Source organism: Streptomyces hyderabadensis (genome assembly GCF_020404845.1).
Lineage (GTDB): Bacteria > Actinomycetota > Actinomycetes > Streptomycetales > Streptomycetaceae > Streptomyces > Streptomyces hyderabadensis.
On record NZ_JAIOJZ010000007.1, the window covers coordinates 56,082 to 170,780 of the forward strand.

At 73.2% G+C, this 114,699-nt stretch carries 100 protein-coding genes, 2 pseudogenes and 2 riboswitches (2 of these 104 running past the window's edge); of the genes and pseudogenes, 43 read left to right on the top strand and 59 right to left on the bottom strand.

Going from position 1 to position 114,699, the window contains the following annotated elements:
* Positions 1-448 carry the 3' portion of an AEC family transporter gene (locus tag K7854_RS08000; RefSeq protein WP_226025673.1) on the top strand. Its footprint begins 473 nt before the window's first position, so 448 of the gene's 921 nt are visible here — the last part of the coding sequence; the start codon falls outside the window, past its left edge; the stop codon is at positions 446-448.
* Position 449: 1 nt separating this feature from the next.
* Here the strand turns inward: K7854_RS08000 and K7854_RS08005 are convergent, their stop codons facing one another.
* The 13 genes from K7854_RS08005 to K7854_RS08065 all read right to left on the bottom strand — a co-directional run bounded on the left by K7854_RS08005 (position 450) and on the right by K7854_RS08065 (position 15,866).
* A complete protein-coding gene (locus K7854_RS08005; RefSeq protein ID WP_226025674.1) occupies positions 450-1,034 on the bottom strand; it encodes a Uma2 family endonuclease in 585 nt (194 codons plus the stop codon).
* Between the two features lie 96 nt (positions 1,035-1,130).
* A complete protein-coding gene (locus K7854_RS08010; protein ID WP_226025771.1) occupies positions 1,131-2,408 on the bottom strand; it encodes a thymidine phosphorylase in 1,278 nt (425 codons plus the stop codon).
* A gap of 39 nt (positions 2,409-2,447) precedes the next feature.
* Positions 2,448-2,840, bottom strand: a complete 393-nt coding sequence (locus K7854_RS08015; RefSeq protein WP_226025675.1) for a cytidine deaminase — start codon at positions 2,838-2,840, stop codon at positions 2,448-2,450.
* Complete coding sequence (locus K7854_RS08020; RefSeq protein ID WP_226025676.1) at positions 2,837-4,111, bottom strand: ABC transporter permease; 1,275 nt, start codon at positions 4,109-4,111, stop codon at positions 2,837-2,839. Before K7854_RS08020 ends, K7854_RS08015 begins: the two co-directional genes overlap by 4 nt.
* Positions 4,108-5,232, bottom strand: a complete 1,125-nt coding sequence (locus K7854_RS08025; protein WP_226025677.1) for an ABC transporter permease — start codon at positions 5,230-5,232, stop codon at positions 4,108-4,110. Before K7854_RS08025 ends, K7854_RS08020 begins: the two co-directional genes overlap by 4 nt.
* Positions 5,232-6,860, bottom strand: a complete 1,629-nt coding sequence (locus tag K7854_RS08030) for an ABC transporter ATP-binding protein (protein WP_226025678.1) — start codon at positions 6,858-6,860, stop codon at positions 5,232-5,234. Before K7854_RS08030 ends, K7854_RS08025 begins: the two co-directional genes overlap by 1 nt.
* Positions 6,861-7,098: 238 nt before the next feature.
* Complete coding sequence (locus K7854_RS08035) at positions 7,099-8,145, bottom strand: BMP family lipoprotein (protein ID WP_226025679.1); 1,047 nt, start codon at positions 8,143-8,145, stop codon at positions 7,099-7,101.
* A gap of 274 nt (positions 8,146-8,419) precedes the next feature.
* Positions 8,420-9,463 carry a BMP family lipoprotein gene (locus tag K7854_RS08040; protein ID WP_226025680.1) on the bottom strand — a complete coding sequence of 348 codons (1,044 nt, stop codon included), beginning with the start codon at positions 9,461-9,463 and terminating at the stop codon, positions 8,420-8,422.
* Between the two features lie 196 nt (positions 9,464-9,659).
* A complete protein-coding gene (locus K7854_RS08045) occupies positions 9,660-10,898 on the bottom strand; it encodes a M20 family metallopeptidase (RefSeq protein WP_226025681.1) in 1,239 nt (412 codons plus the stop codon).
* A 263-nt stretch (positions 10,899-11,161) separates the two neighbouring features.
* Positions 11,162-12,229 carry a hypothetical protein gene (locus K7854_RS08050; RefSeq protein WP_226025682.1) on the bottom strand — a complete coding sequence of 356 codons (1,068 nt, stop codon included), beginning with the start codon at positions 12,227-12,229 and terminating at the stop codon, positions 11,162-11,164.
* A 43-nt stretch (positions 12,230-12,272) separates the two neighbouring features.
* On the bottom strand, positions 12,273-13,211 hold the full coding sequence (locus K7854_RS08055; protein WP_226025683.1) for an N-acetylneuraminate synthase family protein: 939 nt from the start codon (positions 13,209-13,211) through the stop codon (positions 12,273-12,275).
* Positions 13,212-13,224: 13 nt separating this feature from the next.
* Complete coding sequence (locus K7854_RS08060; RefSeq protein WP_226025684.1) at positions 13,225-14,499, bottom strand: N-acylneuraminate cytidylyltransferase; 1,275 nt, start codon at positions 14,497-14,499, stop codon at positions 13,225-13,227.
* A 32-nt stretch (positions 14,500-14,531) separates the two neighbouring features.
* A complete protein-coding gene (locus tag K7854_RS08065) occupies positions 14,532-15,866 on the bottom strand; it encodes a DUF6716 putative glycosyltransferase (protein WP_226025685.1) in 1,335 nt (444 codons plus the stop codon).
* Between the two features lie 198 nt (positions 15,867-16,064).
* Between K7854_RS08065 and K7854_RS08070 the strand changes: the two genes are divergently transcribed.
* From K7854_RS08070 to K7854_RS08095, 6 genes are all read left to right on the top strand, one after another.
* Complete coding sequence (locus K7854_RS08070) at positions 16,065-17,060, top strand: glycosyltransferase family 2 protein (RefSeq protein ID WP_226025686.1); 996 nt, start codon at positions 16,065-16,067, stop codon at positions 17,058-17,060.
* Positions 17,057-18,391 (top strand): polysialyltransferase family glycosyltransferase, encoded by a 1,335-nt coding sequence (locus K7854_RS08075; protein WP_226025687.1) that lies wholly within the window; start codon positions 17,057-17,059, stop codon positions 18,389-18,391. The genes K7854_RS08070 and K7854_RS08075 overlap by 4 nt, the downstream gene beginning before the upstream one ends.
* 115 nt (positions 18,392-18,506) lie before the next feature.
* Complete coding sequence (locus K7854_RS08080; protein WP_226025688.1) at positions 18,507-19,781, top strand: hypothetical protein; 1,275 nt, start codon at positions 18,507-18,509, stop codon at positions 19,779-19,781.
* Entirely contained in the window at positions 19,778-22,033 is a 2,256-nt protein-coding gene (locus K7854_RS08085) for a polysaccharide pyruvyl transferase family protein (protein ID WP_226025689.1), read from the top strand. Before K7854_RS08080 ends, K7854_RS08085 begins: the two co-directional genes overlap by 4 nt.
* 135 nt (positions 22,034-22,168) lie before the next feature.
* A complete protein-coding gene (locus K7854_RS08090) occupies positions 22,169-23,134 on the top strand; it encodes a glycosyltransferase family 2 protein (protein ID WP_226025690.1) in 966 nt (321 codons plus the stop codon).
* Between the two features lie 3 nt (positions 23,135-23,137).
* Complete coding sequence (locus K7854_RS08095) at positions 23,138-24,493, top strand: polysialyltransferase family glycosyltransferase (protein WP_226025691.1); 1,356 nt, start codon at positions 23,138-23,140, stop codon at positions 24,491-24,493.
* A 76-nt stretch (positions 24,494-24,569) separates the two neighbouring features.
* Here K7854_RS08095 and K7854_RS08100 read toward each other — a convergent pair whose 3' ends face one another.
* The gene (locus K7854_RS08100; protein WP_226025692.1) at positions 24,570-25,643 is read right to left on the bottom strand and encodes an acyltransferase; all 1,074 of its coding nucleotides are present in this window, start codon (positions 25,641-25,643) and stop codon (positions 24,570-24,572) included.
* Between the two features lie 392 nt (positions 25,644-26,035).
* Here K7854_RS08100 and K7854_RS08105 point away from each other — a divergent pair, with 392 nt between their 5' ends.
* The 3 genes from K7854_RS08105 to K7854_RS08115 all read left to right on the top strand — a co-directional run bounded on the left by K7854_RS08105 (position 26,036) and on the right by K7854_RS08115 (position 29,206).
* Positions 26,036-26,944 carry a class I SAM-dependent methyltransferase gene (locus K7854_RS08105; protein ID WP_226025693.1) on the top strand — a complete coding sequence of 303 codons (909 nt, stop codon included), beginning with the start codon at positions 26,036-26,038 and terminating at the stop codon, positions 26,942-26,944.
* Positions 26,945-26,984: 40 nt separating this feature from the next.
* Positions 26,985-28,127, top strand: coding sequence for an acyltransferase family protein (locus tag K7854_RS08110; RefSeq protein WP_372481011.1), 1,143 nt, complete (start codon positions 26,985-26,987; stop codon positions 28,125-28,127).
* A gap of 77 nt (positions 28,128-28,204) precedes the next feature.
* Entirely contained in the window at positions 28,205-29,206 is a 1,002-nt protein-coding gene (locus K7854_RS08115; protein WP_226025694.1) for a class I SAM-dependent methyltransferase, read from the top strand.
* Here the strand turns inward: K7854_RS08115 and K7854_RS08120 are convergent.
* A complete protein-coding gene (locus tag K7854_RS08120) occupies positions 29,191-29,841 on the bottom strand; it encodes a TetR/AcrR family transcriptional regulator (RefSeq protein ID WP_226025695.1) in 651 nt (216 codons plus the stop codon). The two genes, K7854_RS08115 and K7854_RS08120, sit on opposite strands and share 16 nt — an antisense overlap.
* A 72-nt stretch (positions 29,842-29,913) precedes the next feature.
* Here K7854_RS08120 and K7854_RS08125 point away from each other — a divergent pair, with 72 nt between their 5' ends.
* Positions 29,914-31,344, top strand: a complete 1,431-nt coding sequence (locus K7854_RS08125) for an FAD-dependent oxidoreductase (protein ID WP_226025696.1) — start codon at positions 29,914-29,916, stop codon at positions 31,342-31,344.
* Between the two features lie 25 nt (positions 31,345-31,369).
* Here the strand turns inward: K7854_RS08125 and K7854_RS08130 are convergent, their stop codons facing one another.
* Positions 31,370-32,950, bottom strand: a complete 1,581-nt coding sequence (locus K7854_RS08130) for an acyl-CoA mutase large subunit family protein (protein ID WP_226025697.1) — start codon at positions 32,948-32,950, stop codon at positions 31,370-31,372.
* 250 nt (positions 32,951-33,200) lie between these two features.
* Here K7854_RS08130 and K7854_RS08135 point away from each other — a divergent pair, with 250 nt between their 5' ends.
* Positions 33,201-34,046 (top strand): L,D-transpeptidase family protein, encoded by an 846-nt coding sequence (locus tag K7854_RS08135; protein ID WP_226025698.1) that lies wholly within the window; start codon positions 33,201-33,203, stop codon positions 34,044-34,046.
* 216 nt (positions 34,047-34,262) lie between these two features.
* Here the strand turns inward: K7854_RS08135 and K7854_RS08140 are convergent, their stop codons facing one another.
* The 8 genes and pseudogenes from K7854_RS08140 to K7854_RS08175 form a co-directional block, all read right to left on the bottom strand.
* Positions 34,263-35,423 (bottom strand): hypothetical protein, encoded by a 1,161-nt coding sequence (locus tag K7854_RS08140; protein WP_226025699.1) that lies wholly within the window; start codon positions 35,421-35,423, stop codon positions 34,263-34,265.
* On the bottom strand, positions 35,423-36,085 hold the full coding sequence (locus K7854_RS08145; RefSeq protein WP_226025773.1) for an RNA polymerase sigma factor: 663 nt from the start codon (positions 36,083-36,085) through the stop codon (positions 35,423-35,425). Before K7854_RS08145 ends, K7854_RS08140 begins: the two co-directional genes overlap by 1 nt.
* Positions 36,086-36,451: 366 nt before the next feature.
* Positions 36,452-37,411, bottom strand: a complete 960-nt coding sequence (locus tag K7854_RS08150; RefSeq protein ID WP_226025700.1) for a hypothetical protein — start codon at positions 37,409-37,411, stop codon at positions 36,452-36,454.
* Entirely contained in the window at positions 37,408-38,025 is a 618-nt protein-coding gene (locus tag K7854_RS08155) for an RNA polymerase sigma factor (RefSeq protein WP_226025701.1), read from the bottom strand. The genes K7854_RS08150 and K7854_RS08155 overlap by 4 nt, the downstream gene beginning before the upstream one ends.
* An 85-nt stretch (positions 38,026-38,110) precedes the next feature.
* On the bottom strand, positions 38,111-38,536 hold the full coding sequence (locus K7854_RS08160; protein WP_226025774.1) for a hypothetical protein: 426 nt from the start codon (positions 38,534-38,536) through the stop codon (positions 38,111-38,113).
* Between the two features lie 178 nt (positions 38,537-38,714).
* The gene (locus K7854_RS08165; RefSeq protein WP_226025702.1) at positions 38,715-39,284 is read right to left on the bottom strand and encodes a hypothetical protein; all 570 of its coding nucleotides are present in this window, start codon (positions 39,282-39,284) and stop codon (positions 38,715-38,717) included.
* Between the two features lie 324 nt (positions 39,285-39,608).
* Positions 39,609-40,049: pseudogene (locus K7854_RS08170) on the bottom strand (hypothetical protein); the annotation flags it as partial.
* A gap of 147 nt (positions 40,050-40,196) precedes the next feature.
* Positions 40,197-41,762 (bottom strand): beta-N-acetylhexosaminidase, encoded by a 1,566-nt coding sequence (locus K7854_RS08175; RefSeq protein ID WP_372481016.1) that lies wholly within the window; start codon positions 41,760-41,762, stop codon positions 40,197-40,199.
* Positions 41,763-42,025: 263 nt separating this feature from the next.
* Between K7854_RS08175 and K7854_RS08180 the strand changes: the two are divergent.
* The 10 genes and pseudogenes from K7854_RS08180 to K7854_RS08225 all read left to right on the top strand — a co-directional run bounded on the left by K7854_RS08180 (position 42,026) and on the right by K7854_RS08225 (position 49,185).
* A pseudogene (locus tag K7854_RS08180) lies at positions 42,026-42,597 on the top strand (2-oxo-4-hydroxy-4-carboxy-5-ureidoimidazoline decarboxylase).
* 181 nt (positions 42,598-42,778) lie between these two features.
* Entirely contained in the window at positions 42,779-43,159 is a 381-nt protein-coding gene (sdhC, locus tag K7854_RS08185) for a succinate dehydrogenase, cytochrome b556 subunit (RefSeq protein ID WP_003974113.1), read from the top strand.
* Between the two features lie 5 nt (positions 43,160-43,164).
* On the top strand, positions 43,165-43,647 hold the full coding sequence (locus K7854_RS08190) for a succinate dehydrogenase hydrophobic membrane anchor subunit (RefSeq protein ID WP_030145603.1): 483 nt from the start codon (positions 43,165-43,167) through the stop codon (positions 43,645-43,647).
* Between the two features lie 19 nt (positions 43,648-43,666).
* Entirely contained in the window at positions 43,667-45,421 is a 1,755-nt protein-coding gene (gene sdhA / locus K7854_RS08195) for a succinate dehydrogenase flavoprotein subunit (protein ID WP_226025704.1), read from the top strand.
* Positions 45,421-46,194: a succinate dehydrogenase iron-sulfur subunit gene (locus tag K7854_RS08200; RefSeq protein WP_052839744.1), complete on the top strand. Its 774-nt coding sequence runs from the start codon at positions 45,421-45,423 to the stop codon at positions 46,192-46,194. The genes sdhA and K7854_RS08200 overlap by 1 nt, the downstream gene beginning before the upstream one ends.
* 165 nt (positions 46,195-46,359) lie before the next feature.
* Positions 46,360-46,980, top strand: a complete 621-nt coding sequence (locus K7854_RS08205; protein ID WP_226025705.1) for a Uma2 family endonuclease — start codon at positions 46,360-46,362, stop codon at positions 46,978-46,980.
* Between the two features lie 41 nt (positions 46,981-47,021).
* Positions 47,022-47,432 (top strand): VOC family protein, encoded by a 411-nt coding sequence (locus tag K7854_RS08210; protein ID WP_226025706.1) that lies wholly within the window; start codon positions 47,022-47,024, stop codon positions 47,430-47,432.
* An 85-nt stretch (positions 47,433-47,517) separates the two neighbouring features.
* Positions 47,518-47,925, top strand: a complete 408-nt coding sequence (locus K7854_RS08215) for a hypothetical protein (RefSeq protein ID WP_226025707.1) — start codon at positions 47,518-47,520, stop codon at positions 47,923-47,925.
* Positions 47,926-47,929: 4 nt separating this feature from the next.
* On the top strand, positions 47,930-48,418 hold the full coding sequence (locus K7854_RS08220; protein WP_226025708.1) for a thiol-disulfide oxidoreductase DCC family protein: 489 nt from the start codon (positions 47,930-47,932) through the stop codon (positions 48,416-48,418).
* An 11-nt stretch (positions 48,419-48,429) separates the two neighbouring features.
* Positions 48,430-49,185 (top strand): TetR/AcrR family transcriptional regulator, encoded by a 756-nt coding sequence (locus K7854_RS08225; protein ID WP_226025709.1) that lies wholly within the window; start codon positions 48,430-48,432, stop codon positions 49,183-49,185.
* Here the strand turns inward: K7854_RS08225 and K7854_RS08230 are convergent.
* Both K7854_RS08230 and K7854_RS37965 read right to left on the bottom strand, forming a co-directional pair.
* Positions 49,176-50,495: a metallophosphoesterase gene (locus tag K7854_RS08230; RefSeq protein WP_226025710.1), complete on the bottom strand. Its 1,320-nt coding sequence runs from the start codon at positions 50,493-50,495 to the stop codon at positions 49,176-49,178. The genes K7854_RS08225 and K7854_RS08230 overlap by 10 nt on opposite strands.
* Before the next feature lie 37 nt (positions 50,496-50,532).
* Positions 50,533-50,961: an SCO4848 family membrane protein gene (locus tag K7854_RS37965; RefSeq protein ID WP_505016448.1), complete on the bottom strand. Its 429-nt coding sequence runs from the start codon at positions 50,959-50,961 to the stop codon at positions 50,533-50,535.
* Between K7854_RS37965 and K7854_RS08240 the strand changes: the two genes are divergently transcribed.
* Positions 50,852-52,126, top strand: coding sequence for a D-alanyl-D-alanine carboxypeptidase family protein (locus K7854_RS08240; protein WP_345605581.1), 1,275 nt, complete (start codon positions 50,852-50,854; stop codon positions 52,124-52,126). The genes K7854_RS37965 and K7854_RS08240 overlap by 110 nt on opposite strands.
* On the opposite strand, the gene K7854_RS08245 is transcribed toward K7854_RS08240, so the two are convergent.
* From K7854_RS08245 to K7854_RS08260, 4 genes are read right to left on the bottom strand one after another with little or no spacing between them, the layout of a single operon-like run.
* Positions 52,074-53,006: a YihY/virulence factor BrkB family protein gene (locus tag K7854_RS08245; RefSeq protein ID WP_226025712.1), complete on the bottom strand. Its 933-nt coding sequence runs from the start codon at positions 53,004-53,006 to the stop codon at positions 52,074-52,076. The two genes, K7854_RS08240 and K7854_RS08245, sit on opposite strands and share 53 nt — an antisense overlap.
* Positions 52,994-53,467 carry a GtrA family protein gene (locus K7854_RS08250; protein ID WP_226025713.1) on the bottom strand — a complete coding sequence of 158 codons (474 nt, stop codon included), beginning with the start codon at positions 53,465-53,467 and terminating at the stop codon, positions 52,994-52,996. The genes K7854_RS08245 and K7854_RS08250 overlap by 13 nt, the downstream gene beginning before the upstream one ends.
* Complete coding sequence (locus tag K7854_RS08255) at positions 53,461-54,414, bottom strand: decaprenyl-phosphate phosphoribosyltransferase (protein ID WP_226025776.1); 954 nt, start codon at positions 54,412-54,414, stop codon at positions 53,461-53,463. The genes K7854_RS08250 and K7854_RS08255 overlap by 7 nt, the downstream gene beginning before the upstream one ends.
* 7 nt (positions 54,415-54,421) lie before the next feature.
* Positions 54,422-54,931, bottom strand: coding sequence for a phosphatase PAP2 family protein (locus tag K7854_RS08260; protein ID WP_226025714.1), 510 nt, complete (start codon positions 54,929-54,931; stop codon positions 54,422-54,424).
* A gap of 142 nt (positions 54,932-55,073) precedes the next feature.
* On the opposite strand from K7854_RS08260, the gene dprE1 reads away from it, so the two are divergent.
* Together dprE1 and dprE2 are read left to right on the top strand one after the other, a co-directional pair.
* Positions 55,074-56,459 (top strand): decaprenylphosphoryl-beta-D-ribose oxidase, encoded by a 1,386-nt coding sequence (gene dprE1 / locus K7854_RS08265; RefSeq protein ID WP_226025715.1) that lies wholly within the window; start codon positions 55,074-55,076, stop codon positions 56,457-56,459.
* A gap of 34 nt (positions 56,460-56,493) precedes the next feature.
* Positions 56,494-57,249: a decaprenylphospho-beta-D-erythro-pentofuranosid-2-ulose 2-reductase gene (gene dprE2, locus K7854_RS08270; RefSeq protein WP_226025716.1), complete on the top strand. Its 756-nt coding sequence runs from the start codon at positions 56,494-56,496 to the stop codon at positions 57,247-57,249.
* Positions 57,250-57,309: 60 nt separating this feature from the next.
* Here the strand turns inward: dprE2 and K7854_RS08275 are convergent, their stop codons facing one another.
* Both K7854_RS08275 and trpS read right to left on the bottom strand, forming a co-directional pair.
* On the bottom strand, positions 57,310-57,888 hold the full coding sequence (locus K7854_RS08275; RefSeq protein ID WP_226025717.1) for a 2'-5' RNA ligase family protein: 579 nt from the start codon (positions 57,886-57,888) through the stop codon (positions 57,310-57,312).
* 176 nt (positions 57,889-58,064) lie between these two features.
* A complete protein-coding gene (gene trpS / locus K7854_RS08280; protein ID WP_226025777.1) occupies positions 58,065-59,084 on the bottom strand; it encodes a tryptophan--tRNA ligase in 1,020 nt (339 codons plus the stop codon).
* A 103-nt stretch (positions 59,085-59,187) separates the two neighbouring features.
* Here trpS and K7854_RS08285 point away from each other — a divergent pair, with 103 nt between their 5' ends.
* Entirely contained in the window at positions 59,188-59,844 is a 657-nt protein-coding gene (locus K7854_RS08285; protein WP_226025718.1) for a hypothetical protein, read from the top strand.
* Positions 59,845-59,869: 25 nt separating this feature from the next.
* On the opposite strand, the gene K7854_RS08290 is transcribed toward K7854_RS08285, so the two are convergent.
* The 4 genes from K7854_RS08290 to pdxR form a co-directional block, all read right to left on the bottom strand.
* Positions 59,870-61,321 carry a glycine hydroxymethyltransferase gene (locus tag K7854_RS08290; protein WP_226025719.1) on the bottom strand — a complete coding sequence of 484 codons (1,452 nt, stop codon included), beginning with the start codon at positions 61,319-61,321 and terminating at the stop codon, positions 59,870-59,872.
* A gap of 35 nt (positions 61,322-61,356) precedes the next feature.
* Positions 61,357-61,445: riboswitch (ZMP/ZTP riboswitch) on the bottom strand.
* Between the two features lie 60 nt (positions 61,446-61,505).
* The gene (locus K7854_RS08295) at positions 61,506-62,690 is read right to left on the bottom strand and encodes a glutathionylspermidine synthase family protein (RefSeq protein ID WP_226025720.1); all 1,185 of its coding nucleotides are present in this window, start codon (positions 62,688-62,690) and stop codon (positions 61,506-61,508) included.
* A 10-nt stretch (positions 62,691-62,700) separates the two neighbouring features.
* A complete protein-coding gene (locus K7854_RS08300; protein ID WP_226025721.1) occupies positions 62,701-63,075 on the bottom strand; it encodes a hypothetical protein in 375 nt (124 codons plus the stop codon).
* A gap of 88 nt (positions 63,076-63,163) precedes the next feature.
* On the bottom strand, positions 63,164-64,552 hold the full coding sequence (gene pdxR, locus K7854_RS08305) for a MocR-like pyridoxine biosynthesis transcription factor PdxR (protein ID WP_226025722.1): 1,389 nt from the start codon (positions 64,550-64,552) through the stop codon (positions 63,164-63,166).
* 46 nt (positions 64,553-64,598) lie between these two features.
* Here pdxR and K7854_RS08310 point away from each other — a divergent pair, with 46 nt between their 5' ends.
* Genes K7854_RS08310 through K7854_RS08320 form a run of 3 tightly spaced genes read left to right on the top strand, consistent with a single transcriptional unit; the run spans position 64,599 to position 66,282 of the window.
* The gene (locus K7854_RS08310; protein WP_226025723.1) at positions 64,599-65,108 is read left to right on the top strand and encodes a carboxymuconolactone decarboxylase family protein; all 510 of its coding nucleotides are present in this window, start codon (positions 64,599-64,601) and stop codon (positions 65,106-65,108) included.
* Entirely contained in the window at positions 65,105-65,554 is a 450-nt protein-coding gene (locus K7854_RS08315) for a carboxymuconolactone decarboxylase family protein (RefSeq protein WP_226025724.1), read from the top strand. Before K7854_RS08310 ends, K7854_RS08315 begins: the two co-directional genes overlap by 4 nt.
* The gene (locus tag K7854_RS08320; RefSeq protein WP_226025725.1) at positions 65,551-66,282 is read left to right on the top strand and encodes an isocitrate lyase/PEP mutase family protein; all 732 of its coding nucleotides are present in this window, start codon (positions 65,551-65,553) and stop codon (positions 66,280-66,282) included. The genes K7854_RS08315 and K7854_RS08320 overlap by 4 nt, the downstream gene beginning before the upstream one ends.
* Before the next feature lie 3 nt (positions 66,283-66,285).
* Here the strand turns inward: K7854_RS08320 and K7854_RS08325 are convergent, their stop codons facing one another.
* The 5 genes from K7854_RS08325 to K7854_RS08345 form a co-directional block, all read right to left on the bottom strand.
* Positions 66,286-67,236 (bottom strand): ABC transporter substrate-binding protein, encoded by a 951-nt coding sequence (locus tag K7854_RS08325; RefSeq protein ID WP_226025726.1) that lies wholly within the window; start codon positions 67,234-67,236, stop codon positions 66,286-66,288.
* Between the two features lies 1 nt (position 67,237).
* Complete coding sequence (locus tag K7854_RS08330) at positions 67,238-69,184, bottom strand: ABC transporter permease (RefSeq protein WP_226025727.1); 1,947 nt, start codon at positions 69,182-69,184, stop codon at positions 67,238-67,240.
* On the bottom strand, positions 69,184-70,431 hold the full coding sequence (locus K7854_RS08335) for a quaternary amine ABC transporter ATP-binding protein (RefSeq protein WP_226025728.1): 1,248 nt from the start codon (positions 70,429-70,431) through the stop codon (positions 69,184-69,186). The genes K7854_RS08330 and K7854_RS08335 overlap by 1 nt, the downstream gene beginning before the upstream one ends.
* The gene (locus K7854_RS08340) at positions 70,428-71,960 is read right to left on the bottom strand and encodes a GMC family oxidoreductase (RefSeq protein ID WP_226025729.1); all 1,533 of its coding nucleotides are present in this window, start codon (positions 71,958-71,960) and stop codon (positions 70,428-70,430) included. The genes K7854_RS08335 and K7854_RS08340 overlap by 4 nt, the downstream gene beginning before the upstream one ends.
* Positions 71,961-72,035: 75 nt before the next feature.
* Complete coding sequence (locus K7854_RS08345; protein ID WP_226025730.1) at positions 72,036-73,565, bottom strand: aldehyde dehydrogenase family protein; 1,530 nt, start codon at positions 73,563-73,565, stop codon at positions 72,036-72,038.
* Between the two features lie 195 nt (positions 73,566-73,760).
* Here K7854_RS08345 and K7854_RS08350 point away from each other — a divergent pair, with 195 nt between their 5' ends.
* On the top strand, positions 73,761-74,657 hold the full coding sequence (locus tag K7854_RS08350; RefSeq protein ID WP_226025731.1) for a MarR family winged helix-turn-helix transcriptional regulator: 897 nt from the start codon (positions 73,761-73,763) through the stop codon (positions 74,655-74,657).
* Between the two features lie 94 nt (positions 74,658-74,751).
* On the opposite strand, the gene K7854_RS08355 is transcribed toward K7854_RS08350, so the two are convergent.
* The 4 genes from K7854_RS08355 to K7854_RS08370 all read right to left on the bottom strand — a co-directional run bounded on the left by K7854_RS08355 (position 74,752) and on the right by K7854_RS08370 (position 79,356).
* Entirely contained in the window at positions 74,752-75,741 is a 990-nt protein-coding gene (locus K7854_RS08355) for a malate dehydrogenase (protein ID WP_102932227.1), read from the bottom strand.
* Between the two features lie 353 nt (positions 75,742-76,094).
* Positions 76,095-77,537 carry a DUF2690 domain-containing protein gene (locus tag K7854_RS08360; RefSeq protein WP_226025732.1) on the bottom strand — a complete coding sequence of 481 codons (1,443 nt, stop codon included), beginning with the start codon at positions 77,535-77,537 and terminating at the stop codon, positions 76,095-76,097.
* Between the two features lie 408 nt (positions 77,538-77,945).
* Positions 77,946-78,512 carry a DUF3017 domain-containing protein gene (locus tag K7854_RS08365; protein WP_226025733.1) on the bottom strand — a complete coding sequence of 189 codons (567 nt, stop codon included), beginning with the start codon at positions 78,510-78,512 and terminating at the stop codon, positions 77,946-77,948.
* Positions 78,502-79,356 carry a bifunctional methylenetetrahydrofolate dehydrogenase/methenyltetrahydrofolate cyclohydrolase gene (locus tag K7854_RS08370; protein ID WP_226025734.1) on the bottom strand — a complete coding sequence of 285 codons (855 nt, stop codon included), beginning with the start codon at positions 79,354-79,356 and terminating at the stop codon, positions 78,502-78,504. Before K7854_RS08370 ends, K7854_RS08365 begins: the two co-directional genes overlap by 11 nt.
* 341 nt (positions 79,357-79,697) lie before the next feature.
* Between K7854_RS08370 and K7854_RS08375 the strand changes: the two genes are divergently transcribed.
* The 4 genes from K7854_RS08375 to K7854_RS08390 all read left to right on the top strand — a co-directional run bounded on the left by K7854_RS08375 (position 79,698) and on the right by K7854_RS08390 (position 83,509).
* Positions 79,698-80,282 carry a hypothetical protein gene (locus K7854_RS08375; protein WP_226025735.1) on the top strand — a complete coding sequence of 195 codons (585 nt, stop codon included), beginning with the start codon at positions 79,698-79,700 and terminating at the stop codon, positions 80,280-80,282.
* Positions 80,283-80,433: 151 nt separating this feature from the next.
* Complete coding sequence (locus K7854_RS08380; RefSeq protein WP_226025736.1) at positions 80,434-81,180, top strand: FHA domain-containing protein; 747 nt, start codon at positions 80,434-80,436, stop codon at positions 81,178-81,180.
* Complete coding sequence (locus tag K7854_RS08385; RefSeq protein ID WP_226025737.1) at positions 81,177-82,922, top strand: serine/threonine-protein kinase; 1,746 nt, start codon at positions 81,177-81,179, stop codon at positions 82,920-82,922. The genes K7854_RS08380 and K7854_RS08385 overlap by 4 nt, the downstream gene beginning before the upstream one ends.
* A 116-nt stretch (positions 82,923-83,038) precedes the next feature.
* A complete protein-coding gene (locus tag K7854_RS08390) occupies positions 83,039-83,509 on the top strand; it encodes a hypothetical protein (RefSeq protein ID WP_226025738.1) in 471 nt (156 codons plus the stop codon).
* Positions 83,510-83,629: 120 nt separating this feature from the next.
* Here the strand turns inward: K7854_RS08390 and purH are convergent, their stop codons facing one another.
* Both purH and purN read right to left on the bottom strand, forming a co-directional pair.
* A complete protein-coding gene (gene purH / locus K7854_RS08395; RefSeq protein WP_226025739.1) occupies positions 83,630-85,207 on the bottom strand; it encodes a bifunctional phosphoribosylaminoimidazolecarboxamide formyltransferase/IMP cyclohydrolase in 1,578 nt (525 codons plus the stop codon).
* Positions 85,204-85,851 (bottom strand): phosphoribosylglycinamide formyltransferase, encoded by a 648-nt coding sequence (gene purN, locus K7854_RS08400; RefSeq protein ID WP_226025740.1) that lies wholly within the window; start codon positions 85,849-85,851, stop codon positions 85,204-85,206. The genes purH and purN overlap by 4 nt, the downstream gene beginning before the upstream one ends.
* Before the next feature lie 295 nt (positions 85,852-86,146).
* On the opposite strand from purN, the gene K7854_RS08405 reads away from it, so the two are divergent.
* Positions 86,147-86,947: a hypothetical protein gene (locus K7854_RS08405; RefSeq protein WP_226025741.1), complete on the top strand. Its 801-nt coding sequence runs from the start codon at positions 86,147-86,149 to the stop codon at positions 86,945-86,947.
* Positions 86,948-87,106: 159 nt separating this feature from the next.
* Here the strand turns inward: K7854_RS08405 and K7854_RS08410 are convergent, their stop codons facing one another.
* Positions 87,107-88,768 carry a cell division protein PerM gene (locus tag K7854_RS08410; protein WP_226025742.1) on the bottom strand — a complete coding sequence of 554 codons (1,662 nt, stop codon included), beginning with the start codon at positions 88,766-88,768 and terminating at the stop codon, positions 87,107-87,109.
* Positions 88,769-88,872: 104 nt separating this feature from the next.
* Between K7854_RS08410 and K7854_RS08415 the strand changes: the two genes are divergently transcribed.
* Positions 88,873-90,084 carry a helix-turn-helix domain-containing protein gene (locus tag K7854_RS08415; protein WP_226025743.1) on the top strand — a complete coding sequence of 404 codons (1,212 nt, stop codon included), beginning with the start codon at positions 88,873-88,875 and terminating at the stop codon, positions 90,082-90,084.
* Positions 90,085-90,217: 133 nt separating this feature from the next.
* On the opposite strand, the gene sucD is transcribed toward K7854_RS08415, so the two are convergent.
* The 6 genes from sucD to K7854_RS08445 all read right to left on the bottom strand — a co-directional run bounded on the left by sucD (position 90,218) and on the right by K7854_RS08445 (position 98,968).
* Positions 90,218-91,102, bottom strand: coding sequence for a succinate--CoA ligase subunit alpha (sucD, locus tag K7854_RS08420; RefSeq protein WP_226025744.1), 885 nt, complete (start codon positions 91,100-91,102; stop codon positions 90,218-90,220).
* A gap of 28 nt (positions 91,103-91,130) precedes the next feature.
* The gene (gene sucC, locus K7854_RS08425; RefSeq protein WP_030400306.1) at positions 91,131-92,315 is read right to left on the bottom strand and encodes an ADP-forming succinate--CoA ligase subunit beta; all 1,185 of its coding nucleotides are present in this window, start codon (positions 92,313-92,315) and stop codon (positions 91,131-91,133) included.
* Positions 92,316-92,993: 678 nt separating this feature from the next.
* Positions 92,994-94,004 (bottom strand): hypothetical protein, encoded by a 1,011-nt coding sequence (locus K7854_RS08430; RefSeq protein WP_226025745.1) that lies wholly within the window; start codon positions 94,002-94,004, stop codon positions 92,994-92,996.
* 168 nt (positions 94,005-94,172) lie between these two features.
* Positions 94,173-95,342 (bottom strand): VWA domain-containing protein, encoded by a 1,170-nt coding sequence (locus tag K7854_RS08435; protein ID WP_226025746.1) that lies wholly within the window; start codon positions 95,340-95,342, stop codon positions 94,173-94,175.
* Positions 95,339-97,783: a DUF5682 family protein gene (locus K7854_RS08440; RefSeq protein WP_372481012.1), complete on the bottom strand. Its 2,445-nt coding sequence runs from the start codon at positions 97,781-97,783 to the stop codon at positions 95,339-95,341. Before K7854_RS08440 ends, K7854_RS08435 begins: the two co-directional genes overlap by 4 nt.
* Positions 97,784-97,846: 63 nt before the next feature.
* Positions 97,847-98,968 (bottom strand): ATP-binding protein, encoded by a 1,122-nt coding sequence (locus tag K7854_RS08445; protein ID WP_226025747.1) that lies wholly within the window; start codon positions 98,966-98,968, stop codon positions 97,847-97,849.
* Positions 98,969-99,159: 191 nt separating this feature from the next.
* Here K7854_RS08445 and K7854_RS08450 point away from each other — a divergent pair, with 191 nt between their 5' ends.
* Entirely contained in the window at positions 99,160-100,191 is a 1,032-nt protein-coding gene (locus K7854_RS08450; RefSeq protein ID WP_226025779.1) for an SWIM zinc finger family protein, read from the top strand.
* Between the two features lie 530 nt (positions 100,192-100,721).
* On the top strand, positions 100,722-102,470 hold the full coding sequence (locus K7854_RS08455; RefSeq protein WP_372481014.1) for a DUF5691 domain-containing protein: 1,749 nt from the start codon (positions 100,722-100,724) through the stop codon (positions 102,468-102,470).
* A 348-nt stretch (positions 102,471-102,818) separates the two neighbouring features.
* On the opposite strand, the gene icmB is transcribed toward K7854_RS08455, so the two are convergent.
* Positions 102,819-103,235, bottom strand: coding sequence for a coenzyme B12-dependent isobutyryl CoA mutase small subunit (gene icmB, locus K7854_RS08460; RefSeq protein WP_003974171.1), 417 nt, complete (start codon positions 103,233-103,235; stop codon positions 102,819-102,821).
* Between the two features lie 449 nt (positions 103,236-103,684).
* On the opposite strand from icmB, the gene K7854_RS08465 reads away from it, so the two are divergent.
* Positions 103,685-104,674 carry an esterase/lipase family protein gene (locus K7854_RS08465; RefSeq protein ID WP_226025748.1) on the top strand — a complete coding sequence of 330 codons (990 nt, stop codon included), beginning with the start codon at positions 103,685-103,687 and terminating at the stop codon, positions 104,672-104,674.
* A gap of 196 nt (positions 104,675-104,870) precedes the next feature.
* Positions 104,871-106,520, top strand: coding sequence for a M23 family metallopeptidase (locus K7854_RS08470; RefSeq protein WP_226025749.1), 1,650 nt, complete (start codon positions 104,871-104,873; stop codon positions 106,518-106,520).
* Positions 106,521-106,597: 77 nt separating this feature from the next.
* Here K7854_RS08470 and pcrA read toward each other — a convergent pair whose 3' ends face one another.
* On the bottom strand, positions 106,598-109,087 hold the full coding sequence (pcrA, locus tag K7854_RS08475) for a DNA helicase PcrA (protein WP_226025750.1): 2,490 nt from the start codon (positions 109,085-109,087) through the stop codon (positions 106,598-106,600).
* A 253-nt stretch (positions 109,088-109,340) separates the two neighbouring features.
* Positions 109,341-109,524, top strand: a riboswitch (cyclic di-AMP (ydaO/yuaA leader).
* 7 nt (positions 109,525-109,531) lie between these two features.
* On the opposite strand from pcrA, the gene K7854_RS08480 reads away from it, so the two are divergent.
* Both K7854_RS08480 and K7854_RS08485 read left to right on the top strand, forming a co-directional pair.
* A complete protein-coding gene (locus K7854_RS08480) occupies positions 109,532-110,722 on the top strand; it encodes a C40 family peptidase (protein WP_226025751.1) in 1,191 nt (396 codons plus the stop codon).
* A 26-nt stretch (positions 110,723-110,748) separates the two neighbouring features.
* A complete protein-coding gene (locus K7854_RS08485) occupies positions 110,749-111,765 on the top strand; it encodes a tellurite resistance/C4-dicarboxylate transporter family protein (RefSeq protein ID WP_226025752.1) in 1,017 nt (338 codons plus the stop codon).
* Here K7854_RS08485 and K7854_RS08490 read toward each other — a convergent pair.
* Positions 111,743-112,096, bottom strand: coding sequence for a hypothetical protein (locus K7854_RS08490; protein WP_226025753.1), 354 nt, complete (start codon positions 112,094-112,096; stop codon positions 111,743-111,745). The genes K7854_RS08485 and K7854_RS08490 overlap by 23 nt on opposite strands.
* 320 nt (positions 112,097-112,416) lie before the next feature.
* On the opposite strand from K7854_RS08490, the gene K7854_RS08495 reads away from it, so the two are divergent.
* Positions 112,417-113,481, top strand: a complete 1,065-nt coding sequence (locus tag K7854_RS08495; protein ID WP_226025754.1) for a C40 family peptidase — start codon at positions 112,417-112,419, stop codon at positions 113,479-113,481.
* Between the two features lie 22 nt (positions 113,482-113,503).
* On the opposite strand, the gene K7854_RS08500 is transcribed toward K7854_RS08495, so the two are convergent.
* Positions 113,504-114,250 carry a LuxR C-terminal-related transcriptional regulator gene (locus tag K7854_RS08500; RefSeq protein WP_226025755.1) on the bottom strand — a complete coding sequence of 249 codons (747 nt, stop codon included), beginning with the start codon at positions 114,248-114,250 and terminating at the stop codon, positions 113,504-113,506.
* On the bottom strand, positions 114,247-114,699 hold the end of the coding sequence (locus K7854_RS08505) for an ATP-binding protein (RefSeq protein WP_226025756.1). 840 nt of this gene lie beyond the right edge of the window; only the last 453 of its 1,293 coding nucleotides appear in the window; its start codon lies off the right edge, out of view — the gene reads right to left on this strand; it ends in the stop codon at positions 114,247-114,249. Before K7854_RS08505 ends, K7854_RS08500 begins: the two co-directional genes overlap by 4 nt.

Here is a 114,699-nt window from a genome sequence, read left to right on the forward strand (position 1 = left end):
GACGCCGCTGCGCAATCCGATCGCGCTGGGTTCGCTCGCCGGGGTCGCGGTGGCCGCGAGCGGCTTCGAGGTGCCGGACGCGGTCATGGACCCGGTGACGTTGATCGGCAACATGTCGGTCCCGGCGGTGCTGCTGGCCTTCGGCATCGGCCTGTGCGGCTCCACGATGCCGCTGCGGGGCGCGGAGCGGCGGCCGGTGCTGCTCGCGGTCGCGCTGAAGGCGGTGGGCCAGCCCGCGGTGGCCTGGGCGCTGGCGTCGGGAGTCTTCGGCCTGCGGGGCCCCCAACTCCTCGACGTGGTGGTGACGTCGGCCCTCCCGGCCGCGCAGAACCTGTACACGTACGCGTCGACCTACGGGGTGGGCGAGCGCCTGGCCCGCGACGCGATCCTGGTCTCGACGGTGGTGTCGGTGCCGGTGCTGGTGGGGGTGGCAGCGGTTCTCGGGTGAGTCAGGCCTCGGGAAACTCGCCGGTGTCGATGGTCAGGTCGAAGGGTGCGGGGAGCTTGAGGGGGTCGCCGAACTTCGCGGCGCTCAGCACCCGGTAGACATCACCCTTCGGTTCGCCGTACAGCGTCGCGGTGGGGCCGCCGGGTGCCCAGCGGTCGACGAGGAGGTAGAGGGGGATCCCCGCGGTGGCGTAGGCGGCGGGCTTGCTGATGCGGTCGTGCCGGGCGTTGGACTTGGAGGTGACCTCGACGACGAGTTCCGCGAGGGCGGCGGGGATGTGGGTGTCGGACTCCGTGTGGTCCGGCAACTGCGTCACCACGAGATCCGGGATGAGCATCCCGAGGCGAGACGGCACCGAGAGCGCGAGGGTCTGATAGATCCCCCACCGGTCAGGGATCACCGCGTACAGACGGCGCTGAATGCGGTCGGTGATGTCATTGTGAGGCAGTCCCGGAGCTGGTGACACGGTGATGATCCCCTCGATGATCTCCACCTTGCTGCCCTCGGGCCAATCCATCTCCTCCCAGAACCGGACGAGGTCGTCCCAGTTCTGTTCGGGCTCCTGGCTCACGGTGAGTGCCCTCATGGCGGTTCTCCTATCGGTGCGTCACCGATCCCAGCATGCCGAACGGGACCGGCACTGGTCTACCGATCCCGTTCACCCGAAAGATGAAACCCCAGGTCAGGCGACGCGTTCCCGCACCACCGGCGAGGCGGTGAAGGCCGTGCCCGCCGGGGCGACGTCGTACGCGCCCTCCACCGCCGCGAGGGCGTACTCGAAGCGGTCCGGGGTGTCCGTGTGGAGGGTGAGGAGGGGCTGGCCCGCGGTGACCGGGTCGCCGGGCTTGGCGTGGAGTTCGACGCCCGCGGCGGCCTGCACCGGGTCCTCCTTGCGGGCGCGGCCCGCGCCCAGGCGCCAGGCGGCGACGCCGATGTCGTAGGCGTCCAGGCGGGTCAGGACGCCGGAGGCGCCCGCCTTCACCACGTGCTGTTCCTTCGACGTGGGCAGCGGCGCGTCCGGGTCGCCGCCCTGGGCCGCGATCATGCGGCGCCAGACGTCCATCGCGGAGCCGTCGGCCAGCGCCTTCGCCGGGTCGGCGTCCTTCAGGCCCGCCGCGTCCAGCATCTCCCGGGCCAGGGCCAGCGTCAGCTCGACCACGTCGGCCGGGCCGCCGCCCGCCAGGACCTCGACCGACTCGCGGACCTCCAGGGCGTTGCCCGCGGTGAGGCCGAGGGGGGTGGCCATGTCGGTGAGGAGCGCGACCGTCTGCACGCCGTGGTCGGTGCCGAGGCCGACCATGGTGGAGGCCAGTTCGCGGGCGTCCTCGATGGTCTTCATGAAGGCGCCGGAGCCGACCTTTACGTCCAGGACCAGCGAGCCGGTGCCCTCCGCGATCTTCTTCGACATGATGGAGGAGGCGATCAGCGGGATCGCCTCGACCGTGCCGGTGACGTCGCGCAGCGCGTACAGCTTCTTGTCGGCGGGCGCGAGACCGTCACCGGCCGCGCAGATCACCGCGCCCGTGGTGTCCAGGACGTCCAGCATCTCCTCGTTGGAGAGCAGGGCGCGCCAGCCGGGGATCGACTCCAGCTTGTCCAGGGTGCCGCCGGTGTGGCCGAGGCCGCGGCCGGAGAGCTGCGGGACGGCCGCGCCGCACGCCGCCACGAGGGGTGCGAGGGGCAGCGTGATCTTGTCGCCGACGCCGCCCGTGGAGTGCTTGTCGGCGGTCGGGCGGGACAGGGACGAGAAGTCCATGCGCTCGCCCGAGGCGATCATCGCGGCCGTCCAGCGGGCGATCTCGCCGCGGTTCATGCCGTTGAGCAGGATCGCCATCGCGAGCGAGGACATCTGCTCGTCGGCCACCTCGCCGCGGGTGTAGGCGTCGATGACCCAGTCGATCTGCTCGCCGCTGAGTTCGCCGCGGTCCCGCTTGGTGCGGATGACGGAGATGACGTCCATGGCCATGTCTGGCTCTTCCTAACGGGATTACGGGAGTTACTACTTGGTGAGGTGCTCGGGACCGAAGGCCTGCGGGAGCATCCGGGACAGCGGGAGGATCCCCTCCGGCGTGTCGAGCAGGAGTTCCGGACCGCCGAACTCGTACAGCAGCTGCCGGCAGCGGCCGCAGGGGACGAGTACCTCGCCCTCGCCGTCGACGCAGGCGAAGTGCGTCAGCCGGCCCCCGCCGGTCAGCTGCAGCTGGGAGACCAGACCGCACTCGGCGCACAGGCCGATGCCGTAGCTGGCGTTCTCCACGTTGCAGCCGGTGACGGTGCGGCCGTCGTCGACCAGGGCGGCGGCGCCCACGGCGTACCCGGAGTAGGGGGCGTAGGCCCGGGCCATCGCCTCCCGGGCCGCCGAGCGCAGCGCGCCCCAGTCGACGTCCGTCATTTGCCCTGTCCCTTCCGGTACTGCATGCCGTCCGCCTTGGGCATCCGCAGCCGTTGCGCGGACAGCGCGAGGACGACCAGGGTGACGACGTACGGCGTGGCGGAGACGACCTGGTTGGGGACCTCGTTGGTGCCGGCGTACCAGGCGAAGACGAGGGCGCCGACGACGAAGGTGATCGCGGCCTTGACGTACTTCTTGCGGATCGCCAGCCAGATGGCGCCGGCGACCAGCAGCAGCGCGCCGAGCAGCAGCAGCGCGTGCACGTTGGCGGAGCCGCCGCGCAGGTTGAGGCTGTCGGTGTAGCCGAACAGGCCGGCGCCGATAGCGAGGCCGCCCGGCATCCAGTTGCCGAAGATCATCGCGGCGAGGCCGATGTAGCCGCGGCCGCTGGTCTGGCCCTCCAGGTAGAAGGGGTTGGCCACGATGGAGAGGAAGACACCGCCGAGGCCGGCCAGCCCGCCGGAGATGATCACGGCCAGGTACTTGTACTTGTAGACGTTGACGCCGAGGGACTCGGCGGCGACCGGGTTCTCGCCGCAGGAGCGCAGCCGCAGGCCGAACGGCGTGCGCCACAGGATCCACCAGGTGGCGGGGATCAGCGCGACCGCGATCAGGGTGAGCCAGGAGACGTCGGTGACCAGGCCGCCCAGCAGGCCCGCGATGTCCGAGACGAAGAACCAGTGCTGGTCGTTGAGGCTGTCCAGCCAGCCGGACAGGCCCGGGATCGAGAAGTGGCCGAGGGAGTCGACCGGCGGGGACTGCTTGGCCGAGCCGCCCTGGTGGCCCTCGAAGGCGAGCGGGGCGAGGTAGCGGGTGGCGCCGAGGGCGAGGATGTTGATGGCCACACCGGAGACGATGTGGTTGACGTTGAAGGTGATCGTCACGATGGCGTGCAGCAGGCCGCCGAGGCAGCCGCCGACGATGCCGACGAGCACGCCGGTCCACGGGCCCCACTGGAAGCCGGCCCAGGCACCGAACCAGGTGCCGAGGATCATCATGCCTTCGAGGCCGATGTTGACGACGCCCGCGCGCTCGGCCCACAGTCCGCCGAGACCGGCGAGGCCGATCGGCACGGCGAGCTGGAGCGCGGTGGACATCTGGCTGACGTTGGTGATGCCGTTGGCGCCGGTGATCAGGCGGACGATCGAGGTCAGCGCCAGGGCTCCGGCGATGACCAGGAGCAGCACGGGCCACGACATGCGGCGGCCGGCCGGTGGTGCGTGCTCCAGCGACGGCTGGTTGACGTCGGTCGCTGTGGTCGGAGCGGTCATCGGCCGGCCACCTCCTTCTTCGAGTTGTCGGTGGCGCCGAGGACGTGTCCGGCGGCCAGCTCCGCGCCCACCCGGCGCTGCTGGCGGCGCAGGCCCCACTCACGGACGGCCTCGTAGGAGACGACGACGGAGAGGACGATCAGGCCCTGCATGATGACCGCGATCTCCTTGTCGTACCCGTGGAAGTCCAGCTCGGGGCTGGCCTTGTCGAGCCAGGCCCACAGCAGGGCGGCGAAGGCGATGCCGACCGGGCTGTTGCGGCCGAGCAGGGCGATGCCGATGCCGAGGAAGCCGATGCCGGTGGGGAAGTTGAGGCTGTAGGTGTGGGTGTCGCCGAGCAGGATCGGCAGGCCCGCGAGGCCGGCGAGGCCGCCGGAGAGGAGCATCGCGGTGAGCACCATGCGCTTGGGGTCCACGCCGCTGGCCGCGGCGGCGGACTCGGAGGCGCCGGAGGCCCGCAGGTCGAAGCCGAAGCGGGTGCGGTTGAGGACCAGCCAGTAGCCGATGCCGAGGAGGACGGCGAGGATGACCAGGCCGTAGATCTCGCCGGCCGCGCCCATGTCGATGCCGGGGATCCAGCCGGACTCGTGCATCTCGCCGGTGGTGTTGTTGTTGCCGATCTTGACGCCGAAGACGTCGGGCAGCCACAGGTAGCCGATGACGGCGGTGGCGATGGAGTTGAGCATGATCGTCGCGACCACCTCGCTGACGCCCCGGGTGATCTTCAGGACACCGGCGATGCCGGACCAGAAGGCGCCGGTGAGGACGGCGGTCAGCAGCAGCAGCGGGACCTGGAGGCCGGCCGGCAGGTTGGCGTGGGCGCCGACGATCGCGGCCATCATGGCGGCGAGCTGGTACTGGCCGTCGACGCCGATGTTGAAGAGGTTCATCCGGAAGCCGATGGCCACCGCGAGGGCCGCGATGTAGTACATCGACGCCTGGTTGATGATCAGGACCTGGATGTCGGAGAACCCGGCCTGCTCGAACATGAGGGCGAACGGTTCGACCGGGTTCTTGCCCGAGGCGATCAGGACGATCGCGCTGAGCACGAAGGCCACGGCGAGCGCGATGACCGGTCCGGCCACCGCGAGGAGCACGCGCTCCTTGTCGAACTTCTTCATCAGCGGGCCTCGTCTTCCGGAGACTCGGGGGACTCAGGGGCCTCGGGGGACTTGAGCGACTTCGGCGGCTGGGACGGCTCGGACGGCTTGGACGCCTGGGACGCCTTGGGGGTCTCCTCGTCCTCCAGGTGTCCGGAGGCCGCGCCGGTCATCGCCGAGCCGAGCGCCTCCGGGGTGATGGTGGCGGGGTCGGCGTCCGCGACCAGCTTGCCGTCGTAGATCACCCGGAGGGTGTCGGACAGGCCGATCAGCTCGTCCAGGTCGGCGGAGATCAGCAGCACGGCCAGGCCCTCGCGGCGGGCCTCGCGGATGTGGTCCCAGATCGCGGCCTGCGCGCCGACGTCCACGCCCCGGGTGGGGTGGGCGGCGATCAGGAAGCGCGGCTTGTGGCTCATCTCGCGGCCGACGATCAGCTTCTGCTGGTTGCCGCCGGACAGCGAGGCCGCGGTGACGTCGATGCCGGGGGTGCGGACGTCGTAGGTCTCGACGATGCGGCGGGTGTCCTGCTGGGCGTTCTTGAGGTCCAGCCAGACGCCCTTGCTGTTGGGCTTCTCGGTGACGTGGCCGAGGATGCGGTTCTCCCAGAGGGGGGCCTCCAGGAGCAGTCCGTGGCGGTGGCGGTCCTCGGGGATGTAGCCGACGCCCTGCTCGCGGCGCTTGCGGGTGGGCAGCGCGGTGATGTCCTGGTCGAGGAAGCGGATGGTGCCGGAGTCGGCGTGCCGCAGGCCGATGAGCGCGTCGACCAGTTCGGTCTGGCCGTTGCCCTCGACACCGGCGATGCCCAGCACCTCACCGGCGTGGATGGTGAAGGAGATGTCGTCCAGCAGGGCCTTGCCGCCGGGCGCCGCCAGGCGCAGCGTGTCGACGGTGAGGACCGCGCGGTCGGTGACCGTGGACTCGGCGGTCTCGGGGGTGGGCAGCTCGCTGCCGACCATCAGCTCGGCGAGCTGGCGGGGCGTGGTCTCGGCGGGGACGGCGGTGCCGACCGTGGTGCCGCGGCGGATGACGGTGATCTCGTCGGCGACCGAGAGGACCTCGCCCAGCTTGTGGGAGATGAAGATGACCGACAGGCCCTCGGCCTTCAGCTCGCGCAGGTTGTCGAAGAGGGCGTCCACCTCCTGCGGCACCAGGACGGCCGTGGGCTCGTCCAGGATCAGCGTGCGGGCGCCGCGGTAGAGGACCTTGAGGATCTCCACGCGCTGGCGGGCGGCGACGCCCAGCTCCTCGACGAGGACGTCGGGGCGCACGCCCAGACCGTACCGCTCGGAGATCTCCTTGATCTTCCGGCGGGCCCTGGCGCCGATGCCGTGCAGCTTCTCGCTGCCGAGGACCACGTTCTCCAGGACCGTGAGGTTGTCGGCGAGCATGAAGTGCTGGTGGACCATGCCGATGCCGCGCACGATGGCGTCGGCGGGCGAGGAGAAGGAGACCTGCTCGCCGTCGACCGCGATGGTGCCCTCGTCCGGCTTCTGCATGCCGTAGAGGATCTTCATCAGCGTCGACTTGCCGGCGCCGTTCTCACCGACGAGGGCGTGGACGGTGCCCTTGCGGACGGTGAGGTGGATGTCGTGGTTGGCCACGACACCGGGGAAACGCTTGGTGATCCCGGCGAGTTCGACGGCGGTCACCGGTTCGTTGACCGCCGCTTTCGCCGGAGGGCTGCTGGACGCGTCGATGGCGCACTCTCCTGGGGACGGGGGCCGTCTACGCGCGTAGCGCCCCTACGGCATCTAAAAGCGGCGGCGGCACATCGACGCGACGGGGTACGGGGAGGGCGACTTCGAGGACGCTCCCCCGTACCCCGCCGCGCGGCGCGACCGGCGCGGTTACACGCTGTTCGAGGTGTTGCAGGTGCTACTCAGCCGTTCAGCTGCTCTTGACCTTGATCTCGCCGCTGATGATCTTCTCCTTGGCCGTGTTGATGGCTGCCTGGAGGTCGGCGTCGTCCGCGAACTTCGGGTTGGAGTCCGAGAGACCGACCTCGCCGGACTTCAGATCGCCCCGAACGATACCGGTCTCCGGCTTGCCGTCCTCGACCGACTTCGCAAGGTTGTAGACCGCCTTGGCGACGTCCTTGGTGGCCGAGGTCAGGATGGAGTCCTTGTACTTCGCGAGGGCTTCCTGCTTGTACTGGTCGGAGTCGACACCGATCGCCCACACCTTGTTGGCGGCGGCGGCCTCGATCACGCCCTGGCCGGAGAGACCGGCCGCCGCGTACACGACGTCGGCCTTCTTCTCGATCTGGCCCTCGGCGGCGGTCTTGCCCTTGTCGGGGCTGGAGAAGCCGCCCTCCTCCGCGGTCTGCGTGAGGTACTGCGAGATGACCTTGATCTTCGGGTCGGTGTCCTTGACGCCCTGCTCGTAGCCGGCCTGGAACTTGTGGATCAGCGGGACGTCCACACCGCCCACGAAGCCGACCGTGTTGGTCTTGGTGCTCTTGGCGGCGGCGACACCGGCGAGGTAGGACGCCTCCTGCTCGTTGAAGACCAGGTCCGCGACGTTCTTCGCCTCGATCGTGGCGTCGTCGACGATGCCGAAGGTGGTGTCCGGGTACTTCTCCGCGACGTTCTTCATGGCGGAGGCGTAGGCGTAGCCGATGCCGACGACCGGGTTGTACCCCTGCTTCGCCAGCGAGGACAGCCGCTGCTCCTTGTCGGCGTCGGTCTCGCCGTCGGTGGGCTCGACGTCGGCCGTCTCGTAGCCGAACTCCTTCTTGGCCTGCTCCAGACCGGCGTACGCGGCGTCGTTGAAGGACTGGTCGCCCTTGCCGCCGACGTCGTAGGCGATGGCGAGCCCCTTGTCGCCCTTGGACTCCGAACCGGAGTCGGTCGAGGTACCACCGCAGGCGGCGAGGGCGAGGGCCAGGGAGGCGGTCGCTGCGCCTGCGACCGTGATCCGGGAAATCCGGCGCATGTCTGGTGCTCCTGTCGTACAAGCGCCGGGGACGGTTCGGCTGCGGCGCTGGCTTTCGCCGCAGATTAACGCGCGTAGACCTGCCTGAAAACCCCTTCTGTCCACCTTGTTATCCGCCCGTGAGCAAGGGGACGCGAATGGGGGTACGGGGCTTGCCGGACGCGAACGGGGGGTGGCGGAGGGTGACGCCCGGCGGCGGGGGCCGCGGCGTGCGGAAGCGGACGGGCACCCGGGGTGCCCGTCCGCTTCGCGGGGGTGTGTGCCGTACCGGCGGCTACTCCGTGGCGACCTTGATGGAGCCGTCGACGATGCCCGCCTTGGCCTTCTCCACGGCCTCCGTCGCGCCGGGGACCTCGGCGAACTTCGGGTTGCTGTCGGACAGGCCCACGCCGTCCGACTTCAGGTCGAAGGTGTGGGTGCCGGTCAGCGGCTTGCCGTCCTCGACGGACTTGGCCAGGGCGAAGACCGCGCCGTCGATGTCCTTGAGGGCGGAGGTGAGGATGGAGTCCTTGTAGGCCGCGAGGGCCTCCTGCTGGTACTGGTCGGAGTCGACGCCGATCGCCCAGATCTTCGCCTTCGCCGCGGCCTCGATCACGCCCTGCCCGGAGAGACCGGCCGCCGCGTAGACCACGTCGGCCTTCTTCTCGATCTGCCCCTCGGCGGCGGCCTTGCCCTTGTCGGGGCTGGAGAAGCCGCCCTCCTCCGCGGTCTGCGTCAGGTACTGCGAGACGACCTTGATCTTCGGGTCGGTGTCCTTGACGCCCTGCTCGTAGCCCGCCTGGAACTTGTGGATCAGCGGCACGTCCACACCGCCCACGAAGCCGACGGTCTTGGACTTGGTGGCCTTGGCCGCGACGACACCGGCCAGGTAGGAGGCCTCGTTCTCGGCGAAGACGAGGGAGGCGACGTTCTTGCCCTCGACCACGGAGTCCACGATGCCGAAGGTGGTGTCCGGGTACTTGGCGGCGACGGCCTTCATCGCCGGGCCGTAGGCGAAGCCGACGCCGATCACCGGGTTGTAGCCCTGCTTGGCCAGGGAGGTCAGGCGCTGTTCCTTGTCGGCGTCGGTCTCGCCGTCGGTGGGCTCGATGTCGGCGGTCTGGTAGCCGAACTCCTTCTTGGCCTGCTCCAGACCGGCGTACGCGGCGTCGTTGAAGGACTGGTCGCCCTTGCCGCCGACGTCGTAGGCGATGGCGAGGCCCTTGTCGTCACCGCCGTCGTCGCCGCTCTCGCCGCTGGTGCCGCCGCAGGCCGTGGCCGCGAGCGCGAGCGACGCGACCCCCACCGCGACGCGGGTCAGTCTCGATATCCGACGCATCTGAAGTTCCCCATTCTCCAAAGCCCCGCAGCGGGCGCTCGGTTCGGCGCACATTAACGCGCGTAGAAACTCCTGGGAACGGGGTTGCGCGGCGCCGTTATCCATTCGTGCCGCTGGCCGGTTACCGCCTTGTGAACGACCGTTTCGAAGGGGGACGTACCCGTGCATCGCCCCCCTGGGCCAGCTGCCGCGGCGCCTACTGCACCGCGTCGATCAGCGCCGCCGCGGTGAACATCTCCACGCCGACCGTGATGGCGTGCTCGTCCACGTCGAAGTCGCCCTGGTGGAGGTCGCGGACCGTGCGCTCGCCGGGCGGGCGGACGCCGAGGCGGGCCATGGCGCCGGGCACGTGCTCCAGGTACCAGGAGAAGTCCTCGCCGCCCAGGCTCTGCTCGGTGCCCTCGACGGCGTCGGTGCCGCGCCGGGCGACCATGGCGGCCTGGAGCAGTTCGGTGCTGGTGACCTCGTTGACGACCGGGGGCACCCCGCGGACGTAGGTGATCTCGGACTTGGCCCGGTACAGGTCGGCGATCTCGTCGATGGCGCCCATCACCAGGTCGGGCGCCTGCCGCCAGGCGTCCAGGTCGAGGCAGCGCACCGTCCCGGCGAGTTCGGCGTGCTGCGGGATGACGTTCGGGGCGTGGCCGGACTCGATCCGCCCCCAGGTCAGGGCGAGCCCGCTGCGGCTGTCCACGCGCCGGGCGACGAGCGGCGGCACGTCGGTGGCCACCCGGGCGGCGGCGGTGACCAGGTCGGTGGTGAGGTGCGGGCGGGCGGTGTGGCCGCCGGGGCCGTTCAGGGCGATCTCCAGGCGGTCGCAGGCGGAGGTGATGGGGCCGACCCGCAGCCCGATCTTCCCGGCGTCCACCCTCGGGTCGCAGTGCACGGCCAGGATGCGGCGCACCCCGTCGAGCGCGCCGCCCTCGATGGCGTCCGCGGCGCCGCCGGGCAGCACCTCCTCGGCGGGCTGGAAGACCAGCCGCACGGGCCGGGGCAGCAGTCCCTGCTCGTGCAGGGCGGCGAGGACGAGCCCGGTGCCGAGGACGACGGTGGTGTGCACGTCGTGCCCGCAGGCGTGGGCACGGTCGGGCACCTGGGAGCGGTAGGCGCACTCGCTCTTGGTGTCGGGGATGGGCAGGGCGTCGATGTCGGCCCGCAGGGCGAGCATGCGGGGCCCGCCGGACCACTGTCCGGAGTCGGTGCCGGTGCCGATGTCGCAGACGAGTCCGGTGCCGATGGGCAGGACGCGCGGCTTGAGGCCGGCCCGCTCCAGCCGTTCCTTGATCGCGGCGGTGGTGCGGAACTCCTGGTTGCCCAGCTCGGGGTGCATGTGGAGGTCGCGGCGGAAGGCCACCAGCTCCGCGCGCAGCGCGTCCGGCAAGGTGCCGGGCAGCGCGGATTCACCGGGAGTGTCGGCCTCGGACTCTGGGGACATCAACACGTTCACCCTCTGAAGGGTAGGACGCCGGGGTAGTCAACTGCCCCTCGATCAACAAAATTTCAGCCCGTTAGGGGAAGAAAGTTGGCCGCTCGGCGCATGGCTCTCAACGGGGGTGGGTACGCTCACCCGTTTCCGGCCTCGGCACCCGGCTCCGTCCTTCCTGTTTACTTGCTCCCCTCACGCATACCACGCCACGGCGGAGCCACGCCGGAACCGTCCGTATGCCGAGCCTGCCGGCCGCCCTGCCCCGCGCCCGGCTACCCCGTGCCCGCCACCGCCGACAGCCGGTGCACGTCCCGCGCGGAGCCGGTGACGCCGCTCAGGAAACCGCGGGCCCGCGGTGAGGCCGACTCGGTGAGCCAGGCGGGGTCGATGTCGCAGACGGCGACGCGGACCTCGGTGCCGGCCAGGGCCAGCGGGAGGGTGTGGACGACGGTGGACGGGAAGCTGAGGATGGTGCGGCCGATCGGGCCGCGGCGGGCGATCAGCTCCAGGGGGAGGTCGGGGCGGACGATCTGCAGGCCGGTCTCCACGGCCAGCCGGTGCAGCTTCTCGGCGCTCTCGCGGCGGTGGGCGAAGTAGCGGGCGGCCCCGTGGGTCTTCGCCAGGGCGCGTACGGCGGCCACGTAGCGGTCGGCATCGACGACACCGGTCTCCACCAGGGAGGTGCCGACCATGTCGGCGCCCTTGGTGATGCGGGGCGGGCCGAAGCGGTCCCTGGTCCAGGCGAAGTCGTTGGCGGTGACGGTGACGCCGTCGGGGGTGTCCTCGATCGGCATGGAGGAGAAGACGGAGACCTGGCGGTTCCCGGACGGGGTGAGGCGGCGCCGCGCGGACCCGGAGACCGGGGCGAAGAGCAGGTCGCGCGGCCCGGGGCGGCTGCCCTTGCGGTGCCAGCGCACCAGGCGTTCGCCGTGCGCCAGCTGGGTGACGAACTCCATCGTGGCGGTGCCGTCGTCCACGACGACCAGGTCGTGGGCGCGGGTGATGGTCAGGAGCAGCTGTACGTAGCGGGAGAACGGGTCGCCCATGACCACCCGGTCCGCCTGGCGCAGCGCGGTGGTCAGGCCGCCGACCGTGCGGAAGGGGGCGGTGGCGCCGCCGCGCGCCTCCTCCCAGCGGATGTCGTGGCCCTCCTTGCGGGCCAGTTCCGCCATCCGGCGCAGCTGGCCGCGGGTCATCGGGTCGACGGGCGAGAGGACCACGAGGGTGAGCTCCGCGCCGGGGGCGCGGGTGTGCGCCCACTCCAGCACGTTCAGCAGTTGTACCGGGCTCTCGACGAAGGCGAGAGTGCGGGGGCCGGCGTTCCCGGCGCGGGGGCTCATCGGTGTGGGACCGTCCCGTGGTGAGTGACTCGGTGGCCGGTGGTCAGACGGTGACGGGCTCGCCCGCGGCGGCGGCGATCTCCGCCTCGGCGACGACGCCGGTGACGCGGCGCAGCTTCTTCATCGGGCCCAGCTCGGACTCGTAGACCTTCTTGACGCCGTCGCCGAGGGAGGCCTCGATGGTGCGGATGTCGCGCACCAGGCGGGCCAGGCCCTGCGGCTCGACGGAGGCGGCCTGGTCGGAGCCCCACATGGCGCGGTCGAGGGTGATGTGGCGCTCGACGAAGGTGGCGCCGAGGGCGACGGCGGCCAGCGTGGTCTGCAGGCCGGTCTCGTGGCCGGAGTAGCCGATCGGGACGTTCGGGAACTCCTGCTGGAGGGTGTTGATGACGCGGAGGTTCAGCTCCTCGGCCTGCGCCGGGTAGGTGGAGGTGGCGTGGCACATGAGGATGTTGTCGCTGCCCAGGACCTCGACCGCGTGGCGGATCTGCTTCGGGGTGGACATGCCGGTGGACAGGATGACCGTCCGGCCGGTGGCGCGCAGGGCGCGCAGCAGCTCGTCGTCGGTGAGCGAGGCGGAGGCGACCTTGTGGGCGGGGACGTCGAACTTCTCCAGGAAGGCGACGGCCTCGGTGTCCCACGGGGAGGCGAACCAGTCGATGTTCTTGGTCTTGCAGTACTCGTCGATCTGGCGGTACTCGTCCTCGCCGAACTCCACGCGGTGGCGGTAGTCGATGTACGTCATCCGGCCCCAGGGGGTGTCCCGTTCGATGTCCCACTGGTCGCGCGGGGTGCAGATCTCCGGGGTGCGCTTCTGGAACTTGACGGCGTCGCAGCCGGCCTCGGCGGCAGCGTCGATCAGCTTGAAGGCGTTGTCCAGCTCGCCGTTGTGGTTGATGCCGATCTCGCCGGTGATGTAGACGGGGCGGCCGGGACCGGCCTCGCGGGTGCCGAAGGTGCGGATGCGGGAGTTGGTGCTCATGGCAGGGGGTTCCTTACGTGGACTGGGTGAGCGTGGGCGTGGTTTCGACAGCGGGGTCGAGGGCGTCCAGGGACGGACCCAGGAGCCAGGTCGCGATCTCCCGTACGGCGCCTTCGCCGCCGGGGACGGTGGTGACCGCGCGGGCCGCGCCGCGTACGGCGTCGTGGGCGCTCGCGACCGCGACGGGCCAGCCGACGAGGGCGAAGCACGGGAGGTCGTTGACGTCGTTGCCGACGTAGAGCACGCGGTCGGGCGCGATGCCCTGTTCCTCGCACCACTGCTTGAGGGCGAGGTCCTTGCGGTCGATGCCGTGCAGCACGGGCAGCTTGAGCTTGCGCGCGCGGGCGGCGACGACCGGGTTCACCTCCGTGGACAGGATCAGCATCGTCAGGCCGCTGCGGCGCAGGGCGGCGATGCCGAGTCCGTCGCCGCGGTGCACGGAGACGAACTCCCGTCCGTCGGAGTCGATCAGCACCCGGTCGTCGGTCTGGGTGCCGTCGAAGTCGAGGACCACCGCGTCGATGTCGTCGGCGGTGGGGAGGGCGCCGGGCCGGGCCGTGTCGAAGTGCGGCGCGAGGGCGCGGGCGCGGGCCAGGTCGTGCGGGTCGTCGATCTCCAGGACGCGGGCCGGGTCGGTGCGGACCAGTTCGGTGCGGCCGAAGAAGCGGTGCTGGTGCTTGCGGAAGCCGGGGGCGGCCATGGCGTAGGCGGCGCCGGTCTCCAGCAGGTCCTGGGGGCGGTCCTGGCGGCGGGGGCGGTACGCCTTGTCGTGGTTGACGCCGTGGCCGCCGTCGGCGCCGCCGGTCTCGTCGGTGCCGTCCCGCCAGACGAAGCCGTGGAACGGGGCGACGGTGACGGCCGTGTCCGCGCCGTCCTCGGCGACCGCGCCGGCCACGCCGTCGACGTCCTCGCGGACCAGGAAGGGGCTGGTGCACTGGACGAGCAGGACCACGTCGACGGCGGCGCCGTGCAGGGCCTCGTGGGTGTCCATCGCGTGCAGCACGGCGGCCTCGGAGGTGGCCGTGTCCCCGGCGATGGCGGCGGGCCGCAGGACGACCTCGGCACCGGCCTCGCGGGCCGCCGCGGCGATGGCGTGGTCGTCGGTGGAGACGACGACGTCGGTCACGAGGCGGGCGGCCAGGCACTCGCGCACCGCGCGGACCACCAGCGGGACGCCGCCGACCGGGGCGAGGTTCTTCGCGGGCACTCCCTTGGAGCCGCCGCGGGCGGGAATCACGGCGAGCACCCGGCGCACCGAAGCGCCCTGGCCCGCTTCCGGGTTGGTCATGGGCTGTACTCCTTGGAGACGGGTCGGGGCGGTCACAGCTCCCCCATCCGGCGGATGACCGGGGCGACCCGCTGGACGCCGTGCCGGTAGGCGCCGCGGGCCGCGCGGCGTACCACCTGGCGCACCGGGCCGGGCGCCCGGTCGGCGGCCGGTGCGCCGGGCAGCGGGGTGCCGTCGGGGGCGAGGTGGTGGCGGGCGAGGATGCCGGGGAGGTAGCCGGGGGCGGTGACCGGTGTGTAGTACGGGGCGAGCGGCGGCAGGCCGCCGGGCCGGGCCAGCAGGGCGGCGATGCGCTCGCGGGCCTCGTCGAAGGCGGTCTCGTAGCCGCCGTCGGCCGCCACGCCCTGCCGGGCGACCCACTGGGGGTCGGGCGCCGGGCGGTGGCCGGCGTCGAGCTGGTCCCAGGAGGCGAGGCAGCCGGAGCCCACGAAGTGGTGGTTGCCGAGCGCCTCGCGCACGCCGAGGTCGGTGAGCACGACGGTGGGGATCCTGCGGTGCAGGGACTCCAGGGCCGCCGTGGAGCTGATGGTGACCAGCAGGTCGGTGCGGTCCAGGACCTCGCCCATGTGGCCGTAGACCAGGCGGAAGTTGGGCGGCGGGTCGGCCCGCTGCACCAGCTTCTGGTAGGGCAGCTCCTCGATGTGGGTGGTGTGTTCGCCGGGCTTTGAGCGCAGCTTGAGCACGACCTCCCGCTCGGGGTGCCGCCGGGCGTGGCGGATCAGCCGTTCGAGGAGGTACGTGCGGTCCCTGCGGTTGTCCGGCACCGAGGGCTGTGCGGCGAAGACCACCGTGTAGGGGCGGTCGCCGTCCGGCTCGCCGGCGTAGGCTGCCCCGCCCAGGAAGGGCAGGGCGACCTCGGTCACCGCGGCGGCGTCGGCGCCGACCCCCTCGTACACGGCGCGGAAACGGTCCGCGTCCTGGCGGGAGTTGGCGAGCACGAGGTCGGCGCCGTGGCGCAGCAGCAGGCCGTCGGCGAGCTTCTCGTAGACGACGCCGACGTAGCCGGTGACGACCACGGGCCGCTCGGCGCGGTCCTGCCAGACCCGGCCGAGCCCGTGCAGCATCGCCTGGACTCCTCCGCCGACCAGGGCGAGGACGAGGACGTCGTAGGAGTCCTCGCCCCGCGCCCGCTCCATGGCGCGCAGGAACTCGACGGCGGTCACCTCGCGGAGCGAGTCCGCGCTGACGCCGACCTCCTGGAGCTGGCGGGCGGTGGGGGTGGCTCGGCCGCGCAGGAGGTAGCCGTCGAGGTGGATCTCCGTGTCCCCGGGGCGGACCCGGGTCGCGGTGAGCGCGCCCCATTTCCACCGGGTGTCGGAGTCCGCCAGGACGGCGACTCTGAGGGCCTTCGTTGCACTTGCTGGCACGCCGTAGACGCTAGGAAGGCATTTCTAGGAACCGCCCAACCGGAATCCAACAAATGGTGAACAGCACATCGCCGAATGGGGAATCGGCCCGCGCGGGCCCCGGAAAAGCGTCCGCTTCACTGCTTCGCCACGCCGCGTTCACCGGGAATCAAGGAAGCGGTAAAGCCGAATGCCGGGCCGTCGCCTAACGTCCCTCACGTGCCCAAGCTCTCCGTCATCGTGCCGTTCTACAACGTGCGGCAGTACGCCCCAGACACCCTGCGGAGTCTGCGCGCCAACGCGCGGGACGACTTCGAGTTCATTCTCGTCGACGACTGCTCCACCGACGGGACCGTGGATCTCCTCGCGCGTGCGGAGCGCGAGCTGCCGGGGGCGGTGCTGGTCATACACGAGAAGAACGGCGGCCTGGCGACGGCCCGCAACACCGGCATCGACCGGGCCCGCGGCGAGTACCTCGCCTTCCTGGACGGCGACGACTGGCTGGCGCCGGGCCACTGCGCCGACCTGGTGACCGCCATCGAGAAGCTGGACGTCGACTTCGTGCGCACCGACCACGTGCAGTGCACGGGGCGCAACCGCACCCTGCACCGGGTCCCGCACGGCCGCCGCAACACGGCCCTGCGCCCGCGTGACGCGATCCTGCCCGCGCACCGCACCACCTCCGTCGATTACGCCTACGCGTGGGCGGGCGTCTACCACCGGCGGCTGGTCGAGCGCGGCCTGCTGCACTTCACCGACGGGCTGCGCACGGCCGAGGACCGGCCGTGGATCTGGAAGCTGCACCGGGAGGCGGAGTCCTTCGCGGTGACCGGGCTGCTCGGGGTGTTCTACCGGCGCGGGGTGGCGTCCTCGCTGACCCAGATCGGCGATGTGCGCCAGCTCGACTTCATCCGGGCCTTCGACGAGGTGCTCGCGGGGGCGGCCGGGGACCCGGACGCGGCGCGGCTGGTGCCGAAGGCGGTCCGCACGTACTGCGCGATCATCTCCCACCACCTCGGTTCCATCGAGCGGTTCGAGCCCGCCGTGGCCCGGATACTGAAGGAGCGGAGCGCGGCGGCGCTGCGGCGGATGCCGCAGGACGCCCTCGACGAGGTGCTGGAGACGATGGACGCCGAGCGGGCCACGCGGCTGCGGCGGCTGCGCCGTCGCGCGGGCGCGGCTTCCGGCCGGCCGGCCGAGGAGGCTGCGGCATGACCACTCAGATCTTCCTGGCGTCGACGCTGTACGGCACGGCCACCCTCGCCGCGGCCCTGGACTCCGGCTGCTTCGCGGCGGCCGACCGGCGGATCCTGCTGGTCACCAACAACGCGGCGACACCGGAGACGACACCGTCCCTGGACGCGGCGCCGGGGTTCGAGCGGCTGCGGGGCCGGTTCGACGACGTGGTGTCGTGGAACGAGGCGATCTACCCCTTCCACCCCGGCGACTGGTCGCCGCGGGCCGGGGACGTGCCGTTGTGGGAGCGGCACCTGCGGCTGGCCTGGGGGCTCGGCGAGGACGACGTGGCGCTGGCCGTGGAGTCGGTCCACGTGCCCCCGGCGCTCGGCGTGGCGCAGATCTTCACCGACGCGCCCCTGACCGTCTACGCGGACGGTCTGATGAGCTACGGGCCCACCCGCACCAAGCTGGCCCCGCTGGTCGGCACCCGTGTGGAACGGCTGCTCCACCTGGACCTGGTGCCGGGGCTCGCGCCGCTGCTGCTGACCGAGTTCGGCGTCGAGCCCGAGGTGGTGCCGTCCGCGGCGTTCACCAAGGTGCTGGCCGGGCTGGCGGACACCGGCGCCGGGCTGCCGGACGTGGAGCGGCCCGCGGTGCTGCTCGGCCAGTACCTGTCGGCGCTGGGCATCCTCTCCGCCGAGGAGGAGGAAGAGCTGCACGTGCGGATGCTGACCGGCGTCGCCGGGCTCGGGCACACGCGCGTGGTGTTCAAGACGCACCCCACCGCCCCGGCCCGCTTCACCCGGGTGCTGGAGGAGGAGGCCGAGCGGCTGGGGGTGGACCTCACCGTGGTGGAGACGCCGGTCCTGGCCGAGGTGCTGTTCCAGCGGATGCGTCCGGCGCTGGTGGCCGGCTGCTTCTCCACGGCCCTGCTCACCGCCTCCGCGCTGTACGGCCTGCCGGTCGCCCGGCTCGGCACCGAGACGCTGCTGGACCGGCTGACGCCGTACGAGAACAGCAACCGGGTGCCCGCCACCCTCGTGGACGCGCTCCTGCCGGACCTGGCGGACCCGGCTGCGGTCGCCGAGGGGCGGCGGGACGCGGATCCCGGGACGCTCGCCGCGCTGGTGCGGGCCGTCGGGTTCGCGATGCAGCCGAAGGTGCTGCCGGAGCTGCGGCCGCAGGCGGAGGCGTATCTGCGCGCGCACCTGGACGCCCGCACCTGGCGGTACTTCAAGAAGCGCAGGCTCACCTCGCTGGGCCTGCCGGGCGGCATCCCGGCCCGGCTGGGATTCCTGCCGCACAACTCCACGGCCCGCAGGGTGGTGCGCCGGGCCCGGTCGATCCGGCGCTCGATCGGGCGGTGACGGCCGGGCGGACGCCCGGCGGGGGGCGAGTGTTCACCCGCCGTCCGCCCGGAAGCCACCCGCGGACCGTCGCCCTCGGGCACATTCGGCCTCCGGTCGGAGAACGGTGGAGCGCGTGACGAAGCCCCTGGCGGGATTGTTCAAGGCACGGCAGCGGGAGGCACCCGGCCCGGGCCCGTACGCCCGGAGCCTGCGCCTGTGCGGCGAGCACCTGGCCGCAGCGGAGCCGGGGGCCGCCGGGGCCGGTGGCCCGCAGGCCCGGCTGACCCGGGCGATCGGCGCCTTCGCGGCCTCGCTCGACGGACCGGCGGCGGATCCCTTCGACGCCCTGCTCCAGGTCGGCGAGCGCGCGCTGGAGGCGGGCGGGGAGCGCGGTCTCGGGCTGGCGCTGGGACTCGCCGAGTCGGCGGCCGGGATCCGGCGGCGGTCCAAGGGGGCGTGGCGGCTGCGCGGCCTGGCGCTGGACGGGCTGGGCCGCGGCGACGAGGCGCTGGAGTGCTACGAGCGCTACGCCGCGCTGCTGCCCGACGGCCGCCCGGCGCCCGAGGTCGCCCGCCGCACGGACACCCTGCGCCGCCGCCGGGAGTGCCTGGAGGCGGCCGTCGCGCTCTTCCCCGGGGAGGGCGCCGAGCTGCGGGAACTGCTCGGCGAGCCCACCTCGACCACCGCGGTCCTGGCGCCGCGCTTCGACGCCTATGTGCGGGCGCGGGTGGCCGGACACGGCCCGGGCGATCCCGCGGTACGGCGGCTCCTCGCGCTGTACGGCCGCTACCGGCGGCTGGTCGAGCGGGACCTGGTGCCCGACCCGCTGCTGGGCGGCACCGCCCCGGTCGACGTGGGCGGGCTGCGGGCCCTGGTCGCGGGACGGACGGTGTGCGTGGTGGCGAACGCCGGTGACGTGTCCGGGAGCGCGCTGGGCGCCGGGATCGACGGCTACGACCTGGTGGTGCGCTGCGACGAGTTCCGGCTGCGGGCCGAGGGCACCGGCGGGCGCACCGACCTGCACGCCGTCACGCTGCGGGGCGACACCCCGTGGGACGGTCCGGCCTGGACGCAGCGGGCCGGGGTCCGGCTGGTGTTCGGCGACCCGGTCGCCGGCTGGCGCCGCGCCCTGCGGGAGCGGCTCGTGCCCGGCGCGCAGGACCACGTCGCGGACGCCTCGCTGCGCCGTCCCCTGAGCGACCCGGCGCTGCTGGGCGAGGACGGCTGGGGCGCGGCGCCGACCACGGCGTTCACCGTGCTCCGGCTCCTGGACTTCCTGGACGCGAGCCCCCGCCTCGACCTCGTCGGCTTCACCCCGGCCGGCCGGCTGCGGCCCCGGGAGGCCGAGTGGGTCGGGCGCCGCGCGACGCACGTCGACGACAGCAAGATGAGGATCGCCCTGCGATGACCCACCCCTCCCCCGGTTCCCCCTCCTCCGCCGACGACCGGAGCGCCGTCACCGGCAGGCGCCGGATCGCGTTCGCCGTGTACACCGACGAGGACGGCCTGGCCGCGCTGGCCGTGCTGGTCCGCAGCCTGGTGCTGAGCAACCCCCGGGTGTGCGAGGACGTGGTGGTGCTCCACCCCGGTCTGCCCGAGGCCTCGTTCGACGCGCTGCGCCGGCTGCACCCGCGCATCGTCACCCGCCGCGCCGAGGACCGCGGCGCCGTCCTGCGGCCGGCCGGGTACGACACCGTCGTCGCCCTCGGTGCCGGGTCCGTCGTCCTGGGCGACCTCGGCGAGCTGCTGCGGATGCGGTTCGGCGTGGCCGCGGTGCCGCAGGTGCTGGACGCCGGACAGGACGGGGAGCGGCGGGCGGTGCTGCCGGACGGCCTCTTCGTGGTCCAGTGCGCCGACCTGGACGAGGCCCTGGCCGAGCGGCTCGGTGACCCGGGCGGCGCCGACCCGGTGGCCGACGGCGACGTGACCCCGCTGGACGCGCGCTACGACTTCCTCGCCCGGCGGCTGTACGGGGACCTGCCGGTGCCCGCCCCGGTCGCCGTGCTGCGGTTCACGGGGCCGGCCGACGCGCCGGGGTACGGTCCGGCCACCGAGGCGTGGCGGCGTTTCGAGATGGGCGACGAGGAGTTCCGGGCCGCCTACCGGGCCCTGCCCGGCGGCAAGCACCCCGACCTGCTGGCGCACCTCGCGCCGCCGCTGCTCAGGGCGCGGCCCTCGCTGGACCTGGCCCGCACGGTCGCCGAGGTGTACCGGGGGCAGGGCCGCTACGACGAGGCCGTGGACGTGCTCGCCCCGGTCGTCGCGGACCGGCTGGACGCGCCGCGCTGCCACGAGACGCTGGGCGTCTGCCTGATGGCGCTGTCGCGCTACGACGAGGCGGAGGCGCACCTGCTGCTGGCGGCGGCCTCCCCCGGCCTCGCCCCCCGCGCCTTCGCGCAGCTGGCCCGGCTGGCCTGGCTGTGCGGGCGGGAGGCGGACGCGCACGCCTACGCCCTGGAGGGCCTGGCCGCCGACCCCACGGACGCGGGCTGCCACGCCTGGTGCGCCCGCACCCGTCCGGACGTGCCCGGGCCGCGCCGGCCCGAGGGCGCCGCCGCCGAACAGCTCGGGCACGTGGCGCTGTTCGCGGAGGGCCGGGAGAACGCCGGGGACCGGGTGCTGCCGGAGGCGGTGCGCCTGTGCTTCGGCGCGGACACCGGGCCGAGCCGCTGGCACCCGCAACCGGTGCACCGGCTGGTCGACGAGGCGGCGCTGGAGGAGCTGAACGCGCGGCGCGGGGTGGTGGTGGGCGGCGGCGGGCTCTTCCTGCCGGACACCTCGCCCAACGGCAACAGCCACTGGCAGTGGAACGTGCCGGACGAGCTGCTGGCCCGCGTAAGCGCGCCGCTGGCGGTGTTCGCGGTCGGCTACAACGTGTTCGACGGGCAGCGCTACCGGCGGGGCCGGTTCGCTCAGAGCCTGCGGGTGCTGGTCGAGCGGTCGTCGTTCTTCGGGCTGCGCAACCACGGTTCGATCGAGCGGGTCCGGGAGCTGCTGCCCGCCTCCCTGCGCGACCGGGTGCGCTACCAGCCCTGCCCGACCACGGTCGCCCGGCACCTGGTCCCGGGGTGGACGGACCCGGCCGAGCGGTCGGACACCGTCCTGGTGAACTGCGCCTACGACCGCGCCGGGCTGCGCTTCGGCCACGACTACGGCCACTTCCTGGCCCAGCTGGCCGCCGCGCTCGGCACCCTGCGGGAGCGGGCGGACGTCCGGTACGCGGCGCACATGCCGGCCGACGAGCGCTTCGTGCACGACCTGCGGCGCGAGCACGGCATCGCGCTGCCCGTGGAGCAGCTGTACGCCATGCCGAACGACGCGATCCGCGACCTGTACCGGCGTGCCCGGCTGGTGATCGGGATGCGCGGGCACGCCGGGATGATCCCATTCGGCTGCGGGACGCCGATCCTGAGCCTGGTGTCCCATCCGAAGCTCGCCTACTTCCTGACGGACGTCGGGCACCCGGAGTGGGGACTGTCGGTGCACGACCGGCGGCTGGGCCCGAGGCTCGCGGAGCGGGCGGCCGCGCTGCTCGACGACCACGCGGCGGCCGTGGCCGAGGTGCACGGCGCGCAGCAGGCCCTGTGGCGCATCACGCGGTCGAACGTCGGGGAGCTGCGGGACACGTTCGGTCTGGGGAAAACTCCGGAACGGGACTGAAACACCAAGAATTCACTTCCGCTGCGAACGGAGTTCTCCTTTCCGAGCCCGTACGGCCACCGCGGGATCCGGGCGCCTGGTTAGCCTGTTCCAATCTCCCCGCATCTCTCCCATCCTCGAACGTGAGAGGCCCGCGTGCCGAAACTGTCCGTCGTCGTGCCCATGCACAATGTGGAATCCTTCGCCGAGAGCACTCTGAGAAGTCTCGCCAACAACGCGGACCCGGACTTCGAATTCCTGCTCGTCGACGACTGCTCCACGGATTCCACCCCGTGGTGGATCGACCGCTGGGCGGACGGGCGCACCGACACCCGGGTGATCCGGCACGAGACGAACCGGGGCATAGCGCAGGCCCGCAACAGCGGTATCGACGCGGCCCGGGGCGACTTCGTCACCTTCCTCGACGGCGACGACTGGTACGGCCCCGGCTACCTGGCCGAACTGGTGTCCCGGGTGGAGGAGCTGGGCTGCGACTTCGCCCGCACCGACCATGTGCAGGCCACCGGCACCGAGCGGGTGATCCGGCGGCCCCCGGCGCCCGCGCGCGACATCGTGATGGACCCGCGCGACGGCATCGCGCCGCCGCACATGGAGACGATGGTCGACTACCCCTTCGTCTGGGCGGGGATCTACCGGCGCCACCTCTTCGACGACGGCGGCATGCGCTTCGCGAGCGAACTGCGCACCGCCGAGGACCGGTTGTGGATCTGGCGGCTGCACCTGAAGGCCGCCACGTACGCGTCGGTGGGACTGCACGGGGTGTTCTACCGGCGGGGCGTCGCCACCTCGCTCACCCAGATAAAGGACTCTCGGCAGCTGGACTTCATCCCGGCCTACGACATGCTGCTGAAGGAGCTGTCGGAGGACCGGGAGGCCGAGCGCTTCCTGCCCAAGGCGGTACGCACCTACTGCGCCATGATCGCCTTCCACCTCGGCAAGGTGGACGAGTACGAGTCCTCGGCGGCCCAGCGGCTCCGCCGGGAGGCGCGGGACGCGCTGCACCGCATGCCCCAGCACGTGCTGGAGGAGACCCTCCGGACCATCGACAGGACTCGCAGCAGGCTGCTCGGCCGCCTGCGTGACGGGCGGAAGGCTGCCTGATCCATGCCCCACAAGACCCAGATCTTCCAGGTCTCCACGCTGTACGGCGCGGCCACCCTCGCCGCGGCGCTCGACGCCGGCCTGTTCGGGCCGCGCGACGGCGCCCGGCGCGTGCTGCTGGTCTCCAACAACGCGGCGATACCCGAGACCGCCCTGCGCCTGGACGAGATGCACGGGTACGGGCGAATATCCGGCCGGTTCGACGACGTGGTGTCGTGGAACGAGGCGATCCGCCCGCACCACCCCAGCGCCTGGGGCCCGCGGGGCAACGACGTGTCGCTGTGGCAGAAGGCCTTCCGGCTCGCCTGGGGCATCGGCGAGCGGGACCTGATCGAGCTGGCCGTCGAGTCGATCCAGGTCAACCCGGCCCGCGCGCTGGCGGCGATCTTCTCCGAGGCGGCCCTGCACGTGTACGCCGACGGCCTGATGAGCTACGGCCCGACCCGCGAGAAGCTGCCGCTGACCCTCGCCCGCCGCATCCGCCGCCTGCTCCACCTCGACCTGATCCCCGGTCTGCGGCCGATGCTGCTCTCGGAGTTCGGCGTCGAGCCCGAGATCGTCCCCGACGCGGCGTTCCGCGCGGTGCTCGACGAGATCTCCCGGGAAGCGGCCGACGGCCCCGAACTGGCCCCCGTGGTACGGGAGAAGCCGACGGCCGTACTGCTCGGCCAGTACCTGGCGGCGATCAACGTCCTCACCGCGCAGGAGGAGGAGGACCTGCACGTCCGGATGCTGACCGGGGCCGCGCGGGCCGGGCACCGTTCCGTGGTCTTCAAGCCCCACCCGACGGCGCCCGCCGGCTACACGGCGGCCCTGAGCAAGGCGGCGGCGGACGCGGGCGTGCGGCTCACGGTGCTGGACGCGCCCCTGCTGGCCGAGACCCTGTACGACCACTGCGCCCCGGAGCTGGTCGTCGGCTGCTTCTCGACGGCGATGGTGACCGCCTCCGCCTACTACCGGGTGCCCGTCGCCCGGGTCGGAACCGCGCTGGTGATGGAGCGGCTCAAGCCGTACCCGAACAGCAACCGGGTGCCGCTGGCCGTCGTGGACCACCTGGTGCCCGACCTGGAGGGCGGCCGGGAGCCGGCGCTCGTCGGCGCGGCGCCCGAGTCCCTGTCGCCGCTGGTGCGGGCCATCGGCTTCTGCATGCAGCCCAAGACCTACCCGGAGCTGCGCAGGCCGACGGAGGAGTGGCTGCGCGGCCACCTCTCCGCCACCCCCGGGTACTACTTCCCCGAGCTGCGGCTGACCGAGCTGGGCCTGCCCGGCAGCCGCCCGCAGCTGCGCGCGAAGCTCCAGGTGCGGCGGGCCAGGCGCGTGGTGCGCCGGGCGGTGCGGCGCGGTGCCGGGAGGAAGTGAGCGGGCCGGGCGGGAACGCCGGAGCCCCCCGCCCTGGCGGCGGGGGCTCCGGCGTCCTCGTGCTCGTCCCGACGGCTCAGCCGAGCCAGCGGCCCAGCCGCAGCCGCGTCCACAGCAGGGCGGCGGCGAACGAGAGCACGACCGTGACGGCCGTCAGACCGGCGAGGGCGCCCGCGGCGCCCGCCCAGCCCGCGTCCGCCGACACCAGCCGCGGGGCGAGCGCCTCCAGGAACAGCAGGTGGACCAGGTAGGCGCCGAAGGAGGCCCCGGCGAGCCTGCCGAGGAGCGGCCGGAACCGCCCGGGCACCCTGATCCGGTCGAGCGCCATGAGCAGGGTGCCGGCGAGCAGCGCCACGGCCACGGAGGCGTACGGGCTCGGGAAGTGCACCCGGTGCTCGTAGGCGGCGACCGCGGCCCACGCGCACAGCCCGCCGCCCAGCCACAGCAGGCGTCGGCGGCGGCCCGCGACCGCGGATCCGGGCAGCGACAGCAGCACGGCCCCGGCGACGGCGTAGGCGATCTGGTAGACGCCGAACTGCCAGGCGAAGGGCGGCACACGGACGTCGAAGAGGCGCCCCAGGTCGCCCAGGAGGGTCGGCGCGAGCGCCAGGCCGAGCAGCGCGGCGCCCGCGCCCCAGGGCCGCTTGCCGTTGCGGACCAGGACGGCCACCGACAGCAGCAGGATCACGGGGACGTAGGCGTACAGGTACCAGAGGTGGAAGGCGGGCTGCACCGAGCCGAACACCGCGTCCCGGGCGAGGTCGCGGGTGGGGTCGGTGTTGGCGTCCCGGATCCAGTCCCACAGCAGGTAGAGGGCGGTCCACACGGCGAGCGGCACGAGGATGCGGGTGAGCCGCTTGCGGACCTGCCGGCCGTCGCGGGGCGGGGCCCCGCTGAGCACGACCCAGCCGGCGATCGCGAAGAACAGGGGTACGGCGCACCGGCTCAGCGCGTCCCCGGCGAGCGCGGTCCAGTAGACGGGCCCGCCCTCCGAGGGGGTGCGGTCCACGGCCTTCATGAGTTCGCCCGCGGCGTGGCAGACGATGACGCCGACCGAGGCCAGGACCCGCAGCAGGTCGATGTCGTACCGGTGCTCCCCGCGGGGACGCGCCGCCTTCTCCCCGGCGAGGACGGGGACGGTGGGGCGCACGGACTCGGCGGCGGTCAGGGGCTCGGCGGCGATGGGTGGTCACTCCCGGGTTGGACGCGCGGGCCGGGCGCTGGGGGCCGGGCCGGAGGATCGGGATGCCCGCGTCGTGCGCCCCCGCGACCGGGGCGCGCGCCGGGCACGTCGACGCAGGCTATGAGAACGCCGTGAGCGCCGAAAGCGGCGCGGGATGAACTTCGGCGACCTGTGGGTGACCTTCCGGTGAACACCGGGGTCCTCCACCGTCCGGCCGTCCGGCGTTCCGCAGAAGTTTGCCTCCTGGTCCGTTCGGACGCTCCTGCTCGGGGAGGGACATCCCTAACCTGGCCCCACCCACCCCACTGGCGTTCCACGTACCCACGTTCACCTCTGTGACGGATCGAGGTCGTTGACCCATGAACAGCCGCACCCTTCTCCGCAGTTCGGCCTCCCGGCGCCTGCTGCGTCCCGTGGCCGATCTCATCGATCAGCGCATCGAGCGACGGATCCGCGCGGCCGACGCCCGGCGGCCGGTACCGGACACCGACGCGGTCGAGAAGCAGCGGCTCACCTTCGAACTGCTCGTGGGCGCGTCCGGGCGGGGCCTGTCCCGAATGGTGGCCAAGGGCTCCCTGGACCGGCTGCACCGCGAGGTCGCGGCCCTGACCGGGGACCGCGGCGCGGCGGAGCGCAACGTCGCCACCGCCTACCGCCTCCTGATCGCGCTGGAGTCGCTGGGCGTGGGCCGGGTGGCGGGCGGCACCATGAACATCTGCGGCAAGCTCGGCACCATCCCCCTGCTCGATCCGCCGAACGACGAGATCCTGGAGATAGGCACGCTGTACGGCATGTTCTCCACCGGGCTGATCCGGATGATGGAGCGCGACGGCCGCAGCCCGCGCCTGACCATCGTGGACCCGTTCGCCGGCGTCCAGCTCCAGCCCGGCACCACGGTGCGCCCCGACCCGACGGGCACCCCGGTCGCCGAGGACGCGGTGCGCACCAACCTCGCCCTGGCCGGTCCGGCCGGCGTCGCGGCCCGCGTCCAGCAGGGTTTCTCCGAGGACCCCGGCACCCGTGCGGCCGTCTCGGACCGCTCCTACGGCGTGATCGTGGTCGACGGCGACCACTCGGCGAAGGGGGTGCGCCAGGACCTCCAGTGGGCCGAGGAGATCGCCGCGCCCGGCGCGGTCGTCGTCCTGGACGACTTCGGGGACCCGAGCTGGCCGGGCATCAAGGAAGCCCTCGACGAGCACCTGAAGGACGACACCCGCTTCACCTACCTCGGCAAGGCGGCCCACTCCGCCTTCCTGCGGGCGGCCTGAGCACCGAGGGAACAGTGGTACGGCCGAAGGAGCGGAGCGAGTGACCGAGGCGGTCGTGAGCGCGCCGGTGGCGCCTCCCGTCGCAGACACCTCCCGCGCGCCCGGGCGGGCGCCGCGGGCGAAGGGCGCCCCCGGGCGGCTGCGCGCCCTGGACGGGCTGCGGCTGGTGGCCGCGCTGATGGTGGCGGCGTACCACTACGGCGGACGCGGCGGGGCGGTGGCCGATGCCTGGGGCAGTTCACCGGCCCGTCAGTTCCCGACGCTGCACACCCTGTTCGCCTACGGCTGCCTCGGGGTGCAGATCTTCTTCGTGATCAGCGGGTTCGTGATCTGCATGAGCGGCTGGGGACGTTCGCTGACGTCGTTCTCCGCCTCCCGCGCGGCCCGGCTGCTGCCCGCCTACTGGGTGGCGGTCGTCCTGGTCACGGCGGTGTTCGCGCTGCCGGTGGTGGCCTACGACGCGGTGTCGCCGAGCGACGCGCTGGTCAACCTGACCATGCTCCAGCAGCCGCTGGGCGCGGACCGGGTGCTGGGCGTGTGCTGGACGCTGTGGGTGGAGGTCCGCTTCTACGCGCTGTTCGCGCTGTGTGTGGTGCTGCCCGGGGCGAGCCGCGGGCGGGTCGTGCTGTTCTGCGCCGGCTGGCTGCTGGCGTCGGCACTCGCGCAGGCCGCCCACGAGCCGCTGCTCGACCTGGTGCTGATGCCGGAGTACGCGCCGTTCTTCGTCGGCGGCATCGGCCTGTACCTCCTCCACCGCGACCGGCGGGACGCCCACGCCTGGGGCATCGTGGCGGCCGGTTTCCTCGTGGGGCAGCACCACGCGGTGCGCGAGCTGTGGAACGCCGCCGACCCGCACGCTTTCGCCCACCGCACCGCTCTCGGCATCGTCCTGGTCGTCGCGCTCGGCTTCGCGGCGGTCGGGGCGGTGGCGCTCGGCCTGCTGGACCGGGTGAACTGGCGGGGACTGACCGTGGCCGGGGCGCTGACGTACCCGTTCTACCTGGTCCACGAGCACCTGGGCTGGGTGGTGATCCACGTCCTGCACCGCGGCCTGCGGGTGCCGGCGGCGGCGACCTTCGCGCTAACGGCCGCCGCGATGCTGGCCCTGGCGTGGGTGCTGCACCGGTACGTGGAACGGCCGCTGACGCCGTGGCTGCGTACGGTGCTGACGCGGACACGTTGAGCGATTCGTGCGATTTTCCGACCGTCGGATCGCGCGTGCCCCCTCCCTTTCCGGCGCCGAGGATGCATCCTCGCCTCATGGCCACTGCGCAAGAGACGCACGAGTACCCCGGTGAGCTGAACGACGTCCCCGGCTGGTTCTGGCCGCTCGACCAGGTGCTGTTCTCCTGGTTCCTGGAGCGGCAGGAGCGGCTGGACACCCGCGGCGACCTGCTGGAACTGGGCGCCTACCTGGGCAAGAGCGCGATCCTGCTCGGGCACCGGCTGCGGGACGGCGAGACGCTCACCGTCTGCGACCTGTTCGGGGCCGAGCCCCCGGACGCGGCCAACCGGGCGGAGGCGGCCAAGTCGTACTCCTCGCTCACCCGCCAGGCCTTCGAACGGAACTACCTCTCTTTCCACGACACCCTGCCGACGATCATCCAGGCACCCAGCTCCGCGGTGGTCGACGAGGTCGCGCCGGGCAGCTGCCGCTTCGTCCACATCGACGCCTCGCACCTGTACGAGCACGTCGAGGGCGACATCGGCGCGGCCAGGGAGCTGCTGGGGCCCGACGGCATCGTCGTCCTGGACGACTTCCGCAGCGAGCACACCCCCGGCGTCGCCGTCGCGGCCTGGGAGGCGGTGCTCAACCGCGGGCTGCGCCCGGTCTGCCTGAGCACCCAGAAGCTGTACGGCACCTGGGGCGATCCGGAGCCGGTGCGCGAGGAGCTGCTGGCGGCGCTGCGCGGGCGCGACGACATCTCCGTGACCGTGGAGCGGGCCGCCGGGCACCAGCTGGTGCGCACCCGCGCCAAGGGCAAGCGGCTGCGGCCGCCCTCGCTGCCGGCCTCCCGGCACCCGGCGCCCGGGCCGGTCCTCGGGGCGGGCCGGGCACAGGCCGCCGCGGCCGTGCCCGCCCCGGCCCCGCAGGCCCGCCCGGTGGCGCGGCCGGCCCGGCCGTCCACCCCGCGGGACCGCACCCGGCGGCTCGCCCTGGACCTGCTGCCACCGCTGGTCACGCGGGCGGTGCGCCGGTACCGGGCGGCGCGGCGGGCGGCGGCGGGCAGGGCCCCGGGGACGGCTCAGTCGAGGCCGTAGGACGCCGCGACGCCCGCGATCACCAGGGCCAGCGACTCCTCGAAGTGCCGGTCGTAGTCCGTGAAGATCTCCGCGCCCGCCGCGGCCGTCAGGGGGTAGGCGGCCAGCAGGCGGGCGCGTTCGTCCACGTCGAAGCCCTCCCGGCGCTCGCCGGGCACGGGCTCGACGCCCTGTTCCTCGGTGACGAAACCGAGCGTGAACAGATACGTCGTGGTGGCCGCCCGGACCGCCTGGGCGAGGGTGAGCCCGGTGGCGGTGAGCAGCCTGAGGGTCTCCTCCATCTGCTCGGCGTGCACCGCGCCGGTGAAGCGTGAACCGCTGAACACCCTGGCGCCGTCGCGGTAGGCGAGCAGGGACGCGCGCAGCCCGCGGTTGGCCTTGAGCAGCCGCTCCCGCCAGGTGTCGGCCGGGTCGAGGGGGGTCCCGGCGACCATCCGCCGGTACATCTCGGTGGCCATCTCGTCGAGCAGCGCCTGCTTGTCCTTGAAGTGCCAGTAGAGGGCGGGCGCCTTGACGTCCAGCTCCCGCGCGATGGTGCGCAGGGTCAGGCCGTCCAGACCGACCTCGTTCAGCAGCTTCAGCGCCGTGTCCGCGACCCGTCGGCGGTCGAGGGGGGCGCGTCGTTCCGTACTCACACTTGACAGCTTAACGACGTTAAGGCCATCCTCGAACCCGGACGGCACTTAACAAAGTTAAGGAGACTTGTCGTGAATGTCGCTGATGCAGCGGAAACGCAGGTTCTGATCGTCGGCGCGGGCCCCACCGGCCTCGCCCTCGGGGTCGACCTGGCCCGGCGCGGGGTGGACGCGCTGGTCCTGGAGGCCGCGGGGCAGCTGTTCCCGGGCTCGCGGGGCAAGGGCTTCCAGCCCCGCACCATGGAGGTCTTCGACGACCTCGGCGTCCTGGACGCCATCCACGCGGTGGGCGGCCCCTACCCGATCGGCATGATCTGGAAGGACGGCGAGCGGGTCGGCGAGCACCACATGTTCGAGCCGGCCGAGCCGAGCGAGGACTCGCCGTACAACAGGTCGTGGATGGTGCCGCAGTGGCGCACGCAGGAAGTCCTGGCGGACCGCCTCGCGGAGCTGGGCGGCGAGGTCGCCTTCCACCACGAGGTCGTCGGTGTCACGCAGGACGCGGCGGGCGTGACCGCACACCTCTCCTCGGGCCGGACCATACGCGCCCGCTACCTGGTCGCGGCGGACGGCGGCCGGTCGGCGGTGCGCCGCGCGCTGGGCATCGGCATGACCGGCGAGGACGTCGACCCGAACCCGACGCTGGTGGCGGACGTGCGGATCAGCGGCCTGGACCGCGACAACTGGCACGTCTTCCCCCCGCGCGAGGGCGCCGGCTTCCTCGCCGTCTGCCCCCTGGCCGGCACCGAGGACTTCCAGGTGATGGCGCGGTTCGAGGAGGGCGCCACGGTGGACACCTCCCCGGACGGCGTCCGCAAGACCGTCGCGGAGCGCTCGCACATCGCCGCCGAGGACGTGACCGAGGTCCGCTGGGCCTCCGACTTCCGGCCGCGCGCGGCGCTGGCCGACCGCTTCCGCGCCGGCCGGGTGTTCATCGCCGGCGACGCCGCGCACGTGCACTCCCCCGCGGGAGGTCAGGGGCTGAACACCAGCATCCAGGACGCCTACAACCTGGGCTGGAAGCTGGACGCGGTACTGAAGGCGAGTGCCCCGGCCGCGCTCCTGGACAGCTACGAGGAGGAACGGCGCCCGATCGCCGCGGACATGCTCAACCTGTCGACCGCCGTGCACCGCGGCGAGGTGCGGCGCGGCAGGGCGACCCGGCAGCTGGGGATCGGGTACCGGGACTCGTCGCTCACGGTGGAGACACGGGGCACCGTCGGCGAGGACGCGGTGCGGGCCGGGGACCGCGCACCCGACGGCCGGGTGGACGGCGTACGGCTCTTCGACGCCTTCCGGGGGCCGCACTGGACGCTGCTGGCGCTGGGCGTCGAGGCGCCCGGCAGTGGCGTGGGCGCGGCGGTACGGGTGGTGCAGGGAGGCCCGCACGGGGCGTACGGGACGGGGCTGTTCCTCGTACGCCCGGACGGGTACGTCGGGTGGGCCTCGGACACGCCGGAGGGCCTCGACGCCTACCTGGGCCGGTTCGGGCTGGGCGCCTGAGGCCCGAACCCGGTCACGCGTGCCCTCAGAAGGCGTCCGAGGGCACGTACGTCCCCCAGACCTCCCGCAGCGCGTTGCACACCTCGCCGACCGTCGCCCGGGCCCGCAGCGCGTCCTTCATCGGGTACAGGACGTTGTCCTCGCCCTCGGCGGCCTTCTTCAGGGCCGCCAGTGCCGAGTCCACCGTCTGCTGGTCGCGCTCGGCGCGGAGCTTGGCCAGCCGCTCGGCCTGCTGGGCCTCGATGGCCGGGTCGACGCGCAGCGGCTCGTAGGGCTCCTCCTCGTCGAGCTGGAAGCGGTTGACGCCGACCACGACCCGCTCGCCGGAGTCGGTCTCCTGGGCGATGCGGTAGGCCGAGCGCTCGATCTCGTTCTTCTGGAAGCCGTGCTCGATGGCGTTGACGGCGCCGCCGAGGTCCTCCACCTTGCCCATCAGCTCCAGCGCGGCCGCCTCGACGTCGTCGGTCATCTTCTCGACGACGTAGGAGCCGGCGAACGGGTCGACGGTCGCCGTCACGTCCGTCTCGTAGGCGAGGACCTGCTGGGTGCGCAGGGCCAGGCGGGCGGACTTGTCGGTGGGCAGCGCGATGGCCTCGTCGAAGGAGTTGGTGTGCAGCGACTGCGTGCCGCCGAGGACCGCGCCCAGGCCCTGCACGGCGACGCGGACCAGGTTCACCTCGGGCTGCTGGGCGGTCAGCTGCACACCCGCGGTCTGGGTGTGGAAGCGCAGCATCAGCGACTTGGGGTTCTTCGCGCCGAACTCCTCCTTCATCACCCGCGCCCAGATCCGGCGGGCCGCCCGGAACTTGGCGACCTCCTCCAGGATCGTCGTGCGGGCCACGAAGAAGAAGGAGAGACGGGGCGCGAAGTCGTCGACGTCCATGCCGGCCGCGACCGCGGTGCGCACGTACTCGATGCCGTCGGCGAGGGTGAACGCGATCTCCTGCGCGGGCGAGGCACCGGCCTCGGCCATGTGGTAGCCGGAGATCGAGATGGTGTTCCACTTCGGGATCTCGGCCCTGCAGTACTTGAAGATGTCCGCGATCAGGCGGAGGGAGGGCTTGGGCGGGAAGATGTACGTGCCCCGCGCGATGTACTCCTTCAGCACGTCGTTCTGGATCGTGCCGGTGAGCTTGTCCGCGCTCACGCCCTGCTCCTCGGCGACGAGTTGGTAGAGCAGGAGCAGCAGGGCGGCCGGCGCGTTGATCGTCATCGACGTGGAGACCTTGTCCAGCGGGATCCCGCCGAACAGCACCCGCATGTCGTCGATGGAGTCGATGGCGACGCCGACCTTGCCGACCTCGCCGCTCGCGATCGGCGCGTCGGAGTCGTGGCCCATCTGGGTGGGCAGGTCGAAGGCGACCGACAGGCCCATCGTGCCGTTGGCGATCAGCTGCTGGTAGCGGGCGTTGGACTCGGTCGCCGTGCCGAAACCGGCGTACTGGCGCATCGTCCAGGGCCGCCCGGTGTACATCGACGGGTACACGCCCCGGGTGAAGGGGTACGACCCGGGCTCGCCCAGCTTCTCGGCCGGGTCCCAGTCCGCCAGGGAGTCGGGCCCGTAGACCGGTTCGATGGGCAGCCCGGACTCGGACTCACGCGTCATGGTGTGATGCCTCCCGCTGAGCACATGTTCGACACACTCGAACTACCCGTCATTAGTCGCCGATACAGACCGACACTGCGACGGACTGTATCCGCGCGCGTGCGCCCGGTGGAGAGGCGCACGCTGGGACCTTCCTCACAACCTCGGTGCGGCCCCGGTCACAACGATGCCGCGCCGTTCGCGAGGCGTCATCCGCGGGAACAACTCAAGGGGACGCCGGTGCGGGGCCGGGGGACGACGGGGGGCCGGGATGCGCGGGACGGGCACGGGGAGCACGGGACGGACGGTCGCCGTCGCGCTGGGGGCCGTGCTGGTGGCGGGCGGCTGCACCGTGCAGGGCACGGGCCCGGACGGCAGGGGGCACGCGCCGGTGCGCATAGACGTCACCACCGGGGCCCCGTCGAAGAGCCCGGCGCCCCGGGACCGCCGGTCGCCCAGCGCGCCCTCGCCCCGCCCGGAGCCCGCCCGGGTGCTGTGGGAGCGGGGCGACACCGGCCGGGACGTCCGTGAACTGCAGGCCAGGCTGCGTCAGGTCGAGTGGCTCGTGGACGGGCCGACCGGGACGTACGACGACCTGACCGAGCGCGCGGTGCGCGGCTTCCAGGGCAAGCGCGGACTGCCGCGGACCGGCCGGACGGACACCGTCACCTGGCGGCGGCTGCTCGGGATGTCGCACGAGCCGGGCAGGTGGGAGCTGTATCTGATGGGCGGCCAGCCCGCCGCCGCGCCCGACCCGCGCTGCACGACGGGCCGGGTGCTGTGCGTCAGCAAGTCGAGCCGGACGCTGCGCTGGATGGTCGACGGGCGGACCGTGTCCACGATGTCCGTGCGCTTCGGCTCGCAGTACACGCCGACCCGGGAGGGCGTCTTCCACGTCTACTGGAAGTCCCGCCACCACGTCTCGACGCTCTACGACTCGGCCATGCCGTACGCGATGTTCTTCAGCGGCGGCCAGGCCGTGCACTACTCCTACGACTTCGCGGCCCGCGGCTACGCCGGTGCCTCGCACGGCTGTGTCAACGTGCGCGACGAGGCGGCGATCGCGGACCTGTACGCGCAGGTGAGGAACGGCGACAAGGTCGTCGTGTACTGGTGAGGCGGCGAGCGGCACCCCCGCCGGACGGTGAAGGGGCGCGGACGGGACCGGGGGAACGTGTCCCGCCCGCGCCGAGGTGCACGAGCCGCAGGTACGGGGGGAACCCCGGCTCGGTGCGGAAGCCGATGACCAGTCGGCTCACTCATTACTGCGTCACGGCGGCCGAAAGTGTCACACCCCCGGCGGAAGAAACCTCGCCGCCCATGAAAGCGCAGGTCAGACGGTGCTCGCGGCGGACGACGCGTCGGGCTGGGGCGGCCGGGACTCACGGCCGGAGGAGGCGTGCGGGTCGCGGGGGCGGTACGGGTGGGCGGGGTGCTGGGGAGCGCGGCCGGGCGTGGCTATGTCGGGGTCGGCGTCGTCGGCGTCGTCACCGCTGCCGCCGTCGCCGTCGTCCTGGTCCCCGTCGTCGCCCTTCTTCCCGCTGTTGCCCTTGCCGTTCTTGTCGCCCTTACCGCTCTTGTCCTTCTTTTCCTTCTTGCTCTTCTTGTCGCTCTCGCCGTTCTTCTCGCCCTGGCCGTCGCCGTCGCCCGAGTCCCTGCGCGGCTCGCCCTCGCGGGCCGGGTCCGCCGCGTCGCCGTGGTCGCCGCCGTCCCGGCCGCCGCCGGCGGTCCCGGCGAGGAGGGTGGCGCAGTACTTCGCGACCCGTGCCGCGCCCCCGGCCGCCTCCTTCAGCGCGCGCCGGTGGGCGGTGTCGAGTTCCTTGCCGGCGCGCACCGTGCGGCAGGACGCGGCGAGGCCCGACCGCTGTCCGGCAGAGCCGCCCCGGTCGGGGTCGTCGGCGTCGTCGCCGTCCCGCGGCGTGGTGCCGCCGTCGGGCGTGCCCGGGGCGGTGCCGGGTACCGACCCGCCCCGCAGGCCCTCCAGCGGCGAGGGCGGGGCGGAGGGGCGGCCCGGGGAGACCGCGGCCGAGACGGTGGCGGCGGGTTCCGGTTCGCCGCGGTCGAAGGGGGTCGGCAGCACTCCGGTTCCGGCCGCCGCGGCCACGCCGCCGATCATGCCGACGGTCAGCGCGGCGGCCAGCCCGAGGCGCAGGGGGCGGCTCCGGCGCGGACGCCGGGCGCCCTCGCCGCGCGGGCCGATGCGGACCAGCCCGGCCTCGGCGGCCCGGCCGGCGGCACCCTGCCCGAGGGCGGCCCGGGCCGCCGCGCACGCGTCGGCCCGCTCGGCGCCCACCTTGCGGAAGGCGGCCAACGCGGCGGCCTCGCCGGGCAGTTCCTCGCCGGTCGGCGCCGGTGGGGCGGAGAGCGCGGCCAGCGCCACGACGAGGCGCGCGGCCCGGTCGCGGGCCGCGGGGTCGAGACCCTCCAGTGGCTCTCCGCGCAGCAGGAGCTCCGCCGTTTCGCGGTCCAGCCACTTGTCCTGCTCGTCGGCCATCACATGTCCTTCTGCGTCCGCGCACGCGTATGCGTCACACTCGCGGACGTCACCGCACGGCCGTGCGGTTCTCGCTGCGGGGGCAGGGCGTCGAGCCCGCCGCCGGATTCCGGATCGCCGCCGAGCAGCTCGGCCAGCCGCTTCAGGCCGCGGTGCGCCGCCGTGCGCACGGCGCCCGGCCGCTTGCCCAGGGTCTCGGCGGCGCTCTTGGCGTCCAGGCCCATCACCACGCGCAGGACGACCGCCTCGGCCTGGTCCTGGGGCAGCCGGGCGATGAGGGAGAGGGCGCTGCCGGTGGCCAGTGCCTCCATCGCCTCGCCCGCGGTGTCGGACTCCGCGGGCTTGCCCGTCAGCTCCGTCTCGTCGCCGCCGATCACCGGCCGGCGGCCGCGCATCCGGATGTGGTCCAGCGCGCGGTTACGGGCGATGCGGGCGGCCCAGCCGCGGAAGCGGTCGGCGTCGCCGTCGAAGCGTTCCAGGTCGCGGGCTATCTGGAGCCAGGCCTCGGAGGCCACGTCCTCGGCGTCGTGGTCGCCGACGAGCGTGCGCACGTATCCCAGCAGCCGCGGCTGCACGGCGCGGTACACGGTCCGGAACGCGCTCTCGTCCCCGTCCTGTGCCGCACGCACCGCGGCGGTCAGCTCCGCGTCGTCCCCCAGCACCGAGAAGCCTTTCTGCGCCTGAGCCGGCGCCGCTCTCGCGGACCTGGTCCTCGCCGTCGTGGTCACTCGATCGATGGTCGGTCGCGGCGGTCTCCCGCGACCCGTCGCGGGAGCGAGCCCCCCGCTGCATCGGCGCGAATGGCACGTTACGTCTTGAAACCGCCACTCGTCCATGTCCCTCTCGCATTGCCGTACAAGATGCAACTAACCCGTGACGCGGTGAGGTGTGACAGAAAACGCAGCCGCGGCGCTGAAGGGAGTACGGGCCGCCGCGCGGCCCGTGCCGCGCGACGGCCGGGGCCTCTCCTGTGGGGGGTGGCGGCCCCGGCCGTTGCCTTGGCCACCGCGGTCGTCCCTGGTGAGGGCCTATGGGCGGTTCCCGTCCGGGACCTGCGCCGCGGCGCTGCCGCCGTCACCGGCCTCCGGAACGACGTCTCCTGCGCCCACGCCGCCGTCGCCGACGCTTCCCTCTCCGACGAGCCCGTCGGCGCCGGTCCCCGCGCCGGCGCCCTCCGTGCCGGAGCCCTCCGCCCCGCCGTTCCCCGCGTCACTCCCGCCGGAGCCGTTCCCGGCACCGGTCGACGGTCCCGGCCCGGCCGGGAGGCCGAGTTGCTCGGCGCAGTAGGCCTTGACCTGCTCCGCACCGCCCGCCGCCACGACCAGCCGCTGCCAGGCCGCGGCGTCCAGCACCTTGCCGTGGCCCGCCAGCCGCTCGTGGGCGCGGCACTGGGCCTCGGTGTCCCGACCCGCGTCCTGGCGGTCCGGCGGCGTGATGACACGGGGCGGCGCGGAGGTCCCCGGGGACGTGGAGACTCGCGGGGGCGCGGGGGCCGGGGTGCCGGGACCGGGGGTACTGCCCGGTGGGGTGGCGACCGGCCGGACCGAGGCGGCGTCGGAGGCGGCGGGCGGGCGGGTCCGGTCCGGGCCGCCGTCGTCCGCGGTGGCGCCGCCGCCCCCGCCCATGGCCGCGTAGGCGACCCCGCCCAGGGTGAGGCTCGCCAGCAGGACGGACAGGGCCGTCCTCAGCGTGCGGCCGGGGTGTCGCCCGTCGCGCGGCCGCCAGTCGTCCCGCCGCCGGGTGCGCGCGGCACGGGCCGGTTGCGCCTCGCGGGCGGCCCGGAAGGCGGCCAGGGCGCGGCGCTCGCCCTCGGCGTCCGCGCCCTTGGCCCGCAGCGCCGCGGCGAGCAGCGCCTCCGTGCCGGGCAGGCCGCCGGGGACGGGCCGGGGACCGGCGTCGCGGCCGTCGCCCGCCCCGTGCCGTGCGCCGCCCATGCCCGTCTCCGCTCCCGCTCGGTCTCCGGGGCCGCCGCCCTCGGCGCCCCTCATGTCGACTCCCCCAGCGTCCGGGGACCGTCATCCGTCACACCGTCGGCCCCCAGCTGCCGTGCCAGCCGCTTCAGCCCCCGGTACGTCGCCGTACGCACCGCGCCCGGCCGCTTGCCCAGCACGCGCGCGGCGGCGGGTCCGTCGAGACCGACGACGACCCGCAGCAGGACGGCCTCGGCCTGGTCCCGCGGCAGCGTCGCGACCAGGGCGAGCGCGGCCCCGGTGGAGAGCGTCTCCAGGGCCTGGTCGTGCGTGCTGTGCGGGCCCGGCAGGTCCAGCACGTCCTGCTCCAGCGCCGTGGGCCGGGGCCGCACCTTCTGGCGGCGCAGGTGGTCCAGGGCCCGGTGCCGGGCGATGGTCGCCGTCCAGCCCCGGAAGCCCGCCCCGTCGCCCTTGAAACGCCCCAGGTCACGGGCTATCTCCAGCCAGGCGTCCGCCGCTACGTCCTCGGCGTCGTCCCCGACCAGCCCGCGCACGTAGCCCAGCAGCCCCGGCTGCACGAGCCGGTAGGCGACCGCGAAGGCGGCCTCGTCACCTTGCTGGGCCCGCGCGACGGCCGCGCCCAGTTCCCCGTCGTGCGCCTGTACGCGGCGGGGTTCCCCTCGCTGGCCCAAGAACCGTCCTCGTCCGTACCGAGTCGTGCGCGCGCTCGGGTGAGCCCGCCCCCCACGGTCATCAGCGTCGCGGCGCACAGAAGTGTCACAGGGACGCGGCCGTCGCGTCCCGGCACAGCAGGCGCAGCGACCCGTCTCCGGCGAAGCAGCGGCGGGCCTCGTCGATCGGGTCCCACAGACGCCCGTCCGGGGTGCGGACCCAGTGGTCGCCGCCGGTCGCCCACCACTCGCCGCCCGCCTGCCGCACGATCACCTCCCCGGCGTACGCGCCGAGTCCGCGCAGCGCGGTCTCCACGGCGGCGTACGGCGGCCGCTCGCGCCGGATGCCGTCGATCACCCGGTCCACGCGCCACAGGCTCTGCGCCGAGTAGTCCAGGCGCAGCCTCGCGCCCTCGCGCATCGTGGCCACCGCGTCCGCCGCCCACCGCACCGGCTTGGCGGCGGCCGACGGCCGGGTCTGCTGCGGACTCGCCGTCCCGCTCGTCCGTCCGCTCGTCACTCCGCTGGTCAATCCGCTGGTCACAGTCGTCACATGGGCTATAGCGCCGTGCGCCGGGCGCGTGTCACAGGGGGGAGCCGGTGGTTCCGCAACCGGCGCAGGACCGCCCCACCTCCGCCACGTCCCGCGCACCGCCGCCGCGCGTTCCCCGCACGACGGGCACAGGAGCGCCGGTGCCGCCGGCCTCGGGTCAGCCCCGGCCGCGGGCCCGGCGGGAGACCACCGCGCGCAGCACGCGGCGCCCCTCCGTGGAGACCTCCAGGGCCGGACGCAGCCCGGCCGCGCCGTGACCGGCGAGCAGTTCCAGGACGCCGATCTGGCGGCGCAGTTCGGCAGCGACGAGCGGTGGCAGTCCCTCCGCGCCGGCGTCGCGCGGGACATCGGCCGCCGGGGCCGGGTCCGCCGCCGGGTCGAGCAGCCGGTGGATGCGGAGCGAGGCGACGGAACAGGCGTCGGCCCAGGTCCGCAGCGCCGGTCCGGCGCACTCGGCGGGCGCCGCCGTGAGCATGCGGCGGGCCAGGACCACGGCCTCGTCCTCGCCGGTGGCGTCGGGGCCGGCGAGCTTGTCCCGCACCTGCGTCAGCTCCTGCGCCCAGTCGCGGCCCGCCGCGTCGCCGGTGCCGTCGGCGAGGGTCGCCCACAGGGGCCTGAGGGCCTCGTCGTCACCGTCGAGCAGCGGGACGCAGCGATCCAAACAAGCCAGTCCGCTCGCGGCGAGTCCGCGTGCGTCGGCCCGCGCGATCAGTTCCACCAGGCTCATCGGACGCCTCCCTGTTCCGGCCGCTTCGCCCCGCTCACCACCACGGAGCCCGCACTGCCCCTTACTGCGTGCGACGGACCGGGAGTGTCACAGCGGTACGACGCCCAGCCGGTCGAGGAACCGGAAGAAGAGGGTTTCGGCCACCGGCCCGTCGGCGAGGCCCGCGTCGCGAGACGCATCGCGATCCGCGTCGCGGTCGATGTCCCGGTCCGCATCGCGATCCGCGTCGCGGTCGATGTCCCGGTCCGCATCGCGATCCGCGTCGCGGTCGATGTCCCGGTCCGTGTCGCGGTCCCCGTCGGGACCGCCGTCCGGGGCCGCCGCCGGGTCGTCCGACAGCACCGCGGCCAGTTCGCCCGCGCTCGCGACCCGCCCCGCCTCGGCGGCCCAGGCGACGGCGCGCTCGGCGGCGTCCCGGGGGTCCAGGAAGTAGTCCTCCAGGGTGAGCCCGTCCCGCTCGGCGCCCAGGTACCCGGCCATGGCGGTCCGCGCCAGGCAGGTCGTCCACGCCCCGCTGTCGGGCGCCGCCGCCTCCACGACCACGCAGTCGCTGTCCATCACGTATCCGAACAGCGCGGGTGCGCCGGTCTGCCCGGCCAGGTCGTTCATGTTGCCGACGTCGCCGTCGCCGCCCGCGAACTCCCACACCTGCCAGCCGTCCGGCGCGGTCTGGCGCAGGGTCATGTCCGCGGCGCCGGACAGCGCCTCCAGTTCCGCGAGCGGCCGCTCGGCGCGGCCGACGACGAAGTACCCCCAGTAGCCCATGTCCCGGTTCCCCCCGGCGTGTCGGTTCGGCTCGGTCAAAAGACCACCACAGCCGTACGGGAGTTCGCAGCAGGATCGGTCAATCGGCGCGCCGCGAACGGGACGTGCCGGTGTGCCGGTGTGCCGGTGTGCCCGTGAGGTCCGGAGTCAGTCGAGCCGGTTCGCCAGCGACTCGAAGTCGGCCCAGGACAGCTCGGGTTTGCCGGGGTCCCACAGCTTCTGGACCGTCGCCGCCAGCGGCAGCCGGATGCCCTCGGCGACCTGGGCCTGGGTCTGGGCGTTCGGGAAGTCGCCCCAGACGGCGAAGCTGCCGCCGAGTATCTGGTCGTCGTACTTGGCGTCGACGGCGGTGGTGCCGCGCAGGACGCGCGGGGTCCACTGCTCGTAGATGCGCTGGCCGGTCGGGTAGACGAAGGTCTGCGGCTGCCCGAGCACGTAGTAGAGGAACTCGTCGTTGTAGTTGAGGACCTGGCGGCCCTCGCTCAGGTACTCCGTCGGCGGGCGGGCGCCGATCTCCTTGCCGGTCCAGTAGGCGACCTTGATGTCCTTGAGCGGCTCGACGGACGTGTCCTTGAAGAAGCCGTCGTTCCAGGCCCGCGGGGTGCGGTCGTGGGCCATGACCGTCTTGGCGCGGCCGTTGAGCCAGCCGGTGGTGAGGTCGGCGACGGTGCCGTCGGAGCCGTAGGCCTTGCGGGCGGCGGCGGCCAGTGTCGGGTAGGACGCTTCCGGGTCCGGCACCACGAGCGCCTGGTACTCGTCGGCGCCCAGGTGGAACTGGGAGCCGGGGAAGAGGTCGGCGTACTCGTCCAGCAGGTCGTCGACGATCTCCGCGGCCTCCGGCTTGGAGATGTCGATGGCGCCGCGGGTGGCCGTGCCCTGCGCGTTGCGCAGCTGGAGGTCGGGGTGCGCGGCGATCACGGCGCCGAGGTGGCCCGGCGAGTCGATCTCGGGGACGACGGTGATGTGGCGCGAGGCGGCGAGATCGATGATCTCCTTCATCTCGGCCTTGGTCAGGTGCTCGTCCGAGACGATCTCGGGGTGCGAGTCGGACTCGATGCGGAAGGCCTGGTCGTCGGAGAAGTGCAGGCCCAGCTCGTTGAACTTGAGGTCGCCCAGCTCGCGTATCCGGTCCTTGATCCAGTCGGCTGTGTAGTGCTTGCGGGCGATGTCGAGCGAGAAGCCGCGCTTCGGCTTGGCCGGCTCGTCCTTCACCACGCCCTCCGGCGCGGTGCCGCCGCCGTCCACCGCCTGCTTCAGGGTGCGGGTGCCGTAGTAGACGCCGGCCTCGGCGGGCCCGGTGACGGTGACCCGGCCGTCGCGCACGGTCATGGTGTACGACTCCGGGTTCGCGCCCTTGTCGGCCTTGACGTCGAGCAGCAGGTCCCCGGCGCGCTCGTCGTCCTTCTCCCCGGCGTACGTCATGCCCAGGTCGCCGGCGATCTGCTTGCCCTCGTCGGCGAGGCCGGCGTCGGCGACGACGACCCGGTTCCCCTTCTCGGGCTGCCAGCCGGGGCCGCGGGCCGCGGTGTGCTCGCGCACGGCGGGTATGGTGCGCGGCGCCTTGGACAGCGGGTAGGACCTGCTGGGGCTGGGGGCGGCCGCCTCACCGGTGGACGCCCGGGCCGCCGAACCCTGCGGGCCGTCGCCGTCGCCGTCGGTGGCCCACAGACCCACTCCGACGCCGAGCGCGGCGACCACCGCGCCGGCGATCACGGCCCGCTGCCTCACTCTGTGCGCCGGTATCCGGCCTCTGTGCTGGCTCACAGCGCCAACCTAGGGCCGCCGTTGCCGTCATGCGTCCACCACATGTTCTGAAACTCTCCCGTTCGGGTGAAATTCGGGCATCGGACGGACACGCGTTGCCGTCACTCGATAACGTGACGCCACATCTTTCGCACAATCCCCTGCCGACACACACGTGAAGCCCACGAGGACCCACGCTGCCTGCGCACCGTCTCCCAGACCTCCCCCGCCGAGTGGCCATACCGGTACCGGTGCAAACACGCGCCACACCGGCAACGGCCACCCCGCTGGAGCGCTTCAACACGGCCACCGCCGCCGAGGCCGCCCAGACCCTCCTCGCCTGCCTGCACAGCCGCGCCTGGGCCCACCGCCTCGTCGCCCACCGCCCCTACCCGGACCTCCCCGCCCTCCTGGCGGCAGCGGACGAGGCGGCCTACGACCTCTCCCCGGACGACCTGACCGAGGCCCTGTCCGCGGAGACGCTGCCCACCCTCCCCGACGACACCTACGCGGCGGCCCACACGGCCCTGAGTGCGGCCCACGCCGCCTACGAGTCCCGCTTCGGACACGTGTTCGTCATCTGCCTGGACGGCCTCTCCCCGGACGAGACCCTGAACCACGTCCTGACCGCCATCCGGTCACGTTTGAACAACGACCCGGACGAAGAACGCCTGGTTGCGGCAGAGGAACTCCGCCGACTGGCAAGAACGCGGCTGACCAGCACCCTCTGAGGGGCGCGGGGAACTGCGCGACCAGCCACCCACGACCCGCACCCGGCAAACCACACCAAACCCCACCCCCGTAACCGCCGCCCGCTCAAACCCACTGCTCCTTTGAGTGCAAGTTTGATCACAACGGCAGGCCCCCCGTAAGCGCCGCAGGCAACCGTCGCTACCATGCTGGGGGCCGGTGGACCGTACCCGGCCGGGCCCGACCGACAAGGAAAGCCGGCGCGGCCCCGAACCCCGCTCCCGGAGGAAATTTCCGTGCCGGCTGGAACGCTGTACCGCGGCCGGGAAGGAATGTGGTCCTGGGTGGCTCACCGAGTCACCGGCGTCCTCATCTTCTTCTTCCTGTTCGTTCACGTGCTGGACACCGCTCTCGTGCGGGTGTCCCCCGAGGCCTACGACACCGTCGTGGCCACGTACAAGACGCCGATCGTCGCGCTGCTGGAGTACGGCCTCGTCGCCGCCATCCTCTTCCACGCGCTCAACGGCCTGCGTGTCATCGCCGTCGACTTCTGGGTCAAGGGCGCCCGCTACCAGAAGCAGATGCTCTGGACCGTCGTCGCCCTGTGGGTCGTGCTGATGCTCGGGGCGATCTACCCCGTCCTCGGCCACGCCGCTCGTGAACTGTTCGGGAGCTGACGCCAATGTCCACGACTGAATCCCCCGCTTCCGGGATCGGCCCCGTCGAGGGCGCCTCCCTCTACACGGTCGACAACCCGGCGCCGCTCATCGAGGCGCCCCGCGCCCGCACGAAGAAGACCCCGAAGTCCACCCGGGGCAACTTCGAGATGGCCGCCTGGCTCTTCATGCGCCTGTCCGGCGTCGTGCTGGTCGTCCTGGTCCTCGGCCACCTGCTGATCCAGCTGGTGCTCGACGGCGGTGTCTCGAAGATCGGCTTCGCCTTCGTGGCCGGCCGCTGGGCCTCGCCGTTCTGGCAGGTCTGGGACCTGCTGATGCTCTGGCTGGCGATGCTGCACGGCGCGAACGGCCTGCGCACGGTCATCAACGACTACGCGGAGCGCCCCAACACCCGGCTGTGGCTCAAGGGCCTGCTCTACACCGCCACGGTGTTCACCATCCTGCTGGGCACGCTGGTGATCTTCACCTTCGACCCGAACATCCGCTAGGCACGGGGCTGCGAAAATCATGAAGGTACACAAGTACGACACCGTCATCGTCGGCGCCGGTGGCGCCGGCATGCGCGCGGCCATCGAGTCGACCAAGCGCAGCCGCACCGCCGTGCTGACGAAGCTCTACCCCACCCGCTCCCACACGGGCGCCGCGCAGGGCGGCATGGCCGCCGCGCTGGCCAACGTGGAGGAGGACAACTGGGAGTGGCACACCTTCGACACGGTCAAGGGCGGTGACTACCTGGTCGACCAGGACGCCGCCGAGATCCTGGCGAAGGAGGCCATCGACTCGGTCCTCGACCTGGAGAAGATGGGCCTGCCGTTCAACCGGACCCCGGACGGCACCATCGACCAGCGCCGCTTCGGCGGGCACAGCCGCAACCACGGCGAGGCCCCGGTCCGCCGCTCCTGCTACGCGGCCGACCGCACCGGTCACATGATCCTCCAGACGCTGTACCAGAACTGCGTGAAGGAGGGCGTGGAGTTCTTCAACGAGTTCTACGTCCTGGACCAGCTGATCACCGAGGTCGACGGCGTCAAGAAGTCGGCCGGTGTGGTGGCCTACGAGCTGGCGACCGGCGAGATCCACGTCTTCCAGGCGAAGTCCGTGATCTACGCCTCCGGCGGCACCGGCAAGTTCTTCAAGGTGACCTCCAACGCGCACACGCTCACCGGTGACGGCCAGGCGGCCGTGTACCGGCGCGGGCTGCCGCTGGAGGACATGGAGTTCTTCCAGTTCCACCCGACCGGCATCTGGCGCATGGGCATCCTGCTGACGGAGGGCGCCCGCGGTGAGGGCGGCATCCTGCGCAACAAGGACGGCGAGCGCTTCATGGAGAAGTACGCGCCGGTCATGAAGGACCTCGCCTCGCGTGACGTCGTCTCGCGCTCCATCTACACGGAGATCCGCGAGGGCCGCGGCTGCGGTCCCGAGGGCGACCACGTCTACCTGGACCTCACCCACCTCCCGCCGGAGCAGCTGGACGCCAAGCTGCCCGACATCACGGAGTTCGCGCGGACCTACCTCGGCATCGAGCCCTACACGGACCCGATCCCGATCCAGCCGACCGCGCACTACGCCATGGGCGGCATCCCGACCAACGTCGAGGGCGAGGTGCTGGCGGACAACACCACCGTCGTGCCCGGCCTGTACGCGGCCGGCGAGGTCGCCTGCGTGTCGGTGCACGGCGCCAACCGCCTGGGCACCAACTCGCTGCTCGACATCAACGTCTTCGGCCGCCGCGCGGGCATCGCCGCCGCGGAGTACGCGCAGAAGGCGGACTTCGTCGAGCTGCCGGAGAACCCGGAGTCCCAGGTCGTCGAGCAGATCGAGCGGCTGCGCTCGTCCACCGGCACCGAGCGGGTGGCGACGATCCGCCGCGAGCTGCAGGAGTGCATGGACGCCAACGTCATGGTGTTCCGCACCGAGCAGACGATCAAGACGGCCGTCGAGAAGATCGCCGAGCTGCGCGCCCGCTACCAGAACGTGTCGATCCAGGACAAGGGACGGCGCTTCAACACCGACCTGCTGGAGGCCGTCGAGCTGGGCAACCTGCTCGACCTGGCCGAGGTGATGGCGGTGTCCGCGCTCGCCCGCAAGGAGTCGCGCGGCGGTCACTACCGCGAGGACTTCCCCAACCGCGACGACGTCAACTTCATGCGCCACACCATGGCGTACCGCGAGGTGGGCGACGACGGCACCGAGTCCATCCGGCTCGACTACAAGCCGGTCGTCCAGACCCGCTACCAGCCGATGGAGCGTAAGTACTGATGGCTACCCCTGTCATGGAGAAGAGCGACCAGGCCCCCGAGCCGGGCTTCGCCGACTCCCCCTACATCACGGTCACCTTCCGCGTCCGGCGGTTCAACCCGGAGGTCGCGGCCGAGGCGACCTGGGAAGACTTCCAGCTGGAGATCGACCCGAAGGAGCGCGTCCTCGACGCGCTGCACAAGATCAAGTGGGACCTGGACGGAAGCCTGACCTTCCGCCGCTCCTGCGCGCACGGCATCTGCGGCTCGGACGCCATGCGGATCAACGGCAAGAACCGCCTCGCCTGCAAGACGCTGATCAAGGACCTCAGCCCCGAGAAGCCGATCACGGTCGAGCCCATCAAGGGCCTGACGGTCCTCAAGGACCTGGTCGTCGACATGGAGCCGTTCTTCCAGGCGTACCGGGACGTGATGCCCTTCCTGATCACGAAGGACACCAACGAGCCGACGCGTGAACGCCTGCAGTCCGCCGAGGACCGCGAGCGCTTCGACGACACGACCAAGTGCATCCTGTGCGCCGCCTGCACGTCCTCGTGCCCGGTGTTCTGGAACGACGGCCAGTACTTCGGCCCTGCCGCGATCGTCAACGCCCACCGCTTCATCTTCGACTCGCGCGACGAGGCCGGCGAGCAGCGGCTGGAGATCCTGAACGACCGCGACGGCGTCTGGCGCTGCCGCACGACCTTCAACTGCACGGACGCCTGCCCGCGCGGCATCGAGGTCACCAAGGCCATCGCGGAGGTGAAGCGAGCGCTGATCACGCGCCGCTTCTGACTCCGTCGGTGTACGCCGGTTCACGGCTGTGAGGGCCCCGTTTCCCCTGGAAGCGGGGCCCTCTGGCATATGCCACACCATCGGGTGAACCCGTCAGCAACGGGACGTACGGGCACTCTCCAGCCCATGAGGATGGCCTCGACACCAGCCCCTAGGAGGCACGCGATGTCCGCAGCATCCGTAGAGCCGCCCCACGGCGACCTTCCGCTGATCGCGGAGGCGAACCGCCTCATGGACCGCAATCCGGGCTACCGCGTCGAGATCATCGGAGGCCAGCTCCTCGCGACCCCGCCACCGGACGGCCCGCATGCCGTAGTCCTGACCGACCTCATCCTGCCCTTCGCGGCCGCAGGCCTACACGGCCCGGAATCGAAGGTGGTCCAAGGCGTCGGACTTTGGCTGCCCACCGACGCCGAGGACTACGCGATCCCCGACCTGGCGATCGTGGACGCCGACATCGACGACCACCTCATCGAGAACAACTGCTACGACCCGGTCTGCTTCCGCCTGGTCCTGGAGGTTACCTCCAGTAACTGGAAGAACGACCTGAGAACCAAGGTCACCGCCTACGCCGCCGCCATGGTGCCCGTCTACGTGATCGTCGACCGCAAGCACCAGCGACTCCACGTCCTCACCGACCCGGACTGCGCCGACTACTACACCCACCGTGTCCACTCCCCCGGCGAGACCGTCACCCTGCCCGGCTCGCTCGGGGCCGAGGTCACGCTGGACGTCGGCGAGGTCCTTGCCGCCGGACGGCCGAAGAGCGCGCCCGACGAGGGCTGACAATCAGCCGTTCCGGGCGACGATCGTCCTAGCCTGACGCCATGTCAGATGACGAGTCGTACGAACTGCTCGGGTTCGACAACGTACTGCTGCCCGTCGGGGACCTCGGTGAGGCCGTCGGGTTCTACGAGCGGGCCGGGTTCCCGGTCGCCTACCGGCTCGACGAGGCCGGGATCGCGCTGCTGAAGGTGGGCGTCGAGACGCCCGGGCTGCTGCTGCGCGCGGAGGAGGAGTTCGGGCGGCAGCCGCCGATGTGGCCGTCCGCGCGGGTGTGGCTGGAGGTGACCGACGCCCGGGCCGCCGCCCGCGCGCTGCGGGACGCCGGGGTGCCGCCGCTCGACGAGCCGTTCCCCGTGGCCACCGGCTGGACGGTCGAGTTCGCCGACCCGTGGGGCAACGTCATCGGCCTCACGGACTACTCCAAGCGCCCGGAGCTGGGCCGCCGCCCCTGACGAGAACCCCCGCTTGAACGTGTTCAAAAACAGGTCTACAGTCAGTCCTGTCAGCGTTTTGAACGCGTTCAAGAAGGGGTGGGGCATGGACCGCACCGTCATCGCCTACGTCATCTACCTGGCCGTCAGCATCGGTCTGACCGTCTGGGTGGCCCGCACGCTCAGCCGCAACGGACGGGTCTTCCTCTCCGACGTCCTGCACGGCAACGAGAAGCTCGCGGACGCCGTCAACCACCTCCTGGTGGTCGGCTTCTACCTGGTCAACCTCGGCTTCGTCGCCCTCTACCTGAGCGACGACGAGACCATCACCGACACCCGGGGCATCTTCGAGGCGCTGTCGACCAAGCTCGGCGTGGTGCTGCTGGTGCTCGGCGTGATGCACCTGGGCAACGTGTACGTGCTCAACAAGATCCGGCGGCGCGGACTGATGGAGCAGGAGCAGGTGCCCCCGGTCCCGCCGCAGGGCTGGGTGGCCCCGACGGCCGGGGCCTGAGCCGATGGCTCCCGCTCCCGGGACGACGGCCGGCGCCCCCGTGCGCCGGCTCACCGTCCTCTACGACGCCGAGTGCGCCCTGTGCACGCATGTACGGGACTGGCTGCGGCGCCAGCCCCGGCTGGTGCCGCTGGACCTGGTCCCGGCCGCGTCCCAGGAGGCGCGCAGGCGCTTCCCCGGGCTCGACCACGGGGCCACCCTGGACGAGGTCACCGCCGTGGGCGACGCCGGGCAGGTCTACCGGGGCGCCGCCGCCTGGGTGGTCGTCCTGTGGGCGCTGCGCAGGTACCGCAGGCTCGCCCACCGGCTCAGCACGCCCAAGGGCGCCTGGCTGGCCCGGGGGGCCGTCCTGGCCGCCGCCAAGTGGCGGGGCGGGCAGCGGCAGTGGGGCGGCAACGGGTACCGCAGGGCGGACGGCTGGGTCTACGAGCCCGGCCTCGGGTGGATCTACACGGGGCCGGGCTGTGACGACGGCGCCTGCGCCACTGGATAGGCTCTGGACCCGTGCCTGCGACCCACGACGGCGCCGACGACGGTGCCCACCTCAGCAAGTCCGAGCAGACCCGCGCGCTGATCCTGGAAACGGCCATGCGGCTGTTCCAGGAACGCGGTTACGACCGGACCACGATGCGGGCCATCGCCCAGGAGGCCGGGGTCTCCGTCGGCAACGCGTACTACTACTTCGCCGGCAAGGAACACCTGATCCAGGGCTTCTACGACCGGATCGCCGCCGAGCACCGGGCGGCGGTCCGCGAGGTCCTGGCCAAGGAGACCGACCTGGAGGCACGGCTGGCGGGCGTGCTGAAGGTCTGGCTGGACATCGCCACGCCGTACCACGAGTTCGCGGTGCAGTTCTTCAAGAACGCCGCCGACCCGGACAGCCCGCTCAGTCCCTTCTCCCCGGAGTCGGAACACGCGCGCGTGGAGGCCATCGGCATCCACCGCGCGGTGCTCGCCGGGGCGAAGACCAAGGTGCCCGAGGACCTGCGGGACATCCTGCCGGAGCTGATGTGGCTCTCCCAGATGGGCCTCGTCCTGTACTGGATCTTCGACCGCACCGAGGGCCGCGAGCGCAGCTACCGCCTCGCCGAGCGCGGCGCCCGGCTCACCGCGCGGGGCGTCGTGCTGGCCCGCTTCCGGGTGCTGCGTCCCCTGGTGCGCGAGGTGCACGAGCTGTTCACGGACTTCCTGCCGGGGATGACGAAGGTGATGCCGGACCCTGCGAAGAAGCCGGCGCGGGATGCCGGTCCTCAGGCCTGACGGGACGCCAGCTGGATCACCGTGATGTCCGAGGGCGCCCCCACACGCGTGGGAGGGCCCCAGGCGCCCGCGCCACGGCTGACGTAGAGCTGGGTGTCGCCGTAGCGCTCCAGGCCCGCCAGCGTCGGGTTGGCGGCGCCCGCGATGAGGTTGCCGGGCCAGAGCTGGCCGCCGTGGGTGTGGCCGGACAGCTGGAGGTCGACGCCGTGGTCGACCGCGTCGTGGATCTGCACCGGCTGGTGGGCGAGCAGCACGCAGGCGCGGGAGCGGTCCCGGTCGCCGAGTGCCCTGTCGTAGTCGGGGCCCTGGCCCTCGTCCTCGCCCGCCACGTCGTTGACGCCGGCCAGGTCGAAGTGGGGCAGCTCGGTGCGGGCGTTCTCCAGCGGGATCAGCCCGAGCCGCCGCACCTCGGCGACCCACTGCTCGGCGCCGGAGAAGTACTCGTGGTTGCCGGTGACGAAGTACGCGCCGTGCCGGGCCTTGAGCTGGGCCAGCGGGGCGGCGGCCGGGCCGAGGTCCTTCACGCTGCCGTCGACCAGGTCGCCGACGACGGCGATCAGGTCGGGCTGGGTGGAGTTGATGGTGTCGACGACCTTCTGGGCGAAGCCCCGGCCGAGCACCGGGCCGAGGTGGATGTCGCTGACCACGGCGATGCGGAAGCCGTGCGCCGCGCGCGGGAGCCTGGCCAGCGGCACGGTGACCCGCTTCACGCTCGGGCCGTTCAGCACGCCGTACGTGCCGTAGCCGACCGTCCCCACGGCTGCCGCGGCGGCGGCACCGGCGACGACGCGGGAGACGAAGAGGCGGCGGGAGGGGAGGGCGAGGGGGCTCGTGGACGCGTCCTCGGGGCCGGGCCCCGGCGTCCCGGGCGGCTCGGGTGCCTCGGATGCCTCGGATGCCTTCGGCGGCGCCGTCCCGGCCGGTATGCGCGAGGTGTCCGCGGCCGGGGAGACCGACGGCTGCGCGTCCTCCGTGTGCCGCGCGGCCGCCCTGCGCTCCAGGAGCATCCGCAGCAGCGGCCGGACGACCTCGCCCGCGACCACCGCGAGCAGCAGGTAGATCGACAGGGCCAGCCACAGGAAGCCCGGCCAGGCGAGCACCCGCTGGAGCCAGAACGGCGCCCCCGTGCGCTCGGCGACCAGTGCGCCGACCGCCAGCAGCCAGCCCCCGGCGATCACCACCGCGCCGATCCGGCGCACGGGGCCCGGAGCGCGGGTGGTGTCGCGGAACAGGCGCCGCCACACGTACCAGTTGGCCGTCACCAGGACGCCCACCATCAGCAACGCGACCAGCACGAAGACGACCACCATGCCGTCGTATCCCCTCGGTTTGTGACGTCCTCGACGCCTATGACGTTCGGCGCAGTGCGCGCACCCCGCGCAACCCGATGACCCCGACGACCGTCCCCAATACGAAGGAGACGATCGCGAGCAGCAGGTGCACCCAGAAGTACGCCGTGGGGTCGCCGTCCTCGAAGGCGAGCCCGCTGCCGTCCTTGACCAGGTTTTTGACGAAAGTGATCCAGATGATCCAGCTCCACACCCCGAAAGCGAGCAGGAACCAGGAGACGGGGCGGCTGAGCTTCATGGTTTCAGTATCGCCGCACGGTGTCCGGAACCGTGCGCGGGGTGGGAAGACGCCGCTCCCGGACGGTACGTTTCCGCTCGTGCCCGCTCCCAAGAAGGCCCTCAGGCGAACCCTGTCGGTCACCTCCGCCGCCCTGACCGCTCTCGCCGTCCTCTCCCCGGCCGCGCTCGCCGCCCCGAGCCCGTCCACGAGTCCGTCGGCCACTCCCCCCGCGTCGATGTCGGTGGTGGGCGGCGCGCGGCTCGGCAAGCCCGGGACGCAGGCGGAGCTGGCGGGCGGGGCGCCCGTGCTGCCGAAGGACCTCACCGCCCGCTCCTGGATCGTCGCGGACGCCGAGTCGGGCGACGTGCTGGCCGCGCACAACGCGCACTGGCGGCTCGCTCCGGCGAGCACCCTGAAGATGCTGTTCGCGGACACGCTGCTGCCGAAGTGGCCGAAGACCACGAAGCACAAGGTCGAGCCCTCCGACCTCGCGGGCATCGGCTCCGGGTCCAGCCTGGTCGGCGTCAAGGAGAACGAGACGTACACCGTCCACGACCTGTGGCTCGGGGTCTTCCTGCGCTCCGGCAACGACGCGGTGCACGTGCTGTCGGCGATGAACGGCGGCGTCGAGAAGACCGTCGCGGACATGAACGCGCACGCGAAGGAGTTGCAGGCGGGCGACACCACCGTGGTCAGCCCCGACGGCTACGACATGCCCGGGCAGGTCTCCTCCGCGTACGACCTGACGCTGTTCGCCCGTTCGGGGCTGCAGAAGAAGGACTTCCGCGAGTACGCCTCGACGGTCCGGGCGAAGTTCCCGGGCGAGACCACGAAGAACAAGAAGGGCAAGACGTCCCGCGGGACCTTCGAGATCCAGAACACCAACCGGCTCCTGGCCGGTGACTCCGACGTCGAGGTCTACCCCGGCATCGCGGGCGTGAAGAACGGCAACACCACCAACGCGGGCGCCACCTTCACGGGTGTCGCCGAGCGCGACGGCCGGGTGCTGCTCGTCACCGTGATGAACCCGGCCAAGGACGAGCACAACGAGGTCTACAAGGAGACCGCCCGGCTGCTCGACTGGGGCTTCGCGGCGGCCGGGAAGGTGCGGCCGGTGGGGGAGCTGGTGGGCCCGAAGAGCGCCACCGCGGCGAGCCCCTCGGCCGAGGCCTCCGGTGAGGCCGGCGGCACCGGGAAGGGCGCCGCGGGCGCCAAGCCGGTGGCGGGCGCCCAGGCCGGGGACGGCGCGGGCGGCATCGGGGTCGCGGCCGGCATCACCGCGGGGGTGCTGGTGCTGCTCGCGGGCGGCGCGTTCCTGGTCAACCGGAAGTGGCCGCTGCCGGACCTGGTCCGTCGCCGGACCCGTCCGTGACGTCCGCGCCGCCCGGCTCCCCCAGCTCCTGCGCCTTGCTGCCCGTCGCGGTCCAGGAGGCGCAGAACAGCACCAGCTTCGCGGTGAAGTTGATCCACAGCAGCAGGGCGACGGGGACACCGAAGGCGCCGTACATGCTCTTCGCGGCGACGCCCTGGATGTAGCCGCTGAGCAGCAGCTTCAGCAGTTCGAAGCCGACCGCGCCGATCAGCGCGGCCACCACCAGGCGGCGGCGTTCGGGCTGGACGCCGGGCAGCAGGGTCAGCACGTACAGAAGCAGCAGGAAGTCGGCGAGCACGGCGACGGCGAAGGCGGCGACGTAGAGCAGGACGCCGCCGACCCCGCCCTGGGCGAGGCCGAGGGTGCGGATGATCCAGCCGACCAGCGCCGAGGCGACGGTGGAGATGCCGACGGTGATCAGCAGCGCGCCGCCGAGGCCGACCAGGACGCCCGCGTCCTTGGCCCGGTGCAGGACCGGGTTCTCCTCCTCGTCGGGCAGCTCCCAGACGGCGCGCAGACAGCCCCGGGTGGCCTCGATCCAGCCCATGCCGGTGAACAGCAGCAGCAGCGCGGAGATCACGCCGACGGTGCCGGCGTTGTCGACGAGCCCCTGGATGTCCAGTTGGTCGGAGATGCCGGGGATCTGGTCGGCGAGCTTGTCCTGGAGCTGCTCCTGCTGCTTCTTGCTGAGCGTGGCGGCGGCGACGGCGGCGGCCAGGCTCAGCAGCGGGAAGAGCGCCACGAAGCTGGTGAAGGTCATGGCGGCGGCCAGCCGGGACCACTTCACCCGGTCGAGCCGCTCGTAGGAGCGCCACGCGTGCGTGGTCATCAGTCGGGCGATCCACGGTCCCACGACGGGGAGCTTCTTCAGCCAGTCCATGTTCCGACCCTGCCCCCGCTCGTCCCGTTCCATGATCCCTTCCGGCCGTCCGCCGCGGCGCCGGACCGGAAGACCAGGGTTCTTGTGCCCCAGAACCGCAGGATCGTGCCCAGCACCATGCCGACCCCGGCGCCGGAGACCGTGTCGGCGCGCTGCGAGGTGAGGCCGAGCCCGTAGTGGCTGACGGCCAGGCAGAGCAGCTGTACGGCGGCACCGGCGGCGTTCACGGCGAAGAACACCGCGCAGGGCCGCAGGCCCCGGGGGCGGCCGAGGTGGCGGTAGGTGCCCAGCGCGTTGCCCGCGTAGGCGACCGAGCACCCGGCGACGAAGGAGAGCGTCTTGGCGGTGAGCGGGTCGAGTCCGGCGGGGCCGCGCAGGACGGTGAAGAGGCCGAGGTCGACGGCGTAGGCGAGCAGGCCGACGGAGGCGAAGCCGAGCAGTTCGCGCCGGTCGGCTACCAATTGGCCACCGCCAGGCCGTACATGGCGAGCCAGACGACGCCGATCAGCGCGAGGGCGCGGTCGCGCAGGACCACGTCCTCGGGTTCGCCCGCGGTGCCGCGGTCGGCGAAGACGGCGTAGCGCAGCACGGCCAGGACGAAGGCGACCATGGAGAGCTGGCGCCAGGGCAGCACGCTGGTGTGCGGGACGCCGCCCTCCTCCATGGCCCACAGGCAGTAGCCGAGCACGGCGACCCCGGCGGCGAGCTGCCAGACGAAGCGCAGGTAGCCGGTGGTGTACTCGGTGAGCAGGGCGCGCGTGGCGCCCTGCTTCCCGGCCATCTGGACGGCTTCGGAGTAGCGCTTGGCGGCGACCATGAACAGGGCGCCGAAGCCGGTGGTGATGAGGAACCAGCGCGACAGGGGGATGCCGAGCGCGAGTCCGCCGACCATCGCCCGCATCAGGAAGCCGGTGGTGACGACGGCGAGGTCGACGACCAGGACGTGCTTGAGGCTGACGCAGTACGCCAGTTGCATGGCCAGGTAGGCGGTCAGCAGGGCCGCGACGGGCGCGGGGCACAGCCGGGCGGCGAGGACGGGCGCGAGGACGCCCAGGACGCCTCCGACGGCGTAGGCGAGCGGCACCGGGACCTGTCCGGCGGCGACCGGGCGGTGCCGTTTGACCGGGTGGGCGCGGTCGGCCTCGGCGTCGCGGGCGTCGTTGACCAGGTAGACGGCGGCGGCGCAGGCGGTGAACAGGACGAAGACCAGGGCGAGCCGGCCCAGCGCGTGGGCGGAGAACAGCTCGCCGGCGGCGGCCGGGGCGGCGACGACCAGGACGTTCTTGATCCACTGGCGGGGGCGCGCGGTGCGCAGCAGTCCGGCCGGGACGTGTCGGGCCCGGCGCGGCGGGTCGGGCTCGCGCTGCTGTTCGGGGGCGCGTTGGCGCAGGACGGCGGTGTCGGTCACGGCGGTGTCAGTCACGGGTGCCTCCGCGCATCCAGTCGGCGCCGAGCCGGGCCGTGAGCGCGCCCAGGGCGGCGCCCGCCGCGATGTCCGAGGGGTAGTGGACGCCGACGACCAGCCGGGAGGCGCACACCGCGGCGGCGAGCGGCCAGGCGGCCCGTACCCCGAGCGTGCCGGAGACGACGGCGGCCGCGGCGGCCGAGGTGGCGTGGGAGCTGGGGAAGGAGTGCCGGCCCGCGGTGCGCACCAGGGGGACGACGTGCGCGGGGCGGGGGCGGCGCACCACCCGCTTCACGCCCATGCTGACGACGTGGGCGCCGGCGGTGAGCGCGGTGCCGCGCAGCCAGGCCGTGCGCCGGGGTGCGTCCACGGCGGCCGCGGTGAGGCCCGCCGCGAGCCACAGCGCCCCGTGTTCCCCGGCCCAGGACAGGGCGCGCGCGGCGCCGGCCACGCGCGGGTCGGTTCCGCAGGCCCTGAGCGCGCTGACGATCCGGTGGTCCATGTCGTCGAGGTCGTCCATGTGGACTCACTGTCCACGCCCGCGGCACGGGAGGGCGGGCACACCGGAGCGACATACCATTAATCACCCGTTTCAGGGATGCTCCGAATGTTTTGGAACCAATCATTCACGCAGGGACGGACGGGGCGATACGGTCACCGCCATGTCTGCCGACACCGTGCGCGACACCGACTCGTACGCCGACTGGGGCACCGTCACCGGCTGGGGCCGTACGGCACCCACCGGGGCGCTCGTCGTCCGGCCGCGGACGTACGAGGAGGCGGCCGTCGCCGTCCGGGACTGCGGGGTCCGCGGCGGCATCGCGCGGGGGCTCGGACGGGCGTACGGGGACGCGGCGCAGAACGCCGGGGGTGCCGTGCTCGACATGACGGCGCTGGACCGGGTGCACGCCGTCGACGTCGCCGGCGGCACCGTGCTGTGCGACGCGGGGGTCTCCCTGCACCGGCTGATGGAGGTGCTGCTGCCGCTGGGCTGGTTCGTGCCGGTGACGCCCGGCACCCGGTACGTGACGGTCGGCGGGGCGATCGGCGCGGACATCCACGGCAAGAACCACCACGTGTCGGGGTCCTTCGCGCGGCACGTGCTCTCCCTGGAGCTGCTCACCGCCGACGGCCGGGTCCGCACCGTGGCCCCGGGCACGCCCCTGTTCGACGCGACCGCGGGCGGCATGGGTCTGACCGGGGTGATCCTCACCGCGACGCTGCGGCTGCAGCCGGTCGAGACGGCGCTGATGTCGGTGGACACCGAGCGGGCCGACGACCTGGACGACCTGATGGCCCGGCTCACCGCCACCGACCACCGCTACCGCTACTCGGTCGCCTGGATCGACCTCCTCGCGCGCGGCAGGGCGACCGGCCGCGCGGTGCTCACCCGCGGCGACCACGCCCCGCTGGACGCGCTGCCCGCCCGCTCCCGGGCCCGGCGCGCGCCGCTGGCCTTCCGCACCTCCCGGCTGCCCGCCACCCCCGACTTCCTGCCGGGCGGACTGCTCGGCCGGACCTCGGTGGGCCTGTTCAACGAGGTCTGGTACCGCAAGGCCCCCCGGTGCAGCCGCGGCCGGCTCCAGCGGATCTCCACCTTCTTCCACCCGCTGGACGGCGTCCCGCACTGGAACCGCGTCTACGGCCGCGGGGGCTTCGTGCAGTACCAGTTCGTCGTCGGACACGGCCGGGAGGAGGCCCTGCGCCGGATCGTGGGGCGCATCTCCGCCCGCCGCTGCCCCTCCTTCCTGGCCGTCCTCAAGCGCTTCGGCGCGGCCGACCCGGGCTGGCTCTCCTTCCCCGTCCCGGGCTGGACCCTCGCGCTGGACATCCCGGCGCGGCTGCCCGGGCTCGGCGCGTTCCTGGACGAGCTGGACGAGGAGGTCGCTCACGCGGGCGGCCGGGTCTACCTCGCCAAGGACTCCCGGCTGCGCCCGGAACTGCTCGCCGCGATGTACCCCCGCCTGGACGACTTCCGTGCCCTGCGCGCCGAGCTGGACCCGCGCGGGGTGTTCGTCTCCGACCTGGCCCGCCGCCTCGCCCTGTGACACCCCCGCCCGCACCGACCTGTCTGGAGCAGCCGTGAAGGACGCCTTCGGCCTCCCCCAGTCCCTCCTCGTCCTCGGCGGTACGTCCGAGATCGCGCTGGCCACCGTGCGCCGTCTGGTGGCCCGCCGCGCCCGTACGGTGTGGCTGGCCGGACGCCCCTCCCCCGCCCTGGAGGCGGCCGCCGAGCAGCTGCGCGGGCTCGGCGCCGAGGTGCGCACGGTCGCCTTCGACGCGCTGGAGCCCGAGTCCCACGAGGCGGCGCTCGGCAAGGTGTTCGCCGAGGGCGACATCGACCTGGTGCTGCTGGCCTTCGGCGTCCTGGGCGACCAGGCGCACGACGAGCGCGAGCCGCTGAACGCGGTGCGGGTCGCGCAGACCAACTACACCGGCGCGGTCTCGGCCGGGCTGGTCGCCGCCCGTTCACTGCAGGCGCAGGGGCACGGCTCGCTGGTGGTGCTCTCCTCCGTGGCCGGCGAGCGGGCCCGCCGCGCCAACTTCATCTACGGCTCCAGCAAGGCCGGCCTGGACGCCTTCGCGCAGGGCCTGGGCGACGCGCTGCACGGCACGGGCGTGCACGTCATGGTCGTACGGCCCGGGTTCGTGCGGTCGCGGATGACGGAGGGGATGGCCGAGGCGCCGCTCGCCACCACGCCCGAGGCGGTCGCCACGGCGATCGAGCTGGGGCTGCGGCGGCGCTCGGAGACGGTGTGGGTGCCGGGCGCGCTGCGGGTGGTGATGTCGGCGGTGCGGCACCTGCCCCGGACGGTGTTCCGGCGGCTGCCGGTGTGAGGCGCGGCCCCGGCGCATCCCGGCTGCCGGTGTGAGGCGCGCGGCCCCCGCTCTCCCCGGCTACCGGGTCGGCAGGGTGCCGCTCTCCACCCGCCCGGCCTGCGGGGGCACCGTGGCGCTGCCGAAGGGGAACTCGCGCAGCTTGCGCCAGACCGCGTCGGCGCCCTGCTCGTACAGCGCGAAGCCGGTGCAGGGCCACTGGGCCTCGTAGTCGGACAGCTCCTCGTAGGCGCGGTCCATCGCGGCCTCGTCGATGCCGTGCGCCACGGTGACGTGCGGGTGGTACGGGAACTGCAGTTCGCGGGGGACGGGGCCGGACGCGTCGCGCACCCGCTTCTGCAGCCAGGAGCAGGCCGCCGCGCCCTCGACCACCTGGACGAATACGACGGGCGAGAGCGGGCGGAAGGTGCCGGTGCCGGACAGTCGCATCGGGAAGGGCCGGCCGCGTGCCGCCACCTCCGCCAGGTGCGCCTCGATCGCGGGCAGCGCGCCGCCGTCGACCTCGGTCGGCGGCAGCAGGGTGACGTGCGTGGGGATGCCGTGAGCAGCGGCGTCGCCGAAGCCCGCGCGCAGCTGCTGGAGCTTGCTGCCGTGAGGCTCCGGGACCGCGATCGACACGCCGATCGTTACGGTCCCCACTTCGTCTCCTGTCGTTGTGTGTCCGTCGGCCGGACACCCGGATATCGACTGTACGGCCACCGCCGTGCCGTGGGCAGGCGCAACCGGAGTGATGTGCAGCGCTACGGCGGCGTGCCGGGGCGCACGGCCGGTGCCGGGGGCACCGCGGGGGGCGGCACCCCGGGCACCCTCGCGGATCAGTGCTTGGCGGGCAGGAAGCCCACCCTGTCGTACGCCCGGGCGAGGGTCTCGGCGGCCACGCTCCTGGCCTTCTCCGCGCCCTTGGCGAGGATCGCGTCGAGCGTCTCCGGGTCGTCCAGGTACTGCCGGGTCCGCTCCCGGAAGGGGGTGACGAACTCCACGACGGCGTCGGCGAGGTCGGTCTTCAGCGCGCCGTAGCCCTTGCCCTCGTACTTCTGCTCCAGCTCCGCGATCTCGGCACCGGTGAGGGTGGAGTAGATCGTCAGCAGGTTGCTGACGCCGGGCTTGTGCTCGCGGTCGAAGCGGACCACGGTGTCGGTGTCCGTGACCGCGCTCCTGACCTTCTTCGCGGTGGCCTTCGGCTCGTCGAGGAGGTTGATCAGGCCCTTCGGGGTGGCCGCCGACTTGCTCATCTTGGCGGTCGGCTCCTGAAGGTCGTAGATCTTCGCCGTCTCCTTGAGGATGTAGGCGCTCGGGACGGTGAAGGCGTCGCCGTAGGTCTGGTTGAAGCGGTCCGCGAGGTCGCGGGTCAGCTCCAGGTGCTGGCGCTGGTCCTCGCCGACGGGGACCTGGTCGGCCTGGTAGAGCAGGATGTCGGCGACCATCAGCATCGGGTAGGTGAACAGGCCGACGGTGGTGCGGTCGTTGCCCTGCTTGGCGGACTTGTCCTTGAACTGCGTCATCCGGGAGGCCTCGCCGAAGCCGGTGATGCAGTTCATCAGCCAGCCGAGCTGGGCGTGCTCGGGGACGTGGCTCTGCACGAACAGGGTGCAGCGGTCCGGGTCGAGGCCGGCCGCGAGGAGCTGGGCGGCGGCGACGCGGGTGTTCTCGCGCAGCTCCTTCGGGTCCTGCGGGACCGTGATCGCGTGCAGGTCGACGACCATGTAGAACGCGTCGTGGGTGTTCTGCATGTCGACCCACTGGCGGACGGCGCCGAGGTAGTTGCCGAGGTGGAACGAGCCGGAGGTCGGCTGGATACCGGAGAGCACGCGGGGACGTTCGTTGGCCATGCTCATCATTCTCTCAGGCCGCGGGGCGCGGTCGGGCACTGGTTCGGTACAGGGGGGATCCGTTCCGGGCCCGGGGGTGTAACAAGGGCGGGGACGGAGGGGGCGCGGCATGCGGTGGCGGGCGGGAGCGGGGGCGGCGCTGGCCGCGGTGCTGTGGGCGGGGGCGGCGGGGAGCGCGGCGGCGGACGGTGCGGCGCCCCTGGTGGACCCGGACGTGGCGGTGATCGTGTGGACCGGCACGGGCCGCACCACGTCCTGGCACGCGGGTGAGCGTGACTTCGACCGGCTGCGGAGCCTGCTCGCCCCGTCGCACTCGGGGACCGAACCGGTGCCGGAGGAGTGGACGCGGGACCGCCGTCCGCCGGTGCGGTTCACGGTGCTGTGGGGGCTGACCGGCGTCGGGGGCTGGCCGCAGACCCAGCGGGCGCCGGGCGGAGACGTGGCGATGCTGCGTCAGGACCAGCTGTTCCTGGCCGAGGACGGCACGCCGTGGGTGCGCAGCGATCCGGCGCCGGACGTGGCGGACGACGACATCCGCTGGCACCGGGTGCCCCGGGACACCTACGCGTGGCTGGCCGAGGAGGGTTTCTTCGCGCAGGACGGGGCCGCGGACATGCGAGAGGACGGCGGTCCGGACGGGGTGTGGTGGGCCGCCGCCGGGCTCGGGGCGGGTGTCGCGGGGACGCTGCTGGTGCGCCGCGCGGCGGACCGGTACCGGACCGGACCGCCGCGCGGGGGGCCGCGTCAGGAGCTGATCGACCTGTAGGGCCGCTGCCGGGCCCGAGCGGGCGTCAGCCGAGGTCGATCTCCGGGTACAGCGGGAAGCCGGCCACCAGGTCGGTCGCGCGGTGCGCGATCTCGTCGGCGACCTTCGCGTCGAGGACGTGGGAGGCCTTGGAGGGGGCGCCGGACTTGGTGGTGCCGGGCTCGGCCGTGGTCAGGACGCGGTCGATCAGGCCCGCGACCTCGTCCATCTCCGCCGTGCCGAGACCGCGCGTGGTCAGCGCCGGGGTGCCGATGCGGATGCCGGAGGTGTACCAGGCGCCGTTCGGGTCGGCGGGGATGGCGTTGCGGTTGGTGACGATGCCGGAGTCGAGGAGGGCGGCCTCGGCCTGGCGGCCGGTGAGGCCGTAGGAGGACGCCACGTCGATCAGGTTGAGGTGGTTGTCCGTGCCGCCGGTGACCAGGGTGGCGCCGCGCTTGGTCAGGCCCTCGGCGAGCGCGCGGGCGTTGTCGACGATCCGCTGGGCGTAGTCCTGGAAGGCGGGCTGCCGGGCCTCGGCGAGGGCGACGGCCTTGGCGGCCATGACGTGCGGGAGCGGACCGCCGAGGACCATCGGGCAGCCGCGGTCGACCTGGTCCTTGAGGGAGTCGTCGCACAGGACCATGCCGCCGCGCGGGCCGCGCAGCGACTTGTGGGTGGTCGTCGTGACGATCTGGGCGTGCGGGACCGGGTCGAAGTCGCCGGTGAGCACCTTGCCCGCGACCAGGCCCGCGAAGTGCGCCATGTCGACCATGAGGGTCGCGCCGACCTCGTCGGCGATCTCGCGCATGATCCGGAAGTTCACCAGCCGGGGGTACGCGGAGTAGCCCGCGACGATGATCAGCGGCTTGAACTCGCGGGCGGAGGCGCGCAGGGCCTCGTAGTCGATGAGGCCGGTGGCGGGGTCGGTGCCGTAGGAGCGCTGGTCGAACATCTTGCCGGAGATGTTCGGGCGGAAGCCGTGGGTGAGGTGGCCGCCGGCGTCCAGGGACATGCCGAGCATCCGCTGGTTGCCGAAGGCCTGCCGCAGCTCGGCCCAGTCGGCTTCGGTGAGGTCGTTGACCTGGCGGGCGCCGGTCTTCTCCAGGAACGGCGCCTCGACGCGGTCGGCGAGCACGGCCCAGAAGGCGACCAGGTTGGCGTCGATGCCGGAGTGCGGCTGGACGTAGGCGTGGCGGGCGCCGAACAGCTCGCGGGCGTGCTCGGCGGCCAGCGACTCGACGGTGTCGACGTTGCGGCAGCCGGCGTAGAAGCGGCGGCCGACGGTGCCCTCGGCGTACTTGTCGCTGAACCAGTTGCCCATCGCCAGGAGCGTGGCCGGGGAGGCGTAGTTCTCCGAGGCGATCAGCTTGAGCATCTCGCGCTGGTCGGCGACCTCCTGGCCGATGGCGTCGGCGACGCGGGGCTCGACGGTTCGGATGACGTCGAGCGCGGCGCGGTAGGCGGTGGACTCGGGGGAGAGCGGCTGCTCGGCGGGCATGGGGACCTCCGGACGTTGTGGTCAGCGTTCACGGTACGGACGGCCCAGGCGCACGGCACATGCTCTTCCCGGGCCGCTCCCCGATGGTTCGTCCCATCCCAGCGCGCCAGTCACGGCCCGGGGCCAGGTTACCGGGTGGGGCGGGGGCGTGCCGTGGGTGTCCGTGATGCGGAAGGCCCCCTCCTCAGAGGATCACGTGGGGCAGGAAGCGGGCGTACTCGTCCGTCACCAGGCCCGACGACTCCCTGATGCCCAGGCCCGCCGACTCGTTCTCCACCACCCAGGCGCCCAGGACGACGCGGTTGCCGTCGAAGTCGGGCAGCGGGGCCAGCTCCTGGTAGCAGCAGGGTTCCGGGCGCGGGGCCGGGTCGGTGCCGGGTTCGTGGATCGTGACGCCGGCGCCCTCCCGGCCCAGGAGGGGCTTGGCGACCCAGCCCGTGGTGGTCGCCAGCTCGCGCGGGCCGTCGAGGTGGGCGGGCAGCAGGTTGGGGTGGCCGGGGTACAGCTCCCAGAGGATGGCGAGGAGGGCCTTGTTGCTGAGCAGCATCTTCCAGGCGGGCTCGATCCACAGGGTGGTGCCGGTGCCGCCGCCGTTGTCGAGGGTGTCCAGGACGTGGCCGGCGAAGCGGTCGGTGGTGAGCCACTCCCAGGGGTAGAGCTTGAAGAGGCTGCGGATGAAGCGCAGCCTGTTGTCGACGAAGCGGCCGGAGAGGCGGTCCCAGCCGATCTCCTCCATGGAGATCCAGTCGGTGGCCAGGCCGGCCTGCTCGGCGGTCTCCTTGAGGTAGGCCACCGTCATGAGGTCCTCGCCGAGTTCGTCGTCCGAGGAGTGCGCGAAGTACAGCGGGTTGCCGGGCGGCAGCAGCGCGGCCTGCTTCCGCCAGGCCTCCACGAGCCGCTCGTGCAGGCTGTTCCACTGGTCGGCGCCGGGGAAGCGCTCCTCCATCCAGAACCACTGCGGGGACGCCGCCTCGACCAGGGAGGTCGGGGTGTCCGCGTTGTACTCCAGGAGCTTGGCGGGGCCGGTGCCGTCGTAGCGCAGGTCGAAGCGGGCGTAGACCGAGGGGAGTTCGGCGCGGCGGTGCCAGGCCTCGGTGACCGCGTGGACCACGCGCGGGTCGGTGATGCCGAGGTCGGCGAAGCGGTCCGCGGCGACGATGTGCCCGGCGGCGGCCAGGCACATGCGGTGCAGTTCCTCGACGACCTCCTCCAGCACCTCGACCTCGGGCAGGGAGAAGACGTAGTAGGCGCTCTCGTCCCAGTAGGGGCGCAGCGAGTCGTCGGGGTAGCGGGTCAGGGGGTAGATGAGCCCCTGTTCCTCGACGGTCTGCTGCCAGCCGGGGCGGGGGTCGGTGGTGCGGCGTTCCACGGCCCGGCCCTCAGCCGCCGCCGCTGCCGGAGCCCGAGCAGCCGAAGCCGCCCCGGTCGACGGCCTCGGACCGGCTGAAGGTGCCGGAGTCGGCCCAGCCGTTGCTCACGTCGGCGTCGTAGTACCAGTCGGCGTCGGCCACGGACCCGGACGAGCCCTTCTTCTTGCCGCCCTTGCCGTACGAGCCGCTCGACGAGCCGCCGGAGGAGCCGGACTTGCAGTTCTTGTCGGCGACGACCTTGTAGCCGTTGAGGTAGTCGTAGCTGTCGCGGTCCACGCAGCGGCGGTCGGGGTCCGAACCGCATGCGCTCAGGGCCGTCGCGAGCACTCCCATGCCGCCGAGCACCACGGTGCTCGACCGCAGCCGTCGCCGGGTCTTGGCCATGTCCCTGTCCCCCGTTGTCCGTGCCGTGTCCGTGCGGTTGTACGACAGTTGCGCCGGTCGAGTGTACGGCCCCCGCCGCCGGTGGACTTTACGGCAGCGCCCCGCACAGCGCGTCCAGGGCCCCCGCCCAGGCGTGGTCCGGCGGGGTGCCGTAGCCGACGACGAGGGCGTCCAGCGGGGGCGGGGAGGCGTCCGGGTGCCGGAACATGGACAGGCCGTGGACGGCGAGCCCGTGCCAGGCGGCGGCCCGGACGACCTGCTGCTCGGTGCCGGGCGGCAGGGGCAGGACGGCGTGCAGTCCGGCGGCGATGCCGGTGACGCGGACCGCGGGGGCGCGCTCGGCGAGGGCGGCGACCAGGGCGTCGCGGCGGCGCCGGTAGCGCAGGCGGGCGGACCGCACGTGCCGGTCGTAGTCGCCGGAGTCGAGGAACTGCGCGAGGGTCAGCTGGTCGAACACGCCCGGGGTGCGGCTCGCCAGGTCGTCCATGGCCTCCCCGACGAGGGACGGCGGCAGCGCCATCCAGCCCAGGCGCAGTCCGGGGGCCAGGGACTTGCTGGCGGTGCCCAGGTACACCACGCGGTCCGGGTCCAGTCCCTGGAGGGCGCCGACGGACTGGCGGTCGTAGCGGAACTCGCCGTCGTAGTCGTCCTCCAGGATCAGCCCGCCGGTGCGGTGCGCCCAGGCCACCACCGCCGCTCTGCGGTCGGGGTGCAGGGGGACGCCCGTCGGGAACTGGTGGGCGGGGGTCAGGAGCACGGCGCCCGCGTCCGTGAGCGCCACGGGGTCCGCGCCCCGCTCGTCGACGGGCAGCGGAACGGTCCGCAGACCGGCTCGGACGAGCAGGTCGCGGTGGACGTGGAGGCCGTACGACTCGACGGCCACGGTGTGCACGCCGCGCGCCCGCAGCACCCCGGCCAGCAGCACGAGGCCGTGCGCGACGCCGCCGCACACCAGCAGCGTCCCGGGGTCGGCGCGTACGCCCCGGGCCCGGGCGAGGTAGCCGGCCAGCGCGGCGCGCAGCTCGGGCCGGCCGCGGCCGTCGCCGTAGCCGAGGGCGTCGTGCGGAGCGGCGGCGACCGCGCGGCGGGCGGCCCGGAGCCAGGCGGCGCGCGGGAAGGAGGCGAGGTCGGGGGTGCCGGGGCGCAGGTCGTAGGCGGGCCGGGCGTGGCCCCCGGAACGCCGGGCCGAGGCGCGCGGCGGCGGGGCGGCGACGCGTTCGGCGACCCGGGTGCCCGAGCCCTGGCGCGCGGTGAGCCAGCCCTCGGCGACGAGGTCGGCGTAGGCGTCGGCGACGGTGTTGCGGGCGATGCCGAGGTCGGCGGCGAGGACGCGGGACGAGGGCAGCCGGATGCCGGGGCCCAGGCGGCCGGTGCGGACGGCCTCGCGCAGGGCGTCGGTGAGGCCGCGGCGCACACCCGGCCCGGCGGGTTGGTCCAGGTGCAGGTCGATGCCGAGAGTGGCCCAGGGTTTCGCCATGGAAATGGACCATACCGCTGGGCTGCTTCGTTCCTAGGGTCGAGGCATGACGACACACACCGATGACCCGAAGTCCCAGCAGCACGCCGCCGAGGTGCCCGTCCGGCTGAACTGGTCCCAGCACGCGCCCGAGGTCTACAAGGCGATGATGCGGCTGGAGACGGCCGCCAGGCGGGGGATGGACCCGACGCTGTACGAACTGGTCAAGATCCGCGCCTCGCAGCTCAACCACTGCGCCTTCTGCCTCGACATGCACACCAAGGACGCCCTCGCCGCCGGGGAGAGCGTGGGGCGGATCGTGCAGCTGGCCGCCTGGGAGGAGTCGCGGCACTTCTACACGGAGAAGGAGCTGGCGGCGATCGAGCTGACCGAGGCGGTCACCGTGCTGACCGACGGCTTCGTGCCGGACGAGGTCTACGACAAGGCCGCCAAGCACTTCGACGAGCCGGAGCTGGCGCAGCTGATCGCCGCGATCACGACGATCAACGCCTGGAACCGGTTCGGCGTGACCTGCCGGATGACGCCGGGCCACTACACGCCCGGACAGCACGCGTGACGGCGGCGCGCACCCGGCTCCTGGACCCGGAGGTCGGCCGGTCGCTGTCGGCGCTGAGCGCGGCGGCCAAGAAGGGGCTGGGCGACCCCGTGCTCGCCGAGCTGGTGATGATCCGCGCCTCACAGCTCAACCACTGCGCGTTCTGCCTGGACATGCACCTGACCCTGGCCCGCGAGAACGGGGTCGACGAGGACCGCCTCGGCCTGCTCGCCGCCTGGGAGGAGGCCGAGGACCGCTACGACGGGCGGCAGCGGGCCGCGCTCGCGCTGACCGAGGCGATGACCGTGCTGACCGACGGCTTCGTGCCGGACGAGGTGTACGACCGGGCCGCCAAGCACTTCGACGACGGCGAACTGGCCCACCTGATCGGGCTGATCACCGCCATCAACAGCTGGAACCGGCTGATGGTCGCCCGCAGGATCCCGCCGGGGGGTTACACACCGTGAGTCACGCCACCGTGTTCCGCGCCCTGCACCACGGGCGGGCCCCGGAGGACCCCCTCGTCCTGCCGGGTCCCTGGGACGCCGCGAGCGCCCGGGTCTTCGCGGCGGCCGGGTTCCCGGCGCTCGCGACACCGAGCGCCGGGGTGGCGGCCTCGCTCGGGTACGAGGACGGGCGGACCCCGGCCGACGAGATGTTCGCGGCCGTCGCGCGGATCGTGCGCGCCGTGGACGTCCCCGTGTCGGCGGACGTCGAGGGCGGCTACGGCCTGGCGCCGAAGGAGCTGGTGGAGCTGCTGCTGGCGGCGGGCGCCGTCGGCTGCAACGTGGAGGACTCCGCGGACGGAGTGCTCAAGGACCCGGCGGAACACGCCGAGTGGCTGGCCGGGGTGCGGGAGGAGGCCGGCGACCGGCTGTTCCTGAACGCCCGGATCGACACGTTCCTCCGGGGTGTCGACGATCCGGGGGCGGCGATCGGGCGGGCCGCCGCCTACGTCGCCGCGGGCGCCGACTGCGTGTACCCGATCGCCGCCCCCGTCGCCGTACTGCCGCTGCTGCGGGCCCGGATCCAGGGGCCGGTGAACGTGCTCGCGCGTCCCGGAGAGGGCCCCTCGCCCGCCGGACTCGGCGGACTCGGGGCCACCCGGATCACCTTCGGGCCGGGGCTCCAGCGGCAGGCCGAGCAGGCGGTGCGGGAGAGCGCACAACGGCTCGCGGGCCGGCTGCCGGGGTGAGGGTCAGGGCAGCCACTCCTTCCACACGGACTCGTGGCTGTCCACCCACTTCTCGGCCGCGACCTGGGGCCGCATCTTCTTCTCGGCGATCATCAGGGAGACCTGGTTCTGGTCCTCGGTCGTCCACTTGAAGTTCTTCAGGAACTCGGCCGCCTCGCCGCCGTTCTTCGCGAAGTCGGCGTTGAGGTACTTCTGCAGCGGGGTGACCGGGTAGGCGCAGTCGACCTTCGCCGGGTCGGCGTCGCAGCCCTCCTCGTACGGCGGCAGCTTCACCTCGGTCATCGGGACCTTCTCCATCAGCCACTGGGGGGTGTACCAGTAGCTCAGGAAGGGCTTCTTCTCCTTGGCGAACTGCTGCATCTGGGTGATCTGGGCGGCCTCGGAACCGGCGAAGACCACCTGGTAGTCCAGGTCCAGGTTCTTCACCAGGGCCTTGTCGTTGGTGACGTAGGACGGGGAGCCGTCCAGGAGCTGGCCCTTGCCGCCGCTCTCCGCGGTGCGCAGCAGGTCGGCGTACTTGTCGAGGTTCTTCCAGTTGGTGACGTCCGGGTGCTTCTTCGCGAAGTACGTCGGGACGAACCAGCCGATGTGCCCGGTGACGCCGAGGTCGCCGCCCGCGGCGATGGTCTTCTTGTCCTGGACGTAGCGCTGTTCCTGCTCGGGGTGGCCCCAGTCCTCCAGGATGGCGTCGACGCGGCCCTGGCTGAGCGCGTCCCAGGCGGGCACCTCGTCGACCTGGACGGTGTCGACGCGGTAGCCCAGCTCGTGCTCCAGCAGGTACTGGGCGACGGCCACGTTGGCCTGGGCGCCGACCCAGGACTGCACGGACAGGGTGACGGTCTTCGCGCCCTGGGCGTTCGCGAACGGGGATGCCTGCTTGGTCATGTCGGCGGCGCCGCAGCCGGTGGCCAGCACCAGCACGGCGGCGGCCGCCGTGATCCGCTTGCGGGACATCTCAGGCTCCCTTCTTCGAGCGGCGTTCAGTGGGCTGGGTGACCCGGTCGAGCATCAGGCCGAGGCAGACGATCGCGGCGCCCGCGACCAGGCCGGTCGCCAGGTCGCCCTGGGCGAGGCCGAAGACGACCTGGTAGCCGAGCGCGCCACCGCCGACCAGGCCGCCGATGATGACGACGGCGAGGACGAGTACGACGCCCTGGTTGACGGCGAGCAGCAGGGCCGGGCGGGCCAGCGGCAGCTGGACCTGGCGGAGCTGCTGGCCGCCGGTGGCGCCGAGCGAGCGGGCCGACTCCATGGCGGCCGGGTCGACCTGGCGCAGACCCTGGGCGGTGATGCGGACGACGGCGGGCAGGGCGTAGACGACCGCTGCCGCCACGGCGGGTGCGCGGCCCACTCCGAACAGGGCGACGACCGGGATCAGGTACACGAACTGCGGCATCGTCTGGAAGACGTCGAGGACGGGCCGCAGCAGCCGTTCGAAGCGGTCGCTGCGGGCGGCGGCGACACCGGTGGCGAAGCCGACGACCAGGGTCACGGCGACGGCGGCGAGCACCTGCGAGAGCGTGTCCAGGGACGGGTCCCACACGCCGAGCACGCCGATCGCGGCCATCGCGAGGACGGCGGTGAGCGCGGTGCGCCAGGTGCCGATCAGCCAGGCCAGGGCGGCGACGATCAGGAGCACGGACCACCAGGGCAGCCACTGGAGGCCGTCGCGCAGCGGGTTGAGGACCCAGCTGGTGAAGTGCGCGGCCCAGTCGGCGGTGCCGCCGACGACCGGGACGCCGGAGTAGAGGTGCGCGGTCATCCAGTCGACGGCCCGGTTGACGGGCTCGGCGATGTCCGCCTCCCATCCGTCGGGCCAGTCGAGGAAGCCGGCCAGGCGTCCGGCGAGCGCCACGGCCGCGGCGACGACCAGGGCGTACAGCCAGGTCACCGGGGACCTCCCGGCCTCGCCGAGCCGCTCCCCCGCCGCGCCGGTCACCCGGTCCAGGACGACGGCGAGCAGCACGATCGGGATGCCGGCCGCGAGGGCCGCGCCGACGTCGACGGAGGCGAGTGCCTGGTAGACGCGGTCGCCGAGGCCGCCGGCGCCGATGACGGAGGCGATGACGGCCATGGACAGCGCCATCATGATCGTCTGGTTGACGCCGAGGAGGAGTTCCTTGCGGGCCAGCGGGATACGGGCGGTCAGCAGGCGCTGGCGGGCGGTGGTGCCGAGGGACTCGACGGCCTCCAGCACCTCCTTGTCCGCGCCGCGCAGGCCCAGCGAGGTGAGCCGGGCCATCGGCGGGGCGGCGTAGACGACGGTGGCCAGGACGGCGGCGGGGACGCCGATGCCGAAGACCAGGACGACGGGGAGCAGGTAGGCGAAGGCGGGCAGCACCTGCATGGTGTCGAGCACCGGACGCAGGACGCGGTCCATCCGGTCGGACAGGCCCGCGGCGAGGCCCAGCACGGCGCCGACGACGACGGAGGCGAGGACGGCGACGACCATGAGCGCGAGCGTCTGCATGGTCGGCACCCACATGCCGAGCAGGCCGCAGGCCAGGAACGCGGCGGCGGTGCCCGCGGCCAGCTTCACGCCGGCCACCCGCCAGGCGACCAGGGCGCCGATCGCGGTGACCCCGGCCCAGCCGACGGCGAGGAGGGCGAGGTACACGGCGCGGACGGCGATGACGACCGCGTTGCTGACGTGGCCGAAGAAGTAGAGGAACAGGGGGTGGCTGTCGCGGTTGTCGATGATCCAGTCGCTGGCCTTGCCGAGGGGTTCGGAGACGTCGACGGTGAGGGGGGTGGGCCAGGTGGTGCCGGGCCACTGGGTGACGGCTATGGGGATGAGGATCGCGGCCAGTGCCGCCAGGGTGAGGAGCTTGCGGGTCGCGGGGTGGGTGAGGATGCCCGGCGGGGCGGCTTTCTGCGACGTCGGTGCGGTGATCGTTGCCATCAGACCGGCTCCTCGGTCGTGGCGGGGGGCGGGGTGGTCGGCTTGCGGCGCCTGTCCGGTGCCTCCCCCACGCTCGGCTTCGCTCGCGCGGGGGGACCCCCATCGCCCACCCGTGCCGCCCCCGCGGCACGACTGCCCGCAGCTGGGTCACGACTGCCCGCAGCTGGGTCGGCTGTGCCTGCTACCACTGACAGGAGGTCGGTCGCGTCTACCACGCCCAGGCAGCGGCCGTCGGTCATCACCCGGGCCGGGGAGCCTGCCCTCGCCACCGCTTCTATGGCCTCCGAGACCGTGGCCTCGGGGCGGATCGCCGGGCCCGTGCCCGCCTCGTCGGCGGACGCGGCGGGGCGCATCGCCGTGCGGACGGTGAGGACCTGTTCGCGCGGGACGTCGCGGACGAACTCGCGGACGTAGTCGTCGGCGGGCGAGCCGACGATCTCCTCCGGGGTGCCGAGCTGCACCACGCGGCCGTCGCGCATCAGGGCGATGCGGTCACCGAGCTTGAGGGCTTCCTGGAGGTCGTGGGTGATGAAGACCATCGTGCGGCCCTCCTCGCGGTGCAGCCGGACGACCTCCTCCTGCATGTCCCGCCGGATCAGCGGGTCCAGCGCGCTGAACGGCTCGTCGAACAGCAGTACTTCGGGGTCGACGGCGAGCGCCCGGGCGAGGCCGACGCGCTGGCGCTGGCCGCCGGAGAGCTGGCCGGGGCGGCGCTGCTCCAGGCCCTCCAGACCGACCTTGGCGACGATCGCGGCGGCGCGCTCGCGGCGCTCGGCGCGGCCCACGCCCTGGACCTCCAGGCCGTAGGCGACGTTGTCCAGGACCGTGCGGTGCGGCAGCAGGCCGAAGTGCTGGAAGACCATCGCGGCGCGGTGGCGGCGCAGTGCGCGCAGCCGGGACCTGTCCATCGCGCGGACGTCCTCGCCGTCGATGGCGATGGTCCCGGCCGTCGGCTCGACGAGGCGGGTCAGGCAGCGTACGAGGGTGGACTTGCCGGAGCCGGACAGGCCCATGACGACGAAGACCTCGCCCTTGCGCACGTCGAAGGAGACGTCGGCGACGGCGGCGGTGCAGCCGGTGCGCGAGCGCAGCTCGGCCGGGCTCAGGGCGGCGAGGTCCGGGTCGGCGGGGACGCGGGCGGCCTTGGGTCCAAAGACCTTCCACAGGCCGTCGACGGAGAAGACCGGGGGACGCTCGGCCACGGTGTCGGTGGCGGCGGCGGTGGTGTTCCCGGTGGTCGCGTTCATCGGGCGTCACCGCCGATCAGCTCGACGGCGCGCTCGCCGACCATGAGGACGCCGATCATCGGGTTGACCGCGGGCATGGTCGGGAAGACGGAGGCGTCGGCGATGCGGATGCCCTCCAGGCCGCGGATGCGCAGCTCGGGGTCGACGACGGCCGTCTCGTCGGTGGCGGCGCCCATCTTGCAGGTGCCCGCCGGGTGGTAGACGGTGTGGGCGACCTTGCGGGCGTACTCGCTCAGCTCCTCGTCGCCGGTGACCTCCGGGCCGGGGCAGACCTCGCGCTTGAGCCAGCCCGCCAGCGGCTGGGACTTGGCGATCTCGCGGGCTATGCGGATGCCGTCGACGAGGGTGCGGCCGTCGTAGTCGTCCTCGTCGGTGAAGTAGCGGAAGTCCAGGGCGGGCTTCACGGACGGGTCGGCGCTGGTGAGGCGGAGGCGGCCGCGGGACTTCGGCTTGGGGATGTTCGGGGTCATGGAGACGCCGAACTCGGGGCGCTGGTAGCCGAGGCGCTCCGGGTTGTCCGTGAACGGGATCTGGTAGAAGTGGAACATCAGGTCGGGGCCCGCGTGTTCGGGGTCGCGGCGCACGAACAGACCGGCGTCGGAGTCCATCGCGGAGTTGTCCGGGATGGGCCCGTTGGTCTCCCACACGATCACCGACTCGGGGTGGTCGAGCAGGTTCTCGCCGACGCCGGGCAGGTCGTGCGCCACGGGTATGCCGAGCGCTTCGAGGTCCTCGCGGGGGCCGATGCCCGAGTGCAGCAGCAGGCGCGGGGAGTCGACTGCGCCGGCGCACAGGACGACCTCGCCCCGGGCCTTGACGAGGATCTCCTCGCCGTCCTTGGTGCGCACGTGGACGCCCTCGGCGCGGGTGCCGTCCAGTTCGAGCCGGTACGCCCAGGTCTCCAGCATGAGCGTGAGGTTGGCGCGCTCGTCCATCACGGGGTGCAGGTACGCCACCGACGCCGAGGAGCGCTTGTTGTTCTCGGGGTGGTAGGCGAGGTCGAAGAAGCCGACGCCCTCGGTGAACGGCTTCTTGTTGAAGCCCTCGATCCGGGGGACCTCCAGGGTCTTCTGCGCGGAGTCGACGAAGTCGCGGGCAATGGCGTTCCGGTCCTTCTCGTCGACCGGGACGATGTTGTTCTTCAGCCGGGCGAAGTACGCCTCCATCTGGACCGCGCCCCAGCCCTTGGCACCCGCCGCCTCCCACTCGTCCCAGTCGGACGGCAGTGGCTTGAAGGCGATGAGGGTGTTGTGCGAGGAGCAGCCGCCGAGGACGCGGGCGCGGCTGTGCCGGATGTGCGAGTTGCCGCGCGGCTGCTCGGTGGTGGGGTAGTCGTAGTCCAGTTCGCCGCCGAGCAGGCCCATCCAGCGGCGCAGGGTCAGCACGTCCTCGCGGCCGACGTCGCTGGGGCCGCCCTCGATGACGGCGACGGTGACGTCCGGGTTCTCGGTGAGGCGGGAGGCGATCACCGAGCCCGCGGTGCCGCCGCCGATGACGACGTAGTCGTAGACCTGGGTGGTTTCGGACATGGGGGTACTCCAGAGGGGGGTGGGGACGAGGTGCGACGGGAGTGAACGGGAACCGCTGCGGGTGCGGCAGGAGGGTCAGCCGGCGAACCAGCGGACGGGCTTCGGCGCGAGGTTCTGGTAGACGTGCTTGCTCTCGCGGTACTCGGCCAGGCCGGCGGGCCCGAGTTCGCGGCCGACGCCGCTCTTGCCGAAGCCGCCCCACTCCGCCTGCGGCAGGTAGGGGTGGAAGTCGTTGATCCAGACGGTGCCGTGCCGCAGCCGGCCCGCGACCCGGCGGGCCCGTCCCGCGTCGGCGGTCCAGACGGCACCGGCCAGACCGTACTCGGTGTCGTTGGCGAGGGCTACGGCCTCGTCCTCGGTCCGGAAGGTCTCGACGGTGAGGACCGGCCCGAAGACCTCCTCCCGCACCACCCGCATCTCGCGGTGGCAGTGGTCGAGGACGGTCGGCTCGTAGAAGTAGCCGCTCTCGGGCCGCTGGGGCGACGGCTCGGGGCGCTTGCCGCCGCAGCGCAGTTCGGCGCCCTCGGCGAGGGCGGAGGCGACGTAGTCCTCGGTCTTGGCGCGCTGCTGCGCGGAGACGAGGGGGCCGCACTCGACGCCGTCCTCGGTGCCGCGGCCGAGACGGATCTTGCGGGCGCGGCGGGCGAGTTCGGCGACGAAGCGCTCGCGGACCGACTCCTCGACGATGAGGCGGCCGCCCGCGGAGCAGACCTGGCCGCTGTGGATGAAGGCGGCGTTGAGGGCCTGGTCGACGGCGGTGTCGAAGCCCTCCTCGGTCTCGCAGGCGTCGGCGAAGACGACGTTGGGGTTCTTGCCGCCGAGTTCGAGGGCGACCTTCTTGACGGTGGCGGCGGCGGCCTGGGCGACCTTGGTGCCGCTGGTCAGGCCGCCGGTGAAGGAGACCAGGTCGACGTCGGGGTGCTCGGCGAGCCGGGCGCCGACGGTGTGTCCCGGGCCGGTGACGATGTTCGCGACACCGGCGGGGAGTCCGGCCTCGACGAGCAGGTCGATCAGGGCGATCGTGGTGAGCGGGGTGATTTCGCTGGGCTTGATCACGAAGGTGTTGCCGGCGGCGAGCGCCGGGGCGATCTTCCAACTGGCCTGCAGGAGCGGGTAGTTCCAGGGCGTGATCATCGCGCAGACGCCGACCGGTTCGTGCACGACGACGCTGTGGACGTCGGCCGAGCCCGCGTCGACGACCCGGCCGGGGGCCTCGCCGGCGACCAGGTCCGCGAAGTACCGGAAGGCGTCGGCCACGCAGTCGATGTCGACGCGGCCCTCCTCGACGGTCTTGCCCGCGTCACGGCTCTCCAGCAGGCCGAGTTCCTCGCGGTCGCGCACGAGGAGTCCGGCGACCCGGCGCAGCAGGGCGGCGCGTTCGGCGACCGGGGTGTGCGGCCACTCGCCCGTGTCGAAGGCCCGCCGGGCGGCGGCCACCGCGAGGTCGGTGTCCTTCTCGTCGCCCTCCGCGACCACGGTGAACGGCAGGGCGTCCGCGGGATCGAGGATCTCGCGGGTGGCGCCGGAGGACGCCGCGAGCCACTCGCCGCCCGCGTGGATGGTCCGGTGGGCCCGCTCGGTCCGGGTTTCCGTTCTGTTCGCCATGCTGGGATGTGCCTTCCGTTCCTGGTCAACGCCCCTGCGTCACACGCATGTCACTCTCGGGGACCGTGAGCCCCTGCCCCACTGCCCCGTATGCATGCCGATTCGGTCATCGAAAGTGCGGCGCATCACTGAGGAAGGGTGCGAAAGGGGTGAAGCGGAGTTTCTTTGACCCAAGTCAAGCAATAACCTAGGAGTATGGAGTCGGTATCGGAAGACGTCGCGGCTCTGCGGAGCTTCAACCGCTACTTCACGCGCCGCATCGGCGCCCTGGACGAGCGCTATCTCGGCCAGGACCGGCCGCTCGGCGAGGCCCGGCTGCTCTTCGAGATCGCCGGGAGCCGCTCCGGAGTGCCGCTGCGGGACCTGCGCACCCGCCTGGGCCTGGACGCCGGATACCTGAGCCGGATGGTGAAGGCCCTGGAGGCGCAGGGCATGGTCCGGCTGGGCACGCACCCGGACGACAGCCGGATGCGCACGGTCGAGGTCACCGACGCCGGACGCGCCGAGGTCGCGGAGCAGAACCGCCGGGCCGACGCGCTGGTCTCCGGGCTGCTGCGGGGGCTGGCCCCGGACCAGCGCCGGAGCCTGTCCGACGCCGTGGCCACCGCCCGGCGCCTGCTGCGGCTGGCCGCCCTCACGGTCGTACCGGTCGACGCCCGCACCCCGGACGCCCGCGCCTGCCTGGACGCCTACGCCGCCGACCTGGACGCGCGCTTCCCCGAGGGCTTCGACCCGGCCGACCTCGTGGGACCCGAGGAGGTGTCGGGGGACGCCGGGGTGTTCCTCGTGGCGTACGAGGAGGGGCGGCCGGTGGGCTGCGGTGCGCTGCGGCGTACGGAGCCCGGGGTCGGCGAGGTGAAGCACGTGTGGGTGCACGCCGACGCCCGGCGGCTGGGGCTGGCCCGGCGGCTGCTCGCCGCGCTGGAGGCCGAGGCCGTCGACCGGGGCCTGACCGTCGTACGGCTCGACACGCACCCCGCGCTCACCGAGGCGCGGGCGATGTACGAACGGGCCGGTTACACCGAGATCCCGGCGTACTCCGACCACGTGTACGCCGGGCACTGGTTCGAGAAGCGGCTGCCCCGGGGCTGACACCGGCACGGCAGCCCCGGGAGCCCGGCAACGGGCACGGGCCCCGTCCCCGCCGGAGCGGGGAACGGGGCCCGTGCGGGCGTCGCGGGCGGGCTCAGATGAGGCCGAGACCGCGGACCGCCTCGCGCTCCTCCGACAGCTCCTTGACGGAGGCGTCGATGCGGGCGCGGGAGAAGTCGTTGATCTCCAGGCCCTGGACGATCTCGTACGAGCCGTCCTTCGTGGTGACCGGGAAGGAGGAGATGATGCCCTCCGGGACGCCGTAGGAGCCGTCCGACGGGATGCCCATGGAGGTCCAGTCGCCCTCGGCGGTGCCGTTGACCCACGTGTACACGTGGTCGATGGCGGCGTTGGCGGCGGAGGCGGCCGAGGAGGCGCCGCGGGCCTCGATGATGGCGGCGCCGCGCTTGGCGACGGTCGGGATGAACTCGTCGGCCAGCCACTTCTCGTCGTTGACGGTCTCGGCGGCGTTCTTGCCGGCGATCGTGGCGTGGAAGATGTCCGGGTACTGGGTGGCGGAGTGGTTGCCCCAGATGGTCAGGCGCTTGATGTCGGCGACCGTCGAGCCCGTCTTCTTCGCGAGCTGGGTCAGCGCGCGGTTGTGGTCCAGACGGGTCATCGCGGTGAAGCGCTCGGCCGGTACGTCCGGGGCGGCGGCCTGGGCGATCAGGGCGTTGGTGTTGGCCGGGTTGCCGACCACGAGGACCTTGATGTCGTCCGCGGCGTGGTCGTTGATGGCCTTGCCCTGCGGCTTGAAGATGCCGCCGTTGGCCTCCAGCAGGTCGCCGCGCTCCATGCCCTTGGTGCGGGGGCGGGCGCCGACGAGGAGGGCGACGTTGGCGCCGTCGAAGGCGACGTTCGGGTCGTCGGTGATCTCGATGCCCTGGAGGAGCGGGAACGCGCAGTCGTCCAGCTCCATCGCGGTGCCCTCGGCGGCCTTGAGCGCCGGAGTGATCTCCAGGAGGCGCAGCTTGACCGGCACGTCCGCGCCGAGCAGCTGGCCGGAGGCGATGCGGAAGAGCAGGGCGTAACCGATCTGGCCGGCCGCGCCGGTGACGGTGACGTTCACGGGAGTGCGGGTCATGGCGTTCTCCGTATGACAGCTGGCGGGTGGGGCGTCCCGGCCCCGGGCGTTTGATCGATCTCTTGGTATCAAGAGATCCATCCAGCCGTCAGGCTATCGCGCCCGTGGTGTCCGGCACGTCCGGGTCGGTGTGGCCCGGCCCACAGGACTTGCCCCGCGGGGTGCGCGGCGCAGGCGAGGAAGAGGCAGAAAATGAGGCGGCCGCCTGTCCGGGAGAGGGGGGACGAAGGCGACCGCCGTTCGGGGATACCGTTGCCGGACTCCCGTGGGGGTACTTCTCGCGTGCCCGTGACGCCGCCGGGCATGCCTGCCGCGGGCGAACTTTTCTTCCGCACCCGTCCGGGGCGGCCGGCCTACTTGGTGCAGCCCTGCTGCCCCGAGGCCAGCGTCGCGCACGCGGTGGCGTCGGCCGCGGAGTCCACCGCGACCATCATGGTGTACGCGACGGTGGCACCGGCGTTGCCGACCGTCGCCCGCTGCTCGTTCGCGCCGCCGGCCTTCACCTGGACCTCGTCGCCCTGCGCGGCCTGGGAGACGCGGGCCCACGCGGCGCCGCAGACCTCGCTGTACCGGACCTCGACGGCGGCCGTGCCGACGACGGCGGTCGCGCCGGTGGTCACCAGGTCGCCGCCGCAGCCCATGACCTCCGGGTCCTTGCCGGTGCAGGCGTCGCCGCTGCACTTCACACCCGGCGGCAGCTTCGGCTTGCTGCTCACGGTGGGCGACGGGGAGGGTTTGGTGCCCTCGTTCTCCTTGTCCCCGCCGCCGTTCAGGAGGAAGAAGGCGCCCGCGATCACGACGAGGAGGCCGACGACGCCCGCGACGAGGGTGGTCATCCGCTTGTTCCCGCCGCGCGGGGACCGGGAGCCGGCCGAACGGGGCCCGGACGGCGGACGGGAACCGCCGTGCGGGGGCTCGCCGTACGAGCCCGACTCGCCGTACGTGCCCGACTCGCCGTACGTACCCGACTCGCCGTGCGTGCCTGGCCTGCCGCCGTACGTCCCGGACCCGTTGTATGTGCCGGACCCGCCGTACGTGCCGGACGGGCCGTACGCGTCCGAGGGGCCTGCGCCGGGGCGGCGGCCGGGGCCGTTCGGCGCGGCGGGTGCGGCCTGCCGCGCCGCCTCCCCGGTGCCGGTCCGGGGTCCGGAGCGGGACGTGCGGTCGCCGCTCGGCGCGGGGCCCCGGTATCCGGCCAGGCCCCAGGAGTTGCCTTCGGTCGCTCCGCCGGAGGAGGGCGCGGGGGTGGTGGCCGGTCCGCCGCCGTCCCGGGGCGTGCCGAGCGCCGAGTCGGGGCTGTCGGCGGCCGTCGGCTGGGCCGGGACCGTCGGCGGCAGCGTGGGCGACACGCCCGCCGGTCCCGCGACCCCCGCGGCGGCACCGCCGCCGTGCCGGCCGCCCCGGCTCCCCTTGCCGTTCCTGCCGCCGTTGCCGGACTTGGGCCCGGAGCCGCCCGACGTGGCCGCGGGCGTGCCCAGTTCGCCGAGCGCGGCGCGGGCCTGGGAGATCCGGATGGCCTCCATGGTCATGTCGTGGCGCATCTCCGAGCGGCTCCAGGCGCGCTCGGCCAGCTCCCACATGGTGGTCAGGTGGATCGGGTTGGTCCTCGTCACCTCGGCCAGGGCCACGATGGCGCCCTTGGGCGCCAGCAGCCGGCCGTTCAGATAGCGCTCCCAGGACGTCTTGCTGTAGCCCGTGGCGTCGGCCACCGACGCGACGCTCAGCTCGCTGCGGTCCACGAGCCGGCGCAGCTGACTGGTGAACTCTCTGATCTGCGGATCGAGTTCATCCGGCAAGGCCTTCCAACGAGGCACTGCTTCCCCCTCTTCCCCCGGTGACGTGCTGGTCGATCCCCCGCTGGTCCCCGCGCGCGGCGTCCCCCCGCGCGGTACCTGGTTCTGGCTACCCACAGGGATGCGCCCGGTCAGGATCCCAGTTCCCGGGGTGGGGGCGCACAGGAGCACAGAGGCCGCGAACGTGCACCGTCGCACGCCCACCGACCCGCGGTCCAGTGTCCCATCGGGGTTCGTGCGACCGGAACGGAACCCCCGGGAACGACTCGCGTAGCGGAGTAGCGGAACGGTCACTTCCGTGCCACAGCGCCCTGACAGGCGTTGAACTGGGCGTTCGCCGTGCAGGAGGGTTGGTGTCGACGGCGGCCCGTCCTTCCACGGGGGTGAGGACGGGCCGTCGTACCCGCCGCGCTAGCTGACCGTGAAGTGCAGCGTGTCCTTCAGGAACGGGATCTCCAGCACCGGGTTCGGCTGGGCCATCAGCGCCAGCAGGGCGATGGACAGCCCGAAGACGCCGTAGGTCACGATGTCCGTGAAGCGCGAGCGCACGGCGAGCATGCCGACGCGGGGCATCGTCCAGCGGAGCACGGCACCGAGCAGCAACGCGGCGCCGACGAGGAACAGCCCCCAGCGGAACACGTCCAGCGCGGTGAGCAGCAGGCCGAGCCCGACCAGCAGCACCACCGTGAGCACCGGCCACTGCCGGGCGGGCGCCGGGGCGTCGCCGGCCGCGGCCCGGCCGCCGCCCTCGGGACGGGCGGTGTCGCGGGTGAAGAGCGGGAACCGGCGCGTGGTGCGGCGCGGCCGCCCCTTGGCGTCGGGTGCGCTGACGGGGTCGCGGACGGTGAGGCCGTCCGGATCGCCGGAGTCCTGCGACGCGTGTGACGTCTGTGACGCCGTTCGGGACGCCTCCGGGGCCGGGGCCTCCTCGGTCCGCGCGTCGCCCGGACGCCCGGCGCCCGTGTCCTCAGCCGGCACTGCGCTCCGCCGCCTCCACCACGTTGACGAGCAGCTGGGCCCGGGTCATGGGGCCGACGCCGCCCGGGTTCGGGGAGATCCAGGCGGCCACCTCGGCCACGCCGGGGTGCACGTCGCCCATGATCTTGCCCTCGGCGTTGCGGGAGACGCCGACGTCGAGGACGGCCGCGCCCGGCTTGACGTCCTCGGGGCGGACCAGGTGCGGCGAACCGGCCGCGGCGATGACGATGTCCGCGCGCCTGAGGTGGGCGGCCAGGTCCCGGGTGCCGGTGTGGCACTGGGTCACGGTGGCGTTCTCGCTGCGCCGGGTGAGCAGCAGCGGCATCGGGCGGCCGATGGTGACACCGCGGCCGACGACCACGACCTCGGCGCCCTTGATCTCGACGCCGTAGCGGCGCAGGAGGGTCAGGATGCCGTTGGGGGTGCAGGGCAGCGGCGCCGGCTCGTTGAGGACGAGGCGGCCCAGGTTCATCGGGTGCAGGCCGTCCGCGTCCTTGTCCGGGTCCATCAGTTCGAGGATGCGGTTCTCGTCGATGCCCCGGGGCAGCGGCAGCTGGACGATGTAGCCGGTGCAGGCCGGGTCCTCGTTCAGCTCGCGGACGACCGCCTCGATCTCCTCCTGGGTGGCCGTGGCCGGCAGTTCGCGCTGGATGGAAGCGATGCCGACCTGGGCGCAGTCGCGGTGCTTGCCCGCGACGTACTTCTGGCTGCCGGGATCGTCGCCGACCAGGACGGTGCCGAGACCGGGTGTGACACCCCTCTCCTTCAGCGCCGCCACGCGGGCGGTCAGTTCGGACTTGATCGCGGCTGCGGTGGCCTTGCCATCGAGAATCTGGGCGGTCATGCCCCCATCCTCGCGGATGACCGGCCCCCGGTTCCAATCAGGTCGGCATGCGGGCACCGCACGGCTCGGCCCGCGGGCGCCGCGCGGGCCGGTGTGCGGGTGCCGGGCGGGAATCTTCGGGACGCCACGGGACAGGTCCCGCCCTATCCGCTCATGATCGATGTTGTTGCACTTGCACAACGCCTTGCGAACGGGCTGGACAAGTAAGAGTTCGGTCAAGAACGATTGGGCTGCACAGTGCCGCGGGGCCGTACCGGGGGGACGAACCGCTCAAGAAGAATCTCCTCCGCATCGAGCCGCGCGTCGTCCCCGCACTTGACAGCGACGGAGGAAGACCCGCCATGAGTTTCGGCGATCCGAACAACCCCTACGGCCCGCCGCAGGGCGGCCAGGGCCAGCAGCCGAACTACGGCTACCCGCAGCAGCAGCCCCAGGGCCAGCCCGGTTACGGCTACCCCCAGGCTCCTCCGGTGTCGGCCGGTTACGGCTACCCGGCCGCCCCGACCTCGATGCCCGGCACTGTCAGCGCGGCCCGCGTCATGCTGTGGGTCATCTTCGGCCTCCAGCTCGTCGGCGTGGCCCTGTTCGCCATCAGCGCCGCGAGCGTGGACGCCGCGAAGAACGACGACGCGCTCAAGGACGACGCCGCCTTCCAGCAGCTGGCCGACTACTCGTCCGGCATGCTGTGGGGCCTCGTGGCGTTCTCGCTGGTGTGGGGAGTGTTCGCACTCGTGCTGGCGATCAAGGTCGGCAGCGGCGGCAACGGCCTCCGCATAACGACCATGATCTTCGCCATCATCACCGCGATCCTCGGCCTGTACCCGTTCATCCTCGTGGGCCTGGTCCACACCGTGCTCGCCATCCTGGTCGCGGTGTTCGTCGGGAACTCGAACGGCGCGGCCTGGTACAAGCGTCCCCGCTACTGAGCACCGGCCGCGTACCGGACCGGGTACCGGCGACTGAACAGTTCTCGCCAATCACCATCCAGGGCCGTGTCTCACCCGTACGAGGGGGGCACGGCCCTGGTGCGTCGCCCTAGTCTGGCGTGGGTAGCCGTCAGGCACGGGGAGACGCACCTTGTACAGCATCATCGTGGTACCTCCGCCGACCACGGAGGACGAACCCACCCGCCCCCAGCACCGGCTCGCGCCCGGCGAACGGCTCGTCTTCGGGCGGTCCGTGCCCGAGGGCGGGCTGCGGATCGGGCACGACGGGGTGTCGCGCAGAGCCGGTGAGATCGCGGCGCACGGCACGTTCTGGACCCTGAGCAACCTCTCCGCCCACCAGACCTACGTGGTGGAGAACCCGGAGGGCGCGGGCGAGCACATCAAGGTGGCGCCGGGGCGGCTGGACGCGCCGGTGCCGTTCGAGTTCTCGCGGATCGTGCTGCCCGCCGCGGGTGACCTGCTGCCGGTGGAGGTGTGGGCGCCGCGCCACGACTATCTGCGCGGCGAGGACGGCACCGACGGCGAGCCGACCGCCCCGGCCTTCTCCGTCGACCGCACCAAGCGGTACTTCGCGGTGCTGGCCGCGCTGTGCGAGCCGCGGCTGCGCGGGGCGCCGCACGCGCCGCTGCCGACCATGGACCAGGTCGTCGAGCGGCTCCGCCCGACCTGGCCGGCCGCCTCGCGCACGTCGGTGCAGTGGAACATCGACTACCTCGCCGTGAAGCTGCGGCTGAAGCCGGGCCCGGAGACCGCCGAACCGGGTCCGCGGCTGAACGGCAAGAAGGAGTCGCTGGTATCGCTGGCGCTCCGCTTCGACCTGGTCCGCGAGGACGACCTCGTGGTCCTGACGGCACCGTCCGGACGGGCGCTGCGATGACCGAGCCGTACGCCGTCCCGGTGCCCCGCGGGTACCGGGTCGGTGCCTGGGAGGTGCACGAGCCCCTCGCGACCGGCGCCTTCGGCAGCGTCTACGCGGCCCGCCGCACCGCCGCCCCGACCGTCCCCGGCGCCGGGTCCGCGGGACGCACGGGTCACCCCGGGCAGGCCGCCGCGAGGGACACGGGTCACCCCGGCGAGGACACCCCGGTCCGCACGGATCACCCCGGCGAGGACGGTCCCGGCACCGAGGGCACGGCCGACGGCGGCCCCGGCGGGGTCGGCGATGCGCGCCGCGCGGAGACCGGCGCGGGGGTGCCGACGGACGTCGCGCTGAAGTTCCTGCCCACCGGCACCGGCACCCCGCGGCAACTGGCCCACCTGCGGGACCTGGTCGAGCGCGAGGTGGAGCTGCTGCGCCGGCTGCGGCAGCCCCGGCTGATCCGGATGTACGAGACCCTCACGGTCGACGACCCCGCCCACCCCCGGCTGGACGGCGCCACCGTCCTCGTCCTGGAGCGGGCCGAGGGCTCGCTGTCCGCCCTGCTGGCCGCCGCGCCCCGCCCGCCCGCCGGGCCCGCGCTGCTCGCGCAGGTCTGCGAGGGCCTGCAGCAACTGCACCGGGCGGGCTGGGTGCACGGCGACCTGAAACCGGCCAACGTACTGCTGATGAAGGACGGTTCGGTACGGCTCGCCGACTTCAACATGGCCGCCGAGCTGGAGGGCACCCACGCCTACACACCCGCCTTCTCCACCCCGGACTACACCCCGCCCGAGCTGCTGTGGTCCGAGATCGGCGAACGGGGCCGCCGGATCCGCCCCTCCGCCGACGTGTGGGCCTTCGGCGTCCTGGCCCACCTGGTGCTCACGGGCTCCTTCCCGCTGCCCGGCGGTACCCCGACGGCCCGCCGTGACGCCGCCGTCGCCTACGCCCGCGGCACCCACGAGTTGCGCCTGTCCCCCGAACTGCCCCCGGCATGGCGGGAGATCGTGCTGGCCTGCCTGACCCGTACGCACGCCGACCGGATCGGCACCGACGCCCTGCTGCGCCGGGTGACGGGCGCGGCCGGGAGCGCGCACGGCACGGCGAGGTTCCCGCTCCGGCCCCGCGGACGCCCCCGGCGCTGGGTCCCGGCCGCCGCGGTGCTCGCCGCCCTCGCCGCCCTCGGATACGGCGTCGCCCGCTGGACCGACGACGCCCGCGCCCCCCTCGCGGACCCGCGCCCCGGCGGCACCGCGAGCGCGGCCGCCGCCTCCTACGGCGCGGCCGAACTGCGCACCGACCGGGACGTGCCGCCCGCCTACCGCCTGCTGATCGTGGAGACGGCGCACGACTGCGGGCGCGAGGAGGTCAGCCCGGCCCTGATCGCGGCCATGCTGAAGGTCGAGAGCGACTTCGACCCGGACCTGGCCGACCCGGTCAAGGACGAGTACGGCATCGCCCGCTGGACCCCGAGCGTGCTGCGCTGGTGGATGAACGCGGACGGGACACCGGGCGAGACCGTGCCCCAGCCGCCGTTCCCGCCCGCCGAGTCCATCCCGGCGATGGGCCGCTACCTGTGCTGGATCACGCCCCGCCTCGACGCCGGCCTGCCGGGCGACCGCCGCGTACTGGTCGCCGTGGCGTACCGGACGTCGTACCGGAAGGTGAACGACGCGGGCGGTGTTCCCCCGAAGTACCGCGACTACGCCGACCGCGTCGCTCACCACCTCAAGGAGTACACGCCGCCGGGCGGGAAGTGACCCTGGGAGTTCCGAGGTACCGCACGCCGGGCGGCCCGGGGCACGGTGTGAGCACACCGCCTCGGCGGTACGACCGGTACGACCGGTACGACAACGACGTTCACGGGGGAACGACCATGAAGATCGTCAAGTCCGCAGTACTCCTCCTCGCGGCCACGGCCCTGGCCGCCGGGTCCACGGTCGCGGCGACGGCCGCCGACGACCCGGGCGGCACCCGGGTGACCGGCCTCCAGCAGAAGGCCGACCAGGTGCTGGCCGACGCCCCGCAGCTGCTGCGGGTGACCGCCGACGCGGTCGAGTACCGGGGCCTGACCGTCACCGAGGCGCCGGTGACCAAGGGCGCCCAGGACCTCGCCTGCGGCTACGGCCACCTGTGCATGGTCGTCAACGGCACCAAGTTCGACTTCTACAAGTGCCAGACGTGGAACCTGACCAACTGGACCGGCGACGGCCCGTTCACCAACAACCAGACGCCGGGCACGGTCGCCAAGTTCTTCAACCGGGACGGCAGCGTCCGCTGGACGTCGACGGCCTACGAGGCGGGCACCGCGACCTGGGACCCGATCTGGTCGCTGCGCCCCTGCTGATCCGCTCACCGGATCCGCCGACAAGGCGGCCCCCGGGCTACCTCCGCGGAGGGGACCCGGGGGCCGCCGTTTCACGCGCCCGCGCCTGTGGCTGAGCCGGTGCGGTCGCGTCGGTGCGCGTCAGTGGAAGAAGTGCCGCGTCCCCGTGAAGTACATCGTCACGCCGGCCTTCTGCGCCGCCTCGACGACCAGTTCGTCACGGACCGAGCCGCCGGGCTGGACCACGGCCTTCACGCCGGCCGCGGTGAGGATCTCCAGGCCGTCCGGGAAGGGGAAGAAGGCGTCGGAGGCCGCGTACGCCCCCTGCGCGCGCTCGGCGCCCGCCCGCTCCACCGCGAGCTTCGCGGAGTCGACGCGGTTGACCTGGCCCATGCCGACGCCGACCGAGGCGCCGTCCTTGGCGAGCAGGATGGCGTTGGACTTGACGGCCCGGCAGGCCTTCCAGGCGAAGGCCAGCTCGGCCAGCTCCGCCTCGGAGAGCGCCTCGCCGGTCGCCAGGGTCCAGGTGGCCGGGTCGTCGCCCTCGGCCTGGAGGCGGTCGGTGACCTGGAGGAGGGCGCCGCCGTCGATGGGCTTGACCTCGACCGGGGCGGCGGGCGCCTCGGGGGCGCGCAGCACCCGGATGTTCTTCTTCTTGGTGAGGGCTTCGAGCGCGCCGTCCTCGTAGTCCGGGGCGACGATGACCTCGGTGAAGATCTCCGCGACCTGCTCGGCCATCTCCTTGGAGACCGGGCGGTTGACCGCGATCACCCCGCCGAACGCGGACAGCGGGTCGCAGGCGTGCGCCTTGCGGTGCGCCTCGGCGACGTCCGCGCCGACCGCGATGCCGCACGGGTTGGCGTGCTTGATGATCGCGACGCAGGGCTCGGCGTGGTCGTACGCGGCACGGCGGGCGGCGTCCGTGTCCGTGTAGTTGTTGTACGACATCTCCTTGCCGTGCAGCTGCTCGGCCTGCGCGAGGCCGCCGCCCTCCGGGGCGGTGTAGAGCGCGGCGGGCTGGTGCGGGTTCTCGCCGTAGCGCAGGGTGTGGGCGCGCTCGTAGGTGGCGCCGAGGAAGTCGGGGAAGCCGGACTCGTCGACCGGGGCGTACTCGGCGGCGAACCAGGAGGCGACGGCCACGTCGTACGCGGCGGTGTGCTGGAAGGCCTCGGCGGCCAGGCGCTTGCGGGCGGCCAGGTCGAAGCCGCCGTCCTTGACCGCGGAGAGCACGTCGGCGTACCGGGCGGGGCTGGTGACGATGGCGACCGACGGGTGGTTCTTGGCCGCGGCGCGGACCATCGAGGGGCCGCCGATGTCGATCTGCTCGACGCACTCGTCCGGGGTGGCGCCCGAGGCGACGGTCTCGCGGAACGGGTACAGGTTGCTCACGACCAGGTCGAACGGGGCCACGCCCAGCTCGTCGAGCTGCTGCCGGTGGCTGTCCAGACGCAGGTCGGCGAGGATGCCGGCGTGCACCTTGGGGTGCAGGGTCTTGACCCGGCCGTCCAGGCACTCGGGGAAGCCGGTCAGCTCCTCGACCTTGGTGACGGGGACTCCGGCGGCGGCGATCCGCCCGGCGGTGGACCCGGTGGAGACCAGCTCGACGCCGGCCTCGTGCAGCCCGCGCGCGAGCTCTTCGAGACCGGTCTTGTCGTAGACGCTGACGAGCGCGCGACGGATGGCCCGCTTGTTGCTCCCGGCGGTGGCGGTGGCGGTCACTGGATAACTACCTTTCGTCCCTCAATGCGATAGCCGTTGCGGGCGAGCCGCCCCACGACATCGACGAGCAGCCTTCGCTCGACTTCCTTGATGCGCTCGTGCAGAGCGGCACCTTCGTCTTCGTAGTCCTCGTCCCGGACCTCCACCACGCCCTGCGCGATGATCGGCCCGGTGTCGACGCCGTCGTCGACGAAGTGGACGGTGCAGCCGGTGACCCTGGCGCCGTACGCGAGCGCGTCCCGCACGCCGTGGGCCCCCGGGAAGCTGGGGAGGAGGGCGGGGTGCGTGTTGACGAACCGCCCGCCGAACCGCGCGAGGAACTCCTTCCCCACGATCTTCATGAACCCGGCCGAGACGACGAGGTCCGGCTCGTGGGCCGCGACGGCCTCGGCGAGCGCCGCGTCCCACTCCTCACGGGTCCCGTAGTCCCTGACCTTGCGCACGAAGGTCGCCACCCCGGCGCGCTCGGCGCGGGCGAGCCCCTCGATGCCGTCGCGGTCCGCGCCGACGGCGACGATCTCGGCCCCGTAGGCGTCGGCGCCGGTGGCGGCGATCTCGTCGAGGAGTGCCTGGAGGTTGGTGCCGGATCCGGAGACCAGCACGACGAGGCGCTTGGCTCGCCGGTCCACGGGCTTGGCGGCCACGGTGGGGGCCTTTCTCGGGGAGGCGGATCTGTTTGTACGGTCGTACGAATGCATCGCGCCCCGGGATACGGGGAAGTCTACGAAGCGGCCGACCGTCAGCAACGATACCGGCACACCGGACGGCCCCCTCGGGACGGGGGCGTGGCCGGAAGGTAGCGTCTGCGTGGAGCCGGAGCGGGAACGCGGCCCGGGCGTCGGGCGTTCACCAGACGTACCGACCAGTCCGCCCGTTCCACCAGCTCGCCCGTTCCACCAGCCGCCCGTCCATCGTCGCCAAGGGGAAGACGCTCAGTTGATGCCGGACCGCAGCCTGCGACTGCTCACGCTCCCCCAGCAGTCGGCGCAGCCAGGGGAGCGCAGCACCGTGTTGCTGCGCGAGCGCCCCTCGTCACCGCCCGACACGCCCTCGGACCGGAGGAATGACGGCGGGCGGGACGGCTCCGGCGACCAGGACAATCCGTTCGCACCGCCCCCGGAGGGCACCCCGGACCGTCCGTGGCAGCCGCGGCACCCGTCGGGCGACGGCGACTCCCAGGGCTCGTCCGGCCCCGGTGGCGAGGGCGGGCGCTCCCCGTGGGGCGGCCAGTGGAGCGACCGGCAGCCCGGCCGGTCCCCCGGCGGCGGCTTCGGCGAGCGACCCGGCGGTTCGGGCGGCCCCGAGGGGCCCAGCGGCGGCCCCGGCCCGCGCTGGGACCCGACGGACCCCGCCCAGCGGCGTGCCCGCTACGCCCTGCTGAGCGGCATGTGGGCCCTGTTCTTCGCCCTCTTCACCTGGCCGTACGTGGCCCTGCTGCTCGGCGCCCTGGCCCTGTACTGGGGCATCAGCTCGCTGCGCGCCAAGCCCCGCGCCGCCGCCGACCCGGACGCCCCGGCCCCGCCCCCGGAGCAGACGGTCCGCCCGCAGCGCACCGCCGCGATCAGTGGCCTGGTCACGTCGTCCCTGGCCATCCTCCTGGTCGCCGCGTCCTTCGGCGCCCAGCTGATCTACAGCGACTACTACACCTGCCGCGAGGACGCCCTGACCAACGCGGCGGAGCAGTCCTGCGAGCGCCACCTGCCGGAGCAACTCCGCCCGCTGCTGGGCACGGAGGACTGACCTCCCCTTCTCGACACCGGACGCGCACCCACAGCCCGTCCGGCGCTTGAGGACGAGGCCGTCCAGGCCGAAGGGGGGTCTGGGGGCACAGCCCCCAGGGATGGGAACGGGAAGGGGCGGCGGGGGCGAAGAAACCCCTTGCGCCCGCCGCGCCCCTGCTCACCCCCCGCCGCGAGGCAATCCCCCGGGCCCGTCGACCGGCAGCAGGTCATACCCGACCCCACCATCGCCATCGCTGTCGCCGTCGCCGTCGTACAACCCGAACGGCACCGCGCCGTCATCTCCCCCCTGCTCCCCGCCCCCGGGCGCAACCGCGGCCCCCTTCTCTCCTCGCTTCCACCACCGCCCCATGAGGAACACCGAAACCCACGCCCACACCCCCCGGCGCTCACCCCCGCCGTCCTCCCGGTCGGCCCCGGACGCCGCCACCACCGCCTCCCGCGCGGCAGCGCCCCGGCACCGCCAGGCCCGCGCCACCACGGCCACCGGCACCGCCACCACCCCGGTCCAGGCCAGCGTCGCGCCCCCGGCCTGCCACCAGACCGGCCCGAAGCGGGCGAGCGCGGCGCTCCCGAGCGGCCCGCCGGCGAACGCGGCCAGCAGGGCGACGAGGACCGCGCACAGGACGGCCGCCACGACCGCGGCGGCAGCGGTCCGCCGCCACGACCACACCCCGGCGGCCGGGCCCGCCCCCGGCGCACCCGCGCAGGCCGCCCGTGCCGTGAACCACCCCACCACGGCCCCCGCCGTCAACGGCACCGCCCCGGTCGCCCAGTGCAGCGGCGTACCGGGGCCCGCGTCCGGCACCGCCGCCAGCAGCGGGAACGGCGGCAGCAGCGCCGCGGGAGCGGAGGCGCTGGGCGCCACGACATGCCCGGTCCCGAGCAGGAAGCCGGGGCCGAGGGCGTACACCGCCGCCCACACCGCCGCGTTCGGCACCAGCGTCAGACAGAGCAGCAGTACGGCGAACCTTCCCGACCACCCCTCCGTCAGCCGCAGGAAGGCCTCCCCCGCGGCGGCCCAGTGCCATACGAGCGACACCGCGAGCAGCAGCGCGCCACCGCCGACGAGCAACGCCGCACCGGCGCCCGCGGCGCGCGTGGCGGCGCCCAGGCGTGCGTCCGGCTCGACCAACAGCTCCCGCAGCTTCCGCGGCAGCACGCGCAGCGCCCGCCCCACGGGCCCGCCCGGCCGCCCGAACGCCGTCCACACACCGGCGCCCGCCGCTCCCATGGCGACCAGCGGCAGGCACACCGCCGCCCACCACGGCGAGGGCCGCAGCGCGCCGCCCTGCGCGTACAGGACGACGGGCCCCGCGACGGCGAGGTAGCCGAGGACGACCCCCGTCCAGGCCACGCGCGCGGAGACGGGCGGCGGCCCGGTGTCCGGGGCGCTCGCCATCCACGCGGGACGCGTCCCGGGCCCCGCCTTGGGCGCCGCGCCCACGGCCACGCCCACGCCGTCCCCGGGGTCCGTGGCATCGCGGGCGGCGCGGTGCAGCAGCCACACCGGCAGGAGGAGGAACAGCAACGGGGTGACGCCGACGGGAGCGGGGGTGCCGGAGAGCGTGTCGGCGCGCACCAGTTCGGCCCCGTGTGCCAGCAACCACAGCGCGGCGGCGACGTGGAGGGTGCCCCCGGGCCCGCTGTCGGGGTACGGCGAACTGATCCACAGCAGCGTCACGAGCGCGGCGCACGCCGCGAGGCCCAGCACCGCCGCGACCACACCGCCGAGGAGACCGGCGGCCAGCCCGGGCGACCGGTCCCGCCACCGGGCGCGCAGCAGGGAGAGCGGGGCGGGACGGGCGGTCGTCTGGATCACGCCGCCATGCTGCCAACGACACGCGCTTTCCCGGTGTAACGGGCGAAGCCCCGTTGTGTCGCTCAATATATGCTTATGTACTTTTTCGTACGAAGGGGTGTCCTGTGACCCGCAGCCCCGCGACCCCGCTCCCACCTCCCAAGGCACGCCGACGCCTGCGTGAGACCGCCGCACTGACACAGACTCAGCTCGCGACCCGGGTGGGGGTCACCCCCGGGATCGTCCGTGCGTGGGAGAGCGGCCGCACGACTCCGCGAGGCCGCAAACGGGAGGCGTACGCGAGGTTGCTGAAGACGCTGGCCGAGGAAGAGGCAGCACGCCAGGCGAAGCAGAAACAACAGGAACAGCAAGAACAGCAAGAACAGCGCGAGCATCAGAAACCGGACGAGAAGCAGGAGTCGGCACCCGCACCGGTACCGAAGCTGGAGCCAGAGTCGAAGCCGGAGCCGCAGTCGGACGCGAAGCCCGCGCCCGAGCCGGAGCCGGAGCCGGAGCCGAGGCCCGAGTCCGCGCCCGTCGCACTGACGCCCGCTCAGGCCTTCGACGCGCTCTACGCGTTCAGCGCCCCCGCCCTGGTACGGCAGACCTTCCTGCTCACCGGCCGGCGCGAGCAGGCGCGCGAGTCGGTGGAGCGGGCCTTCCAGGCCGCCTGGGAGCGCTGGCCCGAGGTGGCCCGCGACCGGGACCCGGTGGGCTGGGTGCGGGCGACGGCGTACGAGTACGCGCTCTCGCCCTGGCAGCGGTTCCGTCCGCGCCACCGGCACCCGGAGCCGCCGCCCGCCGACCCCGGCGACCGCACCCTGCTGAACACCCTGCTCAGGCTCCCTCCGCGGCACCGCCGTACGCTCGTGCTGTACGACGGTGTGGGCCTCGACCTGCCCGAGACGGCGGCGGAGACGGAGGCGAGCACCCCGGCGACGGCGAACCGGCTGCTGCACGCCCGTGAGGCCGTCGCGGGCCGGCTGCCCGCGCTGGCCGACCCGCAGGTGCTGCACCGGAGGCTGACGGAGCTGGCCTCGAACGAGCGGCTGCGGGCGGCCGAGCCGCCGGCCGTGCGCAGGGGCGGCGAACGCCGGGCGCGGCTGCGGACCCGGGCCGCGATCGCGTTCACGGTCGCCCTCATCGGGACCACGGCCCTGACCGTGCGCACCGCGCCCACGCACTACGAACCGCCCGTCTCGCCCGGCCAGGCGGTGCGCGGCGTGCCGCACCGGGTGGCCCCGGGGGCGCTGTCGGACGAGGAGCTGGAGCTGCGGCAGAAGCTGCGGGACCAGATGCAGGACGGCCCGGAACGGCTGCTGCCGAGGCTCGAATGAGGTGGCCGGCCCGGCGGCGGCTCGGCCCGGCGGCGGCCCGGCGGCCGGAACGCCGAGTGGCCCGGCCCCCGTGGACAGGGGTCGGGCCACTCGGTGCGGAGCAGAAGGCGCTCGGGCCGCGTACCGGTCGGTGTCAGCCGGCCAGGATGGCGCGGGCGAGCTTCGCCGTCTCGGTCGGCGTCTTGCCGACCTTGACGCCGGCGGCCTCCAGGGCCTCCTTCTTCGCCTGGGCGGTGCCGGACGAACCGGAGACGATGGCGCCGGCGTGGCCCATGGTCTTGCCCTCGGGCGCGGTGAAGCCCGCGACGTAGCCGACGACCGGCTTGGTCACGTTGGCCTTGATGAAGTCGGCCGCACGCTCCTCGGCGTCGCCGCCGATCTCGCCGATCATGACGATCAGGTCGGTCTCGGGGTCGGCCTCGAACGCGGCGAGCGCGTCGATGTGCGTGGTGCCGATGATCGGGTCGCCACCGATGCCGACGGCGGTCGAGAAGCCGATGTCACGCAGCTCGTACATCATCTGGTACGTCAGCGTGCCGGACTTCGAGACCAGGCCGATGCGGCCCGGCTTGGTGATGTCGCCCGGGATGATGCCGACGTTGGACTGGCCCGGGGTGATGATGCCGGGGCAGTTCGGGCCGATGATCCGGGTCTTGTTGCCCTTCTTGCCGGCGTACGACCAGAAGGCGGCCGAGTCGTGCACGGCGATGCCCTCGGTGATGACGACGGCCAGCGGGATCTCGGCGTCGATGGCCTCGACGACGGCGTCCTTGGTGAACTTCTCCGGCACGAAGATGACGGAGACGTTGGCGCCGGTCTTCTCGATGGCCTCCTTGACGGTGCCGAAGACCGGTACCTCGGTGCCGTCGAAGTCCACGGAGGTGCCCGCCTTGCGCGGGTTCACGCCGCCCACGACCTCGGTGCCGTCACCGAGCATGAGCTTGGTGTGCTTCATGCCGGTGGCGCCGGTCATGCCCTGGACGATGACCTTGCTGTCCTTGTTGAGCCAGATAGCCATGGTGTGTTGGTGTCCTCGTCCTGAGTGCTTACTTGGCGGCGGCGTGAGCCAGCTCGGCGGCCTTGTCGGCCGCGCCGTCCATGGTGTCGACGCGCTGGACCAGCGGGTGGTTGGCGTCGGTGAGGATCTTGCGGCCCAGCTCGGCGTTGTTGCCGTCGAGGCGGACGACGAGCGGCTTCTCGACCTTCTCGCCGCGGTCCTCCAGGAGCTTCAGCGCCTGGACGATGCCGTTGGCGACCTCGTCGCAGGCGGTGATGCCGCCGAAGACGTTGACGAACACGGAACGGACGTCCGGGTCGCCGAGGATGATCTCCAGGCCGTTCGCCATGACCTGGGCGGAGGCGCCGCCACCGATGTCCAGGAAGTTGGCGGGCTTGACGTTGCCGTGCTTCTCACCGGCGTACGCGACGACGTCCAGGGTGCTCATGACGAGACCCGCGCCGTTGCCGATGATGCCGACCTCACCGTCGAGCTTGACGTAGTTGAGGTTCTTCTCCTTGGCGGCGGCCTCGAGCGGGTTGGCCGCGGCCTTGTCGTGGAGGGCCTCGAAGTCGGGGTGACGGAACTCGGCGTTGTCGTCCAGGGACACCTTGCCGTCGAGGGCGAGGACGTCGCCGGAGGCGACCTTGGCCAGCGGGTTGACCTCGACCAGGAGGGCGTCCTCCTTGATGAAGGTGTCCCACAGCTTGACCAGGATGTCGGCGACCTTGTCGGCGACCTCGGCCGGGAACTTCGCGGCCTCGACGATCTCGCGCGCCTTCTCGGGCGTCACGCCGTCGATCGCGTCGATCGGGGTCTTGGCGACGGCCTCCGGACGGGTGGCCGCCACCTCCTCGATCTCCATGCCGCCCTCGACGGAGGCGATGGAGAGGAAGGTGCGGTTGGCACGGTCGAGGAGGAAGGAGACGTAGTACTCCTCGACGATCTCGGGGGCGGTCTCGGCGATCATCACCTTGTGGACCGTGTGGCCCTTGATGTCCATGCCGAGGATGTCCGTCGCGCGGGCGACGGCCTCGTCCGCCGAGGCGGCCAGCTTCACGCCACCGGCCTTGCCGCGGCCACCGACCTTCACCTGGGCCTTGACGACGGACTTGCCGCCCAGACGCTCGGTGATCTCGCGCGCCGCCTCAGGCGTGTCGATGACTTCACCGGCCAGCACCGGTACATCGTGCTTGGCGAAGAGGTCCCTCGCCTGGTACTCGAACAGGTCCACGCGCTTCCGTCCCTATCAGTGATCTCGCGGTTCGTTGGATGCGTGGGCGTGCCGCGAAGGGCAACGTGACGTCCGCTGTGAGTCACAAGGGGGGCGCACACGGTGTCCGAGCGCGCGGCATGTCCGTCTCGCAGGTTATCGCCGCTTGCGGGGGGTCTCTAAATCGTGGGTCACACCTGAGCGGTGATGCCTGTCACATGATGCCGCGCTCACTGGCACGCGGTGCCGCGTGTGAGCCGGACACGGGGAGCCCCGGGCATCGGTGAGGGGCCTCACCGGGCTGGGGTATGACCCGGTGAGGCCCGTGGGCTCCCCGGCGCCGCACGGGTGCGGTGCGCCGGGGAGCGGGCCGGACGGTCCCCACCCCAATGGGGACCGTCCGGCCCGGACCGCGGGGTTTCGGCCGGACGGAGGCCGACGGCTTTCGGCCGTCCGGGGCCTGCCGCCCCGCGGGGTCTGTGCCCGCCCGCCGCGGGAACGGCGGCGGAGCCGGGGTCACGAGGTGCCGGTGCGCGGCGCCCGAGCGTGGCGGCCGGACGGGCGGTCCCGGCGTTCACGCGGCACTCGCGTGTGGCTGGAGGTACCTCCCAGGCCGTTCGGGCACGGGGTCGGGGGAGGCACGACTGCCCGCGGGCTACGGCGGGTGCGGGCGGAGGGCGCGGCAGCGACGGCGGTGTTCTAGGCGGGGGAGACCAGGATGTCCCGGTACGGCTCGCGGACCCCGGCCGCGTCGGCCCGCTCGGGGGCGCCGGGGACGAGCCGGAACGCGAGCCGGTGCTGCGGGGCGAGCGCGCGGGTGTCCCCGTGGCGCGGCGTGCCCTGGTCCACCCCGGACGCGGTGCCGAGCGCACCGTCGGGGTCGCCGAGGCCACCGTGCGGCACGGGGTGGGCGGGGGCGTACCCGGTGTGCGCGGTCGCGGCCCGGTGTCTGCCGGGGTGCGCGTCGGGCGCCGCTCCGACGCCCGATTGCGGCCCGTACCCGACGACGTGGGCCGGGCCTGCGGTCCGCTCGGCGACCGGGGCGTCGGCGGTGTCGCCGGACGGGTCCACGGTGCGGGAGGTGTCCACCACCGCGGGCGCGGGCTCGGCCCGCGGGTCCGGGACGGCCGGCCGCGCACCACCAAAAGCGCCGCCCCGGTCGGCCGGGTCGAGCACGTCGGCCGAGCCCGGCACATCGTCCGGCTCCGGCACGTCGGCCGAGCCCGGCAGGTCGATGAGACCCGGTACGTCGACGAGGTCCGGTACGTCGATCGGGTCCAGCGGGTCCGCCGGGCGGCCGGACGAACCGGACGGACCGGGGAGCCCGAGCCCGACTCCCTCGGTCACCGTCGCCACCGCGGCACCGGCCGGTCTGACGACCCGGTCGTCCACGGCCTGGACGACGCTCTCGGCGACGGGACGGAGGTCCGGAAGCAACGCGCCGGCGCCCGGCCCCGGCACCGCCGCGGTGTCCTGGACGGCTGCCGCCTCCGGCGCGCGGCTCCGCGGCTGCGCGGTGCCGTCGAGGACCCGGCCGGCCGTCTCCGTCAGGCCTCCCGGCCCCTCGTCGGCCGCCTGGGCCCGACCCCCGCAGAGCAGCCCGAGCACGAACACCCCGCCCACCAGCAGCGCCACGTGCAGCGCACGCCGCCCGGCCGCCGTGCGCAGGACGCGCAGAGCGGCACCGGGCAGGACTGCTGACCAGATCAAGAGGGGGAGGTTCCTCCCGTGCGGCGGAACGGGCCGTGTCGGACAACGCGTCGACACGCCGCGCGATACTCGCACGGGGGTCCGGAGGTTGCGCAAGCCCGGTCGCGCCGATGGGCCGTCATATCCGTTTTGCCCGCAGGGATCCGGTCACCCCGGATCGACAAATCGTCACCCGGCGTCCGGAATCGGCAGGGGCCTCCTCTCGATCGCCGCCGCCATCACCTCCGGGAAGTGGTCGGGCGTGCAGGCGAAGGCCGGTGCCCCGAGCGCCGCGAGGGCCGCCGCGTGCTCCCGGTCGTAGGCGGGCGTCCCCTCGTCGGAGAGGGCCAGCAGCGTCACGAACCGGACCCCGGCCGCCTGCATCGCCGCGACCCGCTTGAGCATCTCGTCGCGTATGCCTCCCTCGTACAGATCGCTGATCAGCACGACCACCGTCTCCGCGGGCCGGGTGATCCGCGACTGGCAGTACGCCAGCGCGCGGTTGATGTCCGTGCCGCCGCCGAGCCGGGTGCCGAAGAGCACGTCGACCGGGTCGTCGAGCTGTTCGGTGAGGTCGGCGACCGCCGTGTCGAAGACGACGAGCCGGGTGTCCAGCGAGCGCATGGACGCCAGCACCGCGCCGAACACGGACGCGTACACGACGGACGCCGCCATCGACCCGGACTGGTCGACGCAGAGGACGACTTCCTTCCTCACCGAACGGGACGCCCGCCCGTAGCCGACGAGCCGCTCCGGCACCACCGTGCGGTGCTCCGGCAGGTAGTGCTTGAGGTTGGCCGCGATCGTGCGGTTCCAGTCGATGTCCTGGTGGCGGGGGCGGCCGGTGCGGGCGCTGCGGTCCAGCGCGCCGGTCAGGGCGGCCCGGGTGCGGGTGGCGAGTCGCTTCTCCAGGTCCTCGACGACCTTGCGGACGACGGCACGCGCCGTCTCCTTCGTCGTTTCCGGCATCGCCTTGTTCAGCGACAGCAGGGTGCCGACGAGGTGCACGTCGGCCTCCACCGCTTCGAGCATCTCCGGCTCCAGCAGGAGGGTGGCGAGCCCGAGCCGGTCGATCGCGTCCCGCTGCATGACCTGAACGACGGACGAGGGGAAGTAGGTCCGGATGTCCCCCAGCCAGCGGGCCACGGCCGGTGCGGACGCCCCGAGCCCCGCCGCACGGTCCCGCCCCGCCCGCGGGGTGTCCCCCTTTCCGTAGAGCGCGGTGAGCGCACCGTCCATCGCGGCGTCCCGCCCGGAGAGCGCGTGGCCGGTGCCCTCGGCCGGGTCGCCGCCGAGCACGAGTCGCCACCGGCGCAGCCGCTCCCGTGCCGCCTCGGCGTCCACCGGGTGTCCCGTCATGTGCCCGCTCCCAGCAGCTCGTTGCCGTCCCGCGCCGGGCCCCCGCCCAGCAGCAGCCGGACCACCGGCAGTACCGCGTCGGCCCGCTCGGTGTCGAGGCCGGTCGCGAAGCCCGGTATGCCAGGACCGGCCGTCGTCACGCTCCCCCGGGCCTGCGGTCCGCGCCGGACCAGCTCGCCGAGGCCGCGGCGGACTCCCGGCTCGAAACCGGAGAAGGTGCGGCGCAGCAGGGGCAGTACGTCCGTGAAGGCGTCCGCCGGTACGCCGGTCAGCCAGGCGTCGACCAGGGCCAGCAGCCGGTCGTCGTGCAGGAGGAGCATGCCGCCGCCCGAGCCGCCGCCGACGAAGCCCTCGATCCAGGCCGCGGCGTCCGCGGGTGGTGTCCCCGGGGACAGCACCAGGCCCATGAGCCGCGCCGCCTCGCCGGGTGCCAGCTCGCCGTCGTCCAGCAGGAGCCGCACGGCGCGCCCGCGGACGACGCCGGGCGCCGTGTGCCGCGCGGTGAGGGTCCGCAGCACGTCCCGCCAGCGGGCCCCCAGGCCGCCGCGGCCGGGCGCGGGGGCGTCGCCGAGCAGGCCCACCGCCGTGTGCACGGCGTCCAGGTGCCGGCGCATCTCCTCCGCGGCGTCGGCGTCCAGTGCGACGCAGGCCGCGGGCAGACCGACGAAGACGCGCTCGGCGAGTCCCGCGGCGACCTCGGCCAGGGCGCCGGTGTCGGTGCCGCGCACATCGCCGTAGCGCAACGAGCGGACGAGGGCGGGCAGGGCCTGGGCGAGGTGGCCGACGTCCGTGTCCAGCGCGGCCCGGTCGGCGAGTATCCGCATCACCGGCGCGAGCGCGTCCGGCAGCCCGGCCAGCAGACAGCGCTCGGCGAGCGCGGTGACCTGGGCGAGGTCCTGCGCGGTGACGGCGTCCGCCTCGGCCCTGGCGGTCGCCGCGGACAGCACGGTCGTGCCCCACACCCCGGCCTCGGCGACCCGCACCGACAGCTCCGGCTCCCACCGCAGCCGCCAGCTCTCCCGGAACGTGCCCGTACTGCGCGAGGCGACCGGCTCGCCCCAGCCGACGCCCAGCAGCCGCAGCCGGTGCAGCAGTCTGCTGCGCCCGGCGTCGGTCTCCTTGCGCAGGTCCAGCTCCAGCTCCCGCCGCGCCGGTTCGGGCTTGAGCCGCAGCCGCCGCTGGATCCGGGTCAGGTCCCGCTGCAACGGCACCGCGGGCGCCCCCGCCGGCACCTCGCCCAGCACGTCCCCGACCACCAGACGGTCGTGCACCAGCGCCAGCGGCACGTCCGAGCCCTCGCACATCACCGCCCGCACGGCGTCCGTCGTCTCGCTCAGCCCGGGCAGCGGGCGTCCACGGATCACCGCGAGCGTCTCGGCCAGCCGCGCCGCCTCGATGACGTGGGCCGGGGAGACGGTCCGGTCCTCCTCCCGCAGCAGTCCGGCCACCTTGGCCAGCCATCGCTCCACGGGCCGGTCGACCGCCGTGAACAGATGCCCGTACCAGCCCGGTGACTCGATGCCCGCCCCGTAGCCACCGGCCCGGGACAGTCTGCGGTGGGTCCAGGGCACCCAGGTCATCTCCACCTTGGTCCTGGGCAGCCCCTTCACCAGGGCCCGGTCGGCGGTGACGGCGGCCCTGCGCCGCAGCGCGGGCACGTGCCACGCCCCGCAGACCACGGCCACGCCCTGGGGGAACTCCCGCAGCGCCGCCCGCATCTGGAGCCGCATGTGGGCCTCCCGCACGAGGTCCCGCCCCTCCTCCTCGTTCTCCTCGGTCTCGCGCAGCGCCGTCATGGCCTCCTCCAACGCCGTGAACGGTGCGAACGGGTCCCCCTCTCCCGGGCCCCGGTGTTCGATCACGTCCTCCCACCAGCGCTCGGGGTCGTCATGGCCGGCGGCCGCGGCCAGGGCGGCGAGCGGATCACCCCGGACGTCGGGGGACGCGGCGCCGGCGCGGTCACCCGGCCCCAGGCCGTCGGGGCGGCCGTCGGGGTGGCCGTCCGCCGCCCGCCACGCCAGGGTGTGGGCGGCCGGGAGGTCGATGAAGCGGGCCGGGACGTCGTGCTCCAGGGCCCAGCGGACGGCCACCCACTCCGGGGAGAACTCGGCCAGCGGCCAGAACGCCGAGCGGCCCGGCTCGTCCACGGCGTGGGCGAGGAGCGCGACCGGCGGCCGCATGTCCTCGTCGGCGGCGAGCGGGATCAGCGCGTCGGCCTCCGGCGGCCCTTCGACCAGCACGACCCCCGGCCGCGCCGCGTCCAGCGCGGCCCGCACCGCACGGGCCGACCCCGGCCCGTGGTGACGCACGCCGAGCAGGAGCGGCGGCCCGCCACCGGACTCCCCGGCGCCGCCCGGCCCGCCGCTCCCGGCCCGGTCAGTGCCCGCGTCCGTCACACCGTCCCCCTCGCCTGCGGGTCCAGCTCGAATCCCCGTCGTCATGCGTCATACCGGTCACCGCTCCCCTCGTGCCGCCCGGCCTGGTCCGCGTCCCCGCGCTTCCCTTCACGCGGTCACCTCCCGGCAGGCGCGGTAGAAGTCCTGCCAGCCGTCCCGCTCGCGCACCACCGTCTCCAGGTACTCCTGCCAGACGACGCGGTCGCTGCCCGGGTCGCGGACGACGGCGCCGAGCACGCCCGCGGCGACGTCGCTCGGCCGCAGCACCCCGTCGCCGAAGTGGGCGGACAGCGCGAGGCCGCCGGTGACGACGGAGATGGCCTCGGCCGTGGACAGCGTGCCGCTGGGCGACTTGACCTTCGTACGACCGTCGCTCGTCAGCCCGTCCCGCAGCTCGCGGAAGACGGTGACGACCCGTCGGATCTCGGCGGTGCCGTCGGGCGCCGACGGCAGGTCGAGGGATCGGCCGATCTGGTCGACGCGGCGCGTGACGATGTCGACCTCGGCCTCGGCGCTGGCCGGCAGCGGCAGCACGACCGTGTTGAAGCGGCGGCGCAGGGCGCTGGACAGGTCGTTGACCCCGCGGTCGCGGTCGTTGGCGGTGGCGATCAGGTTGAAGCCGCGCACCGCCTGCACCTCCTGGCCCAGTTCCGGTATGGGCAGGGTCTTCTCCGACAGGATCGTGATGAGGGAGTCCTGTACGTCGGCCGGGATGCGGGTCAGCTCCTCGACGCGGACGGTCATGCCCTCCGTCATCGCCCGCATGACCGGGCTGGGCACCAGGGCGTCCCGGCTGGGGCCCTGGGCGAGGAGCTGCGCGTAGTTCCAGCCGTAGCGGATCGCTTCCTCGGGAGTGCCGGCCGTCCCCTGCACGAGCAGGGTCGAGTCGCCGCTGACGGCCGCGGCGAGGTGCTCGGACACCCATGTCTTCGCGGTGCCCGGCACCCCGAGCAGGAGCAGCGCGCGGTCGGTGGCGAGCGTGGTGACGGCGACCTCGACGATGCGGCGCGGGCCCACGTACTTCGGGCTGATCACCGTGCCGTCGGGCAGGGTGCCGCCGAGCAGGTAGGTGGCGACCGCCCACGGCGACAGCTTCCAGCGGGCCGGACGCGGACGGTCGTCCCGTGCGGCCAGCGCGGCCAGTTCGGCCGCGAACGCGTGCTCGGCGTGCGGCCGCAGCACCTGGTGCGGCCCTTCTGCCTCGGACGTCCGTTCCACCCGTGCGGGCATGGCTGATTCCCCCTCCAGCTAGGCCGGTCCGATCTGCCATCCACCGTGCACCACGCCACTGACAATCGCTCTGACCTGCGGAAATTCCTTCGCTCAGGTCGTTGTCAGTGGCGGGATCTACCTTCGATGGCGGGACTCGGCACGGGCTGCGCCGGGGCGGTGAGTCGTGACGAGGGGACGGTGTGAGGGCTGTGCGAGAGCTGGACGGCGAGGGCCGGCGCGAGCGCGCGGCGGAGGGGGCCGCGGGCCCGTCCGCTCCCGCGCCCACGTCCGCCGACCCCGAGGCGGCACGTCGCCGGGCGGAGCGGCGGGCCGAGCGGATCACCGCGGGCGCGACGGAGTTGGAGCAGCGGCTCGCGGACCTGCTGCGCGCCGGCCTGGCCGGAGCCGAGCAGACGGGAGACGGGCTGTGGGAGGAGACGGCGGCCCGCATGGTCGACGCCCAGGCACCGGGACTGGCCTCGCGCGTGCGGGAGTTGGGCGCCATCCCCGCGTCGGGCCCCGGCTGGCCGGTGCGGCTGCTGGAGGAGTGCGCCCTGCTCCATCTCCTGGACCGTGGCTGGCTGCACCGGGAGCGGCTGCCGGACGGCCTGGCCGCGACGGTCCGTTCACGGGTGGGCCTGCCCGCCTCCGCGGACGGCCCGCCGGTGCGGGACCGCTGGCTGGTCCTCGCCCAGTACGACACCGCGGACGCCCGGCTGACGACCCGTCGCATCTGGTTGTACGGCGCGGAGACGGACCGCACGGTGCTGCTCCTCTCCTACGGCGCCGCGGGACGGGCCCCGGAGCCGGCCCTGCCGGTGGGGCTGGCCCTGGAGGCGGAGGTGTCCGCGTATCCGGACACCGGCCGGCAACGCGTGGCCCTCGGCCGGAGGTTCGCCCCGCCCGAGCCCACGCGGGCCCGCCCCAGGGGCGTGACGACATCGCGGGCGGCCGTCCGGTACGGGGAGGCCCTCCGCGACGACCCGTGGCTGGACTCGGTGCCGGTGACGCTGGACCGGGTCGTCCCCGTACCGGACGGCGACGGTTGGCAACTGGCGGACGCCGACGGGGACACGGCACTGCCGCTCGCCCGGACCACCGGCAGCCAACCGGGCCTGTGGCGGCTGGTCGCGCTGTCGGGCGGGGCGCCCGTCACGGTCTTCGGGGAGTGCGGTCACCGCGGCTTCACGCCGCTGACGGCCTGGCCGCCCGGCCCTGGCACGGCGGTGCCGCTGTGCTGACCCGTCCCAGGGAATTCCAACCGGAGGGGAACGACATGACCAGGACGCCCGCCCCCACGGACCTGTCCGCGCCGACGCGGACCACCGCGCCGCGCCCGCCCGTTGCCCCCACGGTCTCCGCACCGGCCGACGCGACCGCGGTCCCCGCAGCGCCCCGGACCGGCGCGGGGCTCCGGACCGGCGCGGGGCTCCGGACCGGCGCGGGGCCCCGGGCCGACGCGGGGCCCCGGGCCGACGCGGGGCCCCGGGCCGACGCGGGGCCCCGGGCCGACGCGGGGCCCCGGGCCGACGCCGGGCTCCGGGCCGACGCCGGGCGCGAAACTGGCGCCGGGCCCGAAGCCGGCGCGGAGGCCGACACCGCCCTCCGGGGAGCGGTCGGCACCGCGCCAGGCCCCGGCCCCGTCTCGGCTCCGCCCCTGCCCGTCACACGTGCGGCATCCGCCGCCCCGGAGGCCGCCGCTCCGGCCCCTGCGGCCCTGCCGCCGACGGCCTCCCCGCCATTGGCTGTCTCCGTGCCCACGGCAGGCTCCGTGCCCACGGCAGGGACCGGGCCGCGGTCGGCTCGCGAGGCGTGGACCGGCGCCCGGTCGGCGACGCGCGGCCAACCGGTCGCCACCCCCGCGTCCGCGTCCGCGTCCGCGTCCGACCCAGCGTCTCCGCCGGACTCGGCGCCCGCTGCCGCTCCCGGGCCGGGTGTCTGGGAGCGGCTGGTCACCTCGGCCCTGCTGGGTACGGACCGGCGTACGCCACCGGGCGGCGAGCGCGGGCCGGGGGCCGCGGCCGCGTTGCTGGACGCGGCGGCGGAGGAGACGGTGCGCCGCCGCGCAGGTCTGCGACCGGCCCGCGCGGCCCGGCGTCCCGACCCCGCACCCGAGGACCCCCGCCCGCCCCTGCCGGACGCGGCCGCCCGTCGGCTCACGATGCTGCTCACCGACCGGCCCGGCACGGCGGGCGGCGGCCGCAGGGGCAGCGCGCCCGACCTGATGGAGCTGCTGCCCCAGTGGCTGGCGACGGCGAACGCCCGCGGCTTCGCGGCGCCGCCCCAGGCGCTTCCGGCGCTGCTGGACGCGGCGCGCGGGCGCACGGACCTGCGGCCGGCGGCGCTGGTCTTCGCGGGGCCGCGGGCCAGGTGGCTCGCCCGGTTGAATCCGGACTGGCGGTTCGCCCTGCGCGCGACGCCCGGCGGAGGCACCGCACCACCGGGCCCCGACGCCGCGGAGCGGACGCGGAAGCTCTGGGACGAGGGCCTGTTCGCCGAACGGGTCGCTCTCCTGGCGGCCCTGCGCGACCGCGACCCGGTCGGCGCACGCGAGCTGCTGGCATCGACCTGGGCGACGGAACGGGCCGAGGACCGGCTGATGTTCCTCGACTCACTGCGGACGGGACTGGAGGCGGCCGACGAGCCGTTCCTGGAACAGGCGCTGGCCGACCGCAGCCGCAACGTACGGGCCACGGCGGCGGAGCTGCTGTCGGCGCTGCCGCACTCGGCGCTGGCCGCGCGGATGGCGGCGCGCGCCGCGACGTGCGTGTCCCTCGACCGCACCCTCACCCCGCCGGCGATCGCCGTCGAGGCACCGCACGAATGCGACGCGGGCATGGAGCGGGACGGGATGGTGGCCCAGCCGCCCGCCGGGCGGGGGGAACGGTCGTGGTGGTTCGGCCAGTTGGTGGAGGCGGCCCCGCTGGCCACCTGGCCGGCCCGGCTCGCGGGTCTTACGGCCGAGGAGATCGTTGCCCTGCCGGTGGCGGACGGCTGGCAGAGCGAGCTGCACGCCGCGTGGAGCCGGGCGGCGGTACGGCAGCGCGACGGCGTGTGGGCGAGGGCGCTGCTGGGTGCGCCCACGTCGCCCGAGGCCGGTGGTCCGGGCGCGGTGTCCCTGGCCGAGCGGGCCAAGTTGCTCGGCACGCTGGACACCGGCGAACGCGCCGAGTGGGTCGCCGGGTTCATCGCGACGCACGGGCTGTCCGAGGCGTTCCAGCTGCTCGGCATGTGCGGGGTGCCGTGGGCCACGCCGCTCGGCCGGGCGGTGGTCGACGCGCTCAACATCGCCCGGGACGCCGGGAGCTACCCGTGGAGCTTCAGCGGTGTCATGGGCCTGGCCGAACGCTGCCTCGACCCCGCGGAGGCGAGCCGTCTCGACGGCCTGCTGGCGATACCCGACGAGCCGGAGGACGCGTCGCCGGGGGCCGGGGGGTACTGGGCGGAGGCGTTCCAGCGGCTCGTCACGACGTTGCGCCTGCGGGCGGTGATGGCCGAGGAGCTCGGGGCCGGGCGGTGAGGCACCGCCGCCCCCCGCTCCGCCGCGCACGCCGCGCTCCCAGGCACCTGACCGCGGGCTCCACCGGCAGTCGGCCCCGCACCGACGGAGCAGGCGGAGGAGGGGCCGGACCCGCAGGTCGCGGTGGACGAGGTCTGACGGACGGGTCCCGGCGGGAAGCCCTAGGGCCTGTCCGGCGGATCAGGTCGCAGGTGAGGCGCGGTACCTCATCGATGCTGGTGAGCGGGGTCTGGTGCGTGCAGCTGCAAGGCGGAGGAGGGCGGCAACGCGGAGCGTTGCCAACCGACGACAACGCCGCAGATGGGCGTGCCAGACCCCGCGTCTGCGGCATGATCCGCCGGACAGGCCCTAGGCCCCCGCGGGCTCCCGTACGTTCGCCCGGACCCAGTCCACGATGGACGCCGTGGTCGCGCCGGGCGTGAAGATCTCCGCGACGCCCTTCTCCTTCAGCGGGGCGATGTCCGCCTCGGGGATGATCCCGCCGCCGAAGACCAGGATGTCCGCGGCGTCCCGCTCCCTGAGCAGCTCGATCACGGCGGCGAAGAGCGTGTTGTGCGCACCGGAGAGGATGGACAGCCCGATCGCGTCGGCGTCCTCCTGGATCGCGGTGTCGACGATCTGCTCGGGCGTCTGGTGGAGCCCGGTGTAGATGACCTCCATACCGGCGTCACGCAGGGCTCGCGCGATCACCTTGGCCCCGCGATCGTGGCCGTCGAGCCCCGGCTTGGCCACCACCACGCGGATCGGACCGGCTGCCACACCCATCACTGCCTCCATGAAGCGACTACATCCATCCGTACGACAAGTACCGCACACTTCACGTCCGCGCGGCGCGGATCCCCGCACCACAGTGCCCGGGGGAAGTGAACGAACGTTATCGCCAGCATCCCGCAACCGGCAGTTTCGCGGTGGATACAGAGGGGGAAATCACACGGTGGGACACGTTCGCCGCGCACCGCTCCAGGGCGCGGCGACCACACGCGCACGGAGAGCCGCAGCGAGGGCAGCACAGGGTCGGCAGTGACCGGCGCCGACCCCGTCGCCGTTTCACCGACACCACAGGCCTCACATGGCCCACAGGGCTCTGATACGGCATGCCAGCACATGGGTAGGCATAAACCTCGTAAACAGCACCAAACCCTGGTGTCACGGCGCTCCACGAGGGCACACGGCGGACAGAGGCGTCCCTGCGCGTGCCGACAGGAGGACGGCCCATGAAGGTCACCACGGCAGCACTGCCCCTTCTCCCGCTCTTCCAGCGTCTCCTGCCCGGACTCCCGGGCCTCCCCGGACTTCCAGGGCTCCCCGCGGTCCCGGGGCTGCCGGACCTGGCGGGCCTCCCGGGCCGGCTGACCGGACTCTCGCTGACCCTCCTGAAGGCGAGCGCCCTGGAGGCCGCGATCCTCGCCGGGCACCTCCTCCTCTACCCCTCGGGGATCATCCAGGAGCGGCGCCCGGTCCAGGCCCTCCGGCCGACGGACGCCAAGGAACCGCAGCCCGCCCCGCCGCCCCCCAGGCTCCCGGCCCCGGCCAGTCCCCCGGTCGTGCTGCTGCACGGTTTCATCGACAACCGCTCGGTCTTCCTGCTGCTGCGCCGCAGCCTGGCCCAGCACGGCAGGCACGAGATCGAGTCGCTGAACTACTCCCCCCTGACCTGCGACATCCGCACCGCGGCCGAGCTGCTCGGCCGGCACATCGAGGAGATCTGCGAGCGGACGGGCAGCGAGCGGGTCGACGTCGTCGGACACAGCCTCGGCGGGCTGATCGCGCGCTACTACGTGCAGCGCCTGGGCGGGGACCTCCGCGTCCGCACTCTGGTGACGCTCGGCACCCCGCACGCCGGTACCAAAGTGGTACCGCTGGCGAACGCGCACCCGATCGTGCGCCAGATGCGGCCCGGATCAGCGGTGATCGAGGAGCTGGCCCGGCCGGTGCCCGGCTGCCGCACGCGGTTCGTCAGCTTCTGGAGCGACCTGGACCGCGTGATGGACCCGCTGGAGACGGCCTGTCTCGACCACCCCGACCTGAGCGTGCAGAACGTGCGGGTGAGCGGCATCGGCCATCTCGCGCTGCCCGTGCACCCCACCGTGGCCACGGGGATACGGCAGGCACTCGACACCGCCGGGCCGGAACCGGGCGTGGATGCGGACGCGGAATCAGGAGCGGAAACGGGCAAGCACTCCGGCGGGCTCACCGTCGCCTGAGACCGAGGCAACCCGTTCGGACTCGAACAATTTTCGAACACAAAGCCAAACTCGTGCCCGCCGACCGCCAAATCACGGCCGATTGCCCGTTTCCTTCGCTCGCGAAACCTGACGAAGATTGTCGTGCCCGTATACCGCCGGGTACAGTCGCCGCACTGCTCTGGCAGCCCCTGTTGTCGAGGCGAAAGAGAAGTTGGTGAACGACCGTCACCCGTCGGGGACAAGTACCACCCCGGCTCCGGCTTCCGACCCCGCTTCGGCGCAGTACGCGTCGTACGGCGCCGGGCAGGCCCAGTACGGCGACCTCACCACGTTCGGCGGCTACACCTCCACCGGTTTTTCCACCGGCATCGCCGACACCTCGGCCTTCGACGCGGACCCGCTCTTCGGCAGCATGCCGGGCCACTACACCGGCACCCCTGAGGCGACGGGTTCGTACGACGCCACCCAGTGGTCCACCGGCGAGCAGGCCCCGCACTACGACGCGTACGCCGCCCAGCATCACGCCGCCTACGACACCGGCGCCTACGACACGACGACGTGGGCGGCCGGATACCAGCAGCTCGGCTCCGTACCGTCACAAGGCACCGGCACCGGCACCGTCACCGGCACCGACGCCACCGGGCAGTGGGACACCGGCGCCTGGAGCCACCCGGACCAGTCCGGCACCCCGGCCGACGCGACCCAGCAGTGGGACTGGGGCACGCAGACCTTCGAAACCACCGCCTCCGACACCGGGGCCTTCGAAACCGGCGCCTACGAGACCAGCGCCTTCGCGACCGGCACCTTCTACACCGGCGCCTTCGCGGGCGGCCCCGTGGACACCGGTGCCTACGACGCCACGCAGTGGAACGCCGACCCCGCGGCCACCGGCACGGTCGAGGATCCGGACCGACCGGCCGAGCATCCCGCACCGGACGACGACTCGCCGGACCCGGTGCCCGTCGCCGAGAGCGGCGAAAGCTCCCCGTACGACGGCGAGTTGGCGGCCACCGGCGAACTCCCCACCGTGACCGCCCTGCTGGACGACCAGGAAGAGGTCGCCCCGGCCGCTCGGATCCCGGCCGCCCGCACCGGCTCGCGCGCCGGAGCGCGTTCCCGTCGCCGCCAGCCCGCCAAGCGCTCCGCGCTGCTGACCATCGCCGTGCCGTCGGCCTGCGTGATGAGCGTCGCCGGTATCGCGGCCGCATCCGTCGGCAGCCTGACCGGCGACGAGGGTGCGGACGCCGCGGCGTCCGCACCGGACCCGGGCAACGCGAAGGCCGCACCGGTGAAACCGTCCGCCGCCAACAACAAGCTGGACACGCAGCTCACCAGCCTGGCCGCCGGAGCCGACGACTTCGCCGACCGGGCCAGCCGGACGCAGGAGCGCATCGACCTCAAGGCCGAGCAGGCCGCCGAGAAGAAGCGGGCGGCTCAGGAGGCGGCCCGCAAGGAGCGGCTGCGCCCCAAGTTCGCGCTCCCGGTGTCACAGCACGGCCTGAGCGCCTACTACGGACAGGCCGGCATCAACTGGATGTCCGTCCACACCGGCATCGACTTCCCCGTGTCGTACGGGACCAAGGTGATGGCGGCGACCGACGGCACCGTGCGGACGCAGTACAACAGCGCCTACGGCAACATGATGATCGTGACCGCGAAGGACGGCACGGAGACGTGGTACTGCCACCTATCCAGCTACCAGGTCCCCTCCGGCACCACCGTGAAGGCGGGCGACGCCATCGCGTTCTCCGGCAACTCGGGCAACTCCACCGGCCCGCACCTGCACTTCGAGGTGCGTCCGGCGGGCGGCTCGTCGATCGACCCGCTTCCGTGGCTGCGCAGCCACGGCCTCAACCCGTCCTGACGCCGTAACGTCTCGGCAGGCCGGTCCGGGCCGGCGGACCCGGGACGACGCCCGGGCCCGTCACGCCGGCCGCACCCTCAGAGCTTCTCCACCGGCGCGTACCGCAGCAGCAGCCGCTTCGGCTTGGTGTCCCCGAAGTCGATTGTCGCCTCGGCGTTCGACCCGGTGCCCTTGACGCCGACCACCGTGCCGAGTCCGAACTGGTCGTGCGTGACGCGGTCGCCGACCGCCAGCGAGACCGTCGGCTGCTCGGCGCCGGCCGATCTGCGGGTGGCGAAGCCGGACGCGCCCGAGGCCGAGGAGCGGGACCGGGACGAGGACAGCGACGCCGCCACGCCCGAGACCGGCGCGGAGGGCGCGGGGCCGTTCGCCCCCGTCCGCTTCCAGTCCAGGTGGAGGGCCGGGATCTCCTCCAGGAACCGGGAGGGCGGGTTGTACGACGGCTGGCCCCAGGCGCTGCGCAGCGTGGAGCGGGTCAGGTACAGCCGTTCGCGGGCGCGGGTGATGCCGACGTAGGCGAGCCGCCGTTCCTCCTCCAGCTCCTTCGTCTGGCCGAGGGCGCGCATGTGCGGGAACACGCCGTCCTCCATGCCGGTGAGGAAGACGACCGGGAACTCCAGGCCCTTGGCGGTGTGCAGGGTCATCAGGGTGACGACGCCGTCGCCGTCCTCTTCGTCGGGGATCTGGTCGGAGTCGGCGACGAGGGCGACCTTCTCCAGGAAGTCGGCCAGCGTCCCGGACTCCTCGCCCTCGCCCTGCTCCTGCTCGAACTCCAGGGCCACGGCCGCGAGTTCCTGGAGGTTCTCGATGCGGGTCTCGTCCTGCGGGTCGGTGGAGGCCTGCAACTCCGCCAGGTACCCGGTGCGTTCGAGGATCGCCTCCAGCACGGTCGCCGGGCCGGCGCCGGACTCGACGATGGTGCGGAGGTCCTCCATGAGGGTGTTGAACCGCTTGACGGCGTTCGCGGAGCGCGCGGCCATGCCGTACGCCTCGTCGACGCGCCTGAGCGCCTGCGGGAAGCTGATCTTCTCGCGCTGGGCGAGGGCGTCGATCATCGCCTCCGCGCGGTCGCCGATGCCGCGCTTGGGGACGTTGAGGATGCGGCGCAGCGGCACCGAGTCCTCCGGGTTGGCCAGCACCCGCAGGTAGGCCAGGACGTCCCGGACCTCCTTGCGCTCGTAGAAGCGGACGCCGCCGACGACCTTGTAGGGCAGGCCGGTGCGGATGAAGACCTCTTCGAAGACACGGGACTGCGCGTTGGTCCGGTAGAAGACCGCGACGTCCCCGGCCTTGGCCTCGCCCGCGTCCGTGAGGCGGTCTATCTCGTCGGCGACGAACTGCGCCTCGTCGTGCTCGGTGTCGGCGACGTACCCGGTGATCTGCGCGCCGCTGCCCTGGTTGGTCCACAGGTTCTTGGGGCGGCGGGACTCGTTGCGCTCGATGACCGCGTTGGCGGCGCTGAGGATGGTCTGGGTGGAGCGGTAGTTCTGCTCCAGCAGGATCGTCGTCGCGTCCGGGTAGTCCTCCTCGAACTGGAGGATGTTGCGGATGGTGGCGCCGCGGAAGGCGTAGATCGACTGGTCGGCGTCGCCCACCACGCACAGCTCGGCGGGCGGCACCTCGGCCTCCGGCGGCACGTCGACGGGGTGCTCCGAGGGCACGCCGACCAGCTCGCGCACCAGGGCGTACTGGGCGTGGTTGGTGTCCTGGTACTCGTCGACCAGGACGTGCCGGAAGCGGCGGCGGTAGTGCTCGGCGACGTCCGGGAAGGCGCGCAGCAGATTGACCGTCGTCATGATCAGGTCGTCGAAGTCGAGGGCGTTGGCCTCGCGCAGCCGCGACTGGTACATGGCGTAGGCCTGGGCGAGGGACTTCTCGAAGCCGTCGGCGGCCTGGGCGGCGAAGTCCTCCTCGTCGATCAGCTCGTTCTTCAGGTTGCTGATCTTGGCGCTGAACGACTTCGGCGGGAAACGCTTGGGGTCGAGGTCCAGGTCGCGGCAGACCAGCGCCATGAGCCGCTTGGAGTCGGCGGCGTCGTAGATCGAGAACGACGAGGTGAAGCCGAGCTTCTTCGACTCGCGGCGCAGGATGCGGACGCACGCGCTGTGGAACGTCATCACCCACATCGCATTGGCGCGCGGGCCGACGAGCTGCTCCACGCGCTCCTTCATCTCGCCCGCGGCCTTGTTGGTGAAGGTGATCGCGAGGATCTGGCCGGGGTGGACGTGCCGCTCGGCCAGCAGGTGGGCGATGCGGTGGGTGAGGACGCGGGTCTTGCCGGAACCGGCACCGGCCACGATGAGCAGCGGGGAGCCGGAGTGGACGACGGCGGCCCGCTGGTTGTCGTTCAGCCCCTCCAGGAGCGCGGCGGCGTCCAGGGCGGGGCGCGGGGCGCCGTCCCGGTAGTGGGTGTCGCGGTCCGGAGGCACGTCGAACTTCCCGCCGAACAGATCGTGCGGGACCGGCTCCGGTCCGTGATCGTCCTCGGGCGGCGGCGGGGGTTCCTCCTCGTGACCCCGCGGGGTCTGGAGGCTCGCCAGGAAGCTGTCGTCAAAGAGGCTGCTCATCGCTCTCCGAGTCTAGGGCGCCGCACCGACAACCCGGTGCCGCCCCGGAAAATGCCCGGCGTTCCGGGTCCGGGCACGCCCCGCGACCGGCCGGAACACGAAGAGTGACGCCCGCCGTCCGCCCGGAGACGCCCCCGCGAAAGGTCACGAAAATGTATCGGGCATATCACCCACCAACCTTCACAGCCGCCACACGAGTTGGCTACGGTGCGGGGCAGGCCGCTCGACCCCCTCCGGCGAACCTCGCCGGGCCGCGCGGCCTCCGCCGAGTCCGGCCTGCCCGCACGGCAGCCGGAGCCGGGGACCCAACCGAGAACTCTGGGGTGAATCGGCGACACCGCCCTCCATGGGGGACGGACGCGCCGTAGGGCAACCCTTCCATGCCACACCGCCCGAACCCGACAGCTAACCCGGTAGGCGGAGCACTGGAAGGAGTCGCCTCCCTTGGCGTCGCACCGCAAGTCGCGCCCCGCCGGCACCCGCGTCGCGGGCATACGGACCCCGGCCCTCGCCACCGCGGCCCTCACCTCCGTCGCCCTGCTGTCCCAGACGGCGAACGCCACGCCGTCGGACGACCGGCCGACCCTCGAAGAGGTCGAGAAGAAGGTCGACGACCTCTACCGCCAGGCCGGGTCGGCGACCGAGAAGTACAACGCGGCCAAGGAGAAGACCGCCAAGCAGCGCAAGAAGGTCGACACCCTCCTCGACGACGTCGCCAAGCGCACCCAGAAGCTGAACGACGCGCGCGAGGAGCTGGGTTCCTTCGCCTCCGCCCAGTACCGCACGGGCGCCGCCGTCCCGGAGACCGCGACGCTGCTGCTCGCGGACTCGCCGCAGGACTACTTCGACCAGAACCAGCTGATGGACCGGCTCACCGGCCGCCAGAAGAGCGCCGTCGACGACTACGTCACCCAGCAGTCCGAGACGATGGAGAAGCGCCGGGAGGCCACCGAGAGCCTCGAGACGCTCACCGACTCGCAGAACGACCTCAAGACGGCCAAGTCGACCGTCCAGAAGAAGCTGGCCACCGCGCGGGAGCTGCTGTCGGAGCTGACCGCCGAGGAGAAGGCCCGGCTCGCGGCGATCGAGAAGAAGAAGCAGCAGGAGGCTGCCCGCAAGGCCGCCGAGCTGGCGAAGCAGCAGGCTGAGGAGGCGGCCGAGCGCAAGCGGCAGGAGGAGGCCGCCCAGCAGGAGAGCGGCTCCGGAACCTCGGGCGGCTCCGGCGGCACCGGTTCGTCGGATTCATCGGGCTCGACGACGCCGGACACCTCGAACGGCACCAAGGCCGAGAAGGCGATCGCCTTCGCCCGCGCCCAGATCGGCAAGCCGTACGTCTGGGGCGCCACGGGCCCCGGCTCCTACGACTGCTCGGGCCTCACCCAGGCCGCCTGGAAGGCCGCGGGCGTGACGCTGCCGCGCGTCACCTACGACCAGGTCAACGCCGGCACGACGGTCTCCGTCTCCCAGGCACAACCCGGTGACCTGGTCTTCTTCTACGACGACATCAGCCACGTCGGCCTGTACATCGGCGACGGCATGATGATCCACGCGCCGAAGCCGGGCGCGTACGTCCGCGAGGAGTCGATCTTCTACGACGGCGAGTCGTCGATCCACAGCGTGGTGCGCCCGGCCTGATCGGCGCGGTCTCTAGCATCGGGCCCATGTCATCGGCCACCCATCCCTCCGCGCTGCGCGCCTGGTGGGCGCAGCGTCCACCGGCGGCCGGGGCCGCGGTGATGGCGACCGGCATCGTGTCGGTCGCCCTGCATCTGACGGGCCGCGAGGTCCTGTCCCGGATCGCCCTGGTCCTGGCCTGTGCCGCCTGGCTGATACTGGCCGCGAACTTCGTCTACCTGCTGCTGGCCGACCGGGCGCAGTGGGTGCGGCGGGCCGGGACACCGGGTGCGCTCACCGCGGTCGCCGCGACCACGGTGCTCGGCACGCGTTTCTCGCTGCTCGGCTGGTCGCTGCTGGCCGCGGTGCTGCTGGCGCTGGCGGCCCTGCTGTGGCCGTGGCTGCTGTTCCTGGTGGTGCAGCACTGGGGGCGGCGGATGCCCGGGGCGGTGTTCCTGAGCTGCGTGGCCACCGAGGGGCTCGCCGTGCTCGGCGCCACGCTGTCCGCGGCCACCTCGACGCCCTGGCTGGCGCACGCGGCGCTGGTGCCGTTCTGGCTGGGGATCGTGCTCTACCTGATCGCGCTGTTCCGCTTCGATCTGCGGCAGGTGGCCCGGGGCTCGGGGGACCACTGGGTGGCGGGCGGCGCGCTCGCCATCTCGGCCCTCGCCGGCGCCAAGCTGCTCGCGGCGGCCGGGACCGGCATGTACCTGTGGAACGCCGACGACCAAGCCGTGCTGCACGACGTGACCGTCTTCCTGCTCACGCTCGACCTCGCCTGGTACGCCGTACTGCTGGCCGCCGAGATCGCCTGGCCCCGCCTCCGCTACGACGTGCGCCGCTGGTCGACCGTCTTCCCGCTCGGCATGACGGCGGCGGCGACGCTGTCGGTGGCCGCCGTCGTCGACGTCCCGTGGCTGGACGGGCCCGGCCGGGCGCTGCTGTGGATCGCGGTGGCCGGGTGGCTGGCGGTCGCCGCGGGCGCGGTGGTCCAGGCCCGGGCCGGGCTGCGGTCCGCGGCGGCGGAGTCCGGGGCGGCGGTCAGGTCCACAGCACCGCGATGAAGATGTTCACCAGGGTCAGCACGCCCACCAGGCCGAACAGCGGCTTGTCCACCTTCTCGTCGTCGCGCTTGACGTAGACCAGGCCGAGGATCACGATCAGCACGGCGAGCTTCACGCCGATCTTGACGTTGTCGACGGAGTAGTCCTGGGCCTGGTTGAGGCCGACCAGGACGGCGCCGGTGACCAGCATCGTCAGCGCGCCGTGCAGCATCGCGGGGGTGAACCGGGCCGCGCCCTGCCCCATCGCCTTCATCTGGGTCAGGAAGCCGCCCAGGAGCGCGGCGATGCCGATGATGTGCAGGCCGACGAAGATGTGGATGAGTACGTCCATGAGGCCGGAGCCTAGTGAGGGACCCGACGCGCCCGGACACCGGCCCGCCCCGCCGTCCCTCATAGCAGCTCCCGTCCCCCACCCGTCTCCGATCCGGCATATCGGTCATCACCCTGTGTGGAGGTGACGCCGCCCGGAGGCGTCGACGGTCACTTACGGTCGTCCGCTGATCCGGCGTCGCCACTTCCGCGCATCCCGTCACCGGACCGTTACCGGCCCGCTTAGCGTCCTGGCCCAGGCAACGGAGCGGACCGGAGCCGGTCCGGTGACCCGCGCCGTGCGGGCCCGGAGTCGAGTCGTACGGAAGGACGTGGACGCAGGTGGGAACGCACCGCAGGCCGCGACAGCGCGCGACGGGCGGCGGCCGGGCCCGTACGGCGGCCACGATCACCCTGGCGGGCGCGGCCACCGCGACGGGCCTGGGCGGCGGGACCGGGCACGCCGATCCGCAGCCGACGGCGGCGCAGGTCAGGGCCAAGGTGGACAAGCTCTACCAGGAGGCCGAGGCGGCCACCGAGAAGTACAACGGCGCGAAGGAGAAGGCGGACGCCGCCGAACAGCGCCTGGAGGAACTGCGGGACGAGGCGGCCCGCAAGGAGGACCGGCTGAACTCGGCGCGGGAGGCGCTGGGTTCGGTCGCGGCGGCGCAGTACCGCAGCGGCGGCCTGGACCCGGCGCTGCAACTGGCGCTCTCCTCCGACCCGGACCGGTATCTCGACGGCGCCGCGTTCGTCGAGCGCGCGGGCAGCCGGCAGACGGCCGCGGTGGGCCGGGTACGCAAGGAACTGCGGGAGATCGAGCGACTGCGCGGCGCCGCCCGCATCGAGGTGTCCTCGCTGAGGTCGCGGCGGGCCGAGCTGAAACGTCACCGCGAGACCGTCACCGGCAAACTGGAGGCGGCCCGCCGCCTGCTGTCCCGGCTGACCGCCGAGGAACGCGCCCGCGTCGGCGGCGGAACGGGCGATCGCGCCTCGCACGCCTCCCGCGCGTCTTCCGGTCCCCGGGACGGCCTGTCCGCCTCGGCCCAGGCACCCAACTCCCGTGCCGCGGCGGCCGTCGCCTACGCCTACCAGAAGCTCGGCAGCCCCTACGTGTGGGGCGCGACCGGGCCGAACGCCTTCGACTGCTCGGGCCTCACCCAGGCCGCCTACCGCGCTGCCGGGGTCTCCCTGCCCCGCACGACCTACGCCCAGATCGACGCCGGCCGCCGCGTCTCGCGGTCCGAACTGCTCCCGGGCGACCTGGTCTTCTTCTACTCGGGCATCAGCCACGTGGGCATCTACGTCGGCGACGGCCGGATGATCCACGCCCCGAACCCGTCGGCACCGGTGCGCGTCGCCCCGGTCGACGAGATGCCCTTCGCGGGGGCGACGCGGGTGGCGTGAGCCGCCGCCCGGTGCGGAGCCGTCAGACCAGCCGCCGCGCGGTCGCCCACCGGGTCAGCTCGTGGCGGTTGGACAGCTGGAGCTTGCGCAGGACCGCCGAGACGTGCGACTCGACCGTCTTCACCGAGATGTAGAGCTGCTTGGCGATCTCCTTGTACGCGTACCCGCGGGCGATCAGGCGCAGCACCTCGCGCTCGCGCTGGGTGAGCCGGTCGAGGTCCTCGTCGACCGGCGGCGCGTCCGTGGAGGCGAACGCGTCGAGGACGAAGCCGGCCAGGCGCGGGGAGAAGACGGCGTCGCCCTCCTGGACGCGGAAGACGGAGTCGACCAGGTCGGTGCCGGTGATGGTCTTGGTCACATAGCCCCGGGCGCCGCCGCGGATCACTCCGATCACGTCCTCCGCGGCGTCCGAGACGGACAGGGCGAGGAAGCGCACCGGCCGCTCGGTGTCGCTCATCAGGGGGGCGCAGCGGCGCAGCACCTCCACCCCGCCGCCGCCGGGAAGGTGAACGTCGAGGAGGACTACCTCCGGCCGGGTCGCGGTGATGACCGTGACGGCCTGGTCCACGTCGGCGGCCTCGCCGACGACCTCGACCCCGGTCTCGGCGGTCTGGCCGATCTCGGCCTGCACGCCGGTGCGGAACATGCGGTGGTCGTCGACGAGCACCACGCGCACGCGGCGCTCCCCCGCGCCGCCACCGGCCGGCGGTGCGGGCTCGGCCGCCTCGCCCGCTCCCGCCGTTCCGTTCGCCTCGGTCGGGTCGCTCATGACGTCTTCTCCGCCCTCTCCATTTCCAGTTCGACCTCCGTGCCGCCGTCCGGCACCGCGCGCAGCCGCGCCGTGCCGCCGTTGCGCTCCATGCGGCCGATGATCGATTCTCTGACGCCCATGCGGTCGGCGGGTATCGAGTCGAGGTCGAAGCCGGGACCGCGGTCCCGGACGGACACGAAGACCGTCCTGCCCTCGACCTCGGCGTAGACCTGTACGGCGCCGCCCTCGCCACCGTACTTGGCGGCGTTCACCATCGCTTCGCGCGCGGCCTGCATCTGTGCGCTGATCCGCTCGTCGAGGGGGCAGTCGCCGACGACGACCACCTCCAGGGGAACGCCGTGCTTGTCCTCGACCTCAGCGGCGTTGCGCTTCACGGCCTCGGCGAGGGTGGTGGGCTCGTCGTCCTCGTCCTTGCCGTTGCCCTCCGGTTTGTAGAGCCAGGTGCG

Excerpts from the sequence above, each read along its gene's own strand:
- K7854_RS08435 (WP_226025746.1), bottom strand. The coding sequence starts at position 95,342 with ATGACGGGACACCCGGTGGACGCCGAGGCGGCACGGGAGCGGCTGCGC.
- K7854_RS08165 (WP_226025702.1), bottom strand. The coding sequence starts at position 39,284 with ATGAGCCTGGTGGAACTGATCGCGCGGGCCGACGCACGCGGACTCGCC.
- K7854_RS08285 (WP_226025718.1), top strand. The coding sequence starts at position 59,188 with ATGCGGTGGCGGGCGGGAGCGGGGGCGGCGCTGGCCGCGGTGCTGTGG.
- K7854_RS08190 (WP_030145603.1), top strand. The coding sequence starts at position 43,165 with ATGTCCACGACTGAATCCCCCGCTTCCGGGATCGGCCCCGTCGAGGGC.
- K7854_RS08345 (WP_226025730.1), bottom strand. The coding sequence starts at position 73,565 with ATGGCGAACAGAACGGAAACCCGGACCGAGCGGGCCCACCGGACCATC.
- K7854_RS08500 (WP_226025755.1), bottom strand. The coding sequence starts at position 114,250 with ATGAGCGACCCGACCGAGGCGAACGGAACGGCGGGAGCGGGCGAGGCG.
- dprE1 (WP_226025715.1), top strand. The coding sequence starts at position 55,074 with ATGTCTGCCGACACCGTGCGCGACACCGACTCGTACGCCGACTGGGGC.
- K7854_RS08465 (WP_226025748.1), top strand. The coding sequence starts at position 103,685 with ATGAAGGTCACCACGGCAGCACTGCCCCTTCTCCCGCTCTTCCAGCGT.
- K7854_RS08325 (WP_226025726.1), bottom strand. The coding sequence starts at position 67,236 with ATGTCCCGCAAGCGGATCACGGCGGCCGCCGCCGTGCTGGTGCTGGCC.
- K7854_RS08290 (WP_226025719.1), bottom strand. The coding sequence starts at position 61,321 with ATGCCCGCCGAGCAGCCGCTCTCCCCCGAGTCCACCGCCTACCGCGCC.
- K7854_RS08010 (WP_226025771.1), bottom strand. The coding sequence starts at position 2,408 with ATGGACGTCATCTCCGTCATCCGCACCAAGCGGGACCGCGGCGAACTC.
- K7854_RS08020 (WP_226025676.1), bottom strand. The coding sequence starts at position 4,111 with ATGACCGCTCCGACCACAGCGACCGACGTCAACCAGCCGTCGCTGGAG.
- K7854_RS08340 (WP_226025729.1), bottom strand. The coding sequence starts at position 71,960 with ATGTCCGAAACCACCCAGGTCTACGACTACGTCGTCATCGGCGGCGGC.
- K7854_RS08150 (WP_226025700.1), bottom strand. The coding sequence starts at position 37,411 with ATGAGGGGCGCCGAGGGCGGCGGCCCCGGAGACCGAGCGGGAGCGGAG.
- K7854_RS08485 (WP_226025752.1), top strand. The coding sequence starts at position 110,749 with ATGTCATCGGCCACCCATCCCTCCGCGCTGCGCGCCTGGTGGGCGCAG.
- K7854_RS08245 (WP_226025712.1), bottom strand. The coding sequence starts at position 53,006 with ATGGACTGGCTGAAGAAGCTCCCCGTCGTGGGACCGTGGATCGCCCGA.
- K7854_RS08130 (WP_226025697.1), bottom strand. The coding sequence starts at position 32,950 with ATGACGCGTGAGTCCGAGTCCGGGCTGCCCATCGAACCGGTCTACGGG.
- K7854_RS08390 (WP_226025738.1), top strand. The coding sequence starts at position 83,039 with ATGAAGATCGTCAAGTCCGCAGTACTCCTCCTCGCGGCCACGGCCCTG.
- pcrA (WP_226025750.1), bottom strand. The coding sequence starts at position 109,087 with ATGAGCAGCCTCTTTGACGACAGCTTCCTGGCGAGCCTCCAGACCCCG.
- K7854_RS08405 (WP_226025741.1), top strand. The coding sequence starts at position 86,147 with ATGCCGGACCGCAGCCTGCGACTGCTCACGCTCCCCCAGCAGTCGGCG.
- K7854_RS08050 (WP_226025682.1), bottom strand. The coding sequence starts at position 12,229 with ATGAGCCCCCGCGCCGGGAACGCCGGCCCCCGCACTCTCGCCTTCGTC.
- K7854_RS08385 (WP_226025737.1), top strand. The coding sequence starts at position 81,177 with ATGACCGAGCCGTACGCCGTCCCGGTGCCCCGCGGGTACCGGGTCGGT.
- pdxR (WP_226025722.1), bottom strand. The coding sequence starts at position 64,552 with ATGGCGAAACCCTGGGCCACTCTCGGCATCGACCTGCACCTGGACCAA.
- K7854_RS08040 (WP_226025680.1), bottom strand. The coding sequence starts at position 9,463 with ATGCGTCGGATATCGAGACTGACCCGCGTCGCGGTGGGGGTCGCGTCG.
- K7854_RS08350 (WP_226025731.1), top strand. The coding sequence starts at position 73,761 with ATGGAGTCGGTATCGGAAGACGTCGCGGCTCTGCGGAGCTTCAACCGC.
- K7854_RS08025 (WP_226025677.1), bottom strand. The coding sequence starts at position 5,232 with ATGAAGAAGTTCGACAAGGAGCGCGTGCTCCTCGCGGTGGCCGGACCG.
- sdhA (WP_226025704.1), top strand. The coding sequence starts at position 43,667 with ATGAAGGTACACAAGTACGACACCGTCATCGTCGGCGCCGGTGGCGCC.
- K7854_RS08260 (WP_226025714.1), bottom strand. The coding sequence starts at position 54,931 with ATGGACGACCTCGACGACATGGACCACCGGATCGTCAGCGCGCTCAGG.
- K7854_RS08210 (WP_226025706.1), top strand. The coding sequence starts at position 47,022 with ATGTCAGATGACGAGTCGTACGAACTGCTCGGGTTCGACAACGTACTG.
- K7854_RS08140 (WP_226025699.1), bottom strand. The coding sequence starts at position 35,423 with ATGGCCGACGAGCAGGACAAGTGGCTGGACCGCGAAACGGCGGAGCTC.
- K7854_RS08440 (WP_372481012.1), bottom strand. The coding sequence starts at position 97,783 with ATGACGACGGGGATTCGAGCTGGACCCGCAGGCGAGGGGGACGGTGTG.
- K7854_RS08060 (WP_226025684.1), bottom strand. The coding sequence starts at position 14,499 with ATGACCAACCCGGAAGCGGGCCAGGGCGCTTCGGTGCGCCGGGTGCTC.
- K7854_RS08035 (WP_226025679.1), bottom strand. The coding sequence starts at position 8,145 with ATGCGCCGGATTTCCCGGATCACGGTCGCAGGCGCAGCGACCGCCTCC.
- icmB (WP_003974171.1), bottom strand. The coding sequence starts at position 103,235 with ATGGGTGTGGCAGCCGGTCCGATCCGCGTGGTGGTGGCCAAGCCGGGG.
- K7854_RS08045 (WP_226025681.1), bottom strand. The coding sequence starts at position 10,898 with ATGTCCCCAGAGTCCGAGGCCGACACTCCCGGTGAATCCGCGCTGCCC.
- K7854_RS08115 (WP_226025694.1), top strand. The coding sequence starts at position 28,205 with ATGGCCACTGCGCAAGAGACGCACGAGTACCCCGGTGAGCTGAACGAC.
- K7854_RS08300 (WP_226025721.1), bottom strand. The coding sequence starts at position 63,075 with ATGGCCAAGACCCGGCGACGGCTGCGGTCGAGCACCGTGGTGCTCGGC.
- K7854_RS08200 (WP_052839744.1), top strand. The coding sequence starts at position 45,421 with ATGGCTACCCCTGTCATGGAGAAGAGCGACCAGGCCCCCGAGCCGGGC.
- K7854_RS08330 (WP_226025727.1), bottom strand. The coding sequence starts at position 69,184 with ATGGCAACGATCACCGCACCGACGTCGCAGAAAGCCGCCCCGCCGGGC.
- K7854_RS08490 (WP_226025753.1), bottom strand. The coding sequence starts at position 112,096 with ATGGACGTACTCATCCACATCTTCGTCGGCCTGCACATCATCGGCATC.
- trpS (WP_226025777.1), bottom strand. The coding sequence starts at position 59,084 with ATGAGCATGGCCAACGAACGTCCCCGCGTGCTCTCCGGTATCCAGCCG.
- sucD (WP_226025744.1), bottom strand. The coding sequence starts at position 91,102 with ATGGCTATCTGGCTCAACAAGGACAGCAAGGTCATCGTCCAGGGCATG.
- K7854_RS08370 (WP_226025734.1), bottom strand. The coding sequence starts at position 79,356 with ATGACCGCCCAGATTCTCGATGGCAAGGCCACCGCAGCCGCGATCAAG.
- K7854_RS08135 (WP_226025698.1), top strand. The coding sequence starts at position 33,201 with ATGCGCGGGACGGGCACGGGGAGCACGGGACGGACGGTCGCCGTCGCG.
- K7854_RS08055 (WP_226025683.1), bottom strand. The coding sequence starts at position 13,211 with ATGAGCACCAACTCCCGCATCCGCACCTTCGGCACCCGCGAGGCCGGT.
- K7854_RS08095 (WP_226025691.1), top strand. The coding sequence starts at position 23,138 with ATGCCCCACAAGACCCAGATCTTCCAGGTCTCCACGCTGTACGGCGCG.
- K7854_RS08355 (WP_102932227.1), bottom strand. The coding sequence starts at position 75,741 with ATGACCCGCACTCCCGTGAACGTCACCGTCACCGGCGCGGCCGGCCAG.
- K7854_RS08005 (WP_226025674.1), bottom strand. The coding sequence starts at position 1,034 with ATGAGGGCACTCACCGTGAGCCAGGAGCCCGAACAGAACTGGGACGAC.
- K7854_RS08230 (WP_226025710.1), bottom strand. The coding sequence starts at position 50,495 with ATGGTGGTCGTCTTCGTGCTGGTCGCGTTGCTGATGGTGGGCGTCCTG.
- K7854_RS08215 (WP_226025707.1), top strand. The coding sequence starts at position 47,518 with ATGGACCGCACCGTCATCGCCTACGTCATCTACCTGGCCGTCAGCATC.
- K7854_RS08310 (WP_226025723.1), top strand. The coding sequence starts at position 64,599 with ATGACGACACACACCGATGACCCGAAGTCCCAGCAGCACGCCGCCGAG.
- K7854_RS08220 (WP_226025708.1), top strand. The coding sequence starts at position 47,930 with ATGGCTCCCGCTCCCGGGACGACGGCCGGCGCCCCCGTGCGCCGGCTC.
- K7854_RS08335 (WP_226025728.1), bottom strand. The coding sequence starts at position 70,431 with ATGAACGCGACCACCGGGAACACCACCGCCGCCGCCACCGACACCGTG.
- K7854_RS08375 (WP_226025735.1), top strand. The coding sequence starts at position 79,698 with ATGAGTTTCGGCGATCCGAACAACCCCTACGGCCCGCCGCAGGGCGGC.
- K7854_RS08105 (WP_226025693.1), top strand. The coding sequence starts at position 26,036 with ATGAACAGCCGCACCCTTCTCCGCAGTTCGGCCTCCCGGCGCCTGCTG.
- K7854_RS08205 (WP_226025705.1), top strand. The coding sequence starts at position 46,360 with ATGTCCGCAGCATCCGTAGAGCCGCCCCACGGCGACCTTCCGCTGATC.
- K7854_RS08445 (WP_226025747.1), bottom strand. The coding sequence starts at position 98,968 with ATGCCCGCACGGGTGGAACGGACGTCCGAGGCAGAAGGGCCGCACCAG.
- K7854_RS08015 (WP_226025675.1), bottom strand. The coding sequence starts at position 2,840 with ATGACGGACGTCGACTGGGGCGCGCTGCGCTCGGCGGCCCGGGAGGCG.
- K7854_RS08075 (WP_226025687.1), top strand. The coding sequence starts at position 17,057 with ATGACCACTCAGATCTTCCTGGCGTCGACGCTGTACGGCACGGCCACC.
- K7854_RS08085 (WP_226025689.1), top strand. The coding sequence starts at position 19,778 with ATGACCCACCCCTCCCCCGGTTCCCCCTCCTCCGCCGACGACCGGAGC.